The following is a 115,343-nucleotide window of genomic DNA, read 5'->3' on the forward strand; positions in this document are numbered from 1 at the left end:
TGAAAACCGGGATCAGGCATTAAGCGGCCTGACCTTAGGTAAGCCCACGGCTTATGTCGATCGTTACGATAACACGCTGTTGCAATCCGTGCCGCGCAGCCTGAATCGTGAGCCGCTTGGGCTGTATCCCGATAATCTGCCTTTTACTGGCGCAGATATCTGGACGCTATACGAACTCTCCTGGCTCAACAGCAAAGGCGTTCCGCAGGTGGCGGTGGGCGAAGTGGTGCTGAGCGCCGATAGCCAAAACCTGATCGAGTCGAAGAGTTTCAAGCTCTATCTTAACAGCTTTAATCAGACAGTTTTCGCCGACTGGGGCGAAGTGCGCCAGACGCTAGAGCGCGATCTCAGCGCCTGCGCGAAGGGTCAGGTCAGCGTGGCCCTGTTTCGTCTCAGCGAAGTGGAAGGCCAGCCGATCGGCCACTTCACTGGCGAAGTAATTGATGAGCAGGATATCGAAATCCACGATTACGCCTTCAACGCAGATTATCTGGTGCAGGCTGCTGGCCGCGAGATGGTTGAAGAAACGCTGGTTAGCCATCTGCTGAAATCAAACTGCTTAATCACCAATCAGCCCGATTGGGGCTCGGTAATGATCCGCTACAAAGGCCCGCGTATCGATCGTGAAGCGTTGCTGCGTTATTTGATCTCATTCCGTCAGCACAATGAGTTTCATGAGCAGTGCGTTGAACGCATTTTTAACGATGTTCAGCGCTTTTGTCAGCCAGAAGCATTAACCGTTTATGCACGTTACACGCGGCGCGGCGGTCTGGATATTAATCCGTGGCGCAGTAACGTGCCCTTCTCTCCCGGTTTTTCCCGCCTGGTTCGCCAGTAACAGATTGCGAGACGCCTCGCAGGCCGCTGCACGGATGCGCGGTTCCTCTTGAGCATTCACGGCGGACAACGTTACTCTGTTGAAGGCGCGATTGAAGCATGCGCGACCAGGGATTTTCGTCGCTGCGTTAATAAGTTAAGCGCAGCGTCATCAGCCACGCATTTGCGTGTAAAGGAGTTCTCTTGATTACACATATCAGCCCGCTTGGCTCGATGGATCTGCTCTCCCAGCTTGAAGTCGACATGCTGAAGCGCACTGCCAGCAGCGACCTTTATCAGCTGTTCCGTAACTGCTCACTTGCGGTACTCAACTCCGGCAGCCAAACCGACAGCAGCCAGGAATTGCTTTCGCGTTTCGAAAACTTTGATATCAACGTGTTGCGCCGTGAACGCGGCGTGAAACTTGAACTCATCAACCCGCCGGAAGAGGCGTTTGTTGATGGCCGTATTATCCGCTCGCTGCAGGCAAACCTGTTTGCCGTGCTGCGCGACATCCTGTTTGTGAACGGACAACTGGCAGCGACCGAACGCTGCCAGAACGATGAACCGGAAGACTCTGCGCATATCACCAATCAGGTGTTTTCGATTCTGCGTAACGCGCGTGCGCTGCATATTGGTGAATACCCGAATACCGTGGTGTGTTGGGGCGGTCACTCGATCAATGCGGTGGAATACCAATATTGCCGCAACGTCGGCACGCAAATGGGCCTGCGCGAACTCAACATCTGTACTGGTTGCGGGCCTGGCGTGATGGAAGCCCCGATGAAAGGTGCCGCCGTTGGCCATGCGCAGCAGCGCTATCATGACAGTCGTTTTATCGGCCTGACCGAACCCTCAATCATTGCCGCAGAGCCACCGAATCCGCTGGTCAATGAGCTGATCATCATGCCGGATATCGAAAAACGTCTCGAAGCCTTTGTGCGTATCGCTCACGGCATTGTGATCTTCCCTGGCGGCGTGGGCACGGCAGAAGAGCTGCTCTATCTGTTGGGTATTTTGATGAATCCACATAACAGCGATCAGGTACTTCCGCTGATTTTGACCGGACCCAAAGAGAGCGCCGATTACTTCCGCGTACTGGATGATTTCATCGTCAACACGCTGGGTGAAGGCGCACGCAAGCACTACAAAATCATCATTGATGATGCCGCTGAAGTGGCGCGTCTGATGAAAAAAGCCATGCCGCAGGTGAAAGAATATCGTCGCGAAACCGGCGATGCCTACAGCTTCAACTGGTCGATTCGTATCGCCCCCGAATTGCAGGTGCCCTTCCTGCCGACGCACGAGAATATGGCAAACCTGAAGCTGTTTCCGGATCAACCTGCCGAGCTGCTGGCGGCCGATCTGCGTCGCGCTTTCTCCGGCATTGTCGCGGGTAACGTTAAAGAGATCGGGATTCGTGAAATTCGCGAGAAAGGTCCATACAAGCTGCACGGCGATGCCAATCTCATGCACCGCATGGATGAGCTGTTGCAAGGCTTTGTCGCACAGCAGCGCATGAAGCTGCCGGGCAGCGCCTACACGCCTTGCTACGAAATCATCAAATAACCCACCAGGAAGGCAGCCTGCGGGCTGCCGCTATCGCTATGTCGTTTCATCTTCTTATCATTGATGCACTCAATCTGATTCGCCGTCTGCACGCCGTTCAGGGATCGCCGTGCCGCGATAGCTGCGTTGCTGCTTTGCATCAGTTATTAGGACATACCCAGCCCACGCATGTGGTGGCGGTGTTTGATAGCCATGAGCGTCAGCCTGGCTGGCGCCATCAACTTTTGCCGGATTACAAAGCGGGTCGCCCGCCAATGCCGGAAGATTTGCATCTGGAGATGCCCGCGCTGCAGGACGCCTTCCGCGCCGCTGGCGTCAGCTGTTGGGTGGCCGATTTAGACGAAGCCGACGATCTCGCCGCCACGCTGGCGGTGAAAATGGCTGACGCCGGTCATCAGGCAACGATTGTTTCTACCGATAAAGGTTATTGCCAGCTGCTGGCTCCCAACATTCGCATTCGCGATTATTTCCAGAAGCGCTGGCTGGATGTGCCTTTTATTGAGCAAGAGTTTGGCGTTTCGCCCACGCAGTTGCCCGATTACTGGGGATTGTGCGGAATCAGCAGCAGTAAAATTCCTGGCGTGCCCGGCATTGGCCCAAAAAGTGCCCGCGAGTTATTGATGCAGTTTGGCTCGCTGGATGCGATCTATCAGCAATGGGATCAGGTGCCGAGCAAGTGGCAGGGGAAATTGCAGGAACAGCGGGAAATGGCCGAAATCTGCCGAAAAGTCTCGACGTTAAAACGGGATTTGGTATTGCAAGGCAATCTCAATACATTGAGATATAAGGCGTTGTAGGGTGCGCATTCATGCGCACCAGGTCACCATAAATGGCGACCCTACAAAACAGAAGTCCTGCGAAATAATTTGCGCTACAGCAAGGCGGCAAGTGCGCGAGTCCCCGGGAGCATACATCAGTATGTGACCGGGGCGAGCAAACACAGCCAACGCCGCTGTAGTGCAAAGTATGAAGCAGGATTAGCGCTCGTCGCGACGGCCGCCCACCGCTGCCCACAACCGGCGTACGTGAACGGTCACTTCTTCGCGGTCGTGATACAGCTGACGCGCCTGAATCTGGGCATTAATGCCCTGCGCTTTCAGCGCGTCATCAATCATCGCCAGGTTCTGCGTCACTTCTTCGTAGCGCTTTTTCATGGGCAGCTTGAGGTTGAAGATTGCTTCACGGCACCAGCCATTCACCAGCCATTCGGTCATCAGGCTTGCTACGCGCACCGGTTTTTCCACCATGTCGCACACCAGCCAGCTGATATTGGTACGCGGCGGACGGAATTTAAAACCATCTTCGCGGCAGTGCGTGACTTGTCCGGTATCCATCAGGCTTGGCGCCATTGGGCCGTTATCCACCGCAAATACCCACATGCTGCGTTTCACCAGTTGATAGGTCCAACCGCCGGGGCAAGCGCCGAGATCGACGGCGTACATGCCGCTGGCTAAACGCTCATCCCACTCATCCGCAGGCACAAACACGTGGAAGGCCTCTTCCAGCTTGAGTGTGGAACGGCTCGGCGCATCGGACGGGAACTTCAGGCGCGGAATACCCATGTAGAACGGCGAGTTGTTTTCCGGCAGCGAATAGCCAACGTAGCAGGTGCCCGGCGCAATAAAGAACACATGCACCACCGGACGCTTCGGCGTTTCGTAATTAAGCAGGATTTTGCTTTCCCGCAGGCTGGCACGCAGCGGCACGGTTAATTTACGGCAGAACTTGGTGAGCTCTTTAGCTTCATTGGTATCCGGCACTTCAACCCGCAGTTCTCCGCCCTTCTCCACCACACCGGTCAGCATGCCGACAATCGGCGTGATGCGATCTTCTGGCGGCAAATCGCGCAGCAGCTCTCCCACCACCAGCATCTGACGCGCAAAGATCAGCTCGGCAAACGGCAGCGTTTGGATCAGCTTTTCAGCGTCTTCCTGCTGATAGCACTCATACAGCACGTAACCCGAGTCATCTTTGACGCGCGGGAAGCCGTAAATCTCGCGCTCAGCTGCTTTCGCGCTGATTTCTGCCGCGCACTCTTTCTCAAATCCCGGACGGCAATAGAGTAAAACTTTATTCATGGCGATCTGCCTTTCGTTTCAGACGCAGTGCGCCAATCAACATCAAGAACCAGCCAATAAGGAAGCACAAGCCGCCCACTGGCGTAACAAAAACCCAAAACTTCATGTGCGACAGCGCCAGACAATAGAGGCTGCCACTGAACAACACGGTACCCAGCGCCATCGCGGCGCTACTCCAGTAAAACCAGATATTGGCGCGGCGCAGCATGGCGGCACCCAAGCCGATCACCGCCAGCGTGTGATACGCCTGATATTCGAGGCCGGTATGTATCCACGCCATTTCGGCCGGGCCGAGCGATTTGCTCAGCACATGCGCCCCGAAAGCACCAAACGCCACCAGTAAAAATCCACTGATAGCAGCAAAAACAAACATGGCACGACTGGACATCAAAGAATCCTCAAGGTAGTGCGCACATCACTGTGCAGCCAGCAACGCATTAGTGATCGTAGCGAAAACGGAATTTTTCTTGTTCATTGGCCGCTTTTTCCAGGATCCACTGACGAAAGGCGGCTATTTTACCCAGTTCTGCCTGGCTGTCATGACAAACCAGATAAAAAGCATTTTTACTGACTAATACGTCATTAAAAGGACACACCAGGCGACCGGCTTCAATCTCACTCTGCGCCATCACATTATTCGCCAGCGCCACGCCCTGACCATGAATCGCCGCCTGCAATACCATGGCGCTGTGGCTGAAGATCGGGCCCTGTTGCACATTAATGTGCTGCAAACCCAGCTGGCGCGTATAGGATTGCCAGTCGCGGCGCGATGCATCATGCAGTAGCGTGCAGTGCGCCAAATCAGCCGGTGATTTGAGCGGATTGTCGCCGGTCAGCAACATTGGTGAGCAGACCGGCAGCAAATATTCGGCATACAATTTCTCAACCCGCAGGCCTGGCCAATTGCCGCGACCGTAGAAAATCGCCACGTCGACGTCGTCCGCCAATTTCTCCTCATCACGGTCCACCGCCTGGATACGCACGTCGATGCCCGGATAAGCCATATTAAAGCTGGAAAGGCGAGGCACCAGCCACTGAATGGCGAAACTCGGCAGCAAACTGACGGTGAGCGCACCTTTGGCGCTGCGCGCCTGCAACTTGCGCGTGGCATCGTTCAGGGCGGAGAAAATCTCCTTGATGTCTAAGTAGTAGCTTTGACCTTCTTCTGTCAGTAAAAGCGAACGATTCCTCCGGCGAAACAGCTTTAAACCTAAGAAATCTTCCAGAGATTTGATCTGATGGCTGACAGCAGCCTGGGTAACAAACAGCTCTTCAGCGGCTTTGGTGAAGCTCAAATGACGGGCAGCAGCATCGAAGACGCGTAAAGCATTGAGCGGCGGAAGGCGTTTAGACATGGTTTTCCGTATCCGGATTGATAAGGTAATACTTCAACTTATACAAAGTCGCTACGTATTAGTTTTTTTAATCCGAGACATTATAATTTGTCCGTTGAGGAAGCTCCAGCAAATACCTATAGTTGCCGCACTTCCTGAGCCGGAACGAAAAGATTTCTGGAAACGTGCGAGAGATCGCAGACTTTTGGAGAGCTTTTGGCTTGTGGTCGTGATGTTGTGTTTGCATTTTGATCTGACGCTTGCAGATCAAGCTTTTAATTCCTGTAGATTTACCCTGTCTGTCCATAGTGATTTTAAATAGCACCGCAAATTGCGGTGCTTTTTTTTATCTCTTACTGCCGTTTACTGCCCCATCTCTACCATCTCTTTGACGTCAGAGCGGTTAATCTGCTGCTTGTTGCCATTGGCATCCTGATAGCTGATCATACCGGTTTCGTCATCAACTTTAGGTTTGCCATCGGCGACGATGGTGCGACCATCGTTAGTGTGCATCACGTAATTGCTGGAACATGCGGACAGGGTAAAGGCCAGAGTACATACGGCCAGCACTGCGGTGAGTTTATTCATCTTCTATCTCCTTGCAGATTGATTGCATTAAACCACCCGCATGCGCTCACCAAAGGTAGCGCCAGTGAAATCGACTGTGAATAGCGACGCGTTATGCGGGTTTCGGTTCAAACCTTGCAATAATTAGCATAACGCGCTTTTCCAGCTTTGCCAGGCAACGGGCCAGCTTTCAGCCTGGTCCTAATATGATTAACAGTGGGCTGAGTATGACCATTTTTTCCCCAGGCGCCTTCCGCCAGCAGTTCCCCGCAATGAGCGATGCCGGTATCTACCTCGATAGCGCCGCCACTGCGCTCAAGCCGCAGGCGGTGATCGACGCCACCGCACAGTTCTACAGCTTAAGCGCTGGCACCGTTCATCGCAGCCAGTTCGCTGCCGCCCGCGCATTGACGGAAAAGTACGAACAGGCGCGCGGTTTAGTGGCGCGCTGGCTCAATGCTGCGGACGATCGGCAGATTGTCTGGACGCGCGGCACCACCGAAGCGATCAATCTGGTGGCGAACAGCTGGCTGGCGCCGCGACTGCAAGCTGGCGATGAAATCGTGGTTAGCGAAGCCGAGCACCACGCCAATCTGGTGCCGTGGTTGATGGTGGCAAAAGCGGCGGGCGCGAAAGTAGTGAAATGGCCGCTGGGCGCCGATCGTTTGCCGGATATCGTGCAGCTGCCGGCGTTGCTCAATTCACGCACCCGATTGTTAGCCGTTGGCCAGATGTCGAACGTCACTGGCGGCTGTCCGGATCTGGCGCAGGCGATCCGTTTAGCCCATGACGCCGGCGCCAAAGTGATGGTTGATGGTGCACAAGGCGTGGTGCATTGTCCGCCAGATGTGCAGGCGCTGGATATTGATTTCTATGCTTTTTCCGGCCATAAACTTTACGGCCCGATGGGCATTGGCGTGCTGTATGGCAAGGCGGAATTGCTGGAGGCGATGGATCCGTGGCAAGGCGGCGGCAAAATGCTGACGCAGGTCGATTTTAACGGTTTCACGCCGCAGCCAGTGCCGTGGCGTTTTGAGGCCGGAACGCCAAACGTTGCGGGCGTGGTGGGTTTGAGTGCCGCGCTGGAGTGGCTGGCGCAACATGATGGCAAAAAGGCTGAAATGTGGAGCCAGCAGTTGGCCAGTCTGGCCGAAGAGCAATTGAGCGAGATCCCCGGTTTCCGCAGCTTTCGCTGTGGCAATGCCAGCCTGCTGGCGTTTGATATTGCCGGCATTCATCACAGCGACATCGTCACGCTGCTCGCTGAGCACGGCATCGCGTTACGCGCCGGACAGCACTGCGCGCAGCCGCTGATGGCGGCGCTTGGCGTAACCGGCACGCTGCGCGTCTCGTTCGCCCCCTATAATAATTTGCAGGACGTGGATGCGCTGGTGCGCGCCATGCGCCATGCCGTCGACTTACTGAGTGAATAAGCCCATGACATCAACTCTGCTCGCCCCGCATCCGTTCGGCGATCTGATTACCGCAGCCAGCCTGACGGAAAAATTCACCCATTTTCATCAGTGGGAAGATCGCTATCGTCAGTTGATCCAGCTTAGCCGCCAGCTGCCTGCGTTAGCGGAAGAGTTGAAAACGCCGGATATCGAGCTTACGGGCTGTGAAAATCGCGTGTGGCTCAGCAGCCAATTGTTGAACAACGGCACGCTGCACTTTTATGGCGACAGCGAAGGACGGATCGTGCGTGGATTGCTGGCGGTGTTGCTGACGGCGGTGGAAGGCAAAACACCAGCCGACTTGCTGCAGCAAGATCCGCTGGCGTTGTTTGATACGTTAGGGCTACGTGCGCAGCTGAGTGCCTCGCGCAGCAGCGGCTTACAGGCGCTGGCGGATGCGGTGCAACGGGCTGCACGTCAGCATACTCAGGCTGTTTGACGCGCCGCTTTCGCCAGAAACTTCTTCAACGCGTGAGAAACCGCCACAAACCCGAAAGTGGCGGTCACCATGGTCGCCGCTCCGAATCCGGCGGCACAATCCATACGTTTCGGACCTTCTGCGGTGGAGCGTGAAGTACACACGCTGCCGTCCGGCTGCGGATACATCAGCGCTTCCGTTGAGAACACGCAGTCGATACCGAGCTTGCCTTTGCTGTTCTTCACCACGCCGAAATCCCCTTTCAATCTCTCACGCAGCTTAGCCGCCAGCGGATCCTGAATGGTTTTCGCCAGATCGCTAACCTGGATCTGCGTGGGATCGATCTGGCCGCCCGCGCCGCCGGTGGTAATCAGCGGGATCTTGTTGCGACGACACCAGGCAATCAACGCGGCTTTGGGCCGCACGCTATCAATCGCATCAATCACGTAGTCAAACCCCGCAGATAACAGTTCGGCGGTATTCTCCGGCGTGATGAAGTCATCGATACAGATCACTTCGCATTCCGGATTGATGGCGCGCATACGTTCCGCCATCACTTCAGTTTTCGCCTGGCCCACTTTGCCCTGCAGCGCATGGATCTGGCGGTTGGTATTGGTGATGCAGACATCGTCCATATCAATCAGGGTAATTTTACCGATGCCGGTGCGCACCAGCGCTTCCGCCGCCCATGAACCCACGCCGCCAATACCAATCACGCAAAAATGCGCGTCGGCAAAACGCTGTAGCGCGTCCTGCCCATAGAGACGCGCCGTGCCGCCAAAACGTTGTCGCCAGGCGTCGCTTACTACTGTCATAACCAAACCTTTCCGCTAAAACGGGACATTAATTAGAACCTAACAGCAGCGAACCGTTGTTGCCATTTTGTGGGTTGCTAAACACCGGCTGACCGGTACCCGGCGCGGCTTTCAGCACCCAGACGCGACCATAATGGTTGTAGAAACCGGCCAGATGCGCCGCATCCGGGCCAACGCCCTGATAGATATCGAAGTGCTGGCCTTTAATCGCGCCGCCCACGTCCAACGCCACCATCAGGCGCATCTCATATTTGCCATTGAACTTGCCCTTCTCGTTCAGCTGCGGTACTTCGGCTAACAGCACGGTTCCGGCTGGAATCAGTGAACGATCGGAGGCAACAGAGGCCTTGGCAATCAGCGGAACCGCGCTGGCACCGCGCACCGGTACATACTCTTCCGGCTTAAAGAAGACGAAGGATTGGTTGGTTTCCAGCACCGAACGCACTTCCTGTGGCGAATGTTCTTGCGCCCACTGACGAATCGCCTGCATCGACATATCTTCGCGCTTTACTTCACCGCGATCGATCAGCTCTTTACCGACGCTGTGGTAAGCCCAGCCATTTTTGCCGCCGTAACCAAAGAAGCGCAGCGGACGGCCATCACCAAAATCAACGTAGCCGCTGCCTTGCACATCCATCATGAAGTTATCGATCAGCGAGTTGCTGTAGGCAATGATGTAGCGATCGTCGAGCCCGCCACTATATATAGAAGCGCGACTCGGCAGCTTCTGTCCGCGCGGACGCGGCGGCATACGATAAATCGGATACTGGAACTCGCCCTGACGGGTATAACGCGCTTCCACAACTGGCGTGTAGTAGCCGGTGAATTGCACGTTACCGTAATTGTCGGTGCCTTCCATCTGATAGGCATTCAAACCAAACTGATTAAGCTGACGCGTATCGGCGCCGGACAGCAGCCAGTTTTGCACCGCGCTGTAGGTGCCGTTGTTGCGCCCAAACAGGCCGGACGAGGCGGTTTGAATCTGCACCACCTGATCGCCAAAGTCCTTACCGTTCACCGGACGCCCTTTGGCGTTCGGCTGATTGACCAGCCCGAGCGGTTGCTCCAGCTTGCCATCTATATACTGTTGACCGCGATCGGTCGGTTTAGAACTACAGCCCGCTAACAGCGCGATAAATGCGCCAGTAAGTGCATACTTCGCCCAATGTCCTTTCATAACCTTCTCTTTTTATCGATTGTTTGCCCGGCGAAGATAGCAAAGGGACAGAGAGATTGAAATCTGCCCTAAGCGGTCACGCTCACATCTGTACAATAATTCGCCCGATGGCGAGTTTATTCATCAACTGACTGTAAATTTGGCGTTTTGTCTCAAAAAGGGGTTGCATCGCCGCGCGTCCAGAGTATAGTGCGCATCCACGGACGCGGGGTGGAGCAGCCTGGTAGCTCGTCGGGCTCATAACCCGAAGGTCGTCGGTTCAAATCCGGCCCCCGCAACCAATTCTTCTTAAATGAAGAGACAATGTGAAGTGTGTGTAACGCGTCAGTCGGACGCGGGGTGGAGCAGCCTGGTAGCTCGTCGGGCTCATAACCCGAAGGTCGTCGGTTCAAATCCGGCCCCCGCAACCAATTGTCTTAAGAAGAATACAATGTGAAAAGTCGCTTAATGCGACAGACGGACGCGGGGTGGAGCAGCCTGGTAGCTCGTCGGGCTCATAACCCGAAGGTCGTCGGTTCGAATCCGGCCCCCGCAACCAATCATTTAAACACCTTAACGGGTGTTTTTTTGTTTTTAAGAATGCCCTTCATCATCCTCAACACTCCTCTTTTTCTCTTTCTTCAGTTCACTCCAACACGTTTATTATCCTGAAAATTTCTTAAACACCCTGATTTGTTTAATTAAAAACAACACTCTAAACATTTTAGTTAATTTTTATCGGGACAAATCTCAATCTCTCCAGCCTGAATAATTTACATACTGCTGGCATAGATAACACAAGGTGTGTTGTCATGACACAGTGAGAAATAAAAATGGCTTATACTAATGGATACAAATATTCCGGTTATTATCAAACACAGTTCGGTTGGAAGCCATATATTCCAAATGGTACAGTCTATCTCGATAACATTAGCCATAAAGTAGACTCTCTATGGTCATCTATTAACCCTGGTTCAGTTGATAACACCGGTACACTATCATTGTCAGGATTTGCCAATGGATATAAAAAAATTGAAATTTATGACAATGGTAAGTTAATCAAAACCGTTGAATCAAACAAGTTAGGCGTGTGGGTTGCTGATTTGTCAGATGTGCTTAATGCTGGATCTCACAACTTCACCATTAAGCAAGAAGGTTTCGGTTTTTCAGGCGGAGAACCTATTCACATTGTGGTTCAGGGAAACAATGGCCCTATTCCCGTTGAAATAACTCAAGTTTATGATGATGTCGGCATTCATAAAGGTATCATTGAGCAAGGCAAAACTACCGATGATTCGCGTCCAACCTTTAGCGGAAAAGGTCCTGCAAACTCGCTGGTAACGCTTGTCAATGAAAGCAACAATGTTATTGCCCATGGCTACAGTGATAACTATGGCAACTGGAAGATCACACCAGAATTTGATATTGCTGATGGCAGCCATAATATCCGCGCATTCGTTAATGGCAAATTTAGCTCAGATTTCAATATCACCATTGATACCGCGCCTGCTCAATATCCTGTAACGTTCACGGGTGCCTTTGATTATTTAACAGCAAGCACCATTCCTGAGAATGGTGTCACCAGCGATTCACGCCCAGGTTTTTCAGGTGAAGCATCACCTAACTCTTATGTTTATTTATTCATTGAAGGCAGTAATGAGCCTATTGGTGGTTCGGTCACTAACGGCTTTGGCAAATGGACCATTACACCATTTAAAGATCTTGCTGCAGGCACACACACTTTTGAAGTTCGAGTGAATGGTGAAACCGCTAAATATACATTGACCATCGGTGCAGATTCTTCAATTGAGCAACCGCTGGTGATTGATCATCTCATTGACGGTCAATCATTCGATATCATCCCTGATAATGGTCAGTCTTCAGATACCACTCCGTGGATCAGTGGTAAAAGTGAGCCTTTCGCGAATGTTGTCTTATTAGAAGGTTCAAAATTCATTGGTTATGCGCAGGCTGATGCCAGCGGTAAATGGATTTATGAAATAAGCAGTGAGCTTGAAGCGGGTCAACATCTCCTGACCGCACACTCTAATAACCAGGTTAGCGAGCCATTCGCCTTCAGCATCGCGGCACCGCAGGCATCCGGTGGTTACTGGGGTTGGGGCAGCTTTAGCGTTAATGCGGTTACCGATGTTTATGACACTAATGACCAGCCAGAAATCGCTGCCGGTAAAGCATTCAACCAATTCTCTCTGAATGAATTGTTGATCAACGAAGAAGCATCGCTCTTCGCCGAGATCAGCGAGCAGCAAGAAGCACCAGCACTGATTCTGACCCAGGCAGAGTTGAGCACAGAAAGCCTTTCTGCCGGCGTAGAACTTAACTCAGATTCCTTCACATCATCAATCACGGAAGAACCGCAGTACGCGCAATACGCGTAAGCCCCGGTTTGAATGAAACTCAACGGATGGCATATGCCATCCGTTTTTTCATTATCTATGCGCCAGCGCCGCACCCTTATCAAAATACGCCTTAATACCATGCAGAATCGCCTCAGCCACCTGATGCTGATAGCGCGATGTGCGCAACTTGCGCTCCTCTTCCACATTACTGATAAACGCGGTTTCCACCAGAATCGAGGGAATATCCGGCGCTTTCAGTACGGCAAATCCGGCTTGATCGACCGTGCGCTTGTGCAGGTGATTGATATGCCCCATGCGCGACAGCACCTCTTTGCCAAACTTCAGGCTGTCGCTAATGGTTTGCCGCTGCACCATGTCGAACATGGTGTGGTCGAGATAGCGATCGCCGCTCATGCTGACGCCGCCAATCAAATCGGCTTCATTCTGCGTTTGCGCGAGGAAGCGTGCCGCCGCAGAGGTTGCGCCGCTGGTTGAGAGCGCAAACACCGATGAACCGCGTGCGGCACGGCTGGTGAAGGCATCGGCGTGGATCGAGATAAACAGATCCGCGCGCTGCTTACGCGCTTTTGCTACGCGGACACGCAGCGGGATGAACACATCCTCATTGCGCGTCATATAGGCTTTCATATTGCGCTCTTTATCAATCAGCGCCTTCAGATAGCGACCAATCTTCAACACGATATCTTTCTCACGCGTTTTGTATTTGCCATGCGCGCCAGGATCTTCACCGCCATGTCCGGGATCGATCATGATGATAATCGGGCGATCGCGCCCCGCTTTCCCCGGCAGCGCCGCCTGCACCGGCTGATCGCGATCCAGATCGCCCTGATTGTAATCCTGCAGTAATGCCAGTAGGGGATCCTCTTCCCGTGATTGCTGATTAGGATAGAGATCGACCACTAAGCGGTGCTTGATGCCCGCCACTGGCGCTAGGGTGAAAGTCTTAGGTGCCGTGCTGCGCTTCAGTTCCAGCACCAGTCGCACCGTGTTGGCATCAAACTGGCCGACGCGTGCAGTTTTGATGAAGGGATCGTCCACGCGCACCAGTTTATCGACCCCTTTCAGGACCGGATTGATGTGCATATTTTCAATATCAATAACCAGACGATCGGGATTACTCAGCGTGAACTGCTTGTACTTGAGGGGAACGTTGGATTCCAGTGTAACGCGGGAGTAAGTCGATGATGGCCAGATGCGCACCGCCACAATATGCTGGCTGGCAGCCAGCCCGGTGCGTGTGACGCTCAGCATTAATAGTGCGCCTGCGCCCTGTAATAATCGTCGTCGTGTGAAAGCTTCGGACATGCCGCTCCAACTGCTGTGTTATGTCTAAAAAATCGTCACTTGATGGCAAGAAAGTGAAAACTTTGTTCGATGAGAATTGTCTTGTCTTGCCGGAAAAACCAGATAATGCAGGCTGTTAGCGCGTGTTGCATCAGGAAAATCGTAAAGTAACGTCAGGCCCGGCGCTTGCAATAAGGGGCAAAAGAGCATAAAAATACGAAAATTACGAATAAACATGCACAGAGGGCTTTGCCGTGAAGGAACGCAGTACAGAACTGGTTCAGGGTTTTCGCCATACCGTTCCCTATATAAATACCCATCGTGACAAGACCTTTGTCATCATGTTGGGTGGCGAGGCCATCGAGCATGAGAACTTCTCAAGCATCGTTAATGACATCGGTCTGCTGCATAGCCTCGGCATTCGCTTAGTGGTGGTTTACGGTGCGCGTCCGCAAATTGACGCCAGCATGGCCCAGCAACAGCTGGAACCGATTTACCACAAACACACCCGCGTGACCGATGCGCAGTCACTTGAGTTGGTGAAGCAAGCCGCAGGTCGTTTACAGCTGGATATCACCGCGCGTCTGTCGATGAGCCTCAACAACACGCCGCTGCAAGGTGCGCACATTAATGTGGTGAGCGGCAACTTCATTATCGCGCAGCCGCTGGGCGTGGATGATGGCGTTGATTACTGCCACAGCGGCCGTATTCGTCGTATTGATGAAGAAGCGATTCATCGTCAACTGGACAACGACGCGATTGTGCTGCTCGGTCCGGTGGCGGTTTCTGTTACCGGCGAGAGTTTCAACCTGACGTCTGAAGAAGTGGCGACGCAGCTGGCGATCAAATTGAAAGCCGAGAAGATGATTGGTTTCTGCTCTGAACAGGGCGTGACCAATCGCGAAGGCACGATTATTTCTGAACTGTTCCCGAACGAAGCCCAGGCGCGCATCGATGAGATGGAAAGCGATGGCGATTTCCTTTCGGGCACCGTGCGTTTCTTGCGTGGCGCGGTAAAAGCCTGCCGCAGCGGCGTGCGTCGCAGCCACCTGATTAGCTATCAGGAAGATGGTGCGTTGCTGCAAGAACTGTTCTCGCGCGACGGTATCGGTACCCAGATTGTGATGGAGTCAGCCGAACAGATTCGTCGCGCCAACATCAACGATATCGGCGGCATTCTTGAGCTGATTCGCCCGCTGGAGCAGCAAGGGATTCTGGTGCGTCGTTCCCGCGAGCAGCTGGAGATGGAGATTGATAAGTTCACCATTATTCAGCGCGACAACCTGACCATCGCCTGTGCCGCGCTCTATCCGTTCCCGGACGAGCAGATTGGTGAAATGGCTTGTGTGGCGGTGCATCCGGATTATCGCAGCTCGTCGCGTGGCGAACTGTTGCTGGATCGCGTGGCGTTGCAGGCACGTCAGATGGGGCTGAAGAAGCTGTTTGTGTTAACCACGCGCAGCATTCACTGGTTCCAGGAGCGTGGCTTTACGCCGGTGGATATTGAGTCGCTGCCTGAGAGCAAGAAGCAGATGTATAACTATCAGCGCCGTTCAAAAGTGTTGATGGCGGATTTGGGTTAAGTGCGGTTGGTGTGATTGGTCGCCATAAATGGCGCCCCTACAAAACCCCTTCCCCGTAGGGTCGGCATTCATGCCGACCTTGTCCATCACCGCACCACATTTACTCCCCGCTCAACCGCTCCAGCAATCCACTTCGCCGCTGGGTGCGCAACTGCACGGCACGGCGGAACACGCTGTCATCGCTATACAACGTCAGCTGCTTACGTGCGCGGGTAATCGCGGTATAAATCAGTTCGCGCGTTAACACCGGCAGAAACTGTGCCGGCATCACCAGCGCCGTGTGATCAAACTCCGAACCCTGCGATTTATGCACCGTCATCGCCCACGCGGTATCGTGGGTCGGCAATCGGCTCGGCTGCACCGCTTTAATGCTGCCGTCCGGCAACGGGAAGAACACTTTCAGCAGACCTTCCTCGTCAAACAGCGTAATGCCGATATCTCCGTTAAATAGGCCCAGCGCACTGTCGTTACGCGTCACCATCACCGGACGTCCCTGATACCAGCGACTGCCGCCGGTTGGCCGACGAATCAGCTGCAACTGCATCAGTTTCTGCTCAATACGCTGGTTCAATCCCTGCACACCAAACGGTCCTTCACGCAGCGCGCACAGCAGCTGATAACGGCCAAACGCTGCGATAATCTCGGCAGGATCCGCACGTTGGCTAATGAGTTTCAGGAAAGGCTGATAACCGGCGGCAATCTCCGTCAGCATCGCCTGATACGCATCCGCATCCTGCAGAGGTTTACGGCTGATATCGCTGAACCCTGCCTGGAATGCCGCTTCAACCCCCTTTGCATCTCCGGCGTTAACCGCTGCGGCCAGTTGGCCAATGCCGGAGTTGGCGTCAAAGCGGTAGCTTTTACGCAGCAGACAAATCGCGTCGCGTACGGCGGGCGCGCTGATGTCATCAATGCCGGCGACCTCGCTGCCGGTGAGCGCGCTCAGCTGCTCAGCACGCATCGGGCTGTAACCGGCTTCGGCACAGCGACAGATATCACCGAGCACCGCGCCCGCTTCCACCGATGCCAGCTGATCGCGATCGCCGAGGAACACCACGCGCGCCTGCGCTGGCAATGCGGCAATCAGATTCGCCATCATGCCAAGATCGACCATTGAGGCTTCATCCACCACCAGCACATCCAGATGCAGCGGATTCCCGGCATGATAGCGCAGGCGTTGCGTTTCCGGCTGCGCGCCCAACAAGCGGTGCAGCGTGGTGGCCTCGGCAGGAAAGCGCTGCCGCTCCGCCTCACTCACCGGCAGCTTTTGCAGCGCCTTGCCCAGCGATTCGGTGAGACGCGCCGCCGCTTTGCCGGTTGGTGCAGCTAACTGAATACGTAACGCGCCTTCACTGAGACGGATCAGCGCCGCCAGCAGTTTTGCTACTGTGGTGGTTTTGCCGGTGCCCGGACCGCCCGAGATCACTGCAGTTTTCTGCGTCAGCGCCACCGCAGCCGCAATCTTCTGCCAGTTATCCGGCTCGGTGCCAAACAGCTGATCCAGCACTTGCCGCACCTCTTCAGCCGCAAAAGGTTGTGCTGTCGACGGTGACAGAAAGAAGCGCGCCACCTGCCCTTCGTTGTGCCAAAGACGATGCAGATAGAGACGATCTTCGCTCAGCACGATGGGCGCCGCTTGCTCGCTGCTACTCAGCGCCGACCAGCCGCCTAAAATTGCGGGCCAATCCTGCGGTTCGCCTGCCGCTTGCCAGATGGCCTGCGCCAGCTCCGCATGACGCCCTTTAAACAGGTTGTCGCGGCTTAGCTGTGATAACGGCAAACAGACATGCCCATCTCCCGCCTCCGCACTCAGGCACGCCGCCAGCAGCAAACGCGCTGGTTGCTCGTCATCGGCCAGCAGTTGGGCGAACTGGACATCCAGCGAGCGCAGCAAACGCAGCTCAGCTGCCTGCGCTAAAAGCGCGGTCATGCAGCTCATGCTGTCGCTCCCGGCCCGCGAAACAGGCTATCCAGTTGTGAAATGAAGTCGAAGGTGGGACGGGTATGGAACACGCCGTTGTCTGGCGAGCTGCCGTCCATGCCACGCAGGAAGAGATAAAACACGCCGCCGAAATGCTGCTCATAATCGTAATCCGGCACGCGATGTTGTAAATAGCGGTGCAGCGCCAGCGTGTAGAGCTGATACTGCAAATCGTAGCGGTGGTCGATCATCGCCTGCTCCATTGCCTGCGGCGTGTAAGCTTCATGGCTGTCGCCGAGCCAGTTGGATTTGTAATCCAGCAGGTAATATTTGCCCTGCCAGCGGAACACCAGATCGATAAAGCCTTTCAGCATGCCCTGCACCTGACGGAAATCGAGCGGCGGAGCCTGCGCCGATAACGCATCCTGAGAAATTAACGCGCTCAATTCACGCGCGGTCAGCACGTTGTCAATTGGCAGATAGAACGCCATCTCCACCAAACGATCGCAGCTCTGAACCTGCGCCAGATGAATGCCCTGCGCGTTGAGCGGCGTGCTTAATACGCGCGTAATCCACGCACTGAGCATCGGCAGCCAGTGCAGCGGATAGCCGTTTTGCTGCAGATGTTGCGCCAGCATCTCTTCAGAAGGCGGCTGCGGGAAATCCAGCGATTCAAACAGCTCATGTAAAAACGTTCCCGGCGCAGCACCGCGCGGGAAGTGATGTGGCGTTAGCGCCGCCTCCCCTTCCTCTTCACGATCCTCTTCGCCCGCCGCTTCGACATCAAAATTCGGCATCACCTCAAGCAGACGATGAGCACTGTGCTGCTGCAAACCGGAATAACTGGTGACGCGCCACGGATCGGCCAGCACACGCGTTACGGATCGCGCGCCCAATTCACTATCAGCGATAGCCTCAACCTGCCAGCGCTCGGCTTGCATATCTTCTGCCAGCACCACATCGGTGCCCGCCGCGTCCATGTCATGCAGTAACGCACCGAGCTGTTCGGCGGTCGCCGCTTCGCCGCGCTGCAACAGAAAACCGAGCGCGCTTTTATGCAAATCGCTCTCGCCCTCTTTCTTGCGCGTGCCGCGAAACAGCGGTGCCACGCCGACGCTGCAGTGATAGATCGAACGGGTTAACGCCACGTAGAGCAGACGTAAATCCTCTGCCAGACGCTCCTGTTCGGCCAGCGCCAGGCTCTGCTCGTCGGCTTGCAGATCCAGCACCGCGTCAAAGTTCTCACGATCGTGATAGAGCGCGGTATCGGCCTCGCGGAAACCGGCGGCAAACGGCAGCCACACTAACGGATATTGCAGGCCTTTAGATTTGTGGATGGTGACGATCTGCACCAGATGGCGATCGCTCTCGAGACGCAGCTGCTGGCTGGCAGACTGGCTGTCCGGACGCGCGATCTGCTGTGCCAGATGACGCACCAGCGCATGTGGGCTATCCAGCTGCGCAGCCGCTTCCTGCAGCAGTTCGCCCAGATGCAGTAAATCCGTCAGCCGACGCTCGCCGTTCTCCGAGGCCAGCAGATTTTCCGCCAGCTGACGCTCCAGCATCATCTCGCGCAGCATCGGCAAGACGCCACGCTGCTGCCACACCAGCTGCCAGCGGGCAAAGGTATCAACCAGTTCATCCCAGCCGCGCGCATCCTGATCCAGCGCATCCAGCTGCGAGGCATCAAAGGCAAACAGCGAGGTTGCCAGTGCGGTGCGCAGCATACGCTCCTGCTCCGGCGCCAGTACCGCCTGCAACAGCCATAACAGCTCGCGCGCTTCCGGCGTGGTGTATACGCTATCGCGATTCGACAGGTAAACAGACGGAATCCCCAGCAGATTCAGCGCTTCGCGAATGAGGTTGGCTTCATTACGGCTGCGTACCAGCACGGTGATGTCTGAGGCTTGTACCGGCCGCAAATTGGGCGCTTTGCCCAGCATCGCGCGCTGCTGCTGCCCGGCCTGCAACCAGCGACTTATATCGGCCGCACACTGCTGCGCCATACGTTGTTGATAATCGCCAACGCTGCAGCCTTCGCCCGGCTGCAGCCAGAAGCGTAACGCCGCTTGCTCAACCTGATCGATGCTAAGAGACAACGGCTGGTTCGGTGGTGCGAACTGCACCGGCTGGAACGGGATCTCGGCGAACAGGAATGGCGCGTCGAGGCGTGCAAACAGCTGGTTGACGCTATTAACCATCGCTGGCGACGAGCGCCAGTTGGTGTCCAGCGTGTAGTGCGCACTGACTTCACTGCGCGCGCGGATATAGGTAAAAATATCCGCGCCACGAAATGCGTAAATCGCCTGTTTGGGATCGCCAATCAGCAGCAGCGCATGCGCTGGCTGATTGATATAAAGCGTGCGGAAGATGCGATATTGCAGCGGATCGGTGTCCTGAAACTCATCTATCAGCGCCACCGGGAAACGCTGGCGAATCGCCTGAGCCAGTTGCTCACCGCTCGGCTGTTGAAGTGCTTCGTCGAGGCGGCTCAGCAGGTCATCAAAACCCAACAGTGCCTGCTGACGTTTCTCTTTGCGCACCGCAGCGCGAACCTCTACCAGCGCGCGCGCAATCACCAGATCGCGCAGCGACAGCGGTTGGGCAAGGAAAGTGTCGATGGCGTCAAACACAGTGTGATGCGGCGGATTGCCCTTTTTGGTCTTCTCTTCAAGCATGCTCTGACCGAAGCGCGCCAGTTCGGCAGGCACCTGATAATCACGCGTTTCGCTCTGCGCCCAGAAGCTGACTTTGTTGACCCAAACCGGCAAATTTTTGCTGCTGTAGCTGCGCTTATCCACATCGGATTGCCCCACCAGCGTCAGCACCTCTTCACCCACCGCCAGCCATTGCGCTTTCATCGCGGCGATACGCGCCAGATTTTCGCTGTGGCGCGAAGCCAGAGTTTCACTGTCGGCAGGCGGCAGACGCAGGCTGGGAGATTCGCCCTGCAACCACGGACGCAAAGTGGAAAGTAACTGCTCCGGGCCGCTCCATTCGCTGACAATCACCCGCGCGACATCCAGCGTCAGCGGATAGCAGTGACGACGCCAGAAATCGGCGGTCGCCTGGCGCAGCAGTAGCTGCTCATCCTCAATCAGCTGTTGTTCAAACAGCATGCCAGACTCAAAGGCGTTGAGATTCAGCATGCGCTGGCAGAAGCCGTGGATGGTGAAAATGGCGGCTTCATCCATCTGGCGTTCGGCGGCCAGCAGCAGCGAAGCGGCATCGGCGGGTTGCGGAATCTCCTGCAGCAGCTGCATCAGCACCGGGTTGCCGCTGACGCCGCGCAGGCAGGCGAGCCGCAGCTCGTGGATGTTGGCGCGAATACGCCCGCGTAGTTCAGCGGTAGCGGCCTCGGTAAAGGTCACCACCAGAATCTCTTCTACCGACAGCGGACGCGAATAAGCATGTTGTCCGCCCAATCCCAGTAACAGCCGCAGATAGAGCAGCCCGATGGTAAAGGTTTTACCGGTTCCGGCTGAGGCCTCAATCAGACGCTCACCGCGCAGCGGCAGCGTCAGAGGATTGAGCGATTCAGGTAGCAGACTCATTGCGCGTCACTCTTTACGGGCAACGATTGCTGCAGCTTCTGGACCTCATCCCATGTGGTCCAGCCCGGCAGTTGCGCGTAGTCATCTTTGGTCGCGCCATCATGGCTGCCGCCAATCTGCGAAATCATCGCCATGCCTGTTTGTGCTAAGACCGCCTGATGGAAGAAGTCGGCCAGACCGGCTGGCGTCAGTTGCTGAATTTGCTCAATCGCTTTTTCACGCGTATCGAAAGCAAAGTTCTGACGTTTAAAGTCACGGTTAAAGCGGTTCGCCTCTTCATCCAGCGTTTGCGGGCGCTGCTTCATATCGTTGATTAGCGCCTGCTGATACTGGGCAAAATCTTCCGCTTTCATGCTGCGCAGACGCTGTTCAGCCTGCGGATAAAACGCCTGGAAGCGTTGCAGTAAAAACGCCGGCTGCTTGCTGTTACTTTGCAGCAGGAAACCGATGCCCCATTGGCGTCCAATCGGCATCTGATACGCAAACACCGCATAACCGAGCTGCTCTTCGGTGCGCAATTGGTTGTAGAACCAGGGTTGAACGATCTGGCTCAGCATGGTGCTGTTAGCCATGCTTTGATATTCGCTGTAGCCCAACGGCACATATAGCGCGGCCAGCGCCGAATCAGTGCTGCTGCCGGCTTTTTGCAGATTGGCCTTCATCGCTTTATCCACCGTCACATAATCACTGTGCCAGTAGCCGTGACCATCGCTCTGCAACTGCTGCTGCAGTTCATCGCCGAGCTGTTTAACGCGATCGGCAGAGAGATTGCCCACCACCATCATCTCGGGTGTTGCATGATGAATCAGCGCATCGCGGTAATCGGTGACCTCTTTCAGCGTGATGTCCTTCACCAGTTTGCGGCGCGTTTCACGCTGGGTGTAAGGCAGCTGCGACAACATCTGCATCGGCTGAATCGCCTGCTCAAACGCTTTGCCCTTCTCTGCTGCTTCCAGTCGATCCAGATACCAGGATTTGGCCTGCTCCAGCTGCTGCTGATCCGGCGTAAAGGTGGCGTAACCTTCCACCAGCTTCTTCAGCAATTCCGGCAAACGTTGGGTAAAACCACTGGCGCTAAACACGATGCCATCATCTTCCCCGGTGGAGAAACTGATGCCGCCAACCGAGGCCTGCGAATTCAATTCATCCAGCGCCAGGCTGGAGAGATAGTCATTCAAGCCAAACAGCACCTGCTGGCGCGCATCGCTAATCGCGGATTTGTTGCGCAGCGCCAGGGTGATAGCGGCTTTCGGTTCGCTGGCAAACATCTGACTTGGCATCCAGTAAATACGCATGCTGTCGCCATTGGTCAGTGCTACCGGATGATCGTAGGTTTTGCCATCGGAGGGAATGATGGAGAAATCCGACGGAATGTAGGGATTCAGCGTGGGCATCGACAGCTGGAGCTGTGCGGCGCGTTGCTGCCAGTCGCTGAACTGGGCATCGCTGATTTTGTCCACCTGATACGGCGCATTCACAAAGTAGGCCTCTTTGTTATGCGGCTCCTGCGGGCTGATGTACCAGATACGCGCGTTCTGCGGCGTCATTTCATCGAGACGCGTTTTGATTGCGGCGGGATCGAACTGATCGGCCAGATACGGCGCATCCAGCGTGTGTTCAACCGGCACCCGCAGCATGGTATCCACCAGCCACTCGATGTAATCCATATCGCGGGTAATTGATGGATAACGGAAATCCAGCGCCAGCACGTGGGAGACTTCATCGAAGTACTCTTTGCTGATGCCTTTACTGCGCAGCATATCAAGGTAGTTGAACACCGCAGCGACCACTTCATCGCGCTGCGCCAGACCTTTGTCGGTTAACGAGACGCTGATAGCAAAGACGCCGCTATTTCGCTCGGTCATTGGGTCAGCACCGGCACTGACGCCATCCGCCAGCCCCTGCTTTTGCAGCCAGTCGTTCAGGGTGTTTTTACTGCGATTGCCGAGAATGTAGCTGATCAGCGTATCGGTTTTGCTGCGGAACTGGCCGCTGTTGTTCGGGATGCGGAACTCAATTTTTAACTGCTTGCGCGGCTGGGCAGGCACGTAATGGATAATGATGCCCTTCTGCGCGTCGGTCACCACCGGCACGTCAATCTCTGGCACAGTGGTCTGATGATTAGCCACACGACCAAAGGTTTTCGCCGCAATGTCGGCCATCTCTGGCAGCGGTTTGTTGCTGTAGATCACCGCCTTCATCAGATTGGCGGAATAATGGCTGTGATAAAAATCGGTCAGCGCCTGATGTAATTTGCTGTCCGGCTTGTCACTTAACGTATCGAGGTTGCCGCCGGAATAGCGCGAACCCGGATGCGCAGGGTTAAGGGTTTCTGCGCCCACCTGCGCCATGCGCAAGCCATCGCGTGAGCGAGCCATGGTGAGTTCTGCGTTGACCGCATGGCGTTCACGATCGGCATTAACCGGATCGAGCAGCGGTTCAGCAATCGCATCGGCCAGTCGGTCTACCGCTGGCTGCAGCGCACTGTTTTCCACTTCCAGATAGAACGCCGTGCGATACGACGCGGTGCTGGCATTGTGGCTGCCGCCATTTTTTTTCAGGAATTCGGCGAGGTTATCAGGCTGTGGATAACGCTTTGATCCCATCAACACCATGTGTTCGAGATAGTGCGCCAAACCCAGTTGCTGATTAGGATCGTCCAGCGAACCGATCGGCAAGGTCAGCGCCGCCAATGATTTAGGCGCTTCGGCATCCGAGACCAGCAGCACGGTCATGCCGTTGTTTAACGTAATCGCCTGGTAACTGCGTGGATCGTGATCGCTTTTACGAATGGTGTCATTGATGGGTTGCCAGCCGCGATCGGTATCGGCAAAGGCATTCAGCGCTAACGTGCTCAGCAGCAGCGCTCCAATCCAGCGTGCGTAAATCCGCATTTAAACCCCTTACGTTACCCTTTTCCGCTGGCTGTGTGCCCAGCGGTGAAATAGACAAACTTTCTTATCGTGTCAGGAACAACCTCAAACGAGGCCGTATTCCCTTGCTATTCATCATTTTGATGCGCCAGGCGCACCGGCAAATACCATTGGCGTGCGGCGGCAGTTATCTCCTGCACGGCATCATCATCCAATGAGCGACTCAGGCGTTGCAGATAGGGATCGCTGCCCTCGCCTTCCACCTGGAAACCACCCTGCCAGGCTTGCAGCAATTTGTTAAGTGCCTTTTTCTGCGTTGCTTCGTCTTCCAGCAACTGCTGTGACTTGCTATCAAAGCTGGCTTCCAGCCAGGCACCGCCGGACTTATTCAGTAGCATCAGCGGCTGGACTAATCCGGTCTGATAACCCGCAACATACTCATTCAGCAGCGACAGCGCCTGTTCAGCAGGCAGCGCCGCGAAGCGCCAGTGACTCTGTTTACGGCCGTACATGCGGCTTTCACCGCTGCCGCCCAATGCGCAATACACCAGATGTTCCAGCCATAACAGCAGGCCATCATTCATGTTCAGCACGCCCGGACGCCAGCGCAGCAGGCCATCAGCTTGCACCTGCGTCAGCCAGCCGGTCAATTGCACTGCGCCGAGCGCCAGATTGATTTCCCAACTTTCGGCTGGCTGGCGTTGACCGCTCACCTCGGCGGCCACCTCCTGCATCTCTTCGGTCTGGCTCTGCCAGAAAAGTTCCCCGAATGCGCCATAAGGCAGATTGCCTGCGGCGCGGTGACGCGCATACAGCTGCGCCGGATCGTCACCATTGACCAGCGTATTCAGCAGTTGGGCGTTGATTTGGTAGCGTTCCAGGCTATCAGGCGCGAACGGTTCGCTGTCGGGCAGCTCACTCTCTTCCATCCAGAAAGCCACACCCAAGCGCTGCTGGAACCAGGCGCGCACCGGATGACGCCAGAAACGCAGCAGTTGCTCCAGCGACAAGGTTTCTAACGGTGCAGGCAGCAAGGGCTGCACAAAATCAGGTTGTGCCACGCCGCTCCCGCTGGCCGCTGGCAGCCACTCCGCAGCAAAGCTTTGCCCGGGTGCGCCCGGTTGGAAGTTCTCTGCGGCAAACGGCATGCGGCTATGCAGCTTTTGCAGATGTTCGCGCACGCGTTGCTCGCTGATATCGGGTTCAAGTGCCTCATCACCCGGCAACCGGAAGCTTTGTCCCAGATAATCTACCAGCTCGCTCACTAATACCGATGGATAGCGCTCCGTGTTGTCCTGAATCGCCCGGCCAATGTAGCTGATATAGAGCTGCTGCTGCGCCGAGATCAACGCTTCGAGGAACAGATAGCGGTCATCATCGCGGCGGCTGCGGTCGCCTTTGCGCATCTGTTGCTGCATCAGGTCGAAACCAAGCGGTGCTAAGGTGCGCGGATAGACGCCATCGTTCATGCCCAGCAAACACACCACTTTGAAGGGAATCGAACGCATCGGCATCAGCGTACAGAAGTTGATGGGTCCGGCGAGAAAACGTTGGCTGATGCGCTGTTGATCGAGGCGTGAACGCAGCTCATCGCGCAGCAGCGTAACCGGAATCGGCTGTTGATACGCCGCCTGCATGCCCTGTTCGATAATCTGTTTCCACTGGGTTTCCACCAGCAGTAGCGCGGCTTCACTTTCGGCGTCTCCGCTAAAGAAGCACTCAATCAGCTCACGACACAGCGGCTGCCACTCTGCCAGCGTACGTTCTTCTGTCAGACGCGCACGCCACTCTTCCAGTCGCGATAGCAATTCGGCCAGATGACCCGCCAGCTCAGCGATCAAACCGCTGGATTCGTCATACGGCAGAATCCCTTGCCAGTCACCGTTGCGGCTCTCCAGCGCATAGCCGAGCAGCATGCGCTGCAGGCCGAAGCGCCAGGTGTGTTGTCCGGTTACCGGCAGCGCCAGCGCTTCCACGCTGGCATCATCCAATCCCCAGCGAATGCCGGATTCCATCACCCAACGGCGCAGCAGGCGCAGCCCGCTTTCATCCACCGAGAAGCGCTGCGCCAATGCAGGAACCTCAAGCAGTGCCAGCACATCTTCGGAGGCAAAACGACTTTCAGGCAGCGACAGCAAGCTGAGCAGCGCCAGGATCGCCGGGTGCGCCTGACTGGCGCGACGGTCGGAGATGGCGAACGGCAAATAGCGTTCGCTCGGTGCACTGGCAAAAGCGGCCTGAATAAAAGGGGCGTAGCTGTCGATATCCGCCACCATCACGATGATGTCGCGCGGCTTGAGTTCGGGATTGGCCTCCATCAGCGTGAGCAGATGATCCTGCAGCACTTCAACTTCACGCTGAGCGCTATGACACACCTGCAGCGTGATCGAGCGATCGTCAGGATCAAGCAGGCGTTTCTCGGCGCTGTTCGCCAATTCTCCCGCATTAAGGCCAATGACCGCTCTATCGTCCAGATTGAGCAGATCTGCTTGCAAGCTGTGCAGCAGATTGTCTTGTGGCATCTCTACGAAGGCATCAATGTCGTTGGCGGAGGATTCCATCTGGCTCAGCAGAAACAGGTTATCTCGCCCCAGTTTGCCCCATGACGCCAGCAGCGGATTGGTCAGCTGCTGCTCACCGATGTCGTTAAACAATGCCGACGCGCTAGCCGGATCGCGGAACAGCGGCTGCAGCTCATCCGATTGTATGCGGCGGCGCTGGCGGCTTTGCAGCTTCGCCAGGAAGGCATAATCCTGAATGTCGCCCCAATAATGACGGCAGGGATTGGTGAACAGCAGATGGATATCAATGTGCCGACCCAGCGCTTCCAGCGCCTGGAGATAGACCGGCGGCAGCGCGGAAATACCGCAAATAAATACGCGCTGCGGCAAGCCCGGCGGCGGCGTTTCCGCCTGTTCCAGCTTTTGGATGAAGCGCGCATAGAGATTGGCGCGATGCCACATCGGCTGACCCAGGCTCACGGTAAAGTTGACCAGATCGCACCACAGCGGCGCCTGCCACTGCTGCGATTCACCCAAGCCATCAATCATTTCACCGCGCTCCCAGCTGTTGAGCCAGTCCGAGCGATACACCAGATATTGGTCAAACAGGTCAGCAACACGGGCGCTGAGCTGATACAGCTTGCGTTTGTCGTCGTCATCATTGAGGTAGTGACGCAGCGGCTGGAATGCATCCTGCTCCAGCAAAGTTGGCAAGCGATGCATCAGCTTCCAGCTCATGCTGGCTTTAGTGAAGGCGCTCTCTTCAGGAATATCGGGCAGCACCTTAACGAACATGTTCCAGATGAAGCTGGCAGGCAGCGGGAAATCGATGTTGGCGGCAATGCCAAAACTGTTAGCCAGCTCCATTTGCAGCCACTGCGCCATACCTGGGCTTTGTACCAGCACCTGCTCAGCCGCCAGCGGATCGGCCAGCGGTTGATTTTCAATCAGAATTCCTGCCAGATTTTTCAACAGATCAAGCTGATTTGAGTGATAGACCCGGAACATATTTCTCCTAAACACAAGACAACAACGCAGCCGAGCCACTCTACCGTTTATCACCTGCGATGCCTACCGCTAGTGGCAATTGAGCTGCGCCAGTGAGGCGGAACGCTGCTGTGGACCCGTAACCGTAATGCGCTCCAGCGTACAGCCGCCCGCCAGGCTCTGCTGCTGGCGCTGACTCTGCCATCCCTCAACCTCACGTCCAAGCAGCGCCTGACCGGCAACACGCCACGCCTGACGCTGCTGCCACTGCTGGCTAAAACCCAGCGCCAGCACGCGATGATATTGCAGCAAGGTGCTGATGGTCATCGCCAGCAACAGCATCGCCACCAGCGTTTCCGCGAGGCTAAAGCCCTGCTGCTTCTGGCTGGCACAGCGCCGGCTGCGACAGCGGACAGTAATCGATCCAGCCATGCGCTTGCGGCTGTGGTTGCGTGTTGGGGATTGATACCCAACGATAGAGCCACAGCCCGCGCCCTTCTCCATGTCCCGATAACAACGCATTGTCATCCTCCATTCGTAGCAGGCAGCTTTGCCACTGCTCTGCTGTCCATTGCTGGCATTGCCAGCCGGTGGCCTGCGGCCAGTTTTGCACGCTGCCCCACTCTAACGCCGCCTGCGCCTGCCAGAAATCCTGACTGTGCTGCTGCTCGTCAGCCACTAATACCATGCTTTGCGAAAGCTGAGTCCGCGTGGCGTGTAGCGTCAATCCGCCCATCAGCAACATCATCAGCACCATGCCCAGTGTGCTATTGCCGCGCTGCTTCACAGATTGATTCCTTCAATCCAGTTTTCCAGCTCCACGCTTTGGCTGTTGGCGTGTCCCGCCAGTTGCAGCACCAGACGCGTTCCTTGTCGTTCAATCTTGAAGGCATCGATGGTGAGAAATGCCGGATCGGAGAGTTTCTCCCAACCGCTGCTGTTGCACTCATCCACGCCACGCTGCATTTCAAGCTGTCCGCTGCGCAGCCGATAGCCGTAATAATCACTTTCACTGTGACCCACACCTTCCCAGCGCCCGTTGCTGTTCTCATCCCAGCGCAGCAGCACGCAACTGCCGCTGACGGCGAGCGTCAGCGCCGAACCGCTGCACTGGCCGTGGCAGTAGCCGGCACGGCGCAGCGCTTTTTGCAGCGTATTGGCGATCTGCTGCAGCTCCTGCTGCAACTGCACGCGCTGTTGCAGGCGCAGATTCTGCTCCAGCAGCAGCGGTAAAAACCGCCCGACGCTGACCATCAGTACCGCGCCTATCGCCATGGCAATCAGCATCTCCAGCAGGCTGAATCCGCGTTGCGCTATTCGCATCCTTTCTCTCCCGGCTGACAGGCACGAATGCGCGCTCTGGCGGAGATGATTAAGCGCCAGCGTCCGGTCGCACTGGCGAGATCGATGCTGCCGGGACGTGCGACATCACGCCGACCGTAAAAACCAACGTCACCGGTGATGGCGACAATGCGCACACTGTCGTGCGGTGGTTTAAATAACCAGCGCGAGGGCAATGCGCAGCCTTCTGCCGGTTTGGCTCCCACGCCAAGACAACCGTTTTCACCGCTTTGTAGCCACAGCGTGAGATCGCGATTGTGCCAGTTAGCATGGGCGCGCAAACGCAGCAGAAATCCCTGCAGTTGCAGTACGCTGTCGCGCAGCTGTTGATACTGCTGCCAGCGCTGCCAGCCATGTAGCGCGCCAACGCTAAGTATGCCGGCGATCACCATCACCAATAACAGTTCGGGCAAGGTGAAGCCGTAGTTATCGTTTCTGTTCATGGCGGGTAATGTGCCCAGCGGCATGGGGTTGAACAAGCGAGGGAAATCAGCGTTGGAAAACGTTGTGCAGGGAATCGGTTGAGGTGTGCAGTGGGATACAGCGTTTTGTGAGGCGGGTTCAGGATTAAGGTGCGGCTGGGGAGTGAGATGCAGTGAGGATTGAGGTGCGGGTGAGTAGAGGTCGCCATGAATGGCGACCCTACGAGAGTGGCTTTAAATTGCGACGGGCGCTTTAATCGCTGGATGCGGATCGTAACCTTCAATCTCGAAATCATCGAACTGATAATCGAAGATAGAGGCTGGTTTACGCTTGATCACCAGCTTCGGCAACGGACGCGGTTCGCGCGTCAACTGCAGGCGTGCTTGCTCTAAATGGTTGCTGTACAGATGGGTGTCGCCACCGGTCCAGACAAAATCACCGACTTCGAGGTCGCACTGCTGCGCCACCATATGCACCAGCAGCGCGTAGCTAGCGATATTGAATGGCAGACCAAGGAAGATATCGCACGAACGCTGATAGAGCTGGCAAGAGAGCTTGCCGTTCGCCACGTAGAACTGGAAGAAGGCGTGGCAAGGTGCCAGCGCCATTTGATCCAGCTCGCCCACGTTCCACGCCGAGACGATGATGCGGCGTGAATCCGGGTCACGCTTCAACTGCTCAATCACTTTACTGATTTGATCAATCTCTTCGCCCGAAGCGCTGCCCCAGCTGCGCCACTGCTTGCCGTACACCGGGCCAAGATCGCCGTTCTCATCTGCCCATTCGTCCCAGATGGTGACCTTGTTCTCTTTCAGGTAACCAATGTTGGTTTCACCTTTCAGGAACCACAGCAGCTCATGAATGATCGAGCGCAGGTGCACTTTCTTGGTGGTGACCAGCGGAAAACCGTTCTGCAAATTGAAACGCATCTGGTGGCCAAAGATGGAGAGCGTGCCGGTGCCGGTACGGTCGGCCTTTTCTGCGCCTTCATTCAGCACATGTTGCATTAGGTCCAGATACTGTTTCATTTTACCTCACGAGTTTGTTGCTGCGGGCGACGACGATACGCCCAGATCATCATAATCACACCGGCCAGAATCATTGGGATCGACAGAATCTGTCCCATGCTGACGCCGCCTTCAAACAGGCCAAGCTGTGCATCCGGCTGACGGAAGAACTCCACGATAATGCGGAAAGCGCCGTAGCCAATCAGGAACAGGCCCGAGACGCTGCCCATGGGGCGCGGCTTGCGAATAAACAGGTTGAGAATGATGAACAGCACGATGCCTTCGAGGCACAGCTCATACAGCTGCGATGCATGACGCGGCAACACGCCGTAGGTGTTCAGCAACTCCTGGTACTGCGGATTATTGGCCGCCAGCGCGATATCTTCGCTGCGTGAACCAGGGAACAACATCGCGTATTTGAAGTCGGGTGCCACGCGGCCCCACAGTTCGCCGTTGATGAAGTTACCGAGACGACCGGCACCCAAACCAAACGGGATCAGCGGTGCAATGAAATCCGCCACCTGGAAGAAAGTGCGCTTGGTGCGGCGTGCGAAGATCAGCATCACCACAATCACCCCAATCAGGCCGCCGTGGAACGACATGCCGCCATCCCAGACCTTGAACAGATACAGCGGATTTTCCAGGAACAGCGGCAGGTTGTAGAACAACACATAGCCGATACGTCCACCGAGGAATACGCCGAGGAAGCCCGCATACAGCAGGTTTTCCACTTCCTCTTTTTTCCAGCCGCTGCCAGGTTTGTTGGCGCGTCGCGTCGCCAGCCACATGGCAAATACAAAGCCCACCAGATACATCAAGCCGTACCAGTGAAGCGAAACCGGTCCGATAGAGAAAATTACCGGATCGAATTGGGGAAACGAAATGTAGCCGTCAGTCATCTTTCACCACTGTTTTTTTCTGCCCTGAAACGGGTCTGGCTAAGGGTTCACATAATAAAAGGCCGCGCATAATAGCACAGCCACGTTTAACACAGGTCGCGAAGATGTAACCGTTAACGCCCGCCGCGAATCAAACCGCCTAAACCACGGCGCTCCATAAAGGTGGAGACCAGATGGCGCACTTCCGAGGCGGTATGCGCAGCCAGTCCATGCTCGCTGAGCTTCTGCGCCTCTTCAAAGTCGAGGTGACGCAGCAGATATTTCACACGCGGCACGTTCTTGCCGTTCATGCTGAGATGGTGATATCCCATGCCCACTAACAGCGCGACACACATGGGATCGCCGGCCATTTCACCACACAAGCAGAGCTCCAGTTTGGCCTGGCGGGCTTCGCTGGCGATAGTGTGGAGCGCCCGTAGCATCGCTGGATGCAGCGAATCATACAGGTTCGCTACGCGCGTGTTGTTACGATCGACCGCCAGCAAATATTGCGTCAAATCGTTGGTGCCGACGGAGACAAAATCCACGCGATCCGCCAGATGCGGGATCATAAACAGCATCGACGGCACTTCAATCATGATGCCAATGCGCGGCTTAGGAATCACATAGCCGAGCATCTCTTCCACTTCACGGCCAGCGCGGTCGATCAGACGACGCGCATCATCGATTTCGTCGATATGGCTGATCATCGGCAGCAGAATGCTTAAGTTGCCAGACGCCACGTTGGCACGCAGCATGGCGCGCACCTGCACCAGAAAGATTTCAGGCTGATCGAGCGTTAAGCGAATGCCACGCCAGCCAAGGCACGGATTCTCTTCGCTGATTGGCATATACGGCAGTTGTTTATCCGCGCCGACATCCAGCGTACGCAGCGTCACCGGTTTGTCGTAGAACAGCTGCAGCATGCCCTGATACTGCGCCACCTGCTCCTCTTCGGACGGGAAGCCGTTGTGCAGCATGAACGGAATTTCGGTGCGGTACAGACCAATGCCATCCACCCAGTTATCCAGCGCCTGCTCGTGTTCCGGGCTGAGACCGGCATTCAGCATCACCTGAATGCGCTCACCGCTTTTCAGCTCGCCGGGCTGCTCGACCACGCCTTCGGCCATTTTGCTCAGCGCGTTCTCTTCGCTGATTAAGCGCTGATACTCCTGCACCAGCACCGGTTCGGGATCGATCAGCACTTCGCCGCGATAGCCATCAACAATCAGCAAGCGTTTGTTGAGCTGCGCCGGCAGGATATCCGCGCCCATTACGGTGGGAATGCCCATCGCGCGCGTCAAAATCGCCGCATGTGAGTTGGCGGCACCGTCGCGCACGACCACGCCCGCCAGACGCTCCTGTGGCAATTCAGCCAGCGTGGTGGCGGTGAGTTCATCGGCGACTAACACGAAGCGTTCCGGCCAGGCATTGGTGCCGACCAGTGAATCATCGAGGTGGAACAGCAGACGTTGACCGAGCACGCGCAGATCGCCGGCGCGCTCGCGTAAATATTGATCCTGCAAGTTGGCGAACTGCTCGGCGAACTTCTCGATCACCGTTTTAACCGCCCACTCCGCTACCGATCCGCGCTCGATCTCATCAAACAGATCTTTTTTCAGGCGCGCATCGGTAAGCAGGTGCGAATAGAGATCGAAGATCGCCGCGCTCTCTTTCTGCACGCTGGCAGCAAAGCGTTTACTGAAGCGGCGGAATTCGTTGCCGGCCTCGCCCATCGCCAGCACCAGACGCTCGCGTTCACGCTGCACGTCGAGCGTGGACGCAGCAGAAACCTGGTCGAGCAGCGGCTGGGTTTCATCCACCCAACCCGGCGCAACCGCCACGCCAGGCGCAGCGGCAATGGCTTTTACCCGCGTCTGACGGAATTGACCAAACAGTTGACCGAGCTGCGACTGCGACAGCAATCCCGCCATTTGCGTGGCGAGCGTGACGAGGAAAGACTCTTCGCTTTCATCAAACTGACGGTGTTCGCGCTGCTGGATAACCAGCACGCCAAGCAGCTGGCGACGGCTGATGATCGGCACGCCGAGGAAGGAGCGATAGCGCTCCTCTTTAACAGAAGGAATGTATTTGAAGCTGGGATGGCTTTGCGCGTCGGCGAGGTTGATCGGCTCGGCTAAGCGTCCAACGAGGCCAACAATGCCTTCATCAAACGCCAGCGTGACCGTACGACCACGCGGCTTTTTTAGCCCGCGTGTCGCCATCAGGTAGTAGCAACGACGATCGTGATCGGCGAGATAAACCGAGCAAACCTCGGTTTCCATCGCAAGGCAAATTTCGTTTACCAGAATGTCGAGTGCTTCATTCAGACGTGGAGCACTCGCCACTTTCTCTACAATTTCGCGTAACTGAGTGAGCATAAAGGGCGTGGCCTATCCTCTTTTACGTCGTTGGGCGGCATTATTACGCTGCCCCGCACTCTCCTGCATAGACATCACTACGCCCGCGAATTCTTTCATTACGCGGCGATACACATCGCGCTTGAAAGAGACCACCTGACGTACCGGATACCAGAAGCTAACCCAGCGCCAACCATCAAACTCCGGCGTGCTGCTGTGCTGCACATTGATTTCCGCGTCACTACACATCAACTGCAGAAGAAACCACTTTTGTTTCTGGCCGATACACACCGGCTTTGTGTCCCAACGCACCAAACGTTTTGGCAACTTGTAGCGTAACCAGTTTCGGGTTGAAGCAAGTATTCGAACATCTTTGCGGTGTAAACCCACTTCTTCGAACAGTTCGCGATACATCGCCTGTTCAGCAGTTTCACCCGGATTGATGCCTCCCTGAGGAAATTGCCAGGAGTGCTGTCCAAAGCGCCTGGCCCACAACACTTGTCCTTGCCTGTTACAGATTACGATACCAACATTCGGGCGGTAGCCATCATCATCGATCACTGGACTACCTCAAAGCTAAATTTGAATAGCCTGATTGTTTCACACTCCTTACAGGCGGTAAACCACTGGATAGCGGGCCGCGGGCGGAATAAAAACAGGATAACTCACAGAGATTAGCCAAGTTATAAACAGACGACCCCATTTATCGGCGATCTTATTCACGTTTTCTGTGGATAGCTTTGTGCAGAACACGGGAATGAGTTGAATAACCACTTCGGACAATTCTCATCGCGCAGCATAATAGCGGCGATAAATACGATATATTTCATCGATATAAAACTTATTAACCGTTAAATTACGATCAGGATCAACGGTTATACTCCACTCGGTTTTTTCGATCGGTTAAAGATCCATCACCGACGTTTTTATCCACAGAGAATGCCCTAAACCTGGTCAAAGAAAGGAAAAAAAGCGTTCAAAACACGAAAGTCAAGGCTGTAAATGGAAACAGGGGTACGGGCAAAGGGGTGTTACCCCACTTTTCTGTGGATAACTAGGTTCAACACCTGTTCATTGTCGATAACAAGCTGGGATAACCTGGCCATATCATCGGATGTCCTCATTCCATTGGAATAAAAAAGCACGCTGAATCATGCTATTATCACAGTTATTCAACTAACTGCCATGTGGACAAACCCGGCCCGCGTTTACTGTTCACTCTTCAACCAATGTGAGTTTTAGCATGCACTCCTCACCGTTATTACCGTCACCACCTGAAAACGAAGCGGAATTACTGCAGCGCGCACAACAGCTGGCGGGACAGACCTTTGCCGCGCTGGCGGCGCAGATTAACCTGCCGATCCCGGCGGATTTGAAACGCGACAAAGGCTGGGTTGGCATGCTGTTAGAGCTGCATTTGGGCGCCAGCGCCGGCAGTAAAGCCGAGCAGGATTTCGCCCATCTTGGAATTGAACTGAAAACCATTCCGGTGGATGCGCAGGGCAAACCGCTGGAAACCACCTTCGTGTGCGTCGCGCCGTTAACTGGCAATAGCGGCGTGACCTGGCAAACCAGCCATGTGCGGCACAAACTGGCGCGAGTGCTGTGGATCCCGATCGAAGGCGATCGTGCCTTGCCTTTGGCCGAGCGCCGCGTCGGTTCGCCGCTGCTGTGGCATCCGAGTGAAGAAGAGGAGCAACAGCTGCGCGAAGACTGGGAAGAGTTGATGGATATGATTGTGCTCGGCCAGGTGGAGCGCATCACCGCACGACACGGTGCCTGGCTGCAAATCCGTCCTAAAGCCGCCAATAGCAAAGCGTTGACCGAAGCTATCGGCGAACACGGTGAGCCAATCATGACGCTGCCGCGCGGCTTTTATCTGAAGAAAAGCTTCACCGGTCCGCTTTTGGCGCGACATTTTTTACTGTAAATGCATATTGCTGCCGATAATTTTAGGAATGATGCGATTACTCCTAACGACGAAAGCATTTATTACTACACTTTTGCTGTTGAAGTCGCGAGAAGGAGATAAGAATGAAAGGGTTGGTGAGTGCAGTGGGTTTAGCGTTGGTTGCCGTGTTACTTAGCGGTTGTAGCAGTGATTACGTCATGGCGACCAAAGATGGCCGCATGATCATGACAGATGGCAAACCTGCCATCGATAAAGAGACCGGATTGGTACAGTACACCGATGAGAAAGGCCATCAGATGCAGATCAATGGTGATGAGGTTTCAACCATCATTGAGCGTTAAGTGCCAAATTGCCCTGCCTGCACGCGTTTTCCCTTTGTGCAGGCGATTTCCCGAACTTTCCCCTCTTCCTTCCGCGCCGCTTCACACGCTATAGTCCCAAAGGACACAACATTCCCTTTCATAATGAAAAAAGGATGCCGGCAAATGCACTATCACCGTATTCCCCATAGCACGCTGGAAGTGAGTCAGCTGGGGCTTGGAACCATGACGTTTGGTGAGCAGAACAGCGAAGCCGACGCCCACGCACAGCTTGATTACGCGGTTAGCAGTGGTATTAACCTGATTGATACCGCGGAAATGTATCCGGTGCCGCCGCGCCCGGAAACCCAGGGATTAACCGAACAATACATTGGTAGCTGGCTGAAGAAGCGCGGCAGCCGTGACAAAATCATCCTCGCCAGTAAAGTGGCCGGTCCGGTACGCGGCGCGGATGCGTCGATTCGCCCGAACCAGGCGCTGGATCGTAAAAACATCCGCGAAGCGCTGGATGCCAGCCTGAAACGCCTGAACACCGATTATCTCGATCTTTATCAGCTGCACTGGCCGCAGCGTCAGACCAACTATTTCGGCAAGCTGGGTTATCAATACACCGATTCCAGCGTGCCGGTGACGCTGCTGGAAACGCTGGAAGCGCTGACGGAACAGGTGCGCGCCGGGAAGATTCGCTACATTGGCGTGTCGAACGAAACCGCGTGGGGCGTGATGCGTTACCTGCAGCTGGCTGAAAAGCATGAGCTGCCGCGTATCGTCACCATCCAGAATCCGTACAGCCTGCTGAACCGCAGCTTCGAGGTCGGTTTAGCGGAGATCAGTCAGCATGAAGGCGTCGAACTGCTGGCGTATTCCAGCCTGGCATTCGGTACCTTGAGCGGTAAATACCTGAACGGTGCGAAACCCGCCGGTGCGCGCAATACGCTTTTTAGCCGCTTCACCCGTTACAGCGGCGATCAGTCCAATCAGGCGATTGCTGCCTATGTTGAGCTGGCGAAGAAGCACAATATGGATCCGTCGCAGATGGCGCTGGCGTATGTGCGTCAACAACCGTTTGTCGCCAGTACTTTGCTGGGCGCTACCACGCTGGAGCAGCTGAAAATTAACGTTGAGAGTTTCAATCTAACGCTGAACGCCGATGTGTTAGAGGAACTGGAAGCGATTCATCGCCAGTTTACCTATCCAGCCCCGTAAAACCGTAGGGTCGCCATTCATGGCGACCTGGTGCGCATAAATGCGCACCCTACAATATTCTGCCGTAGGGTCGCCATTCATGGCGACCTTTTTAATTACCGTACAATCCACCGCACCTTCTACCGCCGCCCTTTCCACCACAACACCGCAATCGCCACGGCGAAAATCGCACCGAATCCGACGCCAGTCGCCACCGCAGGCGCGCCCAGCTTGATCGCCACGGTATACAATCCCAGCATCAGCAGCATCGCGGTATTTTCACCGAGATTCTGCACCGCAATCGCGTTGCCTGAACCCACGGACTCCTTGCCGCGCTCCTGCAGCAGCGCATTCAGCGGCACCACAAAGAAACCGCCCAGCGCACCAATCAGCATCAGCACCAGATAGGCGTTCAGCAAGCTGGTTTGCAACGCGAACACCACCACCATCACGCCAATCAGCACACCGGCAGGCATGCAGCGACGCACGGTTTGTAGCGTCACCAGTTTTGCCGCCGCAGCCGCGCCAATCACGATGCCAATCGCCACCATTGCATTCAGCGTGGTTGGGGTTTTGTTGTCGCTGATGCCCAGCGCCACCGGCACCCACAGCACCAGCAGGAAACGCAGCGTCACGCCCGCGCCCCAAAACAAACTGGTACCGAGCAGTGAGAAACGCGTCTCACCGTTACGCCACAGCAGCTTCGTGGCCGCGACGAAACTGCGCAGCATGGCAGCAAAATGCCAGCTCTGGCCCGGACGCGCCGCCGTCAGGCGCGGAATAAAGATGTTCGCCACCACTGCCATCGCATAGGTCATAGCACACACCACCAGCGCAGCCACCAGGTTCCAGTCCGCCAGCATCCCGCCCGCCACTGAACCCAGCAGAATCGCTGCAATGGTCGAGCCTTCCATCAAGCCGTTGGCTTTTACCAGGCGTTCACCGCTGGTGATTTCGGTCAGAATGCCGTACTTGGCCGGCGAATAGGATGCCGCGCCAATGCCCACCAGCGTATAGCCAAGGAACGGGTTAAAGCCGAAGCAGATGGTCAGAGCGCCCAGCAGCTTGAGGCTGTTGGCGAACATCATCACCCGACCTTTGGCGAAGCTATCCGCCATCTGCCCGACAAATGGCGCAAGCAGAATGTAAGTGGCAACAAACAGCATTTGCAGGATTGGCTGGCTCCAGTCCGGATAGAACTGATTTTTCAGCACCGCCAGCGTAACGAACAACAGCGCGTTGTCGCCAAATGCTGAGAAGAACTGCGCCACAATCACCGCCAGCATGTTGCGTGACATTAGCGGTGCATCGTTATTTAACGCCTGGCTCATGCCTGATCCTCTTCCGCCAGCTGCTTGAGGCTGACATAGTCCGGTTTGCCGCTGCCCAGCATTGGCAGCTGCTTCATCACGCGGATATCGCGCGGCACCGCCAGTTCCGGTGCGCCAATCTCACGCGCCGCTTTCAGCAAGATATCGCGAGCCAGTTCGCTGTCGGTAGTAAACAGCACCAAAGCTTCACCCCGATTACCGTCTGGGCGCAGCGATGCCGCATGCTGTTTCTCGCTGGAGGCTTTCAGCGCGATCTGTTCCACAATCTCCAGCGACACCATCTCACCGGCAATTTTGGCAAAGCGTTTCGCACGGCCCTGAATCTGGCAGAAACCACCTTCATCAAAGCTGACGATATCGCCGGTATCGTACCAGCCCGCTTCCATCTCGCCTTCGCCGTTATCGGCAACCGGCACTTCCAGCACGCCCGGATTCTCAACGCGCAGATACCCGTTCATCACGTTTGGACCGCGCAGCTGCAGGCGACCGCCCTGCTCAATGCCCGGCACCGAAATCAGACGCGAATCCATGCCCGGCAAAATGCGGCCGACAGTGTGATTTCTCGCCGCCATCGGCACGTTGATCGCCACCACCGGCGCACACTCCGTCACGCCGTAGCCTTCGAGAATACGGATGCCGTATTTTTCCATGTAGACCTGACGCGTCGCTTCCTGCAATTTCTCCGCGCCTGCCACCACATAGCGCAGACGCGCAAAATCGTAAGGGCTGGCGAAACGCGCGTAGTTGCCAAGGAACGTCGAAGTACCAAACAGCACGGTGCAGTTACGGTCGTAAACGAGCTCCGGCACGATGCGGTAATGCAGCGGGCTCGGATAGAGAAACACCTGCGCGCCGGTCAGCAACGGCGTGAACAAACCAACGGTTAAACCGAAAGCATGGAACAGCGGCAGCGCCGACATAAAGCGATCACGCGGGGTGAAATCCGCCACGGTACGAATCTGCTCAACGTTCGCCAGCAGGCTTTTATGTGAATGCACCACGCCTTTGGGATTGCCTTCCGAACCGGAGGTGAACAGCACCATCGCTGCATCTTCCGGCTGCTGCGCCACCTGCGCACGGCGCGGCATCAGCAGATGCGCCACGATCCACAATTTATCCTGCAAGGTGACGGTATCTTTCAGATCTTCCAGATAGATCCACTGCACTTCGTTGAGTCCCTGCGGCAAGTGCCACAGGTTGCCTTTTTCGAGGAACTGGCGCGAAGTAAAGACGGTTTTCACCTGCGAAGCGGTCAACGCCGCACGCATGCCATTTACGCCTGCGGTGTAGTTGAGCATCGCCGGAATGCGGCCGCGCAGCGAGGCACCCAGAATCGCCGCCGCCGTCACCGTGGCGTTCGGCAGCAGCAGACCGACGTATTCACCTTGCTTGCTGTAGCGTTCGAGAATGCGGCCCACGCCGAGCGCTTTTTTCAGCAAACCGGTGTAGCTATCCGGCTTGAAGTTGATGTCTTCGATGCACGGCTTCATCGCGCCATAACGCTGACGTGCATTGAGGAAAGCCTCGAACAGCGTTTCACGCGGACGCACCGCCATGCGGGCTTCCATCATCACATGGTGCAAGTGCTCGCCCGCCAGCGTGCGGCGATCGCGTGCGCGCTTAGCCTCAGGCATCGGGATTACCGTTGGCGGCAGCACAGTCAAGGTGATGCGTGGGAACAGACGGCGTTTAAACACGCCCGCCAGACGACCAAACGGCGTATATTCCGCGCCTTCGATACGCATCGGCACCACGGTGGCACCGGATTTCGCCGCCACAAAGCCCGCGCCGCTGTAAATCTTCATCAGCGATCCGGTCACGGTAATGCGTCCTTCCGGGAAGATCACCACCGGACGGCCCTGATTGATCATGCGCACCAGATGTTTGATCGACATCGGCTTGGTGGGATCAAGCGGAACGAAGTCGATAATCGGCTTCAACAGACGCATAAACCATTGGTCGCTGATCGATGAATAGACCGCGAACACCGGTTTGATCGGCAGAAACAGCGCCACCAATACGCCATCGAGAAATGACATATGGTTGGGGGTGATCAGCACTTTCTCTTTATGCAGTGCCGCGAGGTCGCCGCGCAGTTCCACACGCCACAGCAGGCGGAACAGGAAACGGAAAAAAGTGAGTAGCATGCCAGCTCCTTAGCAATCGTAAAAAATGGCTCTTACGATGCAGGATCTGGGGATTTTCGACAAGTGGCGCGGTGATTTAAACGCAATTGCGGTCGTAGGGTCGCCATTCATGTCGTAATGCCGCTCAGTTAAGCGCAGAGCGACTTTCGTTCGCCTCGTGCTGAGGCAGTTGCAGCACCTTCGTGCGGCGACCGAGCAGAGGACGCCTGGCCGCGCCCTCTGCACTCCCGGGCCTTGCGCCAGCCCAACCCGCCGCTTCGCGGTGCCTTCACTCATTCACGATTCCTTACGGACCGGTGTCGATTCGCTCCTGCTCAGCGCCACCTCTCGCCGCATCCATGCGACTCGCCCTGGAATCCCTCATTCGCTCAGCGGTTTGGGATGTCGCCTCAACACCCGCGCTGCAGCGACTATGCATTTTCCTGACTCACCATCGCTACAAATCCCGTAGGGTCGCCATTCATGGCGACCTGGTTTCACCGCGCATCCGCCTGCCAGCCGCCGCCCAGCGCCGCGATCAGACCGACGCTGCTGACCCATTGCGTGCTCTGCAGCGACAGCAAACTCTGCTGCGCGCTCAGGCTGCTGTTCTCGGTGGTGGCGACGTCGAGATAGTCGATCATCCCGGCATCATACTGATTGCGCGTCACGCGTGCCGATTCCTGTGCCGCGTCGGTTGCCGCCTGCTGCGAGGCGATTTCGCCCTGCAAGGTATTCAGCTGCACCAGATAATCTTCCACTTCGCCCATGCCCGTCAGCACCGACTGGCGATAACTGGCGACGCTGGCATCATAGGCGGCGCGTGCCTGTTCCACTTTCGCTGAGGTGGCACCGAAATCTAACAGCGTGCCGCTCAGTTCCGGCCCCAAAGACCAGACACGATTGGGCAGCGAGAACAGGCTGTTGATCGCCGATGAACTCACGCCGCCGCTGGCGCTCAGCGTCAGGTCGGGATAGTAGCCGGCAATCGCCACGCCAACCGCCGCATTCGCCGCCGCCACGTTGCGCTCGGCATAGGCGATATCAGGACGGCGCTGCAACAGCTGCGACGGCACGCTGTTCGGTATCGCGGGCATTGCCGCCTCCAGCTTCGCCACCGGCAAGGAAAAATCCGCCGGTGCGCGGCCCAGCAGCAGCGCAATCGCGTGCTCCATCTGCGCACGCTGCCACTGATAATCCTGTGCTGAAGCGCGGGCGCTCTCCAGCTGCATCTGCGCCTGCGCTAAGGTGGCGCGCGATTCGCTGCCCGCCGCGTATTTGTTTTGAATCACCGTCAGATAGCGCTGATAGGCATCGATACTGCGCTGATAGAGCGCGATTTTCTCGTCGATGATGCGCAGCTGGAAATAGTCCTGCGCCAGTTCGGACTGCGCGCTCAGAGTAATATTCGCCAGCTCGGCCTTGCTGCCTTCGGCGCTGGCGTTGTTCTCCTCCAGCGTGCGTCGCAGTTTGCCCCACAAATCCAGCTCCCAGCTGGCGCTGAGTTCGGCGGCATGGCTGTTGCTGACGCTGCGTTGTCCGGTGGTGCTGGCGCGGCTACCGCTGCGCGTGCTGCTGGCGTCGTAGCCCACCGACGGCAACAACTCCGCGCGAGATTGCCCAGCCAGCGCCTGTGCTTGGCGGTACTGCGCGGCATAGCTGGAGACGTTCTGGTTGGAGATACTCACCTGTTTCAGCAGGCTGTTCAGCGTGGCGTCGTGATACACCAGCCACCATTCACCTTTGCTGTTTGCATCCTGCGGCGTCGCCTGCGTCCAGCCTTTGGCTTCTTTGAAATGGGTCGGCATCGCCATGCTCGGGCGCTGATAATCGGGGCCAACCGCGCAGCCCGCCAGCAGCATCACGGTGAGCAACGGCGTAATTTTCAGGGACATTTTCATCTATCGGGATTCCACATGACGCAACCGCAGCCACTGACGTTGCGTGGCGCGGCTCAAACGATCGAGCCAGAGATAAACCACCGGCGTAGTAAACAGAGTCAGCAGTTGGCTCAGCGCCAAACCACCGGCAATCGCCAGCCCGAGCGGGCTACGTAAGTCGGCATCGCCGCCGCTGCCCAGCGCCAGCGGCAGCGCGCCGAAGAACGCCGCCAGCGTGGTCATCATGATCGGCCTAAAACGCATTAAACAGGCTTGAGTGATCGCCTGCTGCGGCGTCATGCCTTTACTGCGCTCGGCGTGAATCGCAAAGTCGATCATCATGATGGCGTTCTTTTTCACGATACCGATCAGCAGGATGATGCCGATCAGTGCGATCACCGTGAGCTGCGTATTGGTGAGCAGCAGCAACAGCAGCGCGCCCACGCCCGCCGACGGCAACGTTGAGAGAATAGTGATCGGATGGATGTAACTCTCATACAGCACGCCGAGCACGATATACACCGCCGCCAGCGCCGCGATAATCAGCCACGGCATAGTGGCGGTAAGCTGGGCGAACGCGGCGGCGGTGCCAGCAAAACCGGCCTGAATAGTGGAGGGTAAACCGAGCTGCGCCATCGCCTGCTTAATCAGCGCCTGCGCCTGCTCCAGCGACACGCCATCATTCAGGTTGAAGGCGATGGTGCTGGTGGCGGATTGGCCCTGATGCGCCACCGACAGCGGTGCGTTGCCGCCTGTGAAGCTGGCGAACGCCGCAAGCGGCACGCGATCGCCGCTGTCGTTAATCACGTACAGCTGCTGGAGAATCGCCGGATCGCGCGTATAGCTATCCTGCAGCGACATCACCACATGATACTGATTGAGCGTGTGATAGAGCGTGGCGACCTGACGCTGGCTGAAGGCGTTATTCAACATTGTGTCGAGCATCTGCACGTTCACACCAAGCCGTTTGGCGCGGTCGCGATCGATGTTAATCACTACTTCCTGACCGCCGGTTTGCGAATCAGAATCGACGCTATTCAATTGCGGGATCGCCGCCAGCGCCGCCTGCACTTTTGGCGTCCATGTGCGCAGCAGATCGAGATCGTCGGCCTGCAAGCTGTATTGATAAGTGGCATTGGCGCTGCGCCCGCCGATATGCAGATCCTGCGCCGCCATCAGGAACATCTGCGCGCCGGCGATATGGCTGGTTTTCATACTAAGACGGTTCGCCACTTCGGTGGCAGTGGCATCGCGCTTGTCAAAATCCTTGAGCCGCACGAAGAAGTTGGCGCTGTTACGCGAACCGAACATGCCGCTGCCCATCGACGACATCACGCTATCCACCGCCGGATCGGACTGGATGATTTTGGTGAACTGCAGCATTTTCGGCTTCATCGCCTGGAAGGAGATGTTCTGGTCGGCACGCAGCGCGCCCATCAGCAGGCCGGTATCCTGATTGGGGAAAAAGCCTTTCTGCACCACGGAAAACAGGAACAGGTTAAGCAACACGGTCAGCACCAGGCTGAACATCGTCAGCTTTTGGTGCGCCATCACCCAAGCCAAGCCGCGCGAGTAAGCCGCCAGCAAGGCGTTAAGTTGGTTTTCGATAAACTGATACAGCGGATGCGGGCGTTGAGTGACTTTGGGTTTCGGCTTCAGCAGGCGCGCGCACAACATCGGCGTCAGGCTTAGCGAGACAAACATTGAGATCAGCAGCGATACCGTCAGCGTGACGGCGAATTCGCGGAACAAGCGTCCGACGATGCTGCCCATCAGCAGAATCGGGATAAACACCGCAATCAGCGACATGGTCATCGACAACACGGTAAAACTCACTTCCTGCGCACCACGCAATGCCGCGCGCAGCGGACTGAGCCCTTCTTCGATATGGCGCGTGATGTTTTCCAGCACCACAATCGCGTCATCGACGACAAAGCCGGTGGCGATAATCAGCGCCATCAGCGACAGGTTATCGAGGCTGTAACCCAGCAAATACATCACCGCGCAGGTGCCAATCAGCGAGACCGGCAGCGCCAGCGCCGGGATAATCACCGCCTGCACGTTGCGTAGAAACACAAACACCACGGCGATCACCAGCAACATCGCCACCAGCAGCGTCTCTTCGGTGTCGTACAGCGAGGCGCGCACCGTCGGCGAGCGATCCACTACCACTTTTAACTGGGTATCGGCGGGCAGATCTTTTTCCAGCGCTGGCAGCTGCGCTTTGATGGCATCAATGGTGTCGAGCATATTGGCACCGGCCTGGCGCTTAATGCCCACCATCACCGATGGCATGGCGTTGAGGAAACCGGCCTGATACTGATCTTCAACGGAGTCATAAACGGTGGCGACATCATGCAGCCGTACCGCTTTGCCCTCTTTATAGGTAACGATCAGATCCTGATACTGCGCGGCTTTATCCAGCTGGCCGTTGCTGTCCACCACCCATGACTGGCTGCTGCCCTGCAAAATGCCCTTTGGCTTGTTGGTGGTGCTGTTGGCGATGGCGCTGCGCACCGTATCCAGCGAAATGCCGTACTGCGTCAGCTTCAGCGGCTGCAAATCGATACGCACCGCCGGTAAGGCGCTGCCCATCAGCGACACTTCACCCACGCCTTTTACCTGTCCCATCGCCTGTTCAATTTTGCTTTCGGCCAGATCGTAAAGTTCGCCCGGCGTGCGCGTGGCGGAAGTCAGCGCCAGCATCACAATCGGCGCATCGGATGGATTGGCTTTGCGATAGGTCGGCAGCGACTCCATCGCACTCGGCAGCAAACTGCGCGCGGCGTTGATCGCCGCCTGCACGTCACGCGCCGCACCGTTGATGTCGCGATCGAGATCAAACTGCAAAATCACGCTGGTCGATCCCTGCGAACTGCTGGAGGTCATCTCGGTGACACCGGCGATCTGCCCCAGCGAACGCTCCAGCGGCGTGGCGACGGTGGCCGCCATGGTTTCCGGGCTGGCACCGGCCAGGCTGGCGCTTACCATAATGGTAGGGAAATCCACCTGCGGCAGCGGCGCGACCGGCAGCAGCCGATAGCCCAACGCACCCAGCAGCAGGATCGCCAGCGTCAGCAATAATGTGGCAACCGGGCGGAAGATAAACAGCCGGGTGAGGTTCATCGCTCGCCTCGCGCCTGCTGCTGCTTGCGCTGCATGTAGCGCTTGCCGCGCTGCGCGATGCCATCAAACCACAGGTAAATCACCGGCGTGGAGAACAGCGTTAGCACCTGGCTGACAATCAAACCGCCGACAATCACCAAACCCAGAGGCTGGCGCAACTCGGCACCGGAACCGGACGCCAGCATCAGCGGCAGCGCACCCAGCAGCGCCGCCATGGTGGTCATCAGAATCGGGCGGAAGCGCAGCAAGCACGCCTGATGAATCGCGTCCCGCGCGCTCATGTGCTGCTTATTTTCCGCCTCCAGCGCGAAGTCGATCATCATAATCGCGTTCTTCTTGACGATTCCGATCAGCAGGATCACGCCAATCAGCGCGATCAGGCTAAACTCGCTGCCCGCCAGCAGCAGCGTCAATAGCGCGCCGACCGCCGCCGACGGCAGCGTCGAGAGAATGGTCACCGGATGGATAAAGCTTTCATAGAGAATGCCGAGCACCACATACATAGTGATTAATGCCGCCAGAATCAGCCACAAGGTGTTGCCGGTGGCGCTCTGGAACGCCGAGGTTTCGCCCTGATAACGCAAGGTGATGCTCGACGGCAGATTGAGCTGCTGCGTCACTTCAGCGATCGCCTTCTGCCCCTCTTCCAGCGAGTAGCCGCTGTTGAGATTGAACGACACCATCACAGCCGGGAACTGATTAAGGCGCATATGCATCAGCGAACCGGTGCGCTGATGAATAGTGGCGATGGAAGTCAGTTTCACCATGCCGGTGGTAGTGGTTGTGGTGGTGTCATCAGTTGAAGACGTTGTGCTACTGCTCACCGGCAAATAGACATCATCAAACGAAGCTGGCGATTGCTGATACTGCGGCGCCACTTCCAGCACCACGCGATACTGATTGGCCTGCGTAAAGATGGTCGAGACCAGGCGCTGACCGAAGCTGTTGTACAACGCGGTATCGACGTCGGCGGCGGTGATGCCGTAGCGCGTCGCTTTATCGCGGTTGAGTTCGACGTAAGCCACACGCCCTTGATCCTGCAGGTTGCTCACTACGCCGTTAAACTCCGGACGCTGCTGCAAGGCGGCGACCATCTTCGGCGTCCAGCTCACCAGGTTTTCGCTGTCGGCATCATCCAGCGTGAATTGATACTGGCTCGGCGACACCTGATCGTTGACGGTTAAATCCTGCGCCGGTTGCAGATAGAGCTGAATGCCCGCCACCTGCTGCGCCGCCTGTTGCAGCTGTTTGATCACCACATCGGCTTTGTCGTCGCGATCGCCAAACGGCTTGAGGTTGATCTGGATGCGCCCGCTATTCAGGCTGGTGTTGCTGCCATCAATGCCGATGGTTGAGGACAAACTCTCCACCGACGGATTTTGCAGAATCACCTTTGCCAGCGCCTGCTGCCGTTTCGACATTTCGGTAAACGACACATCCTGCGACGCCACGGTGACGCCCTGAATCAGTCCGGTATCCTGCGTCGGGAAGAAGCCTTTTGGGATGGCGATATACAGCAGCGCGGTGAGCGCAAAGGTCGCCAGCGCCACCAGCAGCGTCAGCTTCTGATGGTTCAGCACCACCGTTAGCATGCGGTCGTAGCTGCGCACCAGCTTGTCGAACAGTTCGCCGCCTTTACGCGAGAAGCGCGACTGTTTTTCCGGCGGAATGTGCTGCAACAGATAGGCGCACAGCATTGGCGTCAGCGTCAGCGACACCACCATTGATACCAGAATCGACACCGCCAGCGTGATGGCAAATTCGCGGAACAGCCGCCCAACCACGTCGCCCATAAACAGCAGTGGGATCAGCACCGCAATCAGCGAAAAGGTCAGCGAGATAATGGTGAATCCAATTTGCTGCGAGCCTTTCAGCGCCGCCTGCATTGGTGTTTCGCCCTCTTCCAGCCGCCGTGAAATGTTCTCCACCACCACAATCGCATCGTCGATAACGAAGCCAGTAGCGATGGTCAGCGCCATCAGCGACAGGTTATTCAGGCTGAAGTCGGCCAGATACATCACGCCGAAGGTACCAATCAGCGACAGCGGCACCGCCACGCTGGGAATCAAGGTCGCCGCCACGTTGCGCAGGAACAGGAACGTCACCATCACCACCAGCGCCACCGACAGCATCAGCTCAAACTGCACGTCGCTGATCGAGGCGCGAATGGTTTGCGTACGATCCGACAGGATGCTCATCTTCACGCCGTCCGGCAGCGCGGCCTGCAATTTCGGCAGCTGCGCTTTGATGCTGTCCACCACCTGAATCACGTTGGCGCCCGGCTGGCGCTGCACGCTGATCACAATCGCCGGACTGTTGTTGGCCCACGCCGACTGGAAGCTGTTCTCCGGCCCTTGTTCGATATGCGCGATATCTTTTAGCCGCAGCGCCGCGCCGTTTTGATAAGTGATAATCAGATTGCCGTACTCATCGGCGGTGCGCAGCTGATCGTTGGCGTCGATGGTGACCGAGTGATATTTGCCGTCGAAGCCGCCTTTCGAGCCGTTCACGTTGCTGTTACTGATTAGCGTGTTGACGTCCTCCAGCGACAGCTTGTGCGCTGCCAGCGCTTTCGGGTCCATCCGCACGCGAATCGCCGGTTGATGGCCGCCCGCCAGCGTCACCATGCCGACGCCGTTAATCTGCGACAGCTTGAGCGCCACGCGCGTGTTCACCAGATCCTGCACCTGCGTCAACGGCAGCGTGTCGGAACTGACCGCCAGCGTAATCACCGCCGTATCAGCCGGATTAACCTTTTTGTAGGTCGGCGGATTGGGCAGATCGCTCGGCAGCAAGTTATTGGCAGCGTTGATCGCCGCCTGCACTTCCTGCTCGGCGACATCCAGCGACAGATCGAGGCTGAACTTCAGCGTGACGATCGACGATCCGCTTGAGCTGGTCGACGTCATCTGGCTCAGGCCGGCCATTTGGCCGAGCTGGCGCTCCAGCGGCGAGGTGACGGACGACGCCATCACATCCGGGCTGGCACCGGGATAGAGCGTGGTGACCTGAATGGTCGGGTAATCCACCTGCGGCAGCGCCGAAGTAGAAAGAAAACGGTAGGAGAAGATCCCGGCGATCAGCACGCCGACCATCAGCAAAATGGTGGCGACCGGACGCTGGATAAACAGGCGAGATGGATTCATTTGGCCTCGGCGGTCGCGGTAGTTTTACTCTCATCCGCCAGCTGCACTTTGCTGCCGTTGGTCAGGCGATCGATGCCTTCGGTCACCAGACGATCGCCCGGCTCCACGCCTTTGAGGATCGCCTGCTGATCTTCACCAAACGTTGGCCCGGTGGTGACCGCTTTGCGCGTCACGGTGTTGTCTTTATTGATGACAAACACGAAGCTGCCGTCGCTGCTCAACTGCAGCGCCTGCGCCGGGATCACCGTGGCATTTTTCAGGATGTTGGTTTGCAGACGCAGATTGACGAACTGATTGGCAAACAGCGATTCGTCTTCATTCGGGAAGGTGGCTTTCAGCTCGATGGTGCCGGTCGCGGTGTCGATCTGGTTGCTGATGAACTTCACCTCGCCCTGCGCCAGCGCGCGGCTGTTGTCCTGATCGTAGGCGGTGGCGGGCAGGCTTTGTCCACCGTGCAGCGCTTTGGTCAACTGCGGAATGTTGCCCTGCGGCACGCTAAAGGTCACGGCGGCGGGCTGCATCTGCGTCACCACCACGATGCCGGTGGTATCGGTGGTTTGCACCATATTGCCGGGATCGACCAGACGCAAACCGACGCGTCCGCTAATCGGCGAGGTGATGCGCGCGTAATCGATATCCAGTTTAGCGCTGGCGATCTGCGCTTCATCGGCGGCTACCGCGCCTTTGTACTGCCCGACGGTGGCAGTTTGCGTATCGAGATCCTGGCGCGATAACGAGTCCTGCGCCGCCAGTTTCTGATAGCGCACCAGCGTTAACTGCGCGCTTTTCAGCAACGCCTGATTCTGATTGAGATCGCCCTGATACTGCGCCAGTGTGGCCTGATAGCTGCGCGGATCGATCTGCGCCAGCAGCTGTCCAGCGCTGACTTTCTGCCCTTCAGTGAAGAACACTTTTTCTAACTGACCGGCCACGCGGCTAGTCACCGTGACGCTGGCGTTAGGGATAACGGTACCGAGCGCGTTGAGGTATTCCGGCACATCGGCAGTTGTGGCGATGCCGCTGTGTACCAGCGTTGCGCCGCCCATCATCATCGCCATGCCCGGCGGGCCGCCCGCGCCACCACGATGACCGCCGCGTCCGCCTTTCTCACCGCCCGGCGGCATGCCGCCATGTCCGCCGACCACGCGCCAAATCACGCCCGCCACAATCAACAGCACAACCAACAGGAGCAGCCATTTCAGCCAGCGAGAGAACGTGGAGCGGGAAGCGTTAGGAGTCATCAGGATCTTCAAGTCAGCAAGAAAAAGGAAAATCCCCGGTAAAACAGGGGATTATTTCAAAGGGAAATCATCACTGCGCGCATTATCGGTTGAATGCCCGCGCGAATTCCATACGCGAACCGTAAGGGTTTCGTTAAGGCAATTAAGATTTCCAGCCGCCGCCTAACGCCTTGTACAGGGTGATTTTCTGGCTCAGCTGGCCCAGATGCGCGCTGATCAGCGACTGCTGCGAACTGTAAAGCGATCGCTGGGCCACTAACACATTGAGATAATTGTCTACACCTTGTTTGAAGCGCAATTCTGAATAGTCGTAGTCGCGCTGATTGGCGCCAACCTCCTGTTGCAGCGCCGTCAGCTGATCCTGCCAGGTATCCTGACCGGCCAGCGCATCGTTCACCTCTTTGAAGGCGGTTTGAATCGCTTTCTCGTAATCGGCAATGTCGATACGTTTTTCGATATGCGCGATATTCAGGTTGGCCTCATTTTTACCGCCGTCAAAAATCGGCAGATTAATCGATGGCATAAATGACCATGCGCCGGTGCCGCCGCCCAGCAGGCTACCAAGCGAACTGCTGGTGGAGCCGCCGGAGGCGGTCAGCGTGATGCTCGGGAAGAAGGCGGCACGCGCCGCGCCGATATTGGCGTTCGCCGCCTTCAGCGTGTGCTCGGCCGCCATGATGTCCGGGCGACGCGTCAGCAGATCCGACGGCAAGCCAGCGGGCGTCTCCGGGAATTGCCAGTTGGCATCCAGCGTGGCGTGCGACAGCAGCGTGGCGGGCAGATCGGTGCCGACCAGCAAGCGCAGCGCATCGACATCCTGCCGCACCTGCCGCGTGTAACTCGCCACGTCGGCCTGCGCCGCGCGCACCGTGCTTTCGGCCTGCGCCAGATCCTGATCGCTGCTGGCACCGCCGTCGTAGCTGAGTTTGGTCAGACGATACGATTCCTGCTGGCTTTGCGCGGTACGTTGCGCCAGATGCAGCAGATCGTTATCCGAGCTCAGCGTCAGCCACGCCGTCGCCACTTCCGAAATCAGCGAGATGCGTGTGGCGCGCTCGGTGGCGGCGCTCGACAGATAGGTTTCCTGCGCCTGATCGCTCAGGCTTTGCAGACGGCCGAAGAAATCCAGCTCCCACGATGTCACACTCAAACCGCTGTTCAGCTCGTGATAGGTCACCGCGCCGCTGGTTTTGGTGTTGTAGAGATTGGCCGGTTCATGCGCCGAGGTCTGGCTGGCCGTGGCGTTGATCGACGGCATTAACGCCGCGCGCTGCACCGTGACGCCCTGCTGCGCCTCTTGCACATTCAGCGCCGCCACGCGCAGATCGCGGTTGTTGTCGAGCGACAGCTGAATCAGGTTGCGCAGCGTGGCGTCAGTGAAGAAGTTCTGCCACGGCAAATCCGCAACGTTGCCGACCGGCGTCGCCTGATCGTATTTAGCATCCACCGGCAGCGCCGGACGCTGATAGTGCGGCGCCATGCTGCATCCGGCCAATACCAGCATCAGCGGCAACAGCGCCAGACGGAAATTTTTAGTGTTCATTTTTAACTTAAGCATTCTAGTGCCTTTGTGTGAAGGTGCGCATGAATGCGCACCCTACGAAAACCTGTAGGGTCGCCATTCATGGCGACCGTTTAACTGTCTTGCACGGTCTCTGCTGCGGCTTTTTTCTTACGCGCAAAGAACTGCGAAACCACCACGTAAAACATCGGCACAAAGAAGATGGCGAGGAAAGTCGCGGTGATCATCCCGCCTGCCACCGCCGTACCAATTGAGTGCTGGCTGCCTGCGCCCGCGCCGTTGGAGAGGGTCAGCGGCAGCACGCCGAGGATAAACGCCATCGAAGTCATGATGATTGGACGGATACGCAGCCGCGCCGCTTCCACCGCCGCTTCCACCAGCGTTTTACCCTCGCGCTCATGCAGCTCTTTGGCGAACTCGACGATAAGAATGGCGTTCTTCGCCGCCAGCCCGACCGTGGTCAGTAAGCCAACCTGGAAGAACACATCGTTCTGCAGGCCGCGCAGCAGTACCGCGCTGATGGTGCCGAGGATGCCGAGCGGCACCACCATGATCACCGAGAACGGAATCGACCAGCTCTCGTACAGCGCCGCCAGACACAGGAACACCACCAGAATCGAGATCAGATAGAGCTGCGTAGTTTGGCTGCCGGATGCCTGCTCCTCATACGAAATGCCGTACCACTGCACGCGGAACCCGTGCGGCAGCTGCTTCGCCAGCTGTTCCACCGCTTTCATCGCTTCACCGGTACTTTGGCCTGGCGCGGGCGATCCGAGGATCTCTTCGGCAGTTAGGCCGTTAAAGCGTTCAAAGTGCGGCGAGCCGTACACCCATTTGCCCGAAGCAAAGGCGGAAAATGGCACCATGGTGCCGCTGCTGTTGCGGAAGTACCATTTGTCGAGATCGGACGGCGTGACGCGCGAGTCCGCTTTGCCCATCAGATAGACCTCTTTCACGCGGCCGTTATACATGAACTGATCTATGTAGCTGGAGCCCCACGCCACCGACAAAGTGTTGTTGATGTCGGTCATGCTCAGGCCAAGCGCGCTGGCCTTCTCATCATTGATCTCCAGCTGATACTGCGGCTCATCTTCCAGCCCGTTAAGACGGACCTGCGCCAGATGCGGATCTTTGTTCGCCAGCGAAATAAGCTGGTGCGCGGCATCCATCATCTGCTGATGGCTGTGCGCGCCGGTATCCTGAAGATAGAGGTCGAAGCCGGTGGCGTTGCCCAGCTCCATCACCGCTGGCGGCACCATGGCGAAGATTTTGGCGTTCTGATAGTTGGCGAAGTGCGCCATCACGCGGTTCGCCAAATCCTGCACGCTTTGCCCGCTGTGCGTGCGATCACCCCAATCTTTCAGGCGCACAAAGGCCATGGCGTTGCTCTGGCCGCGACCGGCAAAGTTAAAGCCCGCCACGCCAAAGGTGGTGGTCACCACCGACGCTTCGTTCTGCTGCAGATAGGCGTTGAGATCGTTGATGACCTGCTGAGTACGCTGCGACGACGAATTCACCGGCAGCGTGATCTGCACCATCATCAAGCCCTGATCTTCGCCCGGCAGGAAGGTGGTCGGTACACGCGTGAACAAAAAGCCCGTCACGCCGACGATCACCAGATAGATCACCAGGAACAGGCCGCGACGGGAAATCACTTTGCTGACGCCGTTGGTGTAATGCATCGCGCCGCTGTCGAACTTGCGGTTAAACCAACCGGCGAACCCGGTGGTTTTGTGCTCCGCCGCCGCCGGTTTCAGCAAGGTGGCGCACAGCGCGGGCGTGAAGATCAGCGCCATGATCACCGACAGCGCCATCGCCGAGACGATGGTGACCGAGAACTGGCGGTAAATCACGCCGGTCGATCCGGAGAAGAACGCCATCGGCAGCAGCACCGCCGACAGCACCAGTGCGATGCCAAACAGCGCTCCCTGAATCTGCTGCATCGACTTGATGGTGGCAGCTTTGGGATCGAGATGCTCTTCGTGCATCACACGCTCGACGTTCTCCACCACCACAATGGCATCATCCACCAGCAACCCGATGGCCAGCACCATACCGAACATGGTGAGAGTGTTAATGCTGTAACCAAACGCCGACAGAATGCCGAAGGTGCCCAGCAGCACCACTGGCACCACCAGCGTGGTGATCAGCGTGGCGCGCAGGTTTTGCAGGAAGATCAGCATCACGAAGAACACCAGCACTACCGCTTCGATCAGCGTTTTCACCACTTCTTCAATCGAGGCGCTGACCACCGGCGAGGTGTCGTACGGATACTGAATTTCGACGTTATCCGGCAGCGAATCTTTCAGGTCGGCGATGGTTTGGCGCACCGCTTTGGCGGTATCCAGTTCGTTAGCGCCGGTTGCCAGACGCAGCGCGATACCGGCGGCCGGTTTGCCGTTCATGGTGGCGTCGATGCCGTAGCTCTGCGGCCCGAGCGCTACGCTGGCCACATCTTTCAGCCGCACCTGCGAGCCGTCGCTGTTCACTTTCAACAGCACATTCTCAAACTGCTGCACGGTGGTGAAACGGGTTTTGCCGAGAATCGTCGCCTCGGTTTTCGCGCCCTGAATGGTCGGCAATCCGCCCAATGAACCAGACGACACCTGCACGTTCTGGTTATCAATCGCCGTGGTGACATCGCTCGGCATCAGGTTGTATTTGTACAGCTTGGCCGGATCGAGCCAGATGCGCATCGCGTATTCCGACCCCAGCACCATGAAGTCGCCGACGCCCGGCGTACGCGAGATCGGATCTTCCAGTTTCGACACCAGCATGTCGGCCAGATCGCCGTTGGTCAGCTTGCCGTCTTTGGAGATCAGCCCGATCACCATCATGAAGTTTTTCTGGTACTTACGGATGCGGATGCCTTGCTGAGTGACATCGGTGGGCAGCTGCGACTCCGCCAGCGACACGCGGTCCTGCACCTGAACCTGGGCGATATCGGGATTGATGCCCTGATTAAAGGTGGCGATGATCTGCGCGCTGCCGTCCGAGGCGCTGCTCGATTCCAGATAACGCAAACCATCCAGGCCGTTCAGCTGCTGCTCAATCACCTGCACCACGGTGTTTTGCGTGGTTTCGGCGCTGGCGCCCGGATAGGTCACCGAGATGGATACCGCTGGCGCGGAGATGTTGGGATATTGATTGACCGGCAAACTGATAGCGGCAATCGCGCCCACCAGCATCACGATAATCGCGATAACCCAGGCAAAAATTGGACGTTCAATAAAAAACTTCGACATGCCGCCCCCTTATTGCGCTGCTGCGTCAGTCATCGAAAGACTCACCGCATTGGCGGATGGCGTGTCGTTGGTGTTGGCGGCGCTGGTGGTCACTTTCACCCCGCTGCGCACGCTTTGCAGGTTGTTCACCACCACGTTTTCCCCTTGCTGCAAGCCCGATGTCACCAGCCATTCTCCTTTGATCATCTCGCCGGTATGGATGCTGCGCTGCTCAATGGTGTTGTCGCTTTTCACCACAAAGACATACGGCTGACCTTTGGTGTCATGCATGATCGACTCTTGCGGCAGCAGAATGCCTTGCTGCTGAATGCCCTGCGGGAAGCTGGCGTGCACGTACATTCCGGGAAGTAATTCGTTATTAGGGTTCGGGAACACCGCGCGCAGCACCACGGTGCCGGTGGCGGTATCGACGTTGACTTCCGAGAACGCCAGCTTGCCCTGCTCGGCGTACTGGCTGTTATCTTCCAGCGACAAGCCCACTGCGGCGGTGTTATCAGCCACTTTGGCGATTTTGCCGTCGGCCAGCGCACGGCGCAGGCGCAGCAGATCGGTGGAGGATTCACTGACATCGACATAGATCGGATCAAGCTGAGTGATGGTGGCGAGATAATCGGTTTGCCCGTTGGTGACCAGCGCACCGGCGGTATACAGCGAGCGGCTGATGTGGCCGGAAATCGGCGCTTTCACCAGCGTGTAATCGAGATTCACTTTGGCGGTTTCCACATCGGCCTGCGCTTCACGCGCGGCGGCGACCGCATCGTCGTAGGTTTGCTGGCTGATGGCGTGCGCGCTGGCCAGCGGCTGATAGCGTTTCACCACCATCGCATCGTTCTGCCAGGTCGCCATCGCTTTGTCGTAGGCCGCTTTATAGGTGGCCGGATCGATTTGATACAGCGGCTGGCCGGCTTTCACTTCACCGCCCTCAGTGAACAGGATTTTTTCAATCACGCCGCTCACCTGCGGACGCACCTGCGCGGTTCTCACCGCCGTGGTTCGGCCTGGCAATTGGCTAACGAGCGTAACGGGTTGCGCTTTCAGGTTGACCACGCCCACTTGCGGGGTGGCGGATGCGGCGGGCTTTGCTCCGCCCTGGTCACAGGCTGCCAGTAAAAACACCACGCTGGCAGAAAGAAGTTTCAGGCGCATAGTTGTTCTCTAAAAGATAGGAAGGGAATAGTCACGAAGGTAATGACTCAAAAAGCCATTGTAGGGAGGCGGGTTAAGCGGGGTTGTTAAGGTTGCGTAAAATATATTTTCCAAAGGAAAATGGTAAACCTTTCGTGCCATAAATCGTTGGGAATTTTAGCTTTTCGCGGGTTTTTGATGCCGATTCCGTCCGTGCATATCGCATCCGTAGGGTCGCCATTCATGGTGACCGTTCCGAAGGTCGCACGGTGCGGTCATTGGCAAGGTCGTCATGAATGACGACCCTACGGGGTTAACCTTTGGGTTCGATGCCGCGGCGGCGCAGTTCGCGGCGCGCCAGCTCTTTTAACCAGCACGACAGCGTGACGTTGTCGTCGTCGGTCACACTGCGCAGCTGTTCGTGCAGATCCGGATGAATACGTAACTGAAACGCCGAGGATCGGCCCTCGCCTTTTGGCGTGCGGTCTTTGGTTTTTGGCATTGCGGGTGGCCTCAACGAATCGCAATAAAAAATCGCCCCCTAAAGCGCTACCAACACTGTAAGGGGCTAGCGAACCGCCATGGAATGCGACATCGCGGTGCGTTACATACAGGTTACACAACCAGATATTTTTATGTTGCCGGGGAAGTGTTAAGACTCAGACAAGAGGTGTGAGCGAGTTCGCGCGGCAGTAAATAACAGGCAAAAAAAACCCACGCATCTGCGTGGGTCGGTGTAATAACAGGGTACTGCCAAAGCAGCTTGTTTCACACCCATCAATACCTCTGGGATGTCCATACTCGCACCGTTGAGCCGGTGAAAGACAGGTGCAAAAAGCAACGGTGTTTGGGGAAGTGAAACGAGGTGTGAATATTCTCCACACCTCACTTACACTTTTGATTTAACTAAGATTTGTCTGAAGAAGGTTTACTGTAGATCGCGTCAGGTGCCACGTTCATGTGCTTGAGTACCGGCCCCATGATGTTGCCGAAGATCGGTGCCGCCACCGAGCCACCAAAGTGATCGCCAGCGGTGGGATGGTTGATCATCACCACCAGCGCCACTTCCGGATGGCTGGCAGGCGCGATGCCTGCGGTGTAGTTGATATAACCGCCATCGTACTTGCCGCTGCTGCCCATCTTCTCTGCGGTACCGGTTTTAGTCGCCAGACGATAACCCGGCACCGCCGCTCTGACACCGGTGCCGCCCGGCAGCACGTCGCTCTCCAGCATATGCACCACAGTTTGCACCACCTGCGGATTCGCCACCTGCTTGCCTAACACTGGCGGCGTCACTTTGGTGATCGACAGCGGACGATAAACGCCGTACGAACCGAGCGTGGCGTATTCACGCGCAATCTGCAGCGGCGTGACGCGCAAGCCGTAGCCAAAGGCGAAGGTGGCGCGTTCGATATCAGCCCAGCGCTCGCGGTGCAGCGGGAAGTAACCCACGCTCTCGCCGGTCAATCCCAGCCCGGTAGGTTTACCCAGACCAAATGCCTGATAGGTGTTAACCAGCGCTTCAGCGGGCATCGCCAGCGCAATGTGCGAGACGCCGATGTCACTCGATTTCTGCAGGATGCCGGTCATGGTGAGGCGCGGCCAGTGGCCAACATCGCGGATCAGGTGGCCGTTAACGCTGTACGGCGTGGTATCGATCACCGAGTCGGCGCGCACCAGATGGCGCTCCAGCCCTTCCATCACCACCAACGGTTTCACTGTGGAGCCAGGTTCGTAGCTGTCGTTGATCGCCGAGTTACGCATCTGCGCCGGCGTGGCGTTTTCGTAGTTGTTCGGGTTGAACGACGGATAAGAAGCCATCGCCAGAATTTCGCCGGTATCGATTTTCACCAATACCGCAGCGCCCGAATCCGCTTTGTTGAGCAGCACGCCGTCGCGCAGTTTGCTGTAGAGCGTGAATTGGTCGAACTTGTCGATGCTGAGCTGCACGGTTGGCGGCTGCTGTGGCGGCTGGTAATCGATCATCGCAATGATGTTGCCTTCGCCATCCTGACGATAAACCTCTTTGCCGGGATCGCCCTGCAGCACATGGTCGAAGCCTTTTTCGATGCCGTTCAGGCCATTGCTGTCGGCCCCCACGATACCAATCAGCGGCGCGGCCGCTTCACTCATCGGATAGAAACGGCTGTCGTTATATACCGAGCTGATGCCTTTCAGTTTCAGCTCGGCGATATCTTTGGCGATGCCGAGTTCGATTTTGCGGCCCAGATAGAGGAAACGTTTTTTCGGGTTGGCGGTGATCGCCGCACGCAGATCTTCCGGACGCTGATTGAGCGCCGCCGCCAGATACGCCCATTTGGCGCTGGTGAAATCGGGATTTGCCTCCAGCACGCGCATTGGATCGGCGATGATGTCACGCGCCGGAACGCTCAACGCTAACGCCTGGCCGTCGCGATCCAGCAAGGTGCCACGGTTGGTCGGCAGCGTCACGGTTCGCAGCGAGCGCTGATCGGCTTCGTGCTCCAGCATCGGATGCTTGATCAGCTGCAGGTCACCAACGCAGATCAGCAACAGCACCAGACAGCAGAAAACGCCGAGGCAAATCAGGCGAAAACGAAACGGGTTAAATGGCGCTTTTATCTGGTCTTTTCCCAGAAATTTTTTAATAGGAGGCATAACGTCCACTGCGATAAAAAATCAGGCTTAATGCCAGCAGTTATAAAGAAACGTAAACCGAGTTGACAGGAAAACTGTGTTTCGATTCGTTAAGCAAAAAAAAACCTGCGCATCTGCGCAGGTCGGTGTAATCAAGAAAACTTTTTGATGTTCACCCATCAATACCTCTGGGACCCTGACTGTAGCAAGGCGGCACGCTGGGAAACCATCTCCTAAACGCAACAGTTACCGGCAAAATGTAACCAGCGATGAGATTATTCGTTGCCCATTCACATCAGATGTTTTTTGATTTCCACCAGGCAACTCATGGCGTTAGGGCCCTGGGTTAACGACGAAGTACCGATGTCTAATGTCAGTACATTCGGGTTGCCGGCGCGATCCCACGGCTGCCAGGCGCGGCCAAATCCGGGATCAAACCAGGCGCCAGTGGCGATGATCACTACGCCTGGCGTTAAACCGTCGGTCAGGCGCACACCGGCCAGCATGCGACCACGCGCGTTGCTCACCTCAATCTCATCGCCATCCTGAATATCACGCGTTGCCGCATCCTGCGGATGCATATACAGCGTCTCATGTCCGGCGGTTTTGTTGCCTTGCACCGTGGCGGTGGCATCCATCTGGCTGTGCAGACGATCTGACGGCTGAATCGAGATCATATGCAGCGGGAACTCGGCGCTGAGCGGCGCACCCAGCCACTCCTGCGGCTCGCGCCACTCCGGATGTCCGGCGAAATCGTCCAGCTGATAATCGGCGATGGTTTGGCAGAACAGCTCAATTTTGCCGCTGGCGGTTTGAATCGGATGGCTGATCGGATCGGCGCGGAAATCATCCATAAACACGAACGGCTTGCCGCCTTCCGGGATCTCGACAAAACCGCGCTCCCAGAACTCACCGAACTCCGGGAAAGGAATATCACGACGTGCATGCGCTACTGCGCACTGCTGATACAGATGCTCAATCCACTGCATCTCATTGCGCCCTTCGGTGAACACATCACGGTAGCCCAGACGATCGGCGATATCGGCGAAGATATCGAAATCGTTACGCGCCTGATGCTGCGGCTTAATCGCCTGATGCATCGCCAGCACAAAGCGATCGCGCGACGATCCGCCGATGTCGTTGCGCTCCAGCGTGGTGGTGGCGGGCAGCACGATATCCGCCATCTGCGCCGCTGGCGTCCAGACGATATCCTGCACAATCACGGTATCCGGACGCTGCCAGCCTTCCACCAGGCGATTGAGCTGCTGATGATGATGGAACGGATTGCCGCCCGCCCAATGCACTAAGTGGATATCCGGATAGTGTTGGGTTTCGCCCTGGAATGCGTACGGCTGGCCGGGATTGAGCAGCATGTCGCTGATGCGCGCCACCGGAATCGACAAATTGCCTGGATTCGGGCCGGTGCTCATCATCGGTGCCGGACCGTCCTGACGCGGATTGCCGACGCTGTTCATCGAGCCGTGACCAAAGGAGAACCCGCCGCCCGGCAAGCCTGGCTGACCGAGCATCGACGACAGCGCAATCATCATCCAGTACGGCTGCTCACCGCGATGGGCGCGCTGAACCGAATAGGAGCAGGTAATAAAGCTGCGTTTGCCCATCAACTGCTGCGCCAGCAAAGCAATGCGCGCCGCCGGAATGCCGGTAATGTTGCTGGCCCACTCCGGCGTTTTAGCAATGTCATCGCTTTCACCGAGCAAATAGCTGCGCAACTGCGGCCAACCGGTGCAGTGGCTGGCGAGGAAGCTTTCATCCAGCGCGTTACGGCGGGTAATTTCAAAACCCAGCGCCAGTATCAGCGCCACGTCGGTGTTCGGGCGAATTGGAATCCACTCGGCATTGACGAACGCCGGACAGTCATCGCGCATCGGGCTGATGTTGATGATTGGCGTGCCTTTAGCGCTAAGCTGCTCCAGCGCCGGTTTCAGGCTGTGCTGCCCCGCACCGCCGGAAGCCACCTGGCCGTTTTTCAGCGCCAGGCCGCCGAAGGCGATAAAGATATCGGCGTGCTGCACCACTTCCGGCCAATCGGTCACGCGGCCGGTCAGCGGCATATAGGTGCCAATCACGTACGGCAGGAAGAACTGCGCCGCGCCCCAGCTGTAATTACCTTGCTGATCAACACCGCCTCCGCCCTGAAAATAGAAGCGGCGAATCAGCGTGCGCGCGTGGTTGACGCGCCCGGCGGATGACCAGCCGTATGAGCCGTTGAAAATGCCGGATGCGCCGTAGCGATCGCGCACGCGGCGATTCTCTTCCGCCACCAAATCCAGTGCGGTATCCCAGTCCACCGCCACGAAATCTTCCCGCCCGCGTAAGGTGCGATCGCTGTTCTCGCGCGACTTCAGCCATGAACGGCGCACCATCGGCTGGCGAATACGTTTATCCGAATAGACCAGTTCAGGAATGGTGTTGAGCATCGGCGACGGATCGGCATCGGCGAAGAACGGTTCACAGCCAATCAGGCGATCGTTTTCAGTGACGGCAGTGAATGCGCCCCAGTGCGCCAGGTGTGGCACGCGAGTTTTCATGGTTTTTGGGTCCGGCAGGCAGGTGTCATTATGTCTGGCAGCATAACATGAGGCTGTAATTGAGCTAAAGCACGGCTGTGAGCGCCTGATTTTCCGTGCTTTTGCGACAGCGCTGGCATTCTGCCGGGTTGCTACAGGGTGGGTTTTCCGTAACACTGGTGGCATGTGTAAACGTTTTCCCGGATGTCGATAATCGCATGGCTACCATTAAGGATGTTGCCCGTATGGCTGGGGTGTCGGTTGCGACCGTCTCCCGCGTCATCAATAATTCGCCCAAAGCCAGCGAGAGTTCTCGCCTCGCCGTCACGGCGGCAATGGAGCAGTTGCAGTATCACCCGAACGCCAATGCACGCGCCCTGGCGCAGCAATCCACCGAAACCCTGGGTTTAGTGGTGGGCGATGTTTCCGATCCGTTTTTTGGCGCGATGGTCAAAGCGGTGGATGAAGTTGCGGGCCAGACCGGCAACTTTTTGCTGATTGGTAACGGTTACCACAATGAGCAAAAAGAGCGTCAGGCGATTGAGCAACTGATGCGTCATCGCTGCGCCGCATTAGTGGTGCACGCCAAGAAAATCCCCGACGACGATTTAGAGATGCTGATGAAGCAGGTGCCGGGCATGGTGCTGCTGAATCGCCTGCTGAAAGGCTTTGAAAATCGCTGCATCGCGCTGGATGACCGCTACGGCGCGTGGCTGGCAACGCGTCATCTGATTCAGCAAGGCCATACGCAAATCGCCTTTATCTGTTCCACTCACACCATTTCTGATGCTGAAGATCGTCTGCAAGGCTATTACGACGCGCTGAAAGAGCACGGTTTACCGTGTAACGACCGTTTGGTGGCGTGGGGCGAACCGGACGAAGTGGGCGGCGAGCAGGCGATGACTGAGCTAATGGGGCGCGGCAAGCAGTTCACGGCGGTGGCCTGCTACAACGATTCGATGGCCGCCGGAGCGCTGGCGGTGCTGAGTGATAACGGCATTCGCGTGCCGGAAGAGATGTCGCTGATTGGCTTCGATGATGTGCTGGTGTCGCGCTATGTGCGCCCGCGTTTAACCACGGTGCGCTACCCGATTGTCACCATGGCGCAACAGGCGGCGCAACTGGCGCTGGCGTTAGCTAATGGCAGCGAGATGCCGGAAGTGACCAATATGTTTAGCCCGACGCTGGTAAGACGGCATTCGGTGAGTGGACCGGGTTAAGTCCTAACCGTCTTTCGTAGGGTCGGCATTCATGCCGACCTGGTTACAAACTTCGCGAATACACCTTCACCCGCACATCCGGGAACTCAAGCGCGTCACACTGATACTGCCAGCCAAAACGTTCGTAATAACCGCCAAACGTTGACCATAACCACAGCTTGTCATGACCGCGCTGCTGCGCGAAATCGATCACATGCTGCTGCAGTGCTTCGCTCAACCCTTTGCCGCGCGCGGACTCCTCGACAAACAGCGCCGCCACCCAAGGCGTGAGATCCTGACGGCTGATCAAATCGCAGCGCCAGAATCCCACAGTGCCGAGCGGTATATCGCCATCAAGCGCCACAAAGGTCACCGGGAAATCGGCACCGTTGAGGCTACTGCGCACAATGCTGTGGTAAAACTCACGCGACGTACCGTCGCCAAACGCCTGCCACAACCAGTCGGTGATCTGCGAGGCATGATGCGGCACTTCGCTGAGCGCGACAATCTTCATCAGATCAGCTCCAGCGCCAGCAGCTCCTGAATGGTCTGCGCGCGACGAATTTCACGCGGCGCGCCATTCTCGAACAGCACTTCCGGAATCAGCGGGCGGCTGTTGTAGTTCGAGGACATCGATGCGCCGTACGCGCCGGTATCGTGGAACACCAGATAATCGCCGACCTGCGCCGCAGGCAGCGCGCGGGTTTCCACTTTGCCGCCTTCCAGCTGCGTGAACACGTCACCCGATTCACACAGCGGACCGGCCACCACGCTCTCGACAGTGGCGTCGCCCAGCGCGCGGCCATCGGCCGGCAGCAGAGAAATGTGGTGATAGCTGCCGTACATCGACGGACGCATCAAATCGCTGAAACCGGCATCGACCAGCACAAAGTGACGGCTGCCCATATCTTTCACTGCACGCACCTGCGACACCAGCACGCCCGATTCGGCAACCAGGAAACGGCCTGGCTCGATCTCCAGTTTCACCGCATGACCGAGGTGCGCGGCGATACGCTCACGCGCACCGTTCCACAAGCCGTAATAGTGCTGGGTATCAATGGCTTCTTCGCCAAAGCGATAAGGAATCGACAAACCGCCACCGGCAGAAATCGCTTCCAAATCCTGACCAAACGCCACCACCTGATCGACCATCGCGTCACACACCTGCTGCAGATGGCCGTAATCCACACCGGAACCGATGTGCATATGCAGGCCGACCAGACGCAGGCCGTGCTGCTGAATCGCCGCCAGCGCCAGCGGCAGATCGCTGTGCCAGATGCCGTGCTTGCTGTTCTCACCGCCGGTGTTGGTTTTCTGGCTGTGACCGTGACCAAAACCAGGATTGATGCGCAGCCACACCGCGTGACCCGGCGACAGTTCGCCCAGCTGATGCAGCATATCCACCGAACCGGCATTGACCGGTACTTTCAGCTCGGCGATGCGCGTCAGCGTTGGCTGATCGAACACATCGGCGGTGAAGACGATATCTTCGCCGCCCGGCTGATAACCGGCGGCAATGGCACGCTCGATTTCACCCAGCGACACCGAATCGACTTTGACGCCCGCCGCGCGCATCAGACGCAGAATGTGAATATTGGAGCAGGCTTTCTGCGCAAAACGCACCACGTCGAAGGCGCCGAGTTGCGCAATGCGCTGCTGAATTATCGCCGCATCGTACGCCCAGAACGGGCCAGAATAACGCTGCGCCAGCGGCAGTAAGTTGGCGGCAGTTAACGCGGTTTCGCTGTTGTTGAGTGGGCGTGGCATATCAATTCTCCTGTGTCATTGAGGCTATTTAGCCACAGTGCATCAATTCAGAAAAATATCTGTTTTAGCGACATCTATACAAATATGATATGGGTTGAGCGGAGGAGACGATGGCAAAAATTAACTGGCGACATATCGAAATTTTTCACGCGGTGATGACCAGCGGCAACCTGACGCAGGCGGCCACGCTGCTGCACACTTCGCAGCCGACGGTAAGCCGCGAACTGGCGCGCCTTGAGCAGCAACTTGGCCTGCAACTGTTCGAACGGGTGCGTGGCCGCTTGCAACCAACGGTGCAAGGCTTGCGGCTGTACGAAGAGGTGCAGCGCTCGTGGTACGGGCTGGATCGCATCATGGATGCCGCCGAAGGATTGCGTCAGTTTCGTCAGGGTGAATTGTCGATCGCCTGCCTACCAGTATTTTCGCAGTCGCTGCTGCCGCCGCTGCTGCAACCGTTTTTGCAGCGCTATCCACAGGTCAGCCTGAATATTATTCCGCAGGAATCGCCGCTGCTGGAAGAGTGGCTGTCGGCACAGCGTTACGATCTCGGCCTGACCGAAACCCAACACCCGCCAGCGGGCACTGAACGCGTGCCGCTGCTGACCTGTGATGAAGTGTGCGTGCTGCCGCCACAGCATCCGCTGTGTCAGCGCGAGGTGTTGACGCCACAGGATTTCCACGGTGAAAACTACGTCAGCCTGTCGCGCAGCGATAGCTATCGTCAGCTGCTGGATTCGCTGTTTCATGATCAGGATGTGGAGCGTCGTTTGGTGCTGGAGACGCATAGCGCGGCGTCGGTGTGCGCGATGGTGCGTGCAGGCGTGGGGATTTCGATTGTGAATCCGCTGACGGCGCTGGATTACGCCGACAGCGGTGTGGTGATGCGTCGTTTCAGTATTGCCGTGCCCTTCACCGTCAGTCTGGTGCGGCCGCAGCATCGACCGGCTTCGGCGCTGGTCGATCACTTCTGCGACCACCTGCAACACCAAGTGGCCGCGTTTCCACAACGTATTGCCGAGCGGCTGGCTTAAGCGTTGACTGCTTCGCCCTGCCCGCCCGATTTGCGGAAAGTGATCAAGCAGATCACCAGGCCAACTGCCGCGAGTGCAGCAGCGGCAACCGGCACCGACGTCAGGCCATAACCTTTCTCGATCACCGCGCCACCGACCCACGCGCCGAGCGCATTGCCGACGTTGAAGGCGGAGATATTCAGCGTCGAAACCAGATTTGGCGCATCTTTGCCGTGGCGCACCACGTTAATCTGCAAGCCCGGCACGGTGGCGAAGGTCGCCATCGCCCACAGGAACAGCGTGATTTCCGCCAGCCACAGCGCATGGCTGGTCCAGCTGAATAGCAGCGAGAACAGCGCAATCAGCACAAAGCTGAGGATCAGGCTAAACGACACTTTCCAGTCGGCCAGCTTGCCGCCGAGGATGTTACCGACGGTCAGACCCGCACCAATCAGGAACAGTGTCCAACTGACACCGCGATCTGAGATGCCGGTCACCTGCAGCAGCAGCGGCGCAATGTAGCTGAACAGCGCAAACATCGCCGCCGCAAAGAACACCGTCATCAGCAGCGAAAGCCACAGTTTACCGTTGGCCAGCGCGCTGATTTCACTCGCCAGATGTACCGGCTTCTCTTCTTTGTTGGTTGGCAGGCTCACAATCAGCGCGATAAAGGCAAAGATGCCGATGATCGCCACGCCCCAGAAGGTGGCGCGCCAGCCAAACATCTGACCAAACCAGGTGCCGAGCGGCACGCCGAGCACGTTGGCCAGCGTCAGGCCGGTGAACATCAGCGCCACAGCAGAAGCTTGTTTACCCGGTGCCACCAGACTCGCCGCTACCACCGCGCCGATGCCGAAGAACGCACCGTGACACAGCGCCGTCACCACACGCGCCAGCATCAGCAGGTTGTAGGTGTAGGCCAATGCACAGAGTACGTTACCGATGATGAAGATAATCATCAGCAGAATCAGAGTACGTTTACGCGGCAGTTTGGCGGTCAGCAACGCCATGATCGGCGCGCCGATGGCGACGCCCAGCGCGTAACCGCTGATCAGCCATCCCGCAGAAGGAATCGTCACTTGCAGATCGCCCGCCACCTCGGGCAGCAATCCCATAATGACGAATTCCGTGGTGCCGATGGCGAACGCACTCAGCGCCAGCGCCAGTAATGCAACAGGCATAACACACTCTCCCAATAATTTTTTGCAGGCGGGCCGCACTGCGAGCGCAGTACGGTTACAACTGACGCTTATTAAAATTTGAACTGCGTCACACTGTTATTAAAGCATAGCCCTCTCATACCAACCACCCCGCGCGCCGCAAGGCTTATTTGCGCCCGCAGCAATAATCCCTGCGCGGGAAAATGTCACTGACTAACCATTGAGACAGATTGAAGTTTCCGCGCTACGCTTGAAAAGGATGTGATCCTTATCACAGCGAGTCAGCTTTTGACGCAAAATCAAACAGTAAAGGATGGACGTGCACTGCCGATACCTCAATGGATTGCCCGGTTATGTGGTGTCAAAAATCGAGGGGAAAGCGTATGCGATGGCTCATCGCGCTAACGGTTGGCTGCCTGAGTGGCTGCTCTGTTGGGCATTACGAATACAGCAAAGAAGCAGCAAAACGCGTAGATATGACCGTCACCGGCATTCCAACGGTGCTGGGCATTGGTGCGCTTGGCACCACCATTCCTCTCACGCCCGAATACAGCCTGACGGCGGCCCACGTGGCCAAGTATTCGCTCTATCGGGTGAAAGCCTGGCATCCTGAATGCGATATCGCCGTGGTGTACCACAAAAACAGCGAAGCCAATCTGCCACCGCCGTTCCGCAATAGCCATATTGGCGATGAAGTGAATCTGTATGGCTACAGCTTTATTTCCGCGATGCCGGTGGCGTCGAGCGGCAAGAATCTGATCAACACCACGCTGGCGAATGACTGGAACAAGGCCAGTTGTGTGGTGGTGGCGGCCAATGCCGGCGTGGTGAAAGGCATGTCCGGCGGCGCGGTGTATAACGCCAGCGATGATACGCTGGCGGGCGTGATTGTTGGTTACAGCAGCCAGATTGATGACAATAAAAGCGGCAAGACGCTGTTTAAGAATGTGGCGCTGTATGTGCCGTATGCGCGCTTTCAGGCGTGGCTGGATGGGGTGGTGAAGTCGTAGGATTGTGCGATGTTTAGCAAGGTCGCCATGAATGGCGACCCTACGGAATCACGCGGGAACCCACGCGCCCTTCAACTGTACCTGCGGAAAACCGCTGGTCAAAATACGCAGCTCGGCATCGCGCGGGGTGTTGTCGCCCTGCCCCTGAATGCTGACGATATCCTGCGGACAGGCGGAAAACGCCACAAAACAATCCATCTCGGCACGCAGCACAATATAGTCGCCCGGCTTCGTCACCACCGGCAGCGTCTTCAGCGTGATGCCATCCGGCTGCACCTGAATATTCATAAAGATATTAAACGAGGCCAGATTGCCGTGCGGCAGCGTCACGCCTAACTCGCTCATGCCTTCAAACAGATTGTCATGGCAGTTGCGATGCGGTTCGGTGCAGCCGAGCAGCTCATAACGACGCGCGTCGCAGGCCGCCATAAAAGTGTCGTGCACGCCTGGCGAGGTATCCGCCACCAGCGTCAAAATCGGGTGGCGCTGGCTGGTGATAAAGCTGTCGCCCACTTTGGGATTGAGACGCTGATTCCACACGCGCGTCGCCTCCATACACATATATTCACTCACGTCTTCGGCGTTGTACGCCCAGCAATCCACCACCTGCGTGCCGTGCAGGTTAATCACCTGCACCGCTTCACCTTTCTGCAGACGCACCGCTTTGCCATAGCGCGCCGGGATGGTCATCGCTTCACGATGCTGAAATTCAGCCGACATGTTGTTCTCCTGATTAATGCTGCATGGCACGACGATAGCGCGTCATGCGAGATTCAAGGCCGCGCGCCAGCCAGTCGATGACGCTGTTGAGCAGCCAGTAACAGAGCGCCACCGTGAGATAGATCTCCAGCGGCGCGTAGGTATCCGAAATCGCCTGTTTGGCGGCGTACATAAACTCCTGCACCGAGACAATCGACAGCAGCGCAGAGTCTTTAATCAAACCGATCATCAATCCGACCAGCGGCGACAGCATCTGCGGCAGCGTTTGCGGCAGCACCACATCGCGCAGTTGTTCACTGCGGCTCAGGCCCAGCACGCGGCACGCTTCCCACTGCCCTTTTGGCAGCGCATCAATCGCCGAGCGGATCACCTGCGCAATGTAAGGCGCGTAGTAGAGCGTTAACGCCAGCACGCCCACCACCGGCGACGACAGCGTGATGTCATATTCCGGCAGCACAAAGTAGAGCAGATAGATCACCACCAGCAGCGGCAGCGCGAGGGTTAACCCGCTGTAAAGATTGAGTAAACGCAGCCAGAATGGCGAAGAACGCATCAGCAGTACGGCCAACAGCGCGCCCCACAGCAGCGAGCAGAGCGCCGCCACCAGGCAGAGCTGCAAGGTGGCGAGCAAGCCGTCACCCAGCGACGGCAAAGAGGTGATAATTGCCTGCCAATCCATTACGCCAACCTCCGTTTCGCTTCCAGACGACGCGCCGCCGCAATTAACGGCATGGCGATCAGCAGATATCCGGCTGCCACCAGCAGCAACACCTGCGTGGCTTCGTAGGTGCGGGCGATGACGATCTGTCCGGCGTAGGTCAGTTCGGTGAGCGCCACCACCGACGCCAGCGGCGTGGTTTTCAGCAGAATGGTGAACTCATTCACCAGCATTGGCAGACTGGCGCGCATCACTTGTGGGTTGATAACGTACCACCACGTCAGCAAGCGGCTCAGGCCCAAGGTGCGCGACGCTTCAAGCTGTCCGCGCGTTACCAGGCTGCGATTGACGCGCAGGATTTCCGCCACGTAAGCGCCGCTGTTAAGACCAATGGCAATCACCGCCGCCAGCATTGGCTGACCGCCCAATCCCAGCCGTGGCAAGGTGAAAAACACCACAAACAGCTGCACAATCGCCGGCGTTCCGCGCATCACGCTGACATAGAAACGTCCGATGGCGCGCCAGATCCAGGCACGACGCAGCTGCAGGAAGCAGCCGAGCTGCCCCATCACTACGCTGACCAACGACGCCAGCACGGTGAGCACCAGCGTCATCAGCAGGCCGTGTCCGAGTTCCGGCAGCGCGGCCACTACCTGTTGATCCAGCCCCATGCGTTACTCCGCGTTAAAGTCGTGCAGGTTTTCCGCCACCGACAGCAGCAGCGGCGCGGGACGATCGTTGCCCTCAATGCCAGTGTTGCAGGCGGAGACGATGAACTGCATGTCCATCACCACGCGACAGGTAATGCTGTCGCCGGCTTTGGTCAGGTTGGTTTCCGGCAGAATATCGCCTTCCCGCGTCAGCTTGACGTGCATAAACAGGTTGATGGGATCCGGCAGCTTCGGCACCACCATGCCCAGACGCGCCAGCTCGCCGCGCAGCGCATCGAGGCAACCTTCTCCCTGATAGCCGCGCTCAGTGAGAAACGCCGTGGTGGAGGCCGGCAACAGCAGGTCGTGACGTTTCACGCTGTCTTTGCCCAGCACCATCATCGGACGGCGACGGTTATTCACCAGGCGCATGCCGGAACCGAGCAGGTAGCTGTTGCTGAACACCCGCGTGTGATGCACCGACAGCCACACCGCGGGATCGGCCAGGCTGAAGCCAAACAGCGAAGCCACCGCGCCGTCGTCCTTTGCGGCGATGCGCAGTAACTGGCCGCGCAGCACGCGAATCGAACCGATGCTGCCCGGTGCAACCTGCACCGGTTCAGCCAGCGTGCGTGCGGCGGTTTCTTCATAACTTTCACGCATTAACAGCATGATTCATCTCCAGAGCGTGAAAATGGTCGCTGACCACGATGTCAATTGGCGTCACCTGCAGGCCGTTGCCAGGAATGATGTCCTGCGGGCAGGATGAGACCGAGCAGATGAGATCGCACAGCGCTTCAAAGGTGATGCTGTCGCCCGCTTTGCTGTTGGGATCGGTCACTTCCATGCGGCCATCGGCGGTGACCGGACCGTTCTGGAACAGGTTGAACGGCTCCGGCAGCGAGAAGTAGGTGACGCCAAATTCCTTCATCCCTTCCAGCAGGTTATCCACGCAGTTGCGATGCCCTTCAACACCGAAATCGATGCTGAAACGAGTGCGATCGCAGGCGGGCACGTTGGCGTCGTGGATGCCGATGCTGTCGGCAAGAATGCGCAGCATCGGACGGTTTTCACTCGACCACAGCGCGTCGCCCGGCTTGAAGAACAGCGAGCGCAGCTGCTGACGCGTATGCACCGGCGACAGCTTCTCGTTTAGGTCATCGGCATTCACCGCGACGAAATCGGCCGCCTGCTGCCCTTCACTATCAATCACGGTAATAAACTGGCCCTTGCGCACGCGGAAGGTTTTGCCAAAGCCGGCGGGCACCGTCAGGTTGGACTGGCACATAATTACTCCTGCGGAATGAAGTCGCTGGCGGGCACGGTAAAGGTGGTGCCGAGATACTGCTGCTGCAGCTTGGTCAGTTCGCCATCTTTCTGCATCGCCAGGATGTGGTCGCTAATGGCTTTGTTCAGGCTGCCATCTTCTTTACGTGTCGCCCAACCCATCCATTGCGACGGGCCGACTTCGCCGACCTGCGCCACTTTACCGGCGTATTTTTTCGCTACCGGCGCTAACACCGAGATATCGTCATAAACGAAGTCGGCGCGTTTGGTCATCAGCGTGCTGACGGTTTGATCCAGTGAATCGACGTTGATGATGGTGATCGGTGTTTTACCCTCTTTCTTCAACTGCTCGTTGAAGCCCTTCAGCAGTTGCTCTGGCACGCTGGCGGTTTTCACCGCGCCGCGCAGACCCGATAAGCTTTCCGGACTCAGAGTTTTGCCGCTGAAGGTTTTCGCCTCGGCTTCACGCACCAGCACGCCATTCACGGTTTTGCTGTACGGCACGGTGAAAAGCACTTTCTTCGCGCGTTCCGCCGTGACGTTAAGGGATGAACCTTCGGCATTGAAGGAGCCCGAAATCAGGCCCGGCAGAATGCCGCTGAAGGCGGTTTTCTGAAACTCCAGTTTCACACCGAGATCTTTGGCGAAGGATTGCATGATCGCCACGCTGTAACCGGTGATCTCACCTTTGTCATCGGTGTATTCGTATGGAGGAAAGGTTGGATCGATACCGACGGTGATTTTGCCGCTGCTTTTGATGTCGGCCAGCGTGTCGGCTTGCGCCTGCGCTAAGGTGCCTACGGAGAGAAGAGCGGCAATCAGCAGTGCTGTTTTTTTCATTATGGTGTTTCCCTGGTATTGGTGAAATGTCTTTTTCTACTGAGCATATTTTGTGCCAGCTTTTTCACCGCTACGCAGGTCAACCCGCAACAACCTAGCCTTTAGTCAATAAAATCAATTGGAAACATTTGTTTCTTGTTTATTATTTTTAATTTCTATGATTTCACATGGCGCGAAATGGGGATGGCTGATTTAGCGAGGCCTGGATAAAATTGCACCGTTTTGGTGATTTTTCTGGCGCAGGGTGCGCCAGCACGGCGCATTATTCGAGTTCGTCGAGGGTTTGGTGCAGCGCTTCGATTTGCGCGAGATGATCGTTGCTGGCTTTACCCATTTGTCGGGCCACCAGTGAACAGAGCAGATTGCACACGCCAGAGAGCGCGGCGGTGCTGTCAAAAATCAGGCTGCTATCAGTGTGACAGCGGATTACCCACTGCGCATGGCGCGCCGGTTTGCCGGAGAGCACATCGGCGATATATAGCATTGGCACGTTGCGCTCGGCCAGTGCGTTCATTGCCGCTTCCAGCGCGGGCATACGCCGACGCAAACCGACGCAGATCACCACATCTTCAGCGCTCAGAGCCGCCATATGTTCCGCCAACGAATCGCCGGGACGCGGCAGCAGACGCACGTCGGAGTGAATATGGATCAAATCGCGATAGATCAGATGCGCGATGGTTTGGCTGTGGCGCCAACCCATCACCACCACGCGTCGAGCCTGGCTGATGGCGGTGACCGCCTGCTGCAACTGTTCGCTGTCCAGCGTGCGATAGCTGTTGACCAGATTGGCGATCTCTTTTTCCAGATGCTGCTGCATGATGCTGGCCAGCGGCGACGCGCTGGGTGCTGGTTGCAGGTAGAGCGGTGATCCGCTGCTCTGCATTTCACGCGCCTGGCGGCGTGCGGCTTCATAACTTTCGTAGCCGAGATGGCGGAAAAAGCGCGTGGTGGTGGCTTTGGACACGCCCGCGCTGTGCGCCAGTTCGGTGGCGGTGTTCATGGCTAGCTGGCCCGGTGCGGCAAGTAGCACATCGGCAAGTCGCTGCTCGTGGCTGGAGAGTTGATCCCAGTGCTGACGAATCCGGCCCTCTAACGTTGCCGCTTTTGCACTCATGGTGATTCCCTGAAAATGAAAAAAACCATCCTGCACAGAGCGTGCCGGGTTGTCATCAGGAATTTTGTGTTGGAAGGCGGGAATAAAAAAAGGTCGCCATGAATGGCGACCCTACAAGATGCCGGAGAGGATTACTTACCGCTCGGGCGCAGTGCCGGGAACAGGATGACGTCGCGGATGGTGTGGCTGTTGGTGAACAGCATTACCATACGGTCGATACCAATGCCCAAACCAGCGGTTGGTGGCAGGCCATGTTCCAGCGCGGTGACATAGTCTTCGTCGTAGAACATTGCTTCGTCATCGCCAGACTCTTTCGCATTCACCTGCTGCAGGAAACGCTCAGCCTGATCTTCTGCATCGTTCAGCTCTGAGAAGCCGTTACCGATTTCACGGCCGCCGATGAAGAACTCAAAGCGGTCGGTGATTTCCGGGTTCTCGTCGTTACGACGCGCCAGCGGTGATACTTCAGCCGGGTATTCGGTGATGAAGGTTGGCTGAATCAGGTGCGCTTCAGCGGTCTCTTCAAAGATCTCGGTTACTACGCGGCCGAGGCCCCAGCTCTTCTCGACTTTGATGTGCAGCGATTTAGCAATCGCTACCGCTTTATCGAAGTCTTCCAGATCGCTCAGGTCGGTTTCCGGACGGTATTTCTTGATCGCTTCACGCATGGTGAGCTTCTCAAACGGCTTACCGAAATCGAAGCTGTGATCGCCATACGGCACTTCCGTGGTGCCCAGCACATCCTGCGCCAGGGTACGGAACAGGCTTTCAGTCAGCTCGATCAGATCTTTGTAATCCGCATACGCCATATAGAGTTCCATCATGGTGAACTCTGGATTATGGCGCGGCGAAATACCTTCGTTACGGAAGTTACGGTTGATCTCGAACACGCGATCAAAACCGCCAACTACCAGGCGCTTAAGATACAGTTCTGGCGCAATACGCAGGTACATATCGATGTCGAGCGCATTGTGATGGGTGATGAACGGACGCGCAGATGCGCCGCCAGGAATCACCTGCATCATTGGGGTTTCCACTTCCATAAACTCGCGGTTAACCATGAACTGGCGAATGCCGGCCATGATTTGTGAGCGAATTTTGAAGGTTTTGCGCGAATCGTCGTTGGAGATCAGATCGAGATAACGCTGACGATAACGAGTTTCCTGATCGGCCAGGCCGTGGAATTTATCCGGCAGCGGACGCAGCGCTTTGGTCAGCAGACGCAGCTCAGTGATGTGGATCGACAGCTCACCGGTTTTGGTTTTGAACAGCTTACCGCGCGCACCGAGGATATCGCCGAGATCCCACTTCTTGAACTGCTCGTTGTAGACGCCTTCTGGCAGATCGTCGCGTGAAACGTAGATCTGAATCTGGCCGCCGACATCCTGCAGGGTGGCAAATGACGCTTTCCCCATGATGCGGCGCGTCATCATACGACCGGCCACGCTCACTTCTACGCCTAGCGCTTCCAGCTCTTCGTTCTCTTTAGCGTCATAGCTGGCATGCAGCACATCGGACGTGGTGTCGCGCCGGAAATCGTTAGGAAACGCCACGCCTTTTTCACGCAGCGCGCTGAGTTTTTCGCGACGCGCTTTCAGTTCGTTGTTTAACTCAAGGGCGGCATCAGCGCTCTGCGGTTGTTGTTCAGACATGTCGGTTCCTTATAGCCCTGCTTTTAAACTTGCTTCAATAAAACGATCGATATCGCCATCCAGCACCGCTTGGGTGTTGCGGGTTTCTACGCTGGTACGCAGATCCTTGATGCGTGAATCGTCGAGAACATAAGAACGGATCTGGCTGCCCCAGCCGATATCAGATTTGTTATCTTCCGCTGCCTGCTTGTCCGCGTTTTTCTTCTGCATCTCATATTCGTACAGCTTGGCGCGTAACTGCTTGAAGGCCTGATCTTTGTTCTTGTGCTGTGAACGGTCGTTCTGGCACTGCACCACAATGTTGGTCGGCAAGTGGGTAATACGCACCGCAGACTCGGTTTTGTTAACGTGCTGGCCGCCCGCACCGGAAGCGCGGTAAACGTCGATACGCAGATCGGCGGGATTGATATCGATATCGATGTTGTCATCCACTTCCGGGTAGATAAACACCGAACTGAATGAGGTGTGGCGACGGCCGCCGGAATCGAACGGGCTCTTACGCACCAGGCGATGAACGCCGGTTTCAGTACGCAGCCAGCCAAACGCGTAGTCGCCGATGATTTTAATGGTGGCGGATTTGGTTCCGGCCACTTCACCGTCTGACTCTTCGATAATTTCGGTTTTATAGCCTTTGGCTTCCGCCCAGCGCAGATACATGCGCAGCAGCATGCTGGCCCAATCCTGCGCTTCGGTGCCGCCGGAACCGGCCTGAATATCCATATAGCAGTCGGCGCTGTCATATTCGCCGGAGAACATACGACGGAATTCCAGTTCGCCCAGCTTCACTTCCAGTGCATCAAGCTCGGCAACCGCTTCGTTGAAGGTCTCTTCGTCGTCGGCTTCCACCGCCAGATCCAGCAGGCCCTGCACATCTTCCAGGCCTTGTGTCATGTGATCCAGGGTTTCGACCACGGCTTCCAGTGAAGCACGTTCTTTGCCCAGCGCTTGCGCGCGCTCGGGTTCGTTCCAGACGTCTGGCTGCTCCAGCTCGGCGTTTACTTCTTCGAGGCGTTCTTTCTTAGCATCGTAGTCAAAGATACCCCCGAAGAACGTCGCTGCGCTCGGTGAGATCCTGAATACGATTTTTGACCGGATTAATTTCAAACATGGCTTTTCAGTCTTTTTTGACGATTCGGTGAAAGGAGATAAAAACTAACGCGCTAGTTTACCCGAAAGTGTGCGTACTTTGTAGCATTGCACGCAGTGTGAGTGAGTGCGCACGCGCCGCGAGAAAAAAAGTTCTCAACCTTCTGGAAAGCCGCATTCGTTATGTTTTCCAAAACTCCCCAGCAAATACCTCACCCTCAGAACCTTCTTAGGAATTTTCCTGCAAATTTTAGGCAATTAGCGCTGAAAGACGTCATTAAAGACCATGATTTATAAAGATAAATCATTAAGAATTGTCTTGTGAGAAATTTCCTGCAAGAAAGCAGACACGTCTCAAATAACGCCATTAAGCAGCTGATATTCAGCCTATCGATTTGTTAGCGCCCTTTTATCATTTTGCTCAGTGACTATCCCCCCGATGGACATCACTAACGTCCAGACCGTTTGTCACCACGACCGCCAGGAATGCGCAGCTTCGACAGGGAATGACACAGTAATCAGCGCCCGTAAACGTGAGCGGGCACAACATGTCCTGAGAGACATGAAGGAGTATCGATGTTTATTCCCGGTTTGCGCACTTCGCCGCGCCTGCTTGCCTTGTTAATGCCTTTGTTACTTGCCGCCTGCGGTGGTGGCGGCGGAGGTGGAGGCGGCGGTAGCGCAGCAACCTCGCCCACCGCCGGCACGCCTGAACAACCGCCAGCCCAACCCAGCGCTGCAGGCAATGCCAGCAAAGTCGGCATTATTGATTCGGGGTTGTCGCCCGATCGCAGTGAAATTAATTACGCTAACGTGCAGTTCACCAGCTATGTCGGCGGCGGCAGCAGTTTAAATGATAATCAGGGCATTAACGGTCACGGCACCGTGGTGGCGCTGACGTTATTGGGTTTGTCGCCGGGCAGCACGCTGTATGTGGCGCAGGCATCGCAGAACAATGTCTTTCAGTACAACGATACCGCGCGCGCGGTGAGCGGCCTGCTGAGCCAGGGCGTGCGGGTTTTCAATATGTCGTACGCCTCCAGCGAGCGCTTAACCACCGCGCAGGCGCTAACCGATGCGCAACCGCGCTATCAGGTGCTAGTGCAAAGCATGCGTGAGATTGCGGCGGCTGACGGCTTGGCGGTAGTGATCACCGGCAATGGCGGCACCGCAACCCCTTCTCCTAACGCCCAACTGCCGTTGATTTATCAGGACAGCGCGCTGCAAAAGAACATGCTGGCGGTCACCGGCGTGATGGACAGCACCTCATACGACACGGCGAACCGCGCGGCGTTAACCGGGCCGTTTGACGCCTGCGGCAACGCCGCTGCATGGTGCCTGAGCGCGCCAGGTTACAGCGATTATCGCTTTCAGAATGCCGATGGCACCTGGGTGAATGCGCGCAGTTACGGCACCTCTTTTGCCGCTCCGCGCGCCGCAGCGGCGGCTTCGCAAGTGTTGCAGCGCTTTCCGTGGATGAGCGGCTACAACCTGCAGCAGACGCTGCTGACCACCGCCACTTACCGCAGCGATGCTTATGCCGGCGCTGCGGATAGCGCCAACGGGCGGCCTTACAACGACACCTTCGGCTGGGGCGATCTCAATCAGGCGAAAGCGCTGAACGGTCCGGCGATGTTCTGGGCCGATGATTTTCACGCCAGCTTGGATGCAGGTAGCTATGTCTTCTCGAATGCCATCAGCGGCGATCGTGGTCTGATCCTTGACGGCGCGAATAATGGCGGCGTGCTGCAGTTAACCGGCAACAACAGTTACCTCGGCCAGACCAGCGTTTCGGCCAATACGTTGCTTATCGATGGCGCGATTGCCGGCAGTGCCAACGTCAGCGGCAGCGGCACCCTTGGCGGCAGCGGCGTGATTGGCGGCAGCTTACTCAATCAGGGATCGGTCAACGGCGGCTTGCAGGTGCAAGGCGATTACCAGCAACGCAGTAATGGCGTGCTGAATATCGCGCTGAACAGTCCGCTGCGCGTAACGGGCCACTCGACGCTGGACGGCACGCTGAACCTTGCGCCACCGTCATCAACCTATGTAGTGAAACAGCAGGAAACGCTGCTGACCAGCGATGCGGGCGTCAGCGGCCAGTTCAGTCAGGTCAATACCGGCGTGTTCCTTGATGGTTCGGTCAGCTACAACGCCAACAGCGTGATCGGCCAGCTGACGCGTAAAAACACTGCGGCAGCAGCGGCAGCGATGGGCATCAACGGCGCCAGCACCCAGCAAACGGCCGCGAATCTGGAGCAGGCGTTCAGCGTGGCGGATAGCTGGCAGCAACAGGGATCGCTTAGCAGTGCGCAGCAGTCGGCGCTGGGCGCGGCCGGAGCGTTCCAGACGTTGGCGGATGCCAGCAGTGCGCAGGCTGCCATCAATTCACTTTCTGGTCAGGCGCACGCCTCCAGCAATGCGGTGCTGTTTAACGCGCTGGATTATCAAAGCCGCCTGTTGAGCAATCGCATCGCCGACGCCAGCGCCGACAATCGTTACGGCTTCTGGATCGAGAGTGGTCAACTGCGCGGTTCGCTGGATCAGGCGGGCTACCTCGGCACCGACTATCGCAACACGCTTACCGCACTGGGCGTGGATAGCGATTTGGGCGTTTCCGGTCTGCGCGTGGGCGTGGCCTGGACGCAGAATCAGATCGATTCCACCTACGACCAAACCGGCGGCACCAGCCGTAATCGTCTGCAAGGCGCGATGCTGTATGGCCGTTACGATTTGACGCCGGAGTGGTATCTGCAGGGCAATCTTAGCTATCAACATGGCCGTGATGAGTTGAAGCGTTTGGTATTGCTGGATGAAGCTTCGCCGGTGTCATCGACCACCAGCAGCAACAGCTGGCAGGCGGCGCTGCAAAGCGGTTATCGCTGGACGATTGAGGATAACTATCGCCTCGAACCTTATCTCGGCTGGCGTGAAACCGGGCTGGATACCGGTGCGTTTGAGGATAAAGGCAGCGCGTTTGGTCTGAGTGGTGACGGCGACAGCTATCGACGCAGCGTCGGATATAGCGGTTTGAGTATCAGCGCGCGACAGGATTGGTCGGCTGGATTGTGGAGCATGCTGAGTCTGTATGGCGAATATCAGTACGCGTTCAACAATCCGTCGATGGATGTCAGCGCGCGCTGGGGCGGATTTGGCGATGACCAGAACCGCTTCACGATTCCTGGTATGCAGCTCGATCGCAGGTCGCAGTGGTTAGGCGTGCGGTTGGATGTGGCGCAGACATCACGTGCGCGCCTGTTCCTGCGCGCCGATCAGCACTTCGCCGATCGCGGTGACGAGAAAGTGCTGCGCGGCGGTGTGGATGTGAGTTTCTGAGTCCTGCGCATCAATGCGCATCCTACGGCGGAGGGTCACCGTTAATGGCGTAATGCTTGTCAGATAAGCAGCGCGCTGACATCGCAGGGGTTCCGCCCGCTAAGCATCTGGCAGTTTCAGAATGCCTGAAGCAGGCGGCCGGGCTAAGGTCCGAAGGCGCGGACCTTAGCAATCCGCGCCTTGCGCCGTCCTCGCTGTTCCCTCGCTTATCCCTCCGGCCTGACGGACCGCGCGGATTCGCCTTCCTGGCTCATGCCGCGCTTTCGCCGACGTCCTGTCGGCTCATCCTGGCCGTCACTCTGCGCTCGGCGCTGCGGATGGCGCCCAACACCGCCGCCTGTGATGACAGTGCCCAAACTGGTTTTTCGTAGGGTGCGCATTCATGCGCACCAGGTCACCATAAATGGCGACCCTACGGGGTCTGTAGCGATTGAGAGTCAGGAAAATGCAGAGTTGCTGCAGCGCGGATGTTGAGGCGACATCCCAAACCGCTGAGCGAATGAGGGATTCCAGGGCGAGCCGCATGGATGCGGCGAGAGGCGACGCTGAGCAGGAGCGAATCGCCGCCGGTCCGTCAGGAATCGTGAATGAGTGAAGGTACCGCGAAGCGGCGGGTTGGGCTGGCGCAGGGCCCGGGAGTGCAGAGGGCGCGGCCAGGCGTCCTCTGCTCGGTCGCCGCACGAAGGTGCTGCAACTGCCTCAGCACATGGCGAACGAAAGTCGCTCTGCGCTTAACTGAGCGGCATTACGCCATTCATGGCGACCTCACGCACCTTACATCGGCCAGATATGATCGATGATCAATTGCACCGAACGATTGCCACGATACTCGTTGATATCCAGCTTGTAGGCCAGCTGCACCTGACGCACGCTGCTGTCTGGCCACAGCGTGGTATCCACGTTGAAGGCAATCCCGTCTAACAGCGGGCCGCCGCCGAGCGGCTCGACCATCACTTTTAAATGACGCTCGCCCACTAACCGCTGTTGTAGCAGTTTGAACTTGCCGTCAAACACCGGCTCCGGGAACGCCTGGCCCCACGGACCGGCTTCTCGCAGCATTTCGGCGGTGTGCAGCGTAAACTCCTGCGCATGCAGTTCGCCGTCGGACCAAATTACGCCCTGCAATGCTTCGCCATCCAGCCACTCATCGATCAACGCGGCAAAACGCGCACGGAACTCCTCATACTTTACGGTTTCCAGTGACAATCCGGCCGCCATGGCGTGACCACCAAATTTGATCATCAAACCAGGGAACAGCGTGTCGAGACGCTCCAGCGCATCGCGCAGATGCAAACCGGCAATCGAGCGGCCAGAACCTTTCAGCGTGCCGTCTCCGGCAGGCGCGAAAGCAATCACCGGACGATGGAAGCGCTCTTTCAGCCGTGACGCCAGAATCCCAACCACGCCCTGATGCCACTCAGGATGGTAGAACGCCAGACCCAGCGGCAGATCGGTGTGCTGGCGCTCCAGCTCATCGCACAGTGCCAGCGCTTCACTCTTCATGCCCTGCTCAATCTCTTTGCGCGTCTGATTCAGCGCATCGAGCTCATTCGCCAGCATGCGCGCCTCGGAGATATCTTCGGTGAGCAGCAACGCCACGCCGACCGACATATCGTCCAGACGACCGGCGGCATTGAGGCGCGGCCCCACAGCAAAACCGAGATCGCTGGCAGCAAGTTGACGCGCATCGCGATTGGCAATCTCCAGCAGCGCGCGAATCCCGGCGCGGCATTTACCCGCGCGGATACGGCTCAAACCTTGCCACACCAGAATGCGATTGTTGGCATCCAGCGGCACCACATCGGCTACCGTGCCCAGCGCCACCAGATCGAGCAGTTCCGCCAGGTTTGGCTCGGCGCGGCTATCGCTAAACCAGTTTTGCTGACGCAGATGCGCACGCAGCGCCAGCATCAGATAGAAAGCCACGCCAACACCCGCCAGCGAACGTGAAGGGAATTCGCTGTCGTTGAGGTTCGGGTTCACAATCGCTTCGGCGGCAGGCAAGGTTTCGCCTGGCAAGTGGTGATCGGTAACCAACACCGGAATGCCGTGCTGATGCGCAGTATCCACACCGGAATGTGATGAGATGCCGTTGTCGACGGTGAGAATCATCTCCGCACCGCGCGCTTTAGCCTGCTCAACCACTTCCGGACTTAAGCCGTAGCCATCTTCGAAACGGTTTGGCACCAGATAATCAACGTTGCCGCCGAGGCTGCGCAGCGCCAGCACGGTTAACGCGGTGCTGGTGGCGCCATCGGCATCGAAATCGCCTACCACCACAATGCGTTTGCCTGCCAGCAGCATCTGATGCAGCAGCGTCACGGCGGCTTCGATGCCACCCAGCGTTTGCCACGGCAGCAGATGTTTAGCGCCGCGCTCCAGTTCCAGCGCCTCTTTCACGCCGCGTTGCAGATACAAGCGGCGCAGCAAAGGGGGCAAATCAGCGGGTAGGATGGCTTCGGTCTCGGCTTCGCGCCGACGCAATTCAACAGAATGAATCACTGTGCGTTAACCGCCACGCTTCTGGCCGTCAAGCACCTGCTTCAGCTCTTGCGGTCCCTGATAGCCAGGAATCATCATGCCGCTATCAGTGAGAATGGCTGGCGTGCCCTGAATGCCAAACAGGATGCCGAGTTTGTACTGCTGCTCGATATTGGTTTTGCAGGTGGCCGGTGCATCCATCTGCGGCGCATCGCCTTTCATCGCTGCATCGAAAGCTTTGTTACGGTCGGCGCTGCACCAGATGGCGCGCATGGCTTTTTCTACCTGACCATTCAGACCTTCACGCGGGAAGGCCAGATAGCGCACGGTGATGCCGAGCGCGTTGTAGTCGGCCATCTGCTCATGCAGCTTGCGGCAGTAGCCGCAGGTGATGTCGGTGAACACGGTGATCACGTGCTGCTCTTTCGGCGCTTTATAGACAATCATGTCTGGCGCCAGCGCCGTGACTTTTTTGTCCAGCAGTTGGTTGGTAACGTTGATTGGCTGGGTGCCGCTGACATCATACAGCGGGCCCTGAATCATGTGCTTGCCGTCTTCGGAGACGTAGAGCACGCCGCTTTCGGTCAACACCGTTTTGATGCCCGGTAGCGGTGACGGCTGGATTTCAGCCTGCTGCAATCCCAGTTTTTTCAGCGTTTGCTGAATGGCGTTGTCATCGGCATGCGCCAATCCAGTGAATGCACTGACCAGCAGAGCCAGCATCTTTAGCTGCTTTTTCATCTTAAATCCTTGTTACCGCATCTCAAGCGCGCGGATGATGCTGTTGATGTAACAGACGCAGGCGCTCAGTGGCGACGTGCGTATAAATTTGGGTGGTCGAGAGGTCGCTGTGGCCCAGCAACATCTGTACGACGCGTAAATCGGCGCCGTGGTTCAGTAAATGTGTGGCAAATGCGTGGCGCAGCACGTGCGGCGACAGCTTTTCGCTATCGATACCGGCAAGGGTCGCATAGTGTTTGATGCGATGCCAGAAGGTCTGCCGCGTCATTTGCTGCGCGCGCTGGCTGGGAAACATCACGTCCAGCGTTTGCCCGTTGAGCAGCCACGGCCGACCATGTTCCATATAGTATTCAATCCAGTACACCGCTTCTTCACCTAACGGCACAAGACGCTCTTTGTTGCCTTTACCGATCACGCGCACCACGCCCTGACGCAGGCTGATATCGCTGATGGTCAAACCCACCAGCTCCGTCACGCGTAAACCGGTGGCGTACAGCAATTCCAGCATCGCCTTGTCGCGAAGTTCAAGCGGCACATCAATGCTCGGTGCCTGCAACAAGCGTTCGACCTGATTTTCACTGAGATCTTTCGGCAGACGCTGCGGCAATTTCGGTGCCGAGAGCAGCGCGCTGGGATCGTCGCTGCGCACTTTTTCCCGATAAAGATATTGGCACAAGCGGCGAATGGCGCTGAGGGTGCGCGCCGAGCTGGTGGCTTTGTAGCCGCCCTCGACGCGTTCGGCAAGAAACTGCTGCAAATCAAGCGCTTCTAACGTCAATAGCGTGCGATCGTGGTGATGCAGCCAACCGGTGAGCGTTTGCAGATCCTGCCGATAAGAGGCGAGCGTGTTCTGCGCCAGATTACGCTCAATCCAAAGCGCATCCAGAAACTGTTCGATCAGATCGCTGTCCTGCACTGTACTCTCCACCCGTGTGAAATCGTGCTCATTATGCCTGAAAGTAGCCTGCTTCTGGTACAATTGCCCCCGAGTCAGTTTCAGACAGAGCATTAATTGCATGAATATTGGTTTGTTTTATGGTTCGAGCACCTGCTACACCGAGATGACGGCGGAGAAGATTCGCGACTTTATCGGTGAAGAATTAGTCACGCTGCACAATTTGAAAGATGACGATCCGTCACTGATGGAGCAGTACGATTTGCTGATCCTCGGTATTCCGACGTGGGATTTCGGTGAGTTGCAGGAAGATTGGGAAGCGATTTGGCCGCAGATTCCGGCGCTGAACTTGCGCGGGAAAATCGTGGCGCTTTACGGCATGGGCGATCAGGGCGAATACGCCGAATGGTTCCTTGATGCGCTGGGCATGCTGCACGAACTGTTGCAGCCGATGGGCGTGCAGTTTGTGGGTTACTGGCCGCTGGAAGGCTATGAGTTTACCAGCAAAAAACCGCTGACCGCAGATGGCAACCAGTTTGTCGGCCTGGCGCTTGATGATGTTAATCAGTTCGAACTGAGCGATGAGCGCGTCGAACAGTGGTGCGAACAGATTCTGACGGAAACTGCAGCGCTGCTTTAAGGCAGCGTTTGCCCCTCGCGCAGAAAACAGCAGGCGCGTAACGTGCGCCATTCACCGGGCGGCAGGTTGTCGTGCATTAACCACAGCCGCCAGCGTTTCCCCTGCTGATTACGCAGCACCAGCAAAACGCCATACGGCAACCAATCCGCCCTGAGATCTGCTCGCCAGCGCACGCCGCGCCACAGCCAGTTGCCCTTCACGTCCAGCGCCAGACGACCTACGCGCTGCACCAAACGGCGCTCGTTGCGCCAGCATTCTGCCAGCAGCAGCACTAACACCGGCGCTTTACTCCACGCCCACGCGTCAGGCCACTCAAGCGCCAGCAGCAAACCGGCGCACAGCAGAAAGAGCGTCACATTCAGTGCGCGCGCACTGCGTGACGCCCGCAGATCACATTGCCACCGGACCGCGTTCACGGTTGCGCTGCTGAATCAGTTTCACCATGCGTTTGAACTCGGGATCGACCGGTTCACCGTGATTCATTAACCAGTTGAACAGATCGGGATCGTCACTCTTTAACAGCGCGATAAACACCTGCTTATCGGTGTCGTCCAGCGAATCATATTCGAATTTGAAAAACGGCATGATAGCGATATCCAGCTCCAGCATGCCGCGACGGCATGCCCATTGGACGCGGGCTTTGTCGTTAATTTCCATGTCTCAGGTTCCATGACTAAAAACAGTGGCGCTCAGTGTACCTGCTTTTTTTTCTCGCTGCAGGCGCTGTGCTTAACCCTGTGCAATGCTCCGGCGTTACATCCCCCAATTTGCAACGGGTATCACGCGATTTGTGCGCCATATTCAGTAAACAGGTTGCAAAGCCGCACTGCTCTTTTACCATTGCAACCTATTACCTCATTAATCAGGAAAGACATATGTCGATTTTTACCCTTCCACCTCGCCAGCCTGCTGCATCGTCACGCCTGCCTTTGACCCTGATTTCGCTCGACGAATGGGCGCTGGTAAAGGTGCAGGGCAATGACAGCACGTCTTATCTGCAAGGTCAGCTGACGCTGGATGTTGCGGCGATGGGCGAGACGCAACATCGTCCCGCCGCGCACTGCGATGCCAAAGGCAAAATGTGGAGCAACATTCGTCTGTTCCATCGCACCGAAGGTTACGCTTACGTGGTGCGTCGCAACCTGCGTGAGCAGCAGCTTACCGAACTGAAGAAATACGCGGTGTTCGCCAAAGTCACCATCGTCGCTGATGATGAAGCGGTGCTGCTGGGCGTTGCTGGTTTCCAGGCGCGCGCCGCGCTGGCGGGCGTGTTCAGCACGCTGCCGGATGCCGAAACGCCGGTAGTACAGCAGGGTGAGAGCACGCTACTGTGGTTTGCCCAACCAGCTGAGCGTTTCCTGCTGGTGACCACGCCAGACCAGGCAAATGCGCTGAAAGATAAATTGGCGGGAGAAGCGCAGTTCAATGACAGCCTGCAATGGCTGGCGCTGGATATCGAAGCAGGCATTCCGGTGATTGAAAGCGCCACCAGCGCGCAGCTGATTCCACAAGCCACCAACCTGCAGGCGCTGGATGCCATCAGCTTCAAAAAAGGCTGCTACACCGGCCAGGAGATGGTGGCGCGCGCCAAATTCCGCGGAGCCAACAAACGTGCACTCTATTGGCTGGCGGGTAAAGCCAGCAAAGTGCCGGACGTTAGCAGTTCAATGGAGCTGCAGATGGGCGATAAATGGCGTCGTACTGGCACGGTATTGAGCGGCGTGCAGCTGGATGACGGCAGCGTTTGGGTGCAGGTGGTGATGAACAACGATTTGGAACCGGATAGCGTATTACGCGTGGAAGGCGATGAAAGTGGCAAGTTGACCATTCAGCCGCTGCCGTATTCATTGACAGAATAATTGCGCACCAAACCCGCAGGGTCGCCATTTATGGCGACCTGGATCGAGCTTACATGACGTAAAAATAAATCGCGCAGAAGTGCAACACGCTGCCGCCAAGCACAAAGCCATGCCATATGGCGTGACTGTAAGGAATGCGGCGCGAGACGTAGAAAATCACCCCCAGCGAATAAACAATCCCACCGGCGGCCAGCAGCCAAATCCCGCCCGGCGAAAGTTTGATCGCCAGCTGATAAATCACCACCAGCGACAACCAGCCCATACCAAGATAAGTCACCAGCGACAGCGCTTCAAAGCGGTGAGCAAAGGCGATTTTAAATAGGATACCGGCCAGCGCCAGACTCCAAATCACCACCATCAAACCCTGCGCCAGCGGCGAATTGAGCCCCACCAGCAAGAACGGCGTGTAAGTGCCGGCAATCAACAGATAGATGGCGCAGTGGTCAAATTTCTTCAGCCAGTATTTGGCTTTTTGATGGGGAATTGCGTGATACAGCGTTGAGGCGAGATAGAGCAAAATGATGCTGCCGCCGTACAGGCTGTAACTGGTGATTGCGGTGATGTTAGCTTGTGATTCAACGGCTTGTGTCAGCATTAACACCAACCCGATGATGCCGAAAATGCAGCCGATTCCGTGGCTGATACTATTGGCGATCTCTTCTGCCAACGAGTAGCCCTGGGCAATAACTGGGTTTTGTACCATGAAGGGATTCCTGAACAACGGAAAAAGCGAGTGTGCTATTTCTGAGCAACCAGAGTAACCGGGATAATTTTCAGAGTACACATGTACGCTAAATTAAATCTGTGAGTGGGTGTGACAGGCGCGAGCTTGATTAAATCGGTCGCCATGAATGGCGACCCTACGGTGATTTGGTGGGGTTTTGTGCGTAAATGATCGTCGATTTCAGGTTTTGTAGGGGTGGCATTTATGCCGACCGGGTTAATTATCGCCCGCCAGCCGCATCAATAAAGGTGCCCGTCACATACGACGCGGCATCGCTCGCCAGCCAGACAATCGCTTCAGCAATCTCTTCGGCCTGACCACCGCGTCCCATTGGCAACATGCTTGCCAGACGATCGACTCGGCCCGGCTCGCCGCCGTCAGCGTGCATTTCGGTATAAATAAGGCCAGGGCGCACGCTGTTGACGCGAATGCCCTGCGCCGCCACTTCCAGCGATAAACCTTTGGTCAGCGTATCCATCGCTCCTTTTGAGGCGGCATAATCCACATATTCACCCGGTGCACCCAGACGTGACGCGGCGGATGACACATTGACGATGGCACCACCTTTGCCACCATGATGCGTCCCCATGCGTTTCACCGCTTCACGACAGCAAATGAATGTACCGGTGACGTTGGTGGCGAACACGCGTTGAATGCGTTCGGCATCCAGCTCTTCCACCCGGCATTGGGTAAACAAAATACCGGCATTATTCACCAGCACACGCAGTTCGCCCTCTTGCTGATCCAACTCGGCAAACATGCGCATGACCTGCGCTTCATCGGCGATATCGCCCTGCAGCGCAAAGGCACTGCCGCCCTGCGCTTCAATCTCTGCCACCACGCTTGCCGCTTCGGCTCGACGCTGGCGATAGTTGATCGCCACGCGATAACCCGCCTGCGCCAGCAATAACGCGGTTGCGCGGCCAATCCCACGACTGCCACCGGTAATCAAAGCCAGATCCATTTTTGCCTCCAAAAAAAAGGGCCGAATAATCGGCCCTTCATAAATACTACCCGTAACTTTAGCCTAAATAATTTGAGATGCAGCAAGGCGGCAAGTTCGTTCATCCCCGGGAGCTTATATCAGTAAGTGACCGGGGTTAATGAGCGCAGCCAACGCCGCTGTGGCTCAAAGTATGACGGCTAAATTATTGGTATTCGCTCATTGGCACACACGAGCAGAACACATTGCGGTCGCCAAATACATCATCCAGACGTTTCACCGTCGGCCAGTATTTGTTAGCGCTGCCGGCCGGGAACACCGCCAGTTCGCGGGTGTACGGATGTGTCCAGTCGCCGACGATTTCTGTCTGCGTATGTGGCGCGTTCACCAGCGGGTTATCTTCCAGCGGCCATTCGCCATCGGCAACGCGATCGATTTCCATGCGGATGGCCAGCATCGCATCGATAAATCGATCCAGCTCGATTTTGCTTTCTGATTCCGTTGGTTCAACCATCAGCGTACCCGCAACCGGGAATGACATGGTTGGCGCATGGAAACCGTAATCGATCAGACGTTTAGCAATATCCAGCTCGCTGATGCCGGTCTGCTCTTTCAGCGGACGTATGTCGAGAATACATTCGTGCGCCACGCGGCCATCGCGGCCCGCATACAGAATCGGATAAGCAGACTGCAGACGGCTGGCGATATAGTTGGCGTTCAGAATCGCCACCGAACTGGCTTGTTTCAGGCCTTCCGCGCCCATCATGCGGATATACATCCAGCTGATTGGCAGAATCGATGCGCTACCGAACGGTGCGGCAGAAACCGCGCCCTGTTGCGTCAGCACGCCATCAATTTGCACTACGCTGTGACCCGGCACGAACGGCGCAAGATGCGCTTTCACACCGATTGGGCCCATGCCTGGACCGCCACCGCCGTGTGGGATGCAGAAAGTTTTGTGCAGGTTAAGGTGCGATACGTCCGCGCCAATGTAACCCGGCGTGGTGATACCGACCTGCGCGTTCATGTTGGCGCCGTCGAGATACACCTGCCCGCCGTGCTGATGCACGATCTGGCACACTTCGCGGATGGTTTCTTCGTAAACGCCGTGCGTTGACGGATAGGTCACCATGATGCACGACAGCTGCTCACCGACCTGCGCGGCTTTTTCACGCAAATCGCCAAGGTCGATGTTGCCTTGTTTATCACAAGCCACTACCACAACCGACATGCCCGCCATCTGCGCAGATGCTGGGTTGGTGCCGTGCGCCGAGCTTGGGATCAGGCAGACATTACGGCCGCCTTCGTTGCGGCTTTCGTGGTAACGACGAATCGCCAGCAGACCGGCGTATTCGCCCTGCGCACCCGAGTTGGGCTGCATGCACAGCGCATCGTAGCCGGTCAGCTGCACCAGCCATTGCGACAGCTGGCCAATCATCTGCAGATAACCCGACGCCTGCTCAGCTGGGCAGAACGGATGCAGTTCGGCGAATTCCGGCCAGGTGATTGGAATCATTTCCGCTGCGGCGTTGAGTTTCATGGTGCACGAACCGAGTGGAATCATCGCCTGATTCAGCGCCAGATCCTTTTTCTCCAGGCTGTGCATGTAACGCATCATCTCAGTTTCACTGTGATGACGGTTGAACACCGGATGCGTCAGGAAAGCGCTCTCACGCACCTGACCAGCCGGAATCGCACTGTTTTCCGCAGCAACAGCGGCATCCAGCGCATCAATGTCCTGGCCGTGCGCATCGCCCAGCAGGATCGCGAACAGCGCCAGCACATCTTCACGCGCGGTGGTTTCATCCAGCGTAATGCCGACGGCATTATGGATATCGCTGCGCAGGTTGACGCCAAAGCTCTGCGCACGGTTCAGAACCGCCGCTTTATCGGCCACTTCAACCGTCAGCGTATCGAACCAGCTGTTGTGACGCAGCTTCAGGCCACCGTTTTGCAGGCCCGCCGCCAGAATGCTGGTCAGACGGTGAATTCGTGATGCAATGCGTTTCAGGCCAACCGGACCGTGATACACCGCATAGAGACCGGCGATATTCGCCAGCAGCACCTGCGATGTACAGATGTTGGAGTTGGCTTTCTCACGACGGATATGTTGCTCGCGGGTTTGCATCGCCATGCGCAGCGCGGTGTTACCGGCGGCATCGCGTGATACACCAATGATGCGGCCTGGCATCGAGCGTTTATGCTCATCGCGGCTGGCGAAGAACGCAGCGTGTGGGCCGCCGTAACCCATTGGCACGCCGAAACGCTGGGCAGAACCGAAGACGATATCCGCGCCCTGCTTGCCTGGCGCTTCTAACTGCACCAGCGCCATGAAGTCTGCCGCTACGCTCACCACCACTTTGCGGCTTTTCAGCTCGGCAATCAGTGCGCGGTAATCGTGCACTTCACCGTGCGTGCCAACCTGTTGTAGCAATACGCCGAACAGATCGTCGTGATCCAGCACCTTGTCAGCACTGTCAATAATCAGTTCAAAACCAAAGGTTTCTGCGCGGGTGCGCACCACATCCAGCGTCTGTGGATGGATGTCATTGGCGATGAAGAATTTGGTAGCGGTTTTCAGTTTGCTGACGCGCTTGGCCATCGCCATCGCTTCGGCAGCGGCGGTCGCTTCATCCAGCAGTGACGCGGAAGCGATATCAAGACCGGTCAGATCCAGCGTCAGGGTTTGGAAGTTGAGAAGCGCCTCAAGACGTCCCTGCGACACTTCTGGCTGATACGGCGTATATGCGGTGTACCAGCCTGGGTTTTCCAGCATGTTACGCAGGATAACCGGCGGTGTGATTACCGCGCTGTAGCCCATGCCGATCCAGGATTTGTAGCGTTGGTTCTGACTGGCAATGGCTTTCAGCTCTGCCAGCGCTTGCTGCTCGGTCGCGGCGTCGCCCACTGCCGGCGGGCCAGGCAGTTGGATATCGGCAGGCACGATAGAACTAATCAATGAAGAGAGCGAACTGGCACCGATCGCTTTCAGCATTAAGTCCTGTTGTTCCGGCGTAGGACCGATGTGGCGCTCAATGAAAGCACCGTTGTGTTCAAGCTGGCTGAGAGTCTGGGTCATTTGCAGTAAATCCTGAATCGGGCTGGGTTACAAAAATGGCGTTAAATCAGGCAGATAAAAAAGAAGGTGGCGCAGCGCGTCACCTTCTAAAACTACCGGTTACTCGTCGATCGCGGCTTTGTAGGCATCAGCATCCAGCATAGCGTCGAGCTCTGACGCGTCGCTGGCTTTGATGCGGAACAGCCAACCATCAGCGTATGGCGCGCTGTTCACCAGCTCTGGCGAATCGCCCAGTTGGTCATTTACCGCAACAATTTCACCGCTCAGTGGCGCATAGATGTCTGAAGCCGCTTTCACCGACTCCGCAACAGCGCAGTCATCACCGGCCGCGAAAGTGGCGCCAACGTCTGGCAGATCGACAAACACCATATCGCCCAGCAGTTCCTGTGCGTGTTCGGTGATACCCACAGTAAAGGTGCCGTCGGCTTCTTTACGGACCCACTCGTGGCTATCGCGGTATTTCAATTCACTTGGCACATTGCTCATTGGCCATTTCTCCTGAAAAAATTACTGGGCGACCGGCTTACCGGCGCGAACAAAAATCGGTTTGGTGACGTTTACTGGCATTTCACGGTTGCGGATTTCCACAATCGCCTGCTCACCAATTCCGGCCGGCACACGCGCCAGCGCGATGCTGTAACCCAAGGTTGGTGAGAAGGAACCACTGGTAATAATACCTTGCTGCGGCTGACCTTGTTGATCGGTGAAACGCACCGTTAAGCCGTTGCGCAGCACGCCTTTTTCGGTCATCACCAGGCCAACCAGCTTCTCGGTGCCGTGCTCGCGCTGCGCCTGCAGGGCATCACGACCAATGAAATCGCGATCGGCAGGTTCCCAGCTGATGGTCCAGCCCATATTGGCGGCGAGCGGCGAAACGCCTTCATCCATCTCCTGACCGTACAGGTTCATGCCCGCTTCCAGACGCAACGTGTCACGCGCGCCGAGCCCCGCCGGTTTGACACCTGCGGCCAACAGCTGCTGCCAGAAAGCGGCGGCTTCAGTAGCAGGCATGGCAATCTCATAACCCGCTTCGCCGGTGTAACCGGTGGTGGCGATAAACAGGTTTTCTTCCTGCACGCCAAAGAAAGGTTTCATCCCGGCAACAGCATCACGCTGAGCGGCGCTAAACAGCGTTTGTGCTTTCTGCTGCGCGTTTGGACCTTGGACCGCAATCAGCGCCAGATCGTCACGCTCGGTCAGCTCCACGCCAAACGGCTGCGCATGCTGTTTAATCCACGCCAAATCTTTCTCACGCGTGGCGGAGTTCACCACCAGACGGAAGAAATCTTCGCTCATAAAGTAAACAATTAAATCATCAATGACGCCAGCGGAGGCATTCAACATACCGGTATAAAGGGCTTTGCCCGGCTGGGTCAGCTTGGCGACATCGTTCGCCAGCAGATAGCGCAGGAATTCGCGGGTACGTGCGCCGCGCAGATCGACGATGGTCATGTGGGAAACATCAAACATGCCGGCATCGTTACGCACCGCGTGATGCTCATCCATTTGCGAGCCGTAATGTAGCGGCATCATCCAACCGTGGAAGTCCACCATGCGCGCACCGCTTGCCTGATGCTGTTCGAATAGAGGCGTTTGCTGAGTCATAACCATCCTGTGAATACAAGTGAGTGTGACGCGCCTGCGTCGCCTTAGCAGGCTGACGCAAACGTTCTCTTTATGCTGAAGTTATCACCTAATGCGGCAATTAACCATGAGGAAAACGAGGGCGAAACACTACCACCTTTCAATGAGCCACCGAACAGCCACCAGCATAAATCACTGCGTTATTGTGATTAGCCTCGCACAAAATACGACTAAATTACTTTCATGCAGCAAATTGAGGGAATAGACGCCACAGGTTTAAGAAATGGTCCGGCATGTGAATGGTTATTGCATGAATTAATCTAATGCGAATTAAGGGGTAAAATTAGAATAAATCAAACGAGGCGCGATTGCGGTGCAGCGCTGCATCATTGCGGTGCAGCAAAGAAAAATGGGGTTGATTTGGGCGTAATGAGTGTCAGTTGAACGGTCGCCATGAATGGCGACCCTACGGAGTTTGGGGGGAGTTTGTAGGGTGCGCATTCATGCGCACCGGGGATACAAAGGTGATTAGCGTATCCAGCTGGGTAGATCGTTAAGCCCCATCGCCTGTTTCAGCATCAGCGGTTTGACGCCCGGCAAAGTATCGGCGAGCTTGAGGCCAACATCACGCAGCAGCTTTTTCGCCGGATGGGTGCCGGCAAACAGTTCGCGGAAGCCTTGCATCCCCGCCAGCATCATCGCCGCGCTGTGCTTGCGGCTGCGCTCATAGCGACGCAAATAGAGATGCTGGCCGATGTCTTTGCCTTCCTGATGTAGCCGGCGAATTTCACCAATTAATTCAGCTGCATCCATAAATCCAAGATTCACGCCCTGCCCGGCCAGCGGATGGATGGTGTGGGCGGCATCGCCGACCAGCGCCAAACGGTGCGCGGCAAAGTTACGCGCATAACGCGCTGTTAGCGGGAAGGTTTTACGTTCGCTCTCGACCTGACACAAGCCAAGGCGCATATCAAATGCCACCGACAACTGTTGATTAAATAGCACTTCCGGCATCGATTGCACGCGCGCCGCTTCCTGTGGCGAGAGCGACCAGACAATCGAGCATAAGTGCGGATCCTGCATCGGCAGGAACGCCAGAATACCGTCGCCATGGAACACCTGACGCGCAATGGCATCATGCGGCATATCGGTGCGGATGTTTGCCACCAGCGCGTGATGTTCGTAATCCCAGAAGGTCAGCGGAATATCCGCTTTGTCGCGCAGCCACGAATTCGCGCCGTCGGCAGCCACCAGCAAACGAGCACTCATCATGCTGCCATCTTGCAGGGTAATAAAGGCTTCGTTATCGCCAAACGCCACTTGCTGTAACTGTGCCGGGGCAAACAGCGTGATATCGCTGCTCTGACTGGCGCGCTGCCACAACGCGCTGTGAATCACTTCATTTTCAATGATATGACCGAGATGCGATAATCCCTGCTGCTCATCATCAAAGCTGATCGATCCGAAGCTGTCCTGATCCCACACTTCCATGCCGTGATAGGCGCAGGCACGCAGCGCCAGAATGCTCGACCAGACATCGAGCTTTTGCAGCAGGCGCTCGCTGGCAGCGTTGATGGCGGAGACGCGAATCGACGAATTGGCCGCCGGATCAAACTGTGGCTCGGGTGCTTTTTCCAGCACGGCAACGCGTAAGCCGCTGCCTTGTAGTCCGCAGGCGACGGCCAAGCCCACCATGCCGCCTCCGGCAATTGCCACATCAAAAGTTTGCATTGCTGCCCCTTAATTCGTGCTTAACGCTTAACCCAGCCGAGCGTGCGTACGGCAAGTGGATTTCGTAGCCAAGGCAGATGGTCCATTGCCACCAGCCCAAGATTTCGTCCTGCTACTAACGGCGCATAGCGGTTAGCAAACAGTCGGACTAAACCGTCAGTGACGCCAATAGTGGCGGCACGATCGGGCTGACGTCGCGCGGCAAAATGCTGCAATACCGCGAAACTGCCGGGATCTTGCTGCTGACGATGTGCGCCCGCCAGCGTTTCCGCTAGCGACATCACATCGCGCAGACCCAGATTGAAGCCTTGTCCGGCAATCGGATGCAGCGTTTGTGCCGCGTTGCCCACCAGCGCCAGACGATGTGTCACCTGACGTTCGGCGGTTTGCAGCGCCAGCGGATAATGCTCGCGTTGACCGGTGTGCGTGAAACGCCCCAACCGCCAGCCAAATGCGCGCTGCAGTTCTTGCAGGAAAGTGGCATCGTCCCACTGCTTAATGGTTGCTTGCGCCTCAAGCGGATGGCACCACACCAGTGACATGCGATTGCCGGACATCGGCAACAACGCCAGCGGGCCGTGCTCGGTAAAACGCTCAAAGGCGCGGCCCTGATGCGGCAATTGCGTCGACACATTGGCAATCACCGCTAGCTGCTGATAATCGTCGCGCTGCCAGGTGATGCCGCAGGAAGCGCCTAAAGGGGAACGCGCACCGTCGGCGGCCACCAGTAATGCGCCTTCCAGTTGTTCGCCGCTGTTCAACATAACCTGCACGTTATCCGCCGTACGCGATACCGAGGTAACGTGATCCGGGCAGCGCAGCGTGACGCCTGGCGCTTTCTGCAGGCGTTGAAACAGTCGCTGGCCGACATCAAACAGTTCGACCACCTGGCCGAGCGCGGGAACCTGATGATCTTGTGCTTTAAGCGAAACAAAGCCGGTATGACCGCGATCGGAAACGTGAATATCGGTAATTGGCGTGGCGCAATCGGCCAGCGAGCGCCACAGATCGATATCCGCTAACTGCTGGCAAGTACCTGCCGCCAGAGCAATCGCGCGTCCGTCGAAGCCGGGATGTGCGCGGCTATCGGGCTGGCTGCGTTCAATCAGCGTAACCGGCAGTTGGCCTTGCGTCAGATGTGAAATCGCCAGCGCAAGGGTCGCACCGGTCATGCCGCCGCCGGCAATCAAAATGCTCATGCGTGACGTGCCGCCGCCATCAAGGCTTCAATCGCGTCGGCGTCTTTCACTACGCTGTCGGTGAGATTTTCGTTGCCGTCAGCGGTGATGACGATGTCATCTTCGATGCGAATGCCAATACCGCGATATTGTGCCGGCACTTTGGCATCTGGCGCGATATACAAGCCTGGCTCAACGGTCAGCACCATGCCCGGCTCAAGTAAGCGGTCGCGGCTTGGCGTGCCGTAATGGCCAACATCATGCACATCCAGCCCCAGCCAGTGGCCCAAACCGTGCATGAAGAACGGACGATGCGCCTGCTCTTCAAACAGCGTATCGATGTTGCCATCCAGAATGCCGAGATCGACCAGCCCGGTGATCATGATGCGCACCACTTCGTCATTGACGTCATGGATGCTAATGCCCGGACGGAACATCGACAGCGCTTTGTAGAGCGAGGCCAGCACGATGTCATAGATAGCCCGCTGCGGCTCGCTGAAGGTGCCGTTGACCGGGAAAGTACGGGTGATATCGCCCGCGTAGCCGTGGAATTCACAGCCAGCGTCGATCAGCACTAAGTCGCCATCGCGCATCTCACATTCGTTTTCGGTGTAGTGCAGAATGCAGCCGTTTTCGCCGGAACCGACAATGGTGTTGTATGAGGGGAAACGCGCGCCGTGGCGATTGAATTCGTGATGAATTTCGCCTTCCAGCTGATATTCAAACATGCCGGGACGACAGGCTTGCATCGCTCGCGTATGCGCCAGCGCGCTGATTTTGCCGGCGCGGCGCAGAATCTCAATCTCTTCCGCACTTTTGAACAGGCGCATTTCATGCACCCACGGACGCCAGTCAGTAACCGTATCCGGCGCACTGAGGTTCTGACGGAAGCCGCGACGCAGTTTTTCCAGCGCGCTGAACACCAGCCGATCGGCTTCTGCGTATTCGCCCTGCGCGTGGTAAACCACATCCAGACCGTTAAGCAGTTGATGCAGCTGCTCGCCAATGTCATCCCACGGCAACGCACGATCTACGCCCAGTTTTGCGGGGGCCGCATCTTGTCCCAGACGACGGCCAAACCAGATTTCAGCGGTGAGATCGCGCACGCGATTGAACAGCACGCTGTGATTGTGCTTATCATCGCTTTTAATCAATACCAGCAGCGCCTGCGGTTCGTTAAAACCGGTGAAATACCAGAAGTCACTGTTTTGCCGAAAGTTGTATTCGGTGTCGTTGCTGCGCGTCACTTCAGGTGCAGCAAAAATCAATGCAGCGCTGCCTGGCGCCATGCGGGCAATCAGCGCCTGACGACGTTGTTGAAACGTATCCAAGGTAATCATGTTTGCACTCCCTGTTGAAGACGGGCCACAACGCGCCCGCATTGACGCGCTTAGTGTAATGTAGGTTTCTGTACTTCTGGTGCGGTTGGCTGATGCTGGCGCGTGAAGGTGTCGTGGCACAGCAGAGCGGCAACCCGCACGTACTCAATCACCTCTTCAAGCGACTGCTCCAGCTCTTCCTGATCTTCATCTTCGTCATAGCCAAGCTGTGCGATAGTGCGCAGATCGTCAATCGCTTCACCGGTTTCACCGGTCACTTTCTCCAGCTTAGGCTGAGTGACGCCCAAACCGAGCAGGAAGTGGTTTACCCAACCGGCCAGTGCATCCGCGCGATCGAATACCGTGATGTCATCATCTTCCGGCAACATCAGCTGGAACATAAAGCCTTCGTCTTCCAGCGTGGTCGCCAGGCTTTCATGCAGCGCTTGCAACGGCTGAGACAGGCTCTGCGAAAACGCCATGCCTTCGTTGGTGAGATCGTGAACCATGGTTTTCCAGCTGGTATCCTGATTGCCGCCGCACAGAATCCCGGAAAGAAGACCATGCATTTCGGCTGGTGTCATGCCCACGCCCTGCTGTGAAAGGGCCGCGGCCAGCGTGTTGTAACTCGGCGTTGCGTTCTGTAAAGACATAAGCTTTGGTCGTCGTTGGCGGAATAAGTTCGTGTTATGCTACCACCAGGTGCCTCTGGGTTTCCAGAAAAGGGGTTGTAACTTATAACTCGGGTATATATAGTTTCGCACCTCCCAACCCATTGACCGGTAAGGGAGATGCGATCGAAGTAATCAGTTAGGATGGTGGCATGTCTGCACAACCAGTAGATATTCAAATTTTTGGTCGTTCGTTAAGAGTGAATTGCCCGCCTGAACAGCAAGATGCGCTGAATCTGGCCGCAGAGGATCTCAATCAACGGTTGCAAGATTTAAAAGTTCGCACTAGAGTCACCAATACAGAGCAACTGGTGTTCATCGCCGCGTTAAACATCTGCCACGAGTTGGCACAAGAGAAAGGTAAGACGCGCGACTATGCAGCAAACATGGAACAACGTATCCGCATGCTGCAGCAGACCATTGAACAAGCGTTAGTAGAGCAAGGTCGCATAACTGACCGCCAGGGCCCTAATTTTGAATAACACTTCATGGTCCTCATGCTAGAGTGACGGTGAAGTAAATTTTCTCTGAGATGTTTGCAAGCGGGCCAGTCCCCTGAGCCGATATTTCATACCAACAGAATGTGACGCTCCACAATTTGTGCGCATGCTCGGTCCGTCCGAGAAGCCTAATAGTTGTGACGGCATGTTCACCTTGAACCAAGGGTTCAAGGGTTACAGCCTGCGGCGGCATCTCGGAGATCTCCATTTAGTTCCAATCTGCATCCCCCGGTTCGCATGATATAGTGCTGGAAACAGCCCAATCTGCCGGGGATATCATGTCAGCGCCCTCACTTCTCGACCGTCAAGAAATCCGTCAGCACGTGCGCCATTTGCGCCGCAATCTCACGTCTGAACAACAGGAACAGGCCGCCGATCAGTTGGCTGAACACGCCATCAACATTGCGCCGATCGCTAATGCCCAACGCATTGCGCTGTTTTTGTCTGTCGATGGAGAGATCAACACCCGCCCGCTGATCGCCAAACTGTGGCAGCAGAAAAAGCAGGTCTATTTACCGGTGCTCCATCCCTTCTCGCCTGGCAATCTGTTGTTTATCCGTTACACGCCAGAAACTTCACTCACGCCAAATAAGCTACGCATTCCGGAACCGCCGTTAGACATCACGCAGTTGGCAACGCTGGATCAACTCGATGTGATGCTGGTGCCGCTGGTGGCGTTTGATCATGCGGGTCAACGTTTGGGAATGGGCGGCGGATTTTACGATCGCACGCTGCAACACTGGCAGCAGCATGGTTTTCTTCCGGTGGGAATCGCACATGATTGCCAGCGCGTAGAAGCGCTGCCGGTCGCCGCATGGGATGTGCCGCTACCCGCGATACTGACGCCATCAAAACTGTGGCAATGGGAAGCGTAAGCAGGAAAAACAAAGGGCGCCAATGGCGCCCTGTTTAATCAGTACAGCAGACGGGCGCGGATGGTGCCCGGAATCGCCTTCATCGCCTGCAGCGCTTTATCCGCTACATCTTTTTCCGCATCGATATCAATAACCACATAACCCATCACCGGCGTAGTTTGCAGATACTGAGCCGCGATGTTGATGCCCTGTTCGGCAAAGATCAGGTTGATGGCCGTCAACACGCCTGGACGGTTTTCGTGGATGTGCAATAAACGGCTCGCGCTCGCCGCATGCATTGGCAGCGAGACTTCCGGGAAGTTAACCGCAGACAGTGTTGAACCGTTGTCCGAATACTTCGCCAGCTTGCCAGCCACTTCAATTCCGATGTTCTCCTGCGCTTCCTGCGTTGAACCGCCAATGTGCGGCGTCAGGATCACGTTATCAAACTCGCACAACGGAGAATTGAACGGATCGCTGTTGGTTGCAGGCTCAACCGGGAACACGTCGATGGCGGCACCGGAGAGATGTTTGTTCGCCAGGGCATCACACAGCGCCGGAATATCAATCACGGTACCACGCGCGGCGTTGATCAACAGCGCGCCAGGCTTCATCAGCGCCAGCTCTTCGGCACCAATCATGTTCTGGGTAGATTGCGTTTCAGGAACGTGCAGGCTCACCACGTCGCTCATGTTGAGCAAATCGGAGAGATGACGCACCTGCGTCGCGTTACCCAGCGGCAGCTTGCTTTCGATATCGTAGAAGAACACGTGCATACCGAGGCTTTCTGCCAGCACACCCAGCTGCATGCCGATGTGACCATAACCGATGATGCCCAGTTTTTTGCCGCGTGCTTCGAACGAACCGTTGGCGACTTTATTCCAGATGCCACGGTGCGCTTTGGCGTTGGCTTCAGGAATGCCACGCAGCATCAGCAGCATTTCGCCAATCACCAGCTCAGCCACTGAACGGGTGTTGGAGAACGGTGCGTTGAATACCGGCACGCCGCGTTTTGCCGCAGCACCGAGATCAACCTGGTTAGTACCGATACAGAAGCAGCCGACTGCCACCAGCTTTTCTGCAGCAGCAAAAATCTCTTCGGTCAGTTGGGTACGGGAACGGATACCAATGAAGTGCGCATCGCGGATGGAGGATTTCAGCGACTCCGCATCCAGCGCCCCTTTGTGAAACTCGATGTTGGTGTAGCCTGCTGCACGCAGGTTTTCCAGCGCACTCTGGTGAACGCCTTCCACCAGCAGGAACTTAATCTTGTCTTTTTCCAGTGATACCTTTGCCATTTCCCGACCCTATTCAGAATTCAATGAGGACTACCATAAGGTAGCCTTCTGTCAAAATATCAAAAATTTCGTGCGCAGCAATACAAACGATTGCCTGGGAGCCAGCACGCGCCCACGCGGAGACAGCACAATGCCGTACAAAATCGTGACATCCTGAGTGGACGAAGTACGAACTCACTGCTGATGAATCTTTTGTGACATAAGTCACCAAATTTCAGCCTGGCGAGAAAAGATGTTTTGCGGATGGAAATAACCGGCGCATTACGCGCGCCGGACAGATCATTTTACGATGGATTTCACGCCGTCAGGGGTGCCAATCAGCGCGACATCGGCGCCACGTCCCGCAAACAAGCCAACGGTCACCACGCCAGGCAGCGCGTTGATGGTTTTTTCCAGCTCGATGGGATCGAGAATACGCAGATTATGCACGTCGAGAATAATGTTGCCGTTGTCGGTAATGACGTTCTGACGATACTCCGGCAAGCCGCCGAGTTTAACCAGCTCACGCGCCACATAGGAACGCGCCATCGGAATCACTTCAACCGGCAGCGGGAAGTTGCCCAGCACATCGACTTCTTTCGATGCATCGGCAATGCAGATGAATTTCTTCGCCACCGCCGCAACGATTTTCTCACGCGTCAGCGCTGCGCCACCGCCTTTGATCATCTGCATCTGCGGATTGATTTCATCGGCGCCATCAACGTAAACCGACAGCTCATCAATTTCGTTGAGATCAAACACGTGAATGCCTAACGCTTTCAGTTTCTCCGTCGAGGCTTCCGAGCTGGAAACTGCGCCTTCAATCTGATTCTTCATGGTGCCGAGTGCATCAATGAAATGCGCTGCCGTTGATCCGGTCCCAACGCCGACAATGGTGCCGGGCTCTACGTACTGCAGCGCTGCCCAACCTACCGCTTTTTTCAGTTCATCCTGGGTCATGGTATGTTTAAAACCTGTGCGACATCGAAGTGCGCGTAGTATAAAACAAGGCGCTGTAAAAAAGCGCGACTGTTAGACAGCCGATTTAACGCTTTGGAAGCCAGCCCGCAAAAATGCGCCGCAGCACAATTTGACAGTTTTATGGCATAGTAACGTCCACCCTGAACGAGAGAGAACAACAATGAAACGCCCGGATTATCGAACGCTTCAGGCGCTGGATGCTGTGATTCGCGAGCGCGGCTTTGAGCGTGCGGCACAAAAACTCTGCATTACCCAATCTGCGGTTTCACAGCGAATTAAACAGCTGGAAAATTTATTTGGTCAGCCGCTGCTGGTGCGCACCGTGCCGCCGCGTCCGACCGAGCAGGGTCAAAAGTTACTGGCGTTGTTGCATCAGGTTGAGCTGCTGGAAGAGGAGTGGCTGGGTGATGATAACGGTGGAACCACGCCGCTGCTGCTGTCGCTGGCGGTCAACGCCGACAGTCTGGCAACCTGGCTGCTGCCCGCGCTGAAAGATGTGCTGGCCGATTCGCCGGTGCGCCTGAATTTGCAGGTAGAAGATGAAACCCGCACGCAGGAACGTCTGCGTCGTGGTGAGGTGGTCGGCGCGGTGAGTATTCAGCCGCAGCCGCTGCCAAGCTGCTTAGTGGATCAATTGGGCGCGCTCGATTATCTGTTCTGCGCCTCACCTGATTTTGCTGCACGTTACTTCCCAAATGGCGTGACGCGCTCTGCACTGCTGAAAGCGCCGGCGGTGGCGTTTGATCATCTGGATGACATGCATCAGGCGTTTTTACAGCAGAACTTTGACCTGTCGCCGGGCAGCGTGCCTTGCCACATCGTTAACTCGTCAGAAGCCTTTGTGCAGCTGGCGCGTCAGGGTTCGGTGTGCTGTATGATTCCGCATCTGCAAATTGAGCGCGAGTTAGCGCAAGGTGAGCTGGTGGATTTGACGCCAGGCCTGTATCAGCGTCGTATGCTGTATTGGCACCGGTTTGCGCCGGAAAGTCGTTTGATGCGCAGCGTGACCGATGCGCTGATTGCGCACGGACATCGCGTGCTGCGTCAGGATGTGTTGCCCGCTTAAGTATGCTTTACACAGGTATGCAGGTGCGCATAAATGCGCATCCTGCGAAAATCCTATCAAATAAGCGTAGGGTCGCCATTCATGGCGACCTGGTATACAGATTTACGGCGTATTAGGTTTGATTTCGAATACCACATCCACCTGATCGTCAAAGTGAATGCTCTGCTGCTCGTAAGTTTGCTGCGCGGTGGTATCAGCAGGTGCAGCGGCGGCTTTATACATGCGCGCCATCGGCATCGGTTGATAGTTCGCAACATGGTAGCGAATGCTGTAAACCGAACCTAACTTAGCGTTAAACCCTTCTGCCAGCGCATTGGCCTGCTGCGTAGCATTGGCGATCGCCACTTTACGCGCCTTCTCTTTATAGCTGTCCGGATTTGCGACACCCAGTTCAACCGAACGAATTTCATTAAGGCCAGATTTTAACGCGCCATCCAGCAGCTCGTTCAGCTTGTCCAGCTGACGCAACGTTACCTGTACCTGACGCTCGGCACGATAGCCTTTCAGTACCGACTTACCTTCTTTGGTGTAATCGTACTCTGGCTGCGTGCTGAGGTTTGCCGCATCAATATCTTTTTTCTCAATACCGTTCTTTTGCAGGAAATCGAAATATTGCGCCACGCGGTCATCAGCTTGCTTTTTCGCTTCCGCCGCGTCTTTCGACGAAACACTCACCACAATAGCGAGCCTGGCGATATCAGGCGTGGCATCAACGCTTGCCTGTCCAGACGTCACCACATGCGGTCCATTCGGCAATTCGCCTGCCTGAACTAAACCGGACAGTGCGCCGGTGCTCATTACGGCGGCCAGCGCCAGTGCTTTCAGTTTCACGAAAGTCCTCCTTGAGGGATTCAATTTGCAGGTCGCCACTATGGCTAAACCCAAAACACATTACCATGCGTGATGCTCTGAGTTTTGATTCAGCAAAAAGTTCGGGCAATCTGCTGTTTTAACCTCGCCGCGATCGCAAATTTAACGGTACAGATTCGCCAAAAAAACACTTAAACGTTTCTATTAAAGAAACACCTCTGGGTTCGGGAGAGTTGCCAATGACAGAACAGCCGCTTAGCCAAACTGCCGTCAGCGTTCGCGCTGGACGCACGCGCTTTCTGATGCTCGGTCTGGTGTTTATTAACATCATTATCAATTACATGGATCGTACTAACCTGTCGGTTGCCGCTACGGCAATGGCGGGCGAACTACGCTTCACGCCGATTGAGATGGGATTGATCTTCTCTGCTTTCGGCTGGATCTACGCCGCGCTGCAGATTCCCGGCGGCTTCCTCATTGATCGCCTTGGCGCACGCGTGGTCTATGGCGTCGGTTTATTTGCCTGGTCGCTGATCACCGCGCTGCATGCGCTTGCCAACAGCTTCGGCGCGCTGTTTGGTCTGCGGCTTGGCGTGGGCGCGTTTGAAGCGCCGGTGATGCCCTCCAACAATCGGGTAATTTCCAGCTGGTTCCCGGAGCAAGAGCGAGCCAGCGCAATCGGCATTTACTCTTCAGCGCAGTTTGTTGGTCTCGCCTGCATGACGCCGCTACTGTTTCATCTGCAGGATGCGTTTGGCTGGCGCGGGCTGTTTTTGATTACCGGAGTCGCGGGGATGATTTGGGCGCTGGTGTGGTATTGGCTCTACCGCGAGCCGAATCAGCATCAAGGCGTGTCGGAAGCGGAGCTCAACTATCTGCGCGACAACGGTGCGCTGCTGGAAAGTAGGCAGAATACGCAGCAGTCAAAAGCGCGCTGGGGCGATTTGGCGCAGATGTTCCGCAGTCGCAAGTTGGTCGGCATCTATATTGGCCAGTTCACCATTTCTGCCACTTTCTGGTTCTTCCTCACCTGGTTCCCGACTTATCTGGTGGAGTACCGCCATATGGGCTTCATCAAAAGCGGTTATGTGGCTTCGGTGCCTTACTTCGCCGCCTTCTGCGGCGTGCTGCTGGCCGGATTTGCCTCGGACCGCATGATACGTCGCGGCATTTCTGCCAGCGTGGCGCGCAAGCTGCCGGTGATCCTCGGTCTGTTCCTGACGCTGTTTATCCTTGGCGCCAACTACACCGATGATTCCACGCTGATCATCCTGTTTATGTCGCTGGCGTTCTTTGGCAACGGCCTGGCGACCATTACGTGGGTGTTTGTCACGGCGCTGGCACCGCGCCATTTGATTGGTCTGGCAGGCGGCGTATTTAACTTTACCGGCGCGCTCTCCTCCATCGTGGTGCCGATTGCTATTGGTGCGTTAATCGATGGCGATAACTTCGCGCCAGCACTGGCATTTATCGCCGTGCTGGCCGCGATTGGCATCTGCAGTTATCTGTTTATTGTCGGGAAAATCGATCATGTTAGCGCGGGGTGATGACGGTTTGCGCCAGCGATTGCAGCTGTTGCAGCCGCTGCGCGAGATGTGCCTCATCGTCCTGCCAAATTTTGGCGAACGCCAGCGACGCACGGTTGTTATCAATCGGCTGCGCCATGCTGATTTCACCGTCATCGCGATGCCAGATCAGATAACCATCAGCACGCTTACGCGCCAGCAGCGGCGCGATTTGCAGCCACTGTTCGTCGCTAAAACGCGGGCGCAGCGCCTCATCGCTTTCCGCCGCCAGCAACGACACGCCAATCACCGATTGCCATGCGGGCAGCATGCGGAAACCGGCCAGCGCCTGGCTGGCGTTGATGCGTTCACCGGGTTCCGAGTGCCAGATATAGATCACCTGATCCTCCCACAGCACGCCCAGCGCCACCACGATATCGCGCGGCGCATGCAGTTCCAGCTGCGGCAACGCCTGCGCAAACAGCGAAGATCCGCGAATCGCCTGTGCCGCCAGCGCGTGAATGCCGGGGCCGGGCAAATAGCGTCGATGCTCATCCTGCGTGGTCAGTCCAATCGATGCCATGGTCATCAGCAGTCGATTCACACGCGTGCTGTTCATCCCCATCTGGCGCGCCAGTTCACGGCAACCCACGGCTTTATCACTGGAAACCAGATATTGCAGGCAGCGAATACCGTCAATCAGGCTTTGGTTGGGTTGAGAAGACATAGATCACCTGCGGCGGGCAAAATCCAATCTTAGCCTTAGAGTCAGAGGAATGAAATGATGCAGACTTTCTCTACGCAAAATGTGCGCGACTTTCCGCAACAACGGCTACAAGCGGAGTTAGTTATCGTCGGCGGTGGACTGGCAGGCGTGTGTGCCGCGCTCGCCGCCGCACGCGATGGCCTTGATGTAGTGCTGATTCAGGATCGTCCGGTACTGGGCGGCAACGCTTCCAGCGAAGTGCGCTTGTGGGCCAACGGCGCTACCTCGCACATGGGCAATAATAATCGCTGGGCGCGCGAAGGCGGCATCATGGGCGAAATCATGGAGGAGAACCTGTGGCGCAACAAAGAGGGCAATCCGGTGCTGTTCGATATGGTGCTGCTGGACATGGTGCAGGCGCAGCCCGGCCTGACTTTGCTGCTTAATACGGTTGTTACCGATATCGAAAAATCTGGCCGCCGCTTGCAGTCAGTGCAGGCATTCAATGCCATCAATCAAACGCGTTATCAGGTTTCGGCGTCACAATTTATTGATGCTAGCGGCGATGGCGTGTTGGGCTATCTGGCCGGTGCGGCACATCGCGTGGGCGCGGAATCCGTAGAGGAGTTCGGCGAGAAGATGGCGCCGGGCGAGAATTTTGGCCACAAACTCGGGCATTCCATTTACTTCTACACCAAGCGCGCAGCGCAACCGGTACGCTTCGTTGCGCCCTCTTTCGCACTGAAAGAGATCACCGCCATTCCGCGCTATAAACGCCTGAGCTCAGAACTGAACGGCTGCGATTTATGGTGGCTGGAATGGGGTGGACGGCTCGATACCGTGCACGAGAGCGAAACCATCAAGTGGGAGCTGTGGAAAATTGTCTGGGGCGTGTGGGATTACATCAAAAACTCCGGCGAATTCCCCGATGCCGATAACCTTACCATCGAATGGGTTGGCCTGATTCCCGGCAAACGCGAGAGTCGGCGTTTTCTCGGCGACACCCTGCTTTGCCAGCAGGACATCATCGAACAGCGCGATCACTACGATGCGGTGGCGTATGGCGGCTGGTCGATTGATCTGCATCCGGCCGACGGCGTTTACAGCGAACACGATGGCTGTCGCCAGTTCCACAGCAAAGGCACTTACACCATTCCCTTCCGCGCGCTCTACAGCCAGTCGCTGGACAACCTGTTGTTAACCGGCCGACTGATCTCCGCTACGCACGTCGCCTTTGGCAGCGCCCGTGTCATGTGCACATGCGGCGTGCTGGGCGAAGTTGTGGGTCGCGCGGCGTCGCTGTGTCAGCAGCAGCAGATCACGCCCGCCGAGCTGGCGCAGCCGGACCGCGTGGGCCAGCTACAGCAGCATCTGCTGCGTCAGGGTGCGTTTATTCCACGACATCCGTTGGCGAACCCCGCGCGTGATGCGCATGTCACGGTGAGCAGCACCTTACAACTGCGCGCCCTGCCCGCCGATGGAGGTTGGCAACCGCTGAAATCCCGCTGTGCGTTGCTACTGCCGCTCAAAGCGGGCGAACGTTTGCCAGCGATCAACGTGCAGTTACGCGCTGAAAAAACGCAGAAACTGCAGGTGTCGCTGCTCACCAGCGATAATCCGGCGAATACCTGCGGCGATTGCCATCTGGCTACGCAGAGCGTCACGGTGAATCAACAAGGCACGTATCGACTGAGCTTTGATTATCGTGCCGATTGCGATCGCTATGTGTTTATCGCCTTTGAGGAGAACGCCGCGATTGAGGTTGCGCTGACCAGCCAGCGTTTGCCGGGCGTGATGATGGTCTTTAACAGTCTGAATCCGCGCGTGGCGAAACGCACACGTCAGATTAATGATGGCGATTACGGCGTTGATGAGTTTGATTTCTGGCTGCCGCGCCGTGCTCCGCAGCAAATCCTGCTGGCCTTTGCGCTGGAAACACCGCTGCAACTGTGGCACCGCGACTATCTGCTTAACGGCAAGTTACGCCCGGAACAGCACACCAATTGTTGGGTGCCCGCGCAGGATGATGCGCATCCCAACGCGTGCTGGCACTGGAACGAACCGCAGCGGGCAAAACAGATTACATTGCTATTTGATAACGACTTCGATCATGCAATGGAAACGGTGCAAATGGGGCACGCACAGACGGTGACGCCGCACTGCATCACGCATTACCGTGTATGGCTGGATGAAATGCTATTGGCTGAGGTGACGGAAAATCATCACTCGCTGTGTCATCACACGGTGCCAGAAGGCGTGAGTTTTAACCAGATTCGGCTGGAGTTGCTCGCCAGTGCGGGCGCGCTGCCCGCATTATACGGATTACATCTGCATTAGAGAGCAGCAATGCCCTGACGCGCCAGCTGAATGGCGATAAACCACATCACGCCGCCGACCAGCAGATTGATAATGCGCTGCGCCCGCACGGTGCGCAGCCGTGGCGACAGCCACGCCGCCAGCAACGCCAGGCCGAAGAACCAGATGATTGATGCACTCACGGTGCCAAATGCAAACCAGCGACGCGCATCTTCAGAGGGAAGCTGGCTACCGAGGCTGCCGAGCACCACAAAGGTGTCGAGATAGACATGCGGATTGAGCCAGGTGACCGCCAGGATGGTGGCGATAATGCGCCAGCGCCCTTGTTTCAGCTCTGCGTCAGATGCCAGTGAAACATCACCCTTCCACGCACTGCGCAGCGCGCCCCAGCCGTACCACAGCAGAAACGCCACGCCCGCCCAGGTGATCAGCATTAACAAAATAGGCGATTGATTCAACAACGCGCTGCCGCCAAAAATCCCACCGCAGATCAGCGCAATGTCGCTGATGGTGCACAGCGATGCGGTCATCAAATGGTAGTGGCGTTTGATGCCCTGATTCATCACGAAAGCATTTTGCGGGCCAAGTGGCAGAATCAGCGCAGCACCAAGAGCAAGCCCTTGTAAATAAACAGATAACACGGAAATAGTCCTAAAGAATGGGGAGATGTGATGCAGTATAGTGACGCGAGGATATTAGAGGAAATTGAAATATTTAATCGGTCATTAGAATAAGTAATCAAAAAGGCACCCGCAGGTGCCTTTCTATGTTATTCGCTGCGTGCGGGTTGTTGCTGCTCGCTCTTCACCTGATGCAGATGCACATCCATCTGCGGATAAGGAATACCGATGCCGTTCGCGTCCAGCGTACGTTTGAAGTTCTTCATCAGATCCCAATAGACGTTTTGCAGGTCGCTGCTTTTGCTCCAGCAACGCACCACAAAGTTGAGCGATGACGCGGCCAGTTCATTCAGACCAATCTGGATACCCAAATCTTTCAGCACACGCTCATCCGCTTCAACCACTTCACGGAAAAGTGCAATCACCTGATCAACATCCGCATCGTAAGCGACGCCAATAATGAATTCGTTGCGACGGATCGGTTCACGCGAATAGTTAATGATATTGCCGGCAATGATTTTACCGTTAGGCACAACGACAATTTTTCCATCGGCCGTTTTCAAAGTGGTGGAGAAGATCTGCACGTTTTGTACCGTACCCATCACGCCACCGAGATCAACAAATTCACCGGTTTTGAACGGACGGAAGGTCACCAGCAATACGCCGGCAGCCAGGTTGGACAGGGAACCTTGCAGCGCCAAACCCACAGCCAAACCAGCAGCACCCAGCACGGCGATGACTGAGGCGGTTTGCACCCCAACGCGTCCCAGTGCAGCAATGATGGTGAAAGCGATAATACCGTAGCGCACCATTGCAGATAGGAAATCTGCCACTGTCGCATCAATGTGACGCGCCAGCAGAACGCGGTTAATCGCATTGGAGATGATGCGGGCGATGAACATACCAATGATGATGGTAACAATCGCCGCCACAATATTTACCGCATAGCTCAGGATCAGTTCCTGATTACGTACCAGCCATCCGCCAGCATTGTTAATGCCATCAACGACATTTAAGTCTTCCATTTGTTAGCCCTGTTGTTGAGTTTCCCGCAGGAAATTGCCAAAAACTGCCAGATTGACTCCGACACTCCGCATACAAGGGTAAACAAAAATAGGGCGAAGCGCCAAAAATGGCCTTAAATTACGGGACTTTCCAGACCAGGCGCATAAAAAAAGGCCCTTACGGGCCTTTTTTGTACTGTAAGGAAAAATTACAGTACGTCGACGGCGTTAAGCTCTTTGAAAGCCTGCTCCAGGCGAACAACCATTGAAGCCTGAGCAGAACGCAGCCACACGCGTGGATCGTAGTATTTTTTGTTCGGGCTATCTACGCCAGTCGGGTTACCCAACTGAGCTTGCAGATAGTCTTCGTTCTTTTTGTAGTACTGCAGAATACCGTCCCACGTTGCCCATTGGGTGTCGGTATCGATGTTCATCTTGATCACGCCGTAACCGATAGACTCTTCGATTTCTGCAGCAGAAGAACCTGAACCACCGTGGAACACGAAGTCCAGCGCGTTGTGCGCCAGGTTGTGTTTCTTGGTCACGTATTCCTGAGAATCACGCAGAATGGTTGGAGTCAGTTTCACGTTGCCCGGCTTGTACACGCCGTGCACGTTGCCGAATGAAGCAGCGATGGTGAAACGTGGGCTGATTTTGCTCAGCTCGGTGTAAGCGTAATCAACGTCTTCTGGCTGAGTGTACAGAGCAGAAGCGTCCATGTGGCTGTTGTCCACGCCGTCTTCTTCGCCACCGGTACAACCCAGTTCGATTTCCAGCGTCATATCCAGCTTGGCCATGCGCGCCAGATACTTAGCAGAGATCTCGATGTTCTCTTCCAGTGACTCTTCAGACAGGTCGATCATGTGAGAAGAGAACAGCGGCTTACCGGTTTTCTTGAAGTGCTCTTCGCCTGCGTCCAGCAGACCGTCGATCCACGGCAGCAGTTTCTTGGCGCAGTGGTCAGTGTGCAGGATAACTGGCACGCCGTACTGTTCAGCCATCAGATGCACATGGTATGCACCCGCGATAGCACCGAAGATAGCCGCGCCCTGAGGCTTGTCGGTTTTGAAACCTTTACCGGCGATGAAGGCAGCACCACCATTGGAGAACTGAACGATGACCGGCGCTTTCACTTTGGCCGCAGCTTCCAATACCGCGTTGATAGAGTCCGTGCCGACGCAGTTAACTGCTGGCAGAGCGAATTTGTTCTCTTTCGCTACCTGGAAAATTTTCTGAACGTCGTCACCAGTGACAACGCCGGGTTTTACGAAATCAAAAATTTTAGACATGTTTGTGTCCCGTTTCGTTACCGTTCATCCCCGAAGGGATTGCGATTTGATTGCCCCATAAAGGGCTAGCCTTCAGGCGACGCGAAAGCGCCGCCCCCAAAGAGTTACTGCTTGGCGCGCTCTTCCAGCATAGCAACTGCTGGCAGTTTTTTGCCTTCCACGAACTCGAGGAATGCGCCGCCGCCGGTAGAGATATAAGAGATCTTATCTTCGATACCGAACAGGTCGATTGCAGCCAGCGTATCGCCGCCACCTGCCACTGAGAACGCATCGCTATCGGCGATAGCATTCGCCACGATTTCGGTGCCTTTACGGAAGTTCGGGAACTCGAACACGCCAACCGGGCCGTTCCACAGAATGGTTTTCGCGCCTTTCAGAATCGCGGCCATTGCCTGTGCAGTTTCGTCGCCGAAGTCCATAATCTCTTCGTTATCCGCTACTTCGGAAACCTTTTTAACGGTTGCCGGTGCAGTTTCAGAGAATTCCGTGCCTACGCGAGAATCGGTAGGAACCGGGATGCCATGCTCGTCACGCAGCTTTTTCGCTGCTTCAACGAAGTCTGGCTCGTACAGTGATTTACCGACGTTGTTGTCGATAGCCACGAAGGTATTCGCGATACCGCCGCCCACAATCACGGTGTCAGCAATTTTCACCAACGACTGCAGCACATCAAATTTGGTCGACACTTTAGAACCGCCAACCACAGCAACCAGTGGACGCTCTGGGTTGCTCATCACTTTGCCCAGCGCTTCCAGCTCAGCTGACAGCAGCGGACCGGCACAGGCGATTGGTGCAAACTTGCCCACGCCGTGGGTAGAAGCCTGCGCGCGGTGCGCGGTACCGAATGCATCCATCACGAATACGTCACACAGTGCGGCATAATCCTTTGCCAAACCTTCTTCGTCTTTTTTCTCGCCTTTATTAAAGCGCACGTTTTCCAGCACAACCAGTTCACCCGCGTTGACTTCAACACCTTTGAGGTAATCTTTTGCCAGGGTAACGTTGGTGCCGTTCAGTTTATCTTTCAGGTAGTTAACAACCGGCAGCAGGGAGAACTCTTCGTTGTATTCACCTTCGGTCGGACGACCCAGGTGAGAGGTAACCATCACTTTCGCGCCCTGTTTCAACGCCGCTTCGATGGTAGGCAGAGAAGCACGAATACGTGCATCTGACGTCACTTTCCCTTCTTTCACTGGCACGTTGAGATCGGCACGGATCAGAACGCGTTTACCAGCAAGATCCAGATCGGTCATCTTAATTACAGACATGGTGAACCCTCTCGTTGATTCTCATAAGTTTTGCCAGACGCAGTCCGCGTCTTACCTGAAACCGCTTGCGGCCATTGCTAACGTGGTGTCGATCATGCGGTTAGCAAAGCCCCATTCGTTGTCACACCAAACCAGCGTTTTGATAAGGTGATGACCACTGACCCGCGTTTGCGTACCATCGACTATGGCACTGTGCGGATCATGGTTAAAATCTACTGAGACTAACGGTAATTCCGTATAGTCAACTATACCACGAAACGCCCCTTCTGACGCGTTTTGCAGCAACGCGTTGACCTCACACGCCTTCACCGCTTCGCGCACCGACACGCTCAAATCAATGGCTGTCACGTTGATGGTGGGCACGCGCACCGCAATTGCCTCAAAGCGATCGTTAAATTTCGGAAAAATACGGGTAATGCCAGCAGCAAGACGCGTATCGACCGGAATGATCGATTGGCTGGCGGCGCGGGTACGACGCAGATCGCTGTGATAGGCGTCGATCACCTGCTGATCGTGCATCGCCGAGTGAATGGTGGTCACGGTGCCCGACTCAATGCCAAAGGCGTCATCCAGCAACTTGATCACCGGAATAATGCAGTTGGTGGTGCAGGATGCGTTGGAGACAATGCGGTCAGTTTGTTTAAGAGCTTGTTCGTTAACACCAAATACGACTGTGGCATCGAGATCGTTACCGCCCGGATGCGAGAACAACACTTTCTTCGCACCTGCTGCCAGATGGGCTTCGCCATCAGCGCGGCTGCCGTACACGCCGGTGCAATCCAGCACGATATCCACATTCAGTTCGCGCCACGGCAACACATCAATTTCCGCCTGATGCAGGATACGGATGGTGTCATCGCCAACAAACAGCTGATCGCGCTCCTGGCGCACATCAAAGGCAAAACGGCCGTGGCTGGTGTCGTACTTCAGCAGATGCGCCATCCCGGCGGCGTCGGCCAGCTCGTTAATGGCGACCACGGTGATCTCAGCCCGGCGACCGGTTTCATACAGGGCACGCAATACGTTACGCCCGATACGACCAAAACCATTTATTGCTACGCGAATGGTCATTTCTACCTTCAACAACACCCGAAAAAACGTGCCGATTAGCCTGAGCGTTTCACACCGTTTTGTACAGGGAATTATTGCTTGCCCGCACCGGCAAGATGCACGTTCTCGCTCGCAACTGAAACGGTTCAGCTAGAGTAATGCAAGAGAGGAATAACGGGAATGATTGCGATCAAGTGAGTGGCGGAATATTGGATCTACGTCACAAATTTTGCACTGCGGGATTATTACTGCAGGAATAATTGAACCGTTTCAGGTTGGAGGTGGTGAAACAATAAGGGCGCCCCGGTTGGGACGCCCTTTATACCCGCTGTGTAGGGTCGCCATTTATGGCGACCTCAAATCACAGAATCGATTTCGCCGTTTTAACCACATTTTCAACGGTGAAACCAAACTCTTTGAACAGCTGATCCGCAGGCGCTGACTCACCGAAAGTGGTCATACCGACGATCGCGCCGTTCAGGCCGGTGTATTTGAACCAGTAATCGGCGATACCCGCTTCAATCGCCACGCGAGCGGCAACCGCTTTCGGTAGCACGGATTCACGATATGCCGCGTCCTGCTTGTCGAAGGCGTCGGTGGATGGCATAGACACCACGCGCACCTTGCGGCCTTCCGCCGTCAGCTGCTCATAAGCGCTTACCGCCAGCTCCACTTCTGAACCGGTAGCGATCAGGATCAGCTCTGGCGTACCTTCGCTGTCCTTCAGCACGTAACCACCGCGCGCCACGTTAGCCAGCTGCTCAGCGCTACGATCCTGCTGCGCCAGGTTCTGACGCGAGAAGATCAGCGCCGACGGGCCATCAACACGTTCGATAGCGTACTTCCACGCCACCGCAGACTCAACCTGGTCGCACGGGCGCCACAGGCTCATGTTTGGCGTCACGCGCAGGCTGGCCATCTGCTCAACCGGCTGATGCGTCGGGCCATCTTCGCCCAGACCAATCGAGTCGTGGGTGTAGACCATGATCTGACGGATTTTCATCAGCGCGGCCATACGTGCGGCGTTGCGCGCGTACTCGACGAACATCAGGAAGGTGGCGGTGTACGGCAGGAAGCCGCCGTGCAGCGCGAGGCCGTTGGCGATGGCGGTCATACCGAACTCGCGCACGCCGTAATGGATGTAGTTGCCCGCCGCGTCTTCATTGATCGGTTTAGAACCGGACCACATGGTGAGGTTGCTTGGCGCCAGGTCAGCAGAGCCGCCCAGATATTCCGGCAGGATTTTACCGAAGGCTTCGATGGCGTTCTGCGAGGCTTTACGGCTGGCGATTTTCGCCGGATTGGCCTGCAGCTGCTCAATAAACTTCTGCGATTCGGTTGCCCAGTTAGCCGGCAGCTGGTTGTTGACGCGACGTTTGAACTCCGCAGCCAGTTCCGGATGTGCAGCGGCGTAGGCAGCAAACTTCTGGTCCCACGCAGACTCTTTCGCCTGGCCGGCTTCTTTGGCATCCCACTGCGCGTAGATATCTGAAGGGATTTCAAACGGACCGTGATTCCAGCCCAGCTGCTTACGGGTCAGCGCGATTTCATCGGCACCCAGCGGCGCGCCGTGCGAATCGTGCGTACCGGCTTTGTTCGGCGAACCGAAGCCAATCACGGTTTTGCACATCAGCAGCGAAGGCTTGTCGGAAACCGCTTTGGCTTCTTCAACCGCTTTCTTAATTGCGTCTGCGTCGTGACCGTCCACGCCGCGCACCACGTGCCAGCCGTAGGCTTCAAAGCGTTTAGCGGTGTCGTCGGTGAACCAGCCGTCAACGTGACCGTCGATGGAGATGCCGTTGTCATCGTAGAAGGCAACCAGTTTGCCCAGCTTCAGGGTACCGGCGATGGAGCAGACTTCGTGTGAGATGCCTTCCATCATGCAGCCGTCGCCCATAAACACGTAGGTGTTATGGTCTACGATGTCATGACCCGGGCGGTTGAACTGCGCCGCCAGCGTGCGCTCAGCAATGGCAAAACCGACTGCGTTCGCAATGCCCTGACCCAGCGGGCCAGTGGTGGTTTCAACGCCTGCGGTATAACCGTATTCCGGGTGGCCTGGAGTTTTAGAGTGCAGCTGACGGAAGTTCTGCAGCTCGCTCATTGGCAGGTTGTAGCCAGTGAGGTGCAGCAGGCTGTAAATCAGCATTGAGCCATGACCGTTCGATAAAACGAAGCGGTCGCGATCTGCCCACAGCGGGTTAGTAGGGTTATGGTTCAGGAAGTCACGCCACAGCACTTCGGCGATGTCCGCCATGCCCATTGGGGCACCCGGATGTCCCGAATTGGCTTTCTGTACTGCATCCATACTTAACGCGCGAATGGCGTTGGCAAGCTCTTTACGAGAGGGCATCTTCTACTCCAGGTCGGATTAATGCTCCGCCACGCTTAACTTATTGTAATTAATCAGTTATAAGGCGAAGCGAGAAAAAAGTCGCACATCAATGTACATGAAAATCAGGACAAAAGTACATGCATCTGGGTGCTAAATCACGGGTAACCGTTTGCATTTCCGGCCTTGTCTGCTAGCCATTGCACAACATGCGAGCTATAACCAAATCGTTTAAACACCTGTGACGGTTTCAGGTGTTTGTTTTCTTTACCTTGTTACCCAAAGGATGCCGATATGAAAATGAGAGCTACCATTGTTGCTCTGGGAATGGCTTCGCTGCTGAGCGGCTGCGAAGGATTTGATAACAACGCGCTGCTGCAATCTGGTGCGCAGGCTTATCAGGCCTACGCGCTGAACGATGCACAGGTGAAAGAGTTGAGCGATCAATCCTGTGCTCAGATGGATAAAGACAATCAGGTTGCACCCGCCAACAGTGAATATCAGCAGCGCCTGAACAAAATCGCGGCGGCGCTTGGCGATAACATCAACGGCGTGCCTGCCAACTACAAGGTTTATCAGACTAAAGACGTCAACGCCTGGGCGATGGCCAACGGTTGTATCCGCGTCTACAGCGGCTTGATGGACATGATGACCGACAACGAAGTCGAAGGTGTGCTTGGCCATGAGATGGGCCACGTCGCACTGGGCCATACGCGTAAAGCGATGCAGGTAGCGCTTACTACCACCGCAACGCGCACCGCTGCGGCTTCCGTCGGCGGCGTGATCGGTTCGCTATCACAATCGCAATTGGGTGAAATGGGCGAAAAACTGGTGAATGCACAGTTCTCACAAACCCAGGAAACACAAGCCGATGATTACTCGTTTGACCTAATGAAAAAGCGCGGTATTGATCCGATGGGATTAGCGACCAGTTTTGAGAAACTGGCGAAACTGGAACAGGGACGCCAGAGTTCGATGTTTGATTCGCACCCGGATTCTGAAGCGCGCGCCCAGCATATTCGTGAGCGCATTGCGGCTGGGAAGTAATATCACACGCAGCAAAAAGGAGCGCATTAATGCGCTCCTTACACGTAGGGTCGGCATTCATGCCGACCAGTCAAAACTTAACGCTTAAACAGCCCATCAACCATCGCACCCAAATCCTGGGTATTCGACGTATCGATGTGGCCCTGCGGCGACAGCTTATCAATCACCTGCGGCAACAAAGCAGCCAGCGTACCGGACGCACCATTGACATCGGTGCCAAGCTTATCCGCCAGCGACTGCAGCTGATCCTGACCCAGCGCATTTTGAATCTCGCCGCCATCAACCGAATGGTTACTGCCGCTGCCAATCCAGCTATTTAGCACCTGCCCAAGTCCGCCCTGCTGAAATTTCTGCAGCAGCACTTCGACGCCGCCCTGCTCCTGTACCCAGTTCCAGATAGCCATCAGCTGTTGCATCTGATTGCCCTGCCCGCTTCCGTTGCTGTTTCCCAGCGATCCAACTAAATCGTCCAGTAAACCCATAGTCGCCTCCGCAGATTAATTAACCGCCAATAAGTGTAGCCGCAAGCAAAAGGATTAACCTTTATTAGCCGCCTGCACGTGCAGCATGTCCAGCGCCAGCGTGGCGGCTGCCAGCGAGGTCAAATCGGCGTGATCATAGCCCGGCGCCACTTCAACCAGATCCATGCCAACGATGTTCATGCCCTGTAAACCGCGAATCAGCTTAGTGGCTTTATCGCTGCTCAGACCGCCAATCACTGGCGTACCGGTGCCCGGTGCATGAGCGGGATCGAGGCAGTCGATATCGAAGGTCAGAT

Annotated in this window: 91 protein-coding genes, 3 tRNA genes and 1 other RNA gene (2 of these 95 only partly in view); 26 read left to right on the forward strand and 69 right to left on the reverse strand. The window is 56.5% G+C overall.

Features of this window, described 5'->3' with window-relative positions; genetic code table 11:
* The 3 genes from queF to xni form a co-directional block, all read left to right on the forward strand.
* Positions 1 to 838 carry the 3' portion of an NADPH-dependent 7-cyano-7-deazaguanine reductase QueF gene (gene queF / locus ACXIZX_RS14755; RefSeq protein WP_479404429.1) on the forward strand. The gene continues 8 nt to the left of window position 1, outside the view, so the window shows 838 of its 846 coding nt (coding positions 9–846); the start codon falls outside the window, past its left edge; it ends in the stop codon at positions 836 to 838.
* 182 nt (positions 839 to 1,020) lie between these two features.
* Positions 1,021 to 2,385 carry a nucleotide 5'-monophosphate nucleosidase PpnN gene (gene ppnN / locus ACXIZX_RS14760; RefSeq protein WP_154192345.1) on the forward strand — a complete coding sequence of 455 codons (1,365 nt, stop codon included), beginning with the start codon at positions 1,021 to 1,023 and terminating at the stop codon, positions 2,383 to 2,385.
* Positions 2,386 to 2,423: 38 nt separating this feature from the next.
* Positions 2,424 to 3,182, forward strand: coding sequence for a flap endonuclease Xni (gene xni, locus ACXIZX_RS14765; RefSeq protein WP_479404430.1), 759 nt, complete (start codon positions 2,424 to 2,426; stop codon positions 3,180 to 3,182).
* 180 nt (positions 3,183 to 3,362) lie between these two features.
* Here xni and rlmM read toward each other — a convergent pair whose 3' ends face one another.
* The 4 genes from rlmM to ACXIZX_RS14785 form a co-directional block, all read right to left on the reverse strand.
* On the reverse strand, positions 3,363 to 4,463 hold the full coding sequence (rlmM, locus tag ACXIZX_RS14770) for a 23S rRNA (cytidine(2498)-2'-O)-methyltransferase RlmM (RefSeq protein WP_061719908.1): 1,101 nt from the start codon (positions 4,461 to 4,463) through the stop codon (positions 3,363 to 3,365).
* A complete protein-coding gene (locus tag ACXIZX_RS14775) occupies positions 4,456 to 4,851 on the reverse strand; it encodes a DUF423 domain-containing protein (protein WP_008109570.1) in 396 nt (131 codons plus the stop codon). The genes rlmM and ACXIZX_RS14775 overlap by 8 nt, the downstream gene beginning before the upstream one ends.
* Before the next feature lie 49 nt (positions 4,852 to 4,900).
* The gene (locus ACXIZX_RS14780) at positions 4,901 to 5,818 is read right to left on the reverse strand and encodes a transcriptional regulator GcvA (protein WP_008109573.1); all 918 of its coding nucleotides are present in this window, start codon (positions 5,816 to 5,818) and stop codon (positions 4,901 to 4,903) included.
* 342 nt (positions 5,819 to 6,160) lie between these two features.
* On the reverse strand, positions 6,161 to 6,385 hold the full coding sequence (locus tag ACXIZX_RS14785; protein WP_008109575.1) for a YgdI/YgdR family lipoprotein: 225 nt from the start codon (positions 6,383 to 6,385) through the stop codon (positions 6,161 to 6,163).
* A gap of 206 nt (positions 6,386 to 6,591) precedes the next feature.
* Between ACXIZX_RS14785 and csdA the strand changes: the two genes are divergently transcribed.
* Complete coding sequence (csdA, locus tag ACXIZX_RS14790; RefSeq protein ID WP_479404431.1) at positions 6,592 to 7,797, forward strand: cysteine desulfurase CsdA; 1,206 nt, start codon at positions 6,592 to 6,594, stop codon at positions 7,795 to 7,797.
* 4 nt (positions 7,798 to 7,801) lie between these two features.
* Positions 7,802 to 8,257 (forward strand): cysteine desulfurase sulfur acceptor subunit CsdE, encoded by a 456-nt coding sequence (csdE, locus tag ACXIZX_RS14795; RefSeq protein ID WP_061719906.1) that lies wholly within the window; start codon positions 7,802 to 7,804, stop codon positions 8,255 to 8,257.
* Here csdE and tcdA read toward each other — a convergent pair.
* Together tcdA and mltA are read right to left on the reverse strand one after the other, a co-directional pair.
* Entirely contained in the window at positions 8,245 to 9,051 is an 807-nt protein-coding gene (tcdA, locus tag ACXIZX_RS14800) for a tRNA cyclic N6-threonylcarbamoyladenosine(37) synthase TcdA (RefSeq protein WP_061719905.1), read from the reverse strand. The genes csdE and tcdA overlap by 13 nt on opposite strands.
* Positions 9,052 to 9,079: 28 nt before the next feature.
* Positions 9,080 to 10,228 (reverse strand): murein transglycosylase A, encoded by a 1,149-nt coding sequence (gene mltA / locus ACXIZX_RS14805; RefSeq protein ID WP_008109581.1) that lies wholly within the window; start codon positions 10,226 to 10,228, stop codon positions 9,080 to 9,082.
* 204 nt (positions 10,229 to 10,432) lie between these two features.
* Here mltA and ACXIZX_RS14810 point away from each other — a divergent pair.
* From ACXIZX_RS14810 to ACXIZX_RS14825, 4 genes are all read left to right on the forward strand, one after another.
* Positions 10,433 to 10,509, forward strand: a tRNA-Met gene (locus ACXIZX_RS14810).
* Between the two features lie 52 nt (positions 10,510 to 10,561).
* Positions 10,562 to 10,638: transfer RNA gene (locus ACXIZX_RS14815), tRNA-Met, on the forward strand.
* Between the two features lie 51 nt (positions 10,639 to 10,689).
* Positions 10,690 to 10,766 (forward strand) — tRNA-Met (locus tag ACXIZX_RS14820).
* Between the two features lie 274 nt (positions 10,767 to 11,040).
* Positions 11,041 to 12,606: an Ig-like domain-containing protein gene (locus ACXIZX_RS14825; protein ID WP_479404432.1), complete on the forward strand. Its 1,566-nt coding sequence runs from the start codon at positions 11,041 to 11,043 to the stop codon at positions 12,604 to 12,606.
* A gap of 51 nt (positions 12,607 to 12,657) precedes the next feature.
* On the opposite strand, the gene amiC is transcribed toward ACXIZX_RS14825, so the two are convergent.
* The gene (gene amiC, locus ACXIZX_RS14830) at positions 12,658 to 13,893 is read right to left on the reverse strand and encodes an N-acetylmuramoyl-L-alanine amidase AmiC (protein WP_479404433.1); all 1,236 of its coding nucleotides are present in this window, start codon (positions 13,891 to 13,893) and stop codon (positions 12,658 to 12,660) included.
* Positions 13,894 to 14,126: 233 nt separating this feature from the next.
* Between amiC and argA the strand changes: the two genes are divergently transcribed.
* Positions 14,127 to 15,455 carry an amino-acid N-acetyltransferase gene (gene argA / locus ACXIZX_RS14835; RefSeq protein WP_265299340.1) on the forward strand — a complete coding sequence of 443 codons (1,329 nt, stop codon included), beginning with the start codon at positions 14,127 to 14,129 and terminating at the stop codon, positions 15,453 to 15,455.
* 100 nt (positions 15,456 to 15,555) lie between these two features.
* Here the strand turns inward: argA and recD are convergent, their stop codons facing one another.
* From recD to rppH, 12 genes are all read right to left on the reverse strand, one after another.
* Entirely contained in the window at positions 15,556 to 17,394 is a 1,839-nt protein-coding gene (gene recD, locus ACXIZX_RS14840; RefSeq protein ID WP_479404434.1) for an exodeoxyribonuclease V subunit alpha, read from the reverse strand.
* On the reverse strand, positions 17,391 to 20,930 hold the full coding sequence (gene recB / locus ACXIZX_RS14845; RefSeq protein WP_479404435.1) for an exodeoxyribonuclease V subunit beta: 3,540 nt from the start codon (positions 20,928 to 20,930) through the stop codon (positions 17,391 to 17,393). The genes recD and recB overlap by 4 nt, the downstream gene beginning before the upstream one ends.
* A complete protein-coding gene (ptrA, locus tag ACXIZX_RS14850) occupies positions 20,927 to 23,824 on the reverse strand; it encodes a pitrilysin (RefSeq protein WP_479404436.1) in 2,898 nt (965 codons plus the stop codon). The genes recB and ptrA overlap by 4 nt, the downstream gene beginning before the upstream one ends.
* A gap of 107 nt (positions 23,825 to 23,931) precedes the next feature.
* The gene (gene recC, locus ACXIZX_RS14855; protein WP_479404437.1) at positions 23,932 to 27,312 is read right to left on the reverse strand and encodes an exodeoxyribonuclease V subunit gamma; all 3,381 of its coding nucleotides are present in this window, start codon (positions 27,310 to 27,312) and stop codon (positions 23,932 to 23,934) included.
* 69 nt (positions 27,313 to 27,381) lie between these two features.
* Positions 27,382 to 27,723, reverse strand: coding sequence for a prepilin-type N-terminal cleavage/methylation domain-containing protein (locus tag ACXIZX_RS14860; RefSeq protein WP_479404438.1), 342 nt, complete (start codon positions 27,721 to 27,723; stop codon positions 27,382 to 27,384).
* Entirely contained in the window at positions 27,656 to 28,078 is a 423-nt protein-coding gene (locus tag ACXIZX_RS14865; protein WP_479404439.1) for a DUF2509 family protein, read from the reverse strand. Before ACXIZX_RS14865 ends, ACXIZX_RS14860 begins: the two co-directional genes overlap by 68 nt.
* Positions 28,075 to 28,614 (reverse strand): prepilin peptidase-dependent protein, encoded by a 540-nt coding sequence (locus tag ACXIZX_RS14870; protein ID WP_479404440.1) that lies wholly within the window; start codon positions 28,612 to 28,614, stop codon positions 28,075 to 28,077. The genes ACXIZX_RS14865 and ACXIZX_RS14870 overlap by 4 nt, the downstream gene beginning before the upstream one ends.
* Positions 28,605 to 29,075, reverse strand: coding sequence for a prepilin-type N-terminal cleavage/methylation domain-containing protein (locus ACXIZX_RS14875; RefSeq protein WP_479404441.1), 471 nt, complete (start codon positions 29,073 to 29,075; stop codon positions 28,605 to 28,607). The genes ACXIZX_RS14870 and ACXIZX_RS14875 overlap by 10 nt, the downstream gene beginning before the upstream one ends.
* 213 nt (positions 29,076 to 29,288) lie before the next feature.
* Positions 29,289 to 30,083 (reverse strand): thymidylate synthase, encoded by a 795-nt coding sequence (gene thyA, locus ACXIZX_RS14880; protein ID WP_179452240.1) that lies wholly within the window; start codon positions 30,081 to 30,083, stop codon positions 29,289 to 29,291.
* Positions 30,080 to 30,961, reverse strand: a complete 882-nt coding sequence (gene lgt / locus ACXIZX_RS14885) for a prolipoprotein diacylglyceryl transferase (RefSeq protein ID WP_008109262.1) — start codon at positions 30,959 to 30,961, stop codon at positions 30,080 to 30,082. Before lgt ends, thyA begins: the two co-directional genes overlap by 4 nt.
* 113 nt (positions 30,962 to 31,074) lie before the next feature.
* On the reverse strand, positions 31,075 to 33,321 hold the full coding sequence (ptsP, locus tag ACXIZX_RS14890; protein WP_008109260.1) for a phosphoenolpyruvate--protein phosphotransferase: 2,247 nt from the start codon (positions 33,319 to 33,321) through the stop codon (positions 31,075 to 31,077).
* A 12-nt stretch (positions 33,322 to 33,333) separates the two neighbouring features.
* A complete protein-coding gene (gene rppH / locus ACXIZX_RS14895) occupies positions 33,334 to 33,861 on the reverse strand; it encodes an RNA pyrophosphohydrolase (protein ID WP_007890933.1) in 528 nt (175 codons plus the stop codon).
* Positions 33,862 to 34,543: 682 nt separating this feature from the next.
* On the opposite strand from rppH, the gene mutH reads away from it, so the two are divergent.
* From mutH to ACXIZX_RS14910, 3 genes are all read left to right on the forward strand, one after another.
* Positions 34,544 to 35,230 carry a DNA mismatch repair endonuclease MutH gene (gene mutH, locus ACXIZX_RS14900; protein ID WP_154155385.1) on the forward strand — a complete coding sequence of 229 codons (687 nt, stop codon included), beginning with the start codon at positions 34,544 to 34,546 and terminating at the stop codon, positions 35,228 to 35,230.
* Positions 35,231 to 35,334: 104 nt separating this feature from the next.
* Positions 35,335 to 35,553, forward strand: a complete 219-nt coding sequence (locus tag ACXIZX_RS14905) for a YgdI/YgdR family lipoprotein (protein WP_007890930.1) — start codon at positions 35,335 to 35,337, stop codon at positions 35,551 to 35,553.
* A gap of 144 nt (positions 35,554 to 35,697) precedes the next feature.
* Positions 35,698 to 36,738, forward strand: a complete 1,041-nt coding sequence (locus ACXIZX_RS14910; RefSeq protein WP_008109256.1) for an NADP(H)-dependent aldo-keto reductase — start codon at positions 35,698 to 35,700, stop codon at positions 36,736 to 36,738.
* 119 nt (positions 36,739 to 36,857) lie between these two features.
* Here the strand turns inward: ACXIZX_RS14910 and lplT are convergent, their stop codons facing one another.
* The 12 genes from lplT to ACXIZX_RS14970 all read right to left on the reverse strand — a co-directional run bounded on the left by lplT (position 36,858) and on the right by ACXIZX_RS14970 (position 60,627).
* Positions 36,858 to 38,048, reverse strand: a complete 1,191-nt coding sequence (lplT, locus tag ACXIZX_RS14915; RefSeq protein WP_008109254.1) for a lysophospholipid transporter LplT — start codon at positions 38,046 to 38,048, stop codon at positions 36,858 to 36,860.
* Positions 38,045 to 40,195, reverse strand: coding sequence for a bifunctional acyl-ACP--phospholipid O-acyltransferase/long-chain-fatty-acid--ACP ligase (aas, locus tag ACXIZX_RS14920; protein WP_479404442.1), 2,151 nt, complete (start codon positions 40,193 to 40,195; stop codon positions 38,045 to 38,047). Before aas ends, lplT begins: the two co-directional genes overlap by 4 nt.
* 476 nt (positions 40,196 to 40,671) lie before the next feature.
* Complete coding sequence (locus ACXIZX_RS14925) at positions 40,672 to 42,075, reverse strand: efflux transporter outer membrane subunit (protein WP_479404443.1); 1,404 nt, start codon at positions 42,073 to 42,075, stop codon at positions 40,672 to 40,674.
* Positions 42,076 to 45,180: an efflux RND transporter permease subunit gene (locus ACXIZX_RS14930; RefSeq protein ID WP_479404444.1), complete on the reverse strand. Its 3,105-nt coding sequence runs from the start codon at positions 45,178 to 45,180 to the stop codon at positions 42,076 to 42,078.
* Entirely contained in the window at positions 45,177 to 48,326 is a 3,150-nt protein-coding gene (locus ACXIZX_RS14935) for an MdtB/MuxB family multidrug efflux RND transporter permease subunit (RefSeq protein WP_479404445.1), read from the reverse strand. Before ACXIZX_RS14935 ends, ACXIZX_RS14930 begins: the two co-directional genes overlap by 4 nt.
* Positions 48,323 to 49,567, reverse strand: a complete 1,245-nt coding sequence (locus ACXIZX_RS14940; protein ID WP_479404446.1) for an MdtA/MuxA family multidrug efflux RND transporter periplasmic adaptor subunit — start codon at positions 49,565 to 49,567, stop codon at positions 48,323 to 48,325. Before ACXIZX_RS14940 ends, ACXIZX_RS14935 begins: the two co-directional genes overlap by 4 nt.
* Before the next feature lie 142 nt (positions 49,568 to 49,709).
* Complete coding sequence (locus tag ACXIZX_RS14945) at positions 49,710 to 51,110, reverse strand: efflux transporter outer membrane subunit (RefSeq protein ID WP_479404447.1); 1,401 nt, start codon at positions 51,108 to 51,110, stop codon at positions 49,710 to 49,712.
* Positions 51,111 to 51,202: 92 nt separating this feature from the next.
* Positions 51,203 to 54,334: an efflux RND transporter permease subunit gene (locus ACXIZX_RS14950; RefSeq protein WP_479404448.1), complete on the reverse strand. Its 3,132-nt coding sequence runs from the start codon at positions 54,332 to 54,334 to the stop codon at positions 51,203 to 51,205.
* A 9-nt stretch (positions 54,335 to 54,343) separates the two neighbouring features.
* Positions 54,344 to 55,480, reverse strand: a complete 1,137-nt coding sequence (locus ACXIZX_RS14955; protein WP_061719885.1) for an efflux RND transporter periplasmic adaptor subunit — start codon at positions 55,478 to 55,480, stop codon at positions 54,344 to 54,346.
* A gap of 292 nt (positions 55,481 to 55,772) precedes the next feature.
* Positions 55,773 to 55,961, reverse strand: coding sequence for a hypothetical protein (locus tag ACXIZX_RS14960; protein ID WP_008109078.1), 189 nt, complete (start codon positions 55,959 to 55,961; stop codon positions 55,773 to 55,775).
* Positions 55,962 to 56,365: 404 nt separating this feature from the next.
* Positions 56,366 to 58,096: a penicillin-binding transpeptidase domain-containing protein gene (locus tag ACXIZX_RS14965; protein WP_265299315.1), complete on the reverse strand. Its 1,731-nt coding sequence runs from the start codon at positions 58,094 to 58,096 to the stop codon at positions 56,366 to 56,368.
* Positions 58,097 to 58,365: 269 nt separating this feature from the next.
* On the reverse strand, positions 58,366 to 60,627 hold the full coding sequence (locus tag ACXIZX_RS14970) for a molybdopterin-dependent oxidoreductase (RefSeq protein WP_479404449.1): 2,262 nt from the start codon (positions 60,625 to 60,627) through the stop codon (positions 58,366 to 58,368).
* A 197-nt stretch (positions 60,628 to 60,824) separates the two neighbouring features.
* Here ACXIZX_RS14970 and galR point away from each other — a divergent pair, with 197 nt between their 5' ends.
* Positions 60,825 to 61,826: an HTH-type transcriptional regulator GalR gene (gene galR / locus ACXIZX_RS14975; RefSeq protein WP_479404450.1), complete on the forward strand. Its 1,002-nt coding sequence runs from the start codon at positions 60,825 to 60,827 to the stop codon at positions 61,824 to 61,826.
* 43 nt (positions 61,827 to 61,869) lie between these two features.
* Here galR and ACXIZX_RS14980 read toward each other — a convergent pair whose 3' ends face one another.
* Both ACXIZX_RS14980 and lysA read right to left on the reverse strand, forming a co-directional pair.
* Positions 61,870 to 62,319 carry a GNAT family N-acetyltransferase gene (locus tag ACXIZX_RS14980; protein ID WP_179452230.1) on the reverse strand — a complete coding sequence of 150 codons (450 nt, stop codon included), beginning with the start codon at positions 62,317 to 62,319 and terminating at the stop codon, positions 61,870 to 61,872.
* Complete coding sequence (gene lysA, locus ACXIZX_RS14985; RefSeq protein ID WP_179452229.1) at positions 62,319 to 63,572, reverse strand: diaminopimelate decarboxylase; 1,254 nt, start codon at positions 63,570 to 63,572, stop codon at positions 62,319 to 62,321. The genes ACXIZX_RS14980 and lysA overlap by 1 nt, the downstream gene beginning before the upstream one ends.
* A gap of 110 nt (positions 63,573 to 63,682) precedes the next feature.
* On the opposite strand from lysA, the gene ACXIZX_RS14990 reads away from it, so the two are divergent.
* On the forward strand, positions 63,683 to 64,603 hold the full coding sequence (locus ACXIZX_RS14990) for a LysR family transcriptional regulator (protein ID WP_179452228.1): 921 nt from the start codon (positions 63,683 to 63,685) through the stop codon (positions 64,601 to 64,603).
* Here the strand turns inward: ACXIZX_RS14990 and ACXIZX_RS14995 are convergent.
* Positions 64,600 to 65,763 (reverse strand): MFS transporter, encoded by a 1,164-nt coding sequence (locus tag ACXIZX_RS14995; protein ID WP_061719877.1) that lies wholly within the window; start codon positions 65,761 to 65,763, stop codon positions 64,600 to 64,602. The two genes, ACXIZX_RS14990 and ACXIZX_RS14995, sit on opposite strands and share 4 nt — an antisense overlap.
* Positions 65,764 to 66,125: 362 nt before the next feature.
* Here ACXIZX_RS14995 and ACXIZX_RS15000 point away from each other — a divergent pair, with 362 nt between their 5' ends.
* A complete protein-coding gene (locus ACXIZX_RS15000; RefSeq protein ID WP_008108213.1) occupies positions 66,126 to 66,752 on the forward strand; it encodes a hypothetical protein in 627 nt (208 codons plus the stop codon).
* Between the two features lie 48 nt (positions 66,753 to 66,800).
* On the opposite strand, the gene ACXIZX_RS15005 is transcribed toward ACXIZX_RS15000, so the two are convergent.
* The 9 genes from ACXIZX_RS15005 to prfB all read right to left on the reverse strand — a co-directional run bounded on the left by ACXIZX_RS15005 (position 66,801) and on the right by prfB (position 74,781).
* Positions 66,801 to 67,472, reverse strand: a complete 672-nt coding sequence (locus tag ACXIZX_RS15005; protein WP_061719875.1) for a DUF1989 domain-containing protein — start codon at positions 67,470 to 67,472, stop codon at positions 66,801 to 66,803.
* A 13-nt stretch (positions 67,473 to 67,485) separates the two neighbouring features.
* The gene (locus tag ACXIZX_RS15010) at positions 67,486 to 68,151 is read right to left on the reverse strand and encodes an amino acid ABC transporter permease (protein ID WP_479404451.1); all 666 of its coding nucleotides are present in this window, start codon (positions 68,149 to 68,151) and stop codon (positions 67,486 to 67,488) included.
* Positions 68,151 to 68,801, reverse strand: a complete 651-nt coding sequence (locus tag ACXIZX_RS15015) for an amino acid ABC transporter permease (RefSeq protein ID WP_008108217.1) — start codon at positions 68,799 to 68,801, stop codon at positions 68,151 to 68,153. Before ACXIZX_RS15015 ends, ACXIZX_RS15010 begins: the two co-directional genes overlap by 1 nt.
* A gap of 3 nt (positions 68,802 to 68,804) precedes the next feature.
* Positions 68,805 to 69,452: an urea carboxylase-associated family protein gene (locus ACXIZX_RS15020; protein WP_479404452.1), complete on the reverse strand. Its 648-nt coding sequence runs from the start codon at positions 69,450 to 69,452 to the stop codon at positions 68,805 to 68,807.
* Entirely contained in the window at positions 69,436 to 70,068 is a 633-nt protein-coding gene (locus ACXIZX_RS15025; RefSeq protein ID WP_179452225.1) for a DUF1989 domain-containing protein, read from the reverse strand. The genes ACXIZX_RS15020 and ACXIZX_RS15025 overlap by 17 nt, the downstream gene beginning before the upstream one ends.
* 2 nt (positions 70,069 to 70,070) lie before the next feature.
* Positions 70,071 to 70,907 (reverse strand): transporter substrate-binding domain-containing protein, encoded by an 837-nt coding sequence (locus ACXIZX_RS15030; protein WP_179452224.1) that lies wholly within the window; start codon positions 70,905 to 70,907, stop codon positions 70,071 to 70,073.
* Between the two features lie 262 nt (positions 70,908 to 71,169).
* The gene (locus ACXIZX_RS15035) at positions 71,170 to 72,021 is read right to left on the reverse strand and encodes a MurR/RpiR family transcriptional regulator (RefSeq protein WP_179452223.1); all 852 of its coding nucleotides are present in this window, start codon (positions 72,019 to 72,021) and stop codon (positions 71,170 to 71,172) included.
* 131 nt (positions 72,022 to 72,152) lie between these two features.
* Entirely contained in the window at positions 72,153 to 73,673 is a 1,521-nt protein-coding gene (lysS, locus tag ACXIZX_RS15040; protein WP_154181838.1) for a lysine--tRNA ligase, read from the reverse strand.
* 9 nt (positions 73,674 to 73,682) lie between these two features.
* Positions 73,683 to 74,781, reverse strand: a protein-coding gene (prfB, locus tag ACXIZX_RS15045) for a peptide chain release factor 2 (RefSeq protein WP_139221409.1) whose coding sequence is annotated in 2 segments (ribosomal slippage) — positions 73,683 to 74,705 and positions 74,707 to 74,781 — 1,098 coding nt in all. Because the reading frame shifts where the segments join, the coding sequence is not laid out codon by codon here.
* A 554-nt stretch (positions 74,782 to 75,335) separates the two neighbouring features.
* Here prfB and ACXIZX_RS15050 point away from each other — a divergent pair.
* Positions 75,336 to 78,095 carry an autotransporter domain-containing protein gene (locus ACXIZX_RS15050; protein WP_479404453.1) on the forward strand — a complete coding sequence of 920 codons (2,760 nt, stop codon included), beginning with the start codon at positions 75,336 to 75,338 and terminating at the stop codon, positions 78,093 to 78,095.
* Between the two features lie 774 nt (positions 78,096 to 78,869).
* Here ACXIZX_RS15050 and recJ read toward each other — a convergent pair.
* Genes recJ through xerD form a run of 3 tightly spaced genes read right to left on the reverse strand, consistent with a single transcriptional unit; the run spans position 78,870 to position 82,233 of the window.
* Positions 78,870 to 80,597: a single-stranded-DNA-specific exonuclease RecJ gene (gene recJ / locus ACXIZX_RS15055; RefSeq protein WP_479404454.1), complete on the reverse strand. Its 1,728-nt coding sequence runs from the start codon at positions 80,595 to 80,597 to the stop codon at positions 78,870 to 78,872.
* Between the two features lie 6 nt (positions 80,598 to 80,603).
* Positions 80,604 to 81,317, reverse strand: coding sequence for a bifunctional protein-disulfide isomerase/oxidoreductase DsbC (gene dsbC / locus ACXIZX_RS15060; protein ID WP_479404455.1), 714 nt, complete (start codon positions 81,315 to 81,317; stop codon positions 80,604 to 80,606).
* Between the two features lie 22 nt (positions 81,318 to 81,339).
* Positions 81,340 to 82,233 (reverse strand): site-specific tyrosine recombinase XerD, encoded by an 894-nt coding sequence (xerD, locus tag ACXIZX_RS15065; protein ID WP_008108233.1) that lies wholly within the window; start codon positions 82,231 to 82,233, stop codon positions 81,340 to 81,342.
* 100 nt (positions 82,234 to 82,333) lie between these two features.
* Here xerD and fldB point away from each other — a divergent pair, with 100 nt between their 5' ends.
* Positions 82,334 to 82,852 carry a flavodoxin FldB gene (gene fldB, locus ACXIZX_RS15070; RefSeq protein WP_258143860.1) on the forward strand — a complete coding sequence of 173 codons (519 nt, stop codon included), beginning with the start codon at positions 82,334 to 82,336 and terminating at the stop codon, positions 82,850 to 82,852.
* On the opposite strand, the gene ACXIZX_RS15075 is transcribed toward fldB, so the two are convergent.
* Positions 82,849 to 83,208 carry a protein YgfX gene (locus ACXIZX_RS15075; protein ID WP_008108238.1) on the reverse strand — a complete coding sequence of 120 codons (360 nt, stop codon included), beginning with the start codon at positions 83,206 to 83,208 and terminating at the stop codon, positions 82,849 to 82,851. The two genes, fldB and ACXIZX_RS15075, sit on opposite strands and share 4 nt — an antisense overlap.
* A gap of 34 nt (positions 83,209 to 83,242) precedes the next feature.
* Entirely contained in the window at positions 83,243 to 83,509 is a 267-nt protein-coding gene (sdhE, locus tag ACXIZX_RS15080) for an FAD assembly factor SdhE (RefSeq protein WP_061719865.1), read from the reverse strand.
* Between the two features lie 218 nt (positions 83,510 to 83,727).
* Between sdhE and ygfZ the strand changes: the two genes are divergently transcribed.
* Complete coding sequence (gene ygfZ, locus ACXIZX_RS15085; protein ID WP_479404456.1) at positions 83,728 to 84,711, forward strand: tRNA-modifying protein YgfZ; 984 nt, start codon at positions 83,728 to 83,730, stop codon at positions 84,709 to 84,711.
* Positions 84,712 to 84,760: 49 nt separating this feature from the next.
* Here ygfZ and trhA read toward each other — a convergent pair whose 3' ends face one another.
* From trhA to ACXIZX_RS15130, 9 genes are all read right to left on the reverse strand, one after another.
* Positions 84,761 to 85,414 carry a PAQR family membrane homeostasis protein TrhA gene (trhA, locus tag ACXIZX_RS15090; RefSeq protein ID WP_061719863.1) on the reverse strand — a complete coding sequence of 218 codons (654 nt, stop codon included), beginning with the start codon at positions 85,412 to 85,414 and terminating at the stop codon, positions 84,761 to 84,763.
* Between the two features lie 241 nt (positions 85,415 to 85,655).
* A complete protein-coding gene (locus tag ACXIZX_RS15095) occupies positions 85,656 to 86,399 on the reverse strand; it encodes an SDR family oxidoreductase (protein WP_479404457.1) in 744 nt (247 codons plus the stop codon).
* Positions 86,400 to 86,583: 184 nt separating this feature from the next.
* A complete protein-coding gene (gene gcvP / locus ACXIZX_RS15100) occupies positions 86,584 to 89,457 on the reverse strand; it encodes an aminomethyl-transferring glycine dehydrogenase (RefSeq protein ID WP_061719861.1) in 2,874 nt (957 codons plus the stop codon).
* 99 nt (positions 89,458 to 89,556) lie between these two features.
* Positions 89,557 to 89,943 (reverse strand): glycine cleavage system protein GcvH, encoded by a 387-nt coding sequence (gene gcvH, locus ACXIZX_RS15105; protein ID WP_008108250.1) that lies wholly within the window; start codon positions 89,941 to 89,943, stop codon positions 89,557 to 89,559.
* A gap of 21 nt (positions 89,944 to 89,964) precedes the next feature.
* Positions 89,965 to 91,062, reverse strand: a complete 1,098-nt coding sequence (gene gcvT / locus ACXIZX_RS15110) for a glycine cleavage system aminomethyltransferase GcvT (RefSeq protein WP_479404458.1) — start codon at positions 91,060 to 91,062, stop codon at positions 89,965 to 89,967.
* Positions 91,063 to 91,569: 507 nt separating this feature from the next.
* Complete coding sequence (ubiI, locus tag ACXIZX_RS15115; protein WP_479404459.1) at positions 91,570 to 92,772, reverse strand: FAD-dependent 2-octaprenylphenol hydroxylase; 1,203 nt, start codon at positions 92,770 to 92,772, stop codon at positions 91,570 to 91,572.
* Between the two features lie 20 nt (positions 92,773 to 92,792).
* Positions 92,793 to 93,971, reverse strand: coding sequence for a 2-octaprenyl-6-methoxyphenyl hydroxylase (gene ubiH / locus ACXIZX_RS15120; protein ID WP_479404460.1), 1,179 nt, complete (start codon positions 93,969 to 93,971; stop codon positions 92,793 to 92,795).
* Complete coding sequence (pepP, locus tag ACXIZX_RS15125; protein ID WP_277967203.1) at positions 93,968 to 95,290, reverse strand: Xaa-Pro aminopeptidase; 1,323 nt, start codon at positions 95,288 to 95,290, stop codon at positions 93,968 to 93,970. The genes ubiH and pepP overlap by 4 nt, the downstream gene beginning before the upstream one ends.
* Positions 95,291 to 95,340: 50 nt before the next feature.
* Positions 95,341 to 95,922: a YecA/YgfB family protein gene (locus ACXIZX_RS15130; RefSeq protein WP_061719857.1), complete on the reverse strand. Its 582-nt coding sequence runs from the start codon at positions 95,920 to 95,922 to the stop codon at positions 95,341 to 95,343.
* Positions 95,923 to 96,092: 170 nt separating this feature from the next.
* Here ACXIZX_RS15130 and zapA point away from each other — a divergent pair, with 170 nt between their 5' ends.
* The 3 genes from zapA (at position 96,093) to ACXIZX_RS15145 (ending at position 97,315) form a co-directional block, all read left to right on the forward strand.
* Entirely contained in the window at positions 96,093 to 96,422 is a 330-nt protein-coding gene (zapA, locus tag ACXIZX_RS15135) for a cell division protein ZapA (RefSeq protein WP_007890288.1), read from the forward strand.
* 39 nt (positions 96,423 to 96,461) lie between these two features.
* A non-coding RNA gene (gene ssrS / locus ACXIZX_RS15140) (6S RNA) lies at positions 96,462 to 96,645 on the forward strand.
* A gap of 73 nt (positions 96,646 to 96,718) precedes the next feature.
* Positions 96,719 to 97,315 carry a 5-formyltetrahydrofolate cyclo-ligase gene (locus ACXIZX_RS15145; protein WP_277967204.1) on the forward strand — a complete coding sequence of 199 codons (597 nt, stop codon included), beginning with the start codon at positions 96,719 to 96,721 and terminating at the stop codon, positions 97,313 to 97,315.
* 38 nt (positions 97,316 to 97,353) lie between these two features.
* Here ACXIZX_RS15145 and serA read toward each other — a convergent pair whose 3' ends face one another.
* Positions 97,354 to 98,592 carry a phosphoglycerate dehydrogenase gene (serA, locus tag ACXIZX_RS15150; protein ID WP_008108257.1) on the reverse strand — a complete coding sequence of 413 codons (1,239 nt, stop codon included), beginning with the start codon at positions 98,590 to 98,592 and terminating at the stop codon, positions 97,354 to 97,356.
* 279 nt (positions 98,593 to 98,871) lie between these two features.
* A complete protein-coding gene (rpiA, locus tag ACXIZX_RS15155) occupies positions 98,872 to 99,531 on the reverse strand; it encodes a ribose-5-phosphate isomerase RpiA (protein ID WP_479404461.1) in 660 nt (219 codons plus the stop codon).
* Between the two features lie 181 nt (positions 99,532 to 99,712).
* On the opposite strand from rpiA, the gene ACXIZX_RS15160 reads away from it, so the two are divergent.
* Positions 99,713 to 100,618, forward strand: a complete 906-nt coding sequence (locus ACXIZX_RS15160; protein WP_007890292.1) for a LysR family transcriptional regulator ArgP — start codon at positions 99,713 to 99,715, stop codon at positions 100,616 to 100,618.
* Between the two features lie 102 nt (positions 100,619 to 100,720).
* On the opposite strand, the gene ACXIZX_RS15165 is transcribed toward ACXIZX_RS15160, so the two are convergent.
* Positions 100,721 to 101,449 carry an oxidative stress defense protein gene (locus ACXIZX_RS15165; protein WP_008108260.1) on the reverse strand — a complete coding sequence of 243 codons (729 nt, stop codon included), beginning with the start codon at positions 101,447 to 101,449 and terminating at the stop codon, positions 100,721 to 100,723.
* A gap of 218 nt (positions 101,450 to 101,667) precedes the next feature.
* Between ACXIZX_RS15165 and ACXIZX_RS15170 the strand changes: the two genes are divergently transcribed.
* A complete protein-coding gene (locus tag ACXIZX_RS15170) occupies positions 101,668 to 102,975 on the forward strand; it encodes an MFS transporter (protein WP_479404462.1) in 1,308 nt (435 codons plus the stop codon).
* Here ACXIZX_RS15170 and ACXIZX_RS15175 read toward each other — a convergent pair.
* Positions 102,962 to 103,660 (reverse strand): IclR family transcriptional regulator, encoded by a 699-nt coding sequence (locus ACXIZX_RS15175; protein ID WP_479404463.1) that lies wholly within the window; start codon positions 103,658 to 103,660, stop codon positions 102,962 to 102,964. The genes ACXIZX_RS15170 and ACXIZX_RS15175 overlap by 14 nt on opposite strands.
* A 57-nt stretch (positions 103,661 to 103,717) precedes the next feature.
* Between ACXIZX_RS15175 and ACXIZX_RS15180 the strand changes: the two genes are divergently transcribed.
* Positions 103,718 to 105,976, forward strand: a complete 2,259-nt coding sequence (locus ACXIZX_RS15180; protein WP_479404882.1) for an FAD-dependent oxidoreductase — start codon at positions 103,718 to 103,720, stop codon at positions 105,974 to 105,976.
* Here ACXIZX_RS15180 and argO read toward each other — a convergent pair.
* The 6 genes from argO to tkt form a co-directional block, all read right to left on the reverse strand.
* Positions 105,973 to 106,596, reverse strand: a complete 624-nt coding sequence (gene argO, locus ACXIZX_RS15185) for an arginine exporter ArgO (RefSeq protein ID WP_061719851.1) — start codon at positions 106,594 to 106,596, stop codon at positions 105,973 to 105,975. The two genes, ACXIZX_RS15180 and argO, sit on opposite strands and share 4 nt — an antisense overlap.
* Before the next feature lie 128 nt (positions 106,597 to 106,724).
* Positions 106,725 to 107,600 (reverse strand): small-conductance mechanosensitive channel MscS, encoded by an 876-nt coding sequence (gene mscS / locus ACXIZX_RS15190; protein ID WP_008108267.1) that lies wholly within the window; start codon positions 107,598 to 107,600, stop codon positions 106,725 to 106,727.
* A 188-nt stretch (positions 107,601 to 107,788) separates the two neighbouring features.
* Complete coding sequence (fbaA, locus tag ACXIZX_RS15195; RefSeq protein ID WP_008108269.1) at positions 107,789 to 108,868, reverse strand: class II fructose-bisphosphate aldolase; 1,080 nt, start codon at positions 108,866 to 108,868, stop codon at positions 107,789 to 107,791.
* Between the two features lie 104 nt (positions 108,869 to 108,972).
* On the reverse strand, positions 108,973 to 110,136 hold the full coding sequence (gene pgk / locus ACXIZX_RS15200) for a phosphoglycerate kinase (protein WP_179452209.1): 1,164 nt from the start codon (positions 110,134 to 110,136) through the stop codon (positions 108,973 to 108,975).
* A gap of 51 nt (positions 110,137 to 110,187) precedes the next feature.
* Positions 110,188 to 111,207 (reverse strand): erythrose-4-phosphate dehydrogenase, encoded by a 1,020-nt coding sequence (epd, locus tag ACXIZX_RS15205; RefSeq protein ID WP_479404464.1) that lies wholly within the window; start codon positions 111,205 to 111,207, stop codon positions 110,188 to 110,190.
* Between the two features lie 340 nt (positions 111,208 to 111,547).
* Positions 111,548 to 113,539, reverse strand: coding sequence for a transketolase (tkt, locus tag ACXIZX_RS15210; protein ID WP_179452207.1), 1,992 nt, complete (start codon positions 113,537 to 113,539; stop codon positions 111,548 to 111,550).
* A 273-nt stretch (positions 113,540 to 113,812) separates the two neighbouring features.
* Between tkt and loiP the strand changes: the two genes are divergently transcribed.
* Entirely contained in the window at positions 113,813 to 114,565 is a 753-nt protein-coding gene (gene loiP / locus ACXIZX_RS15215; protein WP_008107309.1) for a metalloprotease LoiP, read from the forward strand.
* 77 nt (positions 114,566 to 114,642) lie between these two features.
* Here the strand turns inward: loiP and ACXIZX_RS15220 are convergent, their stop codons facing one another.
* Together ACXIZX_RS15220 and speB are read right to left on the reverse strand one after the other, a co-directional pair.
* Positions 114,643 to 115,047: a YidB family protein gene (locus ACXIZX_RS15220; protein WP_179452206.1), complete on the reverse strand. Its 405-nt coding sequence runs from the start codon at positions 115,045 to 115,047 to the stop codon at positions 114,643 to 114,645.
* Positions 115,048 to 115,101: 54 nt separating this feature from the next.
* Positions 115,102 to 115,343, reverse strand: the 3' end of a protein-coding gene (speB, locus tag ACXIZX_RS15225; protein ID WP_007890305.1) for an agmatinase. Its footprint extends 679 nt past the window's final position; the window shows 242 of its 921 coding nt (coding positions 680–921); its start codon lies beyond the right edge, outside the window — the gene reads right to left on this strand; the stop codon is at positions 115,102 to 115,104.

The organism is Candidatus Pantoea symbiotica (assembly GCF_056491525.1).

What these genes read in the sequence shown, in the direction of transcription:
- loiP (WP_008107309.1), top strand. Translation starts at nt 113,813, where the DNA reads ATGAAAATGAGAGCTACCATTGTTGCTCTGGGAATGGCTTCGCTGCTG.
- xni (WP_479404430.1), top strand. Translation starts at nt 2,424, where the DNA reads ATGTCGTTTCATCTTCTTATCATTGATGCACTCAATCTGATTCGCCGT.
- ACXIZX_RS15130 (WP_061719857.1), bottom strand. Translation starts at nt 95,922, where the DNA reads ATGTCTTTACAGAACGCAACGCCGAGTTACAACACGCTGGCCGCGGCC.
- ACXIZX_RS14930 (WP_479404444.1), bottom strand. Translation starts at nt 45,180, where the DNA reads ATGAACCTCACCCGGCTGTTTATCTTCCGCCCGGTTGCCACATTATTG.
- zapA (WP_007890288.1), top strand. Translation starts at nt 96,093, where the DNA reads ATGTCTGCACAACCAGTAGATATTCAAATTTTTGGTCGTTCGTTAAGA.
- ACXIZX_RS14785 (WP_008109575.1), bottom strand. Translation starts at nt 6,385, where the DNA reads ATGAATAAACTCACCGCAGTGCTGGCCGTATGTACTCTGGCCTTTACC.
- ACXIZX_RS14970 (WP_479404449.1), bottom strand. Translation starts at nt 60,627, where the DNA reads ATGAAAACTCGCGTGCCACACCTGGCGCACTGGGGCGCATTCACTGCC.
- ACXIZX_RS14860 (WP_479404438.1), bottom strand. Translation starts at nt 27,723, where the DNA reads ATGGCTGGATCGATTACTGTCCGCTGTCGCAGCCGGCGCTGTGCCAGC.
- trhA (WP_061719863.1), bottom strand. Translation starts at nt 85,414, where the DNA reads ATGGTACAAAACCCAGTTATTGCCCAGGGCTACTCGTTGGCAGAAGAG.
- mutH (WP_154155385.1), top strand. Translation starts at nt 34,544, where the DNA reads ATGCACTCCTCACCGTTATTACCGTCACCACCTGAAAACGAAGCGGAA.
- ACXIZX_RS15010 (WP_479404451.1), bottom strand. Translation starts at nt 68,151, where the DNA reads ATGGATTGGCAGGCAATTATCACCTCTTTGCCGTCGCTGGGTGACGGC.
- lysA (WP_179452229.1), bottom strand. Translation starts at nt 63,572, where the DNA reads ATGCCACGCCCACTCAACAACAGCGAAACCGCGTTAACTGCCGCCAAC.
- gcvT (WP_479404458.1), bottom strand. Translation starts at nt 91,062, where the DNA reads ATGACTCAGCAAACGCCTCTATTCGAACAGCATCAGGCAAGCGGTGCG.
- tkt (WP_179452207.1), bottom strand. Translation starts at nt 113,539, where the DNA reads ATGCCCTCTCGTAAAGAGCTTGCCAACGCCATTCGCGCGTTAAGTATG.
- ubiI (WP_479404459.1), bottom strand. Translation starts at nt 92,772, where the DNA reads ATGCAAACTTTTGATGTGGCAATTGCCGGAGGCGGCATGGTGGGCTTG.
- ACXIZX_RS14780 (WP_008109573.1), bottom strand. Translation starts at nt 5,818, where the DNA reads ATGTCTAAACGCCTTCCGCCGCTCAATGCTTTACGCGTCTTCGATGCT.
- ACXIZX_RS14950 (WP_479404448.1), bottom strand. Translation starts at nt 54,334, where the DNA reads ATGTCGAAGTTTTTTATTGAACGTCCAATTTTTGCCTGGGTTATCGCG.
- ACXIZX_RS15025 (WP_179452225.1), bottom strand. Translation starts at nt 70,068, where the DNA reads ATGTGCCAGTCCAACCTGACGGTGCCCGCCGGCTTTGGCAAAACCTTC.
- ACXIZX_RS15005 (WP_061719875.1), bottom strand. Translation starts at nt 67,472, where the DNA reads ATGTCGGCTGAATTTCAGCATCGTGAAGCGATGACCATCCCGGCGCGC.
- galR (WP_479404450.1), top strand. Translation starts at nt 60,825, where the DNA reads ATGGCTACCATTAAGGATGTTGCCCGTATGGCTGGGGTGTCGGTTGCG.
- ACXIZX_RS14925 (WP_479404443.1), bottom strand. Translation starts at nt 42,075, where the DNA reads ATGAAAATGTCCCTGAAAATTACGCCGTTGCTCACCGTGATGCTGCTG.
- ubiH (WP_479404460.1), bottom strand. Translation starts at nt 93,971, where the DNA reads ATGAGCATTTTGATTGCCGGCGGCGGCATGACCGGTGCGACCCTTGCG.
- fldB (WP_258143860.1), top strand. Translation starts at nt 82,334, where the DNA reads ATGAATATTGGTTTGTTTTATGGTTCGAGCACCTGCTACACCGAGATG.
- ACXIZX_RS14940 (WP_479404446.1), bottom strand. Translation starts at nt 49,567, where the DNA reads ATGACTCCTAACGCTTCCCGCTCCACGTTCTCTCGCTGGCTGAAATGG.
- gcvH (WP_008108250.1), bottom strand. Translation starts at nt 89,943, where the DNA reads ATGAGCAATGTGCCAAGTGAATTGAAATACCGCGATAGCCACGAGTGG.
- ACXIZX_RS15145 (WP_277967204.1), top strand. Translation starts at nt 96,719, where the DNA reads ATGTCAGCGCCCTCACTTCTCGACCGTCAAGAAATCCGTCAGCACGTG.
- ACXIZX_RS14955 (WP_061719885.1), bottom strand. Translation starts at nt 55,480, where the DNA reads ATGCGCCTGAAACTTCTTTCTGCCAGCGTGGTGTTTTTACTGGCAGCC.
- ACXIZX_RS14945 (WP_479404447.1), bottom strand. Translation starts at nt 51,110, where the DNA reads ATGAACACTAAAAATTTCCGTCTGGCGCTGTTGCCGCTGATGCTGGTA.
- ACXIZX_RS15050 (WP_479404453.1), top strand. Translation starts at nt 75,336, where the DNA reads ATGTTTATTCCCGGTTTGCGCACTTCGCCGCGCCTGCTTGCCTTGTTA.
- ACXIZX_RS15170 (WP_479404462.1), top strand. Translation starts at nt 101,668, where the DNA reads ATGACAGAACAGCCGCTTAGCCAAACTGCCGTCAGCGTTCGCGCTGGA.
- recB (WP_479404435.1), bottom strand. Translation starts at nt 20,930, where the DNA reads ATGAGTCTGCTACCTGAATCGCTCAATCCTCTGACGCTGCCGCTGCGC.
- pgk (WP_179452209.1), bottom strand. Translation starts at nt 110,136, where the DNA reads ATGTCTGTAATTAAGATGACCGATCTGGATCTTGCTGGTAAACGCGTT.
- rpiA (WP_479404461.1), bottom strand. Translation starts at nt 99,531, where the DNA reads ATGACCCAGGATGAACTGAAAAAAGCGGTAGGTTGGGCAGCGCTGCAG.
- ACXIZX_RS14905 (WP_007890930.1), top strand. Translation starts at nt 35,335, where the DNA reads ATGAAAGGGTTGGTGAGTGCAGTGGGTTTAGCGTTGGTTGCCGTGTTA.
- ACXIZX_RS15180 (WP_479404882.1), top strand. Translation starts at nt 103,718, where the DNA reads ATGCAGACTTTCTCTACGCAAAATGTGCGCGACTTTCCGCAACAACGG.
- mltA (WP_008109581.1), bottom strand. Translation starts at nt 10,228, where the DNA reads ATGAAAGGACATTGGGCGAAGTATGCACTTACTGGCGCATTTATCGCG.
- lgt (WP_008109262.1), bottom strand. Translation starts at nt 30,961, where the DNA reads ATGACTGACGGCTACATTTCGTTTCCCCAATTCGATCCGGTAATTTTC.
- ACXIZX_RS14910 (WP_008109256.1), top strand. Translation starts at nt 35,698, where the DNA reads ATGCACTATCACCGTATTCCCCATAGCACGCTGGAAGTGAGTCAGCTG.
- ACXIZX_RS15015 (WP_008108217.1), bottom strand. Translation starts at nt 68,801, where the DNA reads ATGGGGCTGGATCAACAGGTAGTGGCCGCGCTGCCGGAACTCGGACAC.
- pepP (WP_277967203.1), bottom strand. Translation starts at nt 95,290, where the DNA reads ATGATTACCTTGGATACGTTTCAACAACGTCGTCAGGCGCTGATTGCC.
- ACXIZX_RS15000 (WP_008108213.1), top strand. Translation starts at nt 66,126, where the DNA reads ATGCGATGGCTCATCGCGCTAACGGTTGGCTGCCTGAGTGGCTGCTCT.
- serA (WP_008108257.1), bottom strand. Translation starts at nt 98,592, where the DNA reads ATGGCAAAGGTATCACTGGAAAAAGACAAGATTAAGTTCCTGCTGGTG.
- fbaA (WP_008108269.1), bottom strand. Translation starts at nt 108,868, where the DNA reads ATGTCTAAAATTTTTGATTTCGTAAAACCCGGCGTTGTCACTGGTGAC.
- ACXIZX_RS14990 (WP_179452228.1), top strand. Translation starts at nt 63,683, where the DNA reads ATGGCAAAAATTAACTGGCGACATATCGAAATTTTTCACGCGGTGATG.
- ACXIZX_RS15160 (WP_007890292.1), top strand. Translation starts at nt 99,713, where the DNA reads ATGAAACGCCCGGATTATCGAACGCTTCAGGCGCTGGATGCTGTGATT.
- lplT (WP_008109254.1), bottom strand. Translation starts at nt 38,048, where the DNA reads ATGAGCCAGGCGTTAAATAACGATGCACCGCTAATGTCACGCAACATG.
- ACXIZX_RS15175 (WP_479404463.1), bottom strand. Translation starts at nt 103,660, where the DNA reads ATGTCTTCTCAACCCAACCAAAGCCTGATTGACGGTATTCGCTGCCTG.
- ACXIZX_RS14935 (WP_479404445.1), bottom strand. Translation starts at nt 48,326, where the DNA reads ATGAATCCATCTCGCCTGTTTATCCAGCGTCCGGTCGCCACCATTTTG.
- thyA (WP_179452240.1), bottom strand. Translation starts at nt 30,083, where the DNA reads ATGAAACAGTATCTGGACCTAATGCAACATGTGCTGAATGAAGGCGCA.
- ACXIZX_RS14980 (WP_179452230.1), bottom strand. Translation starts at nt 62,319, where the DNA reads ATGAAGATTGTCGCGCTCAGCGAAGTGCCGCATCATGCCTCGCAGATC.
- gcvP (WP_061719861.1), bottom strand. Translation starts at nt 89,457, where the DNA reads ATGACCCAGACTCTCAGCCAGCTTGAACACAACGGTGCTTTCATTGAG.
- rlmM (WP_061719908.1), bottom strand. Translation starts at nt 4,463, where the DNA reads ATGAATAAAGTTTTACTCTATTGCCGTCCGGGATTTGAGAAAGAGTGC.
- csdE (WP_061719906.1), top strand. Translation starts at nt 7,802, where the DNA reads ATGACATCAACTCTGCTCGCCCCGCATCCGTTCGGCGATCTGATTACC.
- ACXIZX_RS14875 (WP_479404441.1), bottom strand. Translation starts at nt 29,075, where the DNA reads ATGAACAGAAACGATAACTACGGCTTCACCTTGCCCGAACTGTTATTG.
- ACXIZX_RS15095 (WP_479404457.1), bottom strand. Translation starts at nt 86,399, where the DNA reads ATGGATCTGGCTTTGATTACCGGTGGCAGTCGTGGGATTGGCCGCGCA.
- ACXIZX_RS14870 (WP_479404440.1), bottom strand. Translation starts at nt 28,614, where the DNA reads ATGCGAATAGCGCAACGCGGATTCAGCCTGCTGGAGATGCTGATTGCC.
- epd (WP_479404464.1), bottom strand. Translation starts at nt 111,207, where the DNA reads ATGACCATTCGCGTAGCAATAAATGGTTTTGGTCGTATCGGGCGTAAC.
- ygfZ (WP_479404456.1), top strand. Translation starts at nt 83,728, where the DNA reads ATGTCGATTTTTACCCTTCCACCTCGCCAGCCTGCTGCATCGTCACGC.
- ACXIZX_RS15220 (WP_179452206.1), bottom strand. Translation starts at nt 115,047, where the DNA reads ATGGGTTTACTGGACGATTTAGTTGGATCGCTGGGAAACAGCAACGGA.
- dsbC (WP_479404455.1), bottom strand. Translation starts at nt 81,317, where the DNA reads ATGAAAAAGCAGCTAAAGATGCTGGCTCTGCTGGTCAGTGCATTCACT.
- ACXIZX_RS15020 (WP_479404452.1), bottom strand. Translation starts at nt 69,452, where the DNA reads ATGCTGTTAATGCGTGAAAGTTATGAAGAAACCGCCGCACGCACGCTG.
- csdA (WP_479404431.1), top strand. Translation starts at nt 6,592, where the DNA reads ATGACCATTTTTTCCCCAGGCGCCTTCCGCCAGCAGTTCCCCGCAATG.
- tcdA (WP_061719905.1), bottom strand. Translation starts at nt 9,051, where the DNA reads ATGACAGTAGTAAGCGACGCCTGGCGACAACGTTTTGGCGGCACGGCG.
- ACXIZX_RS15030 (WP_179452224.1), bottom strand. Translation starts at nt 70,907, where the DNA reads ATGAAAAAAACAGCACTGCTGATTGCCGCTCTTCTCTCCGTAGGCACC.
- ACXIZX_RS14965 (WP_265299315.1), bottom strand. Translation starts at nt 58,096, where the DNA reads ATGCCTCCTATTAAAAAATTTCTGGGAAAAGACCAGATAAAAGCGCCA.
- mscS (WP_008108267.1), bottom strand. Translation starts at nt 107,600, where the DNA reads ATGGAAGACTTAAATGTCGTTGATGGCATTAACAATGCTGGCGGATGG.
- ptsP (WP_008109260.1), bottom strand. Translation starts at nt 33,321, where the DNA reads ATGCTCACTCAGTTACGCGAAATTGTAGAGAAAGTGGCGAGTGCTCCA.
- ACXIZX_RS14995 (WP_061719877.1), bottom strand. Translation starts at nt 65,763, where the DNA reads ATGCCTGTTGCATTACTGGCGCTGGCGCTGAGTGCGTTCGCCATCGGC.
- ACXIZX_RS15035 (WP_179452223.1), bottom strand. Translation starts at nt 72,021, where the DNA reads ATGAGTGCAAAAGCGGCAACGTTAGAGGGCCGGATTCGTCAGCACTGG.
- ACXIZX_RS14775 (WP_008109570.1), bottom strand. Translation starts at nt 4,851, where the DNA reads ATGTCCAGTCGTGCCATGTTTGTTTTTGCTGCTATCAGTGGATTTTTA.
- recC (WP_479404437.1), bottom strand. Translation starts at nt 27,312, where the DNA reads ATGTTCCGGGTCTATCACTCAAATCAGCTTGATCTGTTGAAAAATCTG.
- aas (WP_479404442.1), bottom strand. Translation starts at nt 40,195, where the DNA reads ATGCTACTCACTTTTTTCCGTTTCCTGTTCCGCCTGCTGTGGCGTGTG.
- amiC (WP_479404433.1), bottom strand. Translation starts at nt 13,893, where the DNA reads ATGTCCGAAGCTTTCACACGACGACGATTATTACAGGGCGCAGGCGCA.
- recD (WP_479404434.1), bottom strand. Translation starts at nt 17,394, where the DNA reads ATGAGCTGCATGACCGCGCTTTTAGCGCAGGCAGCTGAGCTGCGTTTG.
- lysS (WP_154181838.1), bottom strand. Translation starts at nt 73,673, where the DNA reads ATGTCTGAACAACAACCGCAGAGCGCTGATGCCGCCCTTGAGTTAAAC.
- ACXIZX_RS14825 (WP_479404432.1), top strand. Translation starts at nt 11,041, where the DNA reads ATGGCTTATACTAATGGATACAAATATTCCGGTTATTATCAAACACAG.
- sdhE (WP_061719865.1), bottom strand. Translation starts at nt 83,509, where the DNA reads ATGGAAATTAACGACAAAGCCCGCGTCCAATGGGCATGCCGTCGCGGC.
- ACXIZX_RS14960 (WP_008109078.1), bottom strand. Translation starts at nt 55,961, where the DNA reads ATGCCAAAAACCAAAGACCGCACGCCAAAAGGCGAGGGCCGATCCTCG.
- ptrA (WP_479404436.1), bottom strand. Translation starts at nt 23,824, where the DNA reads ATGCGGATTTACGCACGCTGGATTGGAGCGCTGCTGCTGAGCACGTTA.